Source organism: Belnapia arida (assembly GCF_016773205.1).
Classification (GTDB): Bacteria; Pseudomonadota; Alphaproteobacteria; order Acetobacterales; family Acetobacteraceae; genus Belnapia; species Belnapia arida.
In genome coordinates this window covers 1-107197 of record NZ_JAETWB010000016.1, presented here as the reverse complement: position 1 = coordinate 107197, position 107197 = coordinate 1, and the positions used below count along the sequence as shown (strand labels likewise).

Annotated in this window: 95 protein-coding genes and 1 tRNA gene; 60 read left to right on the top strand and 36 right to left on the bottom strand. The window is 68.5% G+C overall.

Translation table 11 applies throughout. The features are described 5' to 3' along the window. Positions 1-718 precede the first annotated feature (718 nt). The gene (locus tag JMJ56_RS22260; protein WP_202833971.1) at positions 719-1150 is read left to right on the top strand and encodes a calcium-binding protein; all 432 of its coding nucleotides are present in this window, start codon (positions 719-721) and stop codon (positions 1148-1150) included. Between the two features lie 745 nt (positions 1151-1895). On the opposite strand, the gene JMJ56_RS22250 is transcribed toward JMJ56_RS22260, so the two are convergent. Beyond that, positions 1896-2273 carry a hypothetical protein gene (locus JMJ56_RS22250; protein WP_202833970.1) on the bottom strand — a complete coding sequence of 126 codons (378 nt, stop codon included), beginning with the start codon at positions 2271-2273 and terminating at the stop codon, positions 1896-1898. 140 nt (positions 2274-2413) lie between these two features. Between JMJ56_RS22250 and JMJ56_RS22245 the strand changes: the two genes are divergently transcribed. From JMJ56_RS22245 to JMJ56_RS22230, 4 genes are all read left to right on the top strand, one after another. Continuing rightward, positions 2414-3571 (top strand): hypothetical protein, encoded by a 1158-nt coding sequence (locus JMJ56_RS22245; RefSeq protein ID WP_202833969.1) that lies wholly within the window; start codon positions 2414-2416, stop codon positions 3569-3571. Beyond that, complete coding sequence (locus tag JMJ56_RS22240) at positions 3568-4839, top strand: hypothetical protein (protein ID WP_202833968.1); 1272 nt, start codon at positions 3568-3570, stop codon at positions 4837-4839. The genes JMJ56_RS22245 and JMJ56_RS22240 overlap by 4 nt, the downstream gene beginning before the upstream one ends. 669 nt (positions 4840-5508) lie before the next feature. Next, positions 5509-5709: a hypothetical protein gene (locus tag JMJ56_RS22235; protein WP_202833967.1), complete on the top strand. Its 201-nt coding sequence runs from the start codon at positions 5509-5511 to the stop codon at positions 5707-5709. A 10-nt stretch (positions 5710-5719) separates the two neighbouring features. Next, a complete protein-coding gene (locus JMJ56_RS22230; protein ID WP_202833966.1) occupies positions 5720-6064 on the top strand; it encodes a hypothetical protein in 345 nt (114 codons plus the stop codon). Here the strand turns inward: JMJ56_RS22230 and lipB are convergent. Then, entirely contained in the window at positions 6061-6708 is a 648-nt protein-coding gene (gene lipB / locus JMJ56_RS22225; protein WP_202833965.1) for a lipoyl(octanoyl) transferase LipB, read from the bottom strand. The two genes, JMJ56_RS22230 and lipB, sit on opposite strands and share 4 nt — an antisense overlap. Before the next feature lie 29 nt (positions 6709-6737). Here lipB and JMJ56_RS22220 point away from each other — a divergent pair. Then, a tRNA-Leu gene (locus tag JMJ56_RS22220) sits at positions 6738-6823 on the top strand. Positions 6824-6901: 78 nt separating this feature from the next. Here the strand turns inward: JMJ56_RS22220 and JMJ56_RS22215 are convergent. Continuing rightward, the gene (locus tag JMJ56_RS22215) at positions 6902-7465 is read right to left on the bottom strand and encodes a putative glycolipid-binding domain-containing protein (RefSeq protein WP_202833964.1); all 564 of its coding nucleotides are present in this window, start codon (positions 7463-7465) and stop codon (positions 6902-6904) included. Between the two features lie 116 nt (positions 7466-7581). On the opposite strand from JMJ56_RS22215, the gene JMJ56_RS22210 reads away from it, so the two are divergent. Beyond that, positions 7582-9867, top strand: coding sequence for an NADP-dependent malic enzyme (locus tag JMJ56_RS22210; protein WP_202833963.1), 2286 nt, complete (start codon positions 7582-7584; stop codon positions 9865-9867). A gap of 16 nt (positions 9868-9883) precedes the next feature. Here the strand turns inward: JMJ56_RS22210 and JMJ56_RS22205 are convergent, their stop codons facing one another. Continuing rightward, complete coding sequence (locus JMJ56_RS22205; protein ID WP_202833962.1) at positions 9884-11473, bottom strand: hypothetical protein; 1590 nt, start codon at positions 11471-11473, stop codon at positions 9884-9886. A 128-nt stretch (positions 11474-11601) separates the two neighbouring features. Between JMJ56_RS22205 and JMJ56_RS22200 the strand changes: the two genes are divergently transcribed. The 6 genes from JMJ56_RS22200 (at position 11602) to JMJ56_RS22175 (ending at position 16051) form a co-directional block, all read left to right on the top strand. After that, positions 11602-12297, top strand: a complete 696-nt coding sequence (locus JMJ56_RS22200; RefSeq protein WP_202833961.1) for a VWA domain-containing protein — start codon at positions 11602-11604, stop codon at positions 12295-12297. Next, on the top strand, positions 12297-12971 hold the full coding sequence (locus tag JMJ56_RS22195) for a J domain-containing protein (protein ID WP_202833977.1): 675 nt from the start codon (positions 12297-12299) through the stop codon (positions 12969-12971). The genes JMJ56_RS22200 and JMJ56_RS22195 overlap by 1 nt, the downstream gene beginning before the upstream one ends. A gap of 55 nt (positions 12972-13026) precedes the next feature. Next, a complete protein-coding gene (locus tag JMJ56_RS22190; RefSeq protein ID WP_202833960.1) occupies positions 13027-13239 on the top strand; it encodes a hypothetical protein in 213 nt (70 codons plus the stop codon). Between the two features lie 120 nt (positions 13240-13359). After that, positions 13360-14235 (top strand): UTP--glucose-1-phosphate uridylyltransferase GalU, encoded by an 876-nt coding sequence (galU, locus tag JMJ56_RS22185; RefSeq protein ID WP_202833959.1) that lies wholly within the window; start codon positions 13360-13362, stop codon positions 14233-14235. A 67-nt stretch (positions 14236-14302) separates the two neighbouring features. Then, the gene (gene pgmG / locus JMJ56_RS22180; RefSeq protein WP_202833958.1) at positions 14303-15718 is read left to right on the top strand and encodes a phosphoglucomutase/phosphomannomutase PgmG; all 1416 of its coding nucleotides are present in this window, start codon (positions 14303-14305) and stop codon (positions 15716-15718) included. Between the two features lie 9 nt (positions 15719-15727). After that, the gene (locus tag JMJ56_RS22175; protein ID WP_202833957.1) at positions 15728-16051 is read left to right on the top strand and encodes a gamma-glutamylcyclotransferase family protein; all 324 of its coding nucleotides are present in this window, start codon (positions 15728-15730) and stop codon (positions 16049-16051) included. 106 nt (positions 16052-16157) lie between these two features. On the opposite strand, the gene JMJ56_RS22170 is transcribed toward JMJ56_RS22175, so the two are convergent. Beyond that, positions 16158-17930 carry a putative bifunctional diguanylate cyclase/phosphodiesterase gene (locus tag JMJ56_RS22170; protein ID WP_202833956.1) on the bottom strand — a complete coding sequence of 591 codons (1773 nt, stop codon included), beginning with the start codon at positions 17928-17930 and terminating at the stop codon, positions 16158-16160. Positions 17931-18131: 201 nt separating this feature from the next. Here JMJ56_RS22170 and hrcA point away from each other — a divergent pair, with 201 nt between their 5' ends. The 6 genes from hrcA to JMJ56_RS22140 all read left to right on the top strand — a co-directional run bounded on the left by hrcA (position 18132) and on the right by JMJ56_RS22140 (position 24704). Further along, a complete protein-coding gene (gene hrcA, locus JMJ56_RS22165) occupies positions 18132-19208 on the top strand; it encodes a heat-inducible transcriptional repressor HrcA (RefSeq protein WP_202833955.1) in 1077 nt (358 codons plus the stop codon). 136 nt (positions 19209-19344) lie between these two features. Continuing rightward, complete coding sequence (locus JMJ56_RS22160) at positions 19345-20508, top strand: glycoside hydrolase family 1 protein (protein WP_328702451.1); 1164 nt, start codon at positions 19345-19347, stop codon at positions 20506-20508. 350 nt (positions 20509-20858) lie between these two features. After that, a complete protein-coding gene (locus JMJ56_RS22155; RefSeq protein WP_202833953.1) occupies positions 20859-21620 on the top strand; it encodes a SapC family protein in 762 nt (253 codons plus the stop codon). A 57-nt stretch (positions 21621-21677) separates the two neighbouring features. Then, complete coding sequence (locus tag JMJ56_RS22150; protein WP_202833952.1) at positions 21678-22643, top strand: Bug family tripartite tricarboxylate transporter substrate binding protein; 966 nt, start codon at positions 21678-21680, stop codon at positions 22641-22643. After that, positions 22640-23149, top strand: coding sequence for a tripartite tricarboxylate transporter TctB family protein (locus JMJ56_RS22145; protein WP_202833951.1), 510 nt, complete (start codon positions 22640-22642; stop codon positions 23147-23149). Before JMJ56_RS22150 ends, JMJ56_RS22145 begins: the two co-directional genes overlap by 4 nt. A gap of 13 nt (positions 23150-23162) precedes the next feature. Beyond that, positions 23163-24704 carry a tripartite tricarboxylate transporter permease gene (locus JMJ56_RS22140; protein ID WP_456318796.1) on the top strand — a complete coding sequence of 514 codons (1542 nt, stop codon included), beginning with the start codon at positions 23163-23165 and terminating at the stop codon, positions 24702-24704. Here the strand turns inward: JMJ56_RS22140 and JMJ56_RS22135 are convergent. The 4 genes from JMJ56_RS22135 to JMJ56_RS22120 are packed head-to-tail and all read right to left on the bottom strand — an operon-like array spanning position 24688 to position 28368. After that, the gene (locus JMJ56_RS22135) at positions 24688-25395 is read right to left on the bottom strand and encodes a lysophospholipid acyltransferase family protein (RefSeq protein ID WP_202833950.1); all 708 of its coding nucleotides are present in this window, start codon (positions 25393-25395) and stop codon (positions 24688-24690) included. The two genes, JMJ56_RS22140 and JMJ56_RS22135, sit on opposite strands and share 17 nt — an antisense overlap. Next, positions 25395-26366 carry a phosphatidate cytidylyltransferase gene (locus JMJ56_RS22130; protein ID WP_202833949.1) on the bottom strand — a complete coding sequence of 324 codons (972 nt, stop codon included), beginning with the start codon at positions 26364-26366 and terminating at the stop codon, positions 25395-25397. The genes JMJ56_RS22135 and JMJ56_RS22130 overlap by 1 nt, the downstream gene beginning before the upstream one ends. Then, positions 26363-27007 (bottom strand): CDP-alcohol phosphatidyltransferase family protein, encoded by a 645-nt coding sequence (locus JMJ56_RS22125; protein ID WP_202833948.1) that lies wholly within the window; start codon positions 27005-27007, stop codon positions 26363-26365. The genes JMJ56_RS22130 and JMJ56_RS22125 overlap by 4 nt, the downstream gene beginning before the upstream one ends. A 2-nt stretch (positions 27008-27009) precedes the next feature. Next, positions 27010-28368, bottom strand: a complete 1359-nt coding sequence (locus JMJ56_RS22120) for an LLM class flavin-dependent oxidoreductase (protein ID WP_202833947.1) — start codon at positions 28366-28368, stop codon at positions 27010-27012. A gap of 111 nt (positions 28369-28479) precedes the next feature. Between JMJ56_RS22120 and JMJ56_RS22115 the strand changes: the two genes are divergently transcribed. From JMJ56_RS22115 to JMJ56_RS22105, 3 genes are read left to right on the top strand one after another with little or no spacing between them, the layout of a single operon-like run. Next, positions 28480-29358 carry a sugar phosphate isomerase/epimerase family protein gene (locus JMJ56_RS22115; protein ID WP_202833946.1) on the top strand — a complete coding sequence of 293 codons (879 nt, stop codon included), beginning with the start codon at positions 28480-28482 and terminating at the stop codon, positions 29356-29358. Further along, positions 29355-30782 (top strand): enolase-like domain-containing protein, encoded by a 1428-nt coding sequence (locus JMJ56_RS22110; protein WP_202833945.1) that lies wholly within the window; start codon positions 29355-29357, stop codon positions 30780-30782. The genes JMJ56_RS22115 and JMJ56_RS22110 overlap by 4 nt, the downstream gene beginning before the upstream one ends. A gap of 18 nt (positions 30783-30800) precedes the next feature. After that, entirely contained in the window at positions 30801-31769 is a 969-nt protein-coding gene (locus tag JMJ56_RS22105) for a tripartite tricarboxylate transporter substrate binding protein (RefSeq protein ID WP_202833944.1), read from the top strand. On the opposite strand, the gene JMJ56_RS22100 is transcribed toward JMJ56_RS22105, so the two are convergent. Genes JMJ56_RS22100 through JMJ56_RS22090 form a run of 3 tightly spaced genes read right to left on the bottom strand, consistent with a single transcriptional unit; the run spans position 31764 to position 35834 of the window. Continuing rightward, positions 31764-33035, bottom strand: a complete 1272-nt coding sequence (locus tag JMJ56_RS22100) for a phospholipase D-like domain-containing protein (protein ID WP_202833943.1) — start codon at positions 33033-33035, stop codon at positions 31764-31766. The two genes, JMJ56_RS22105 and JMJ56_RS22100, sit on opposite strands and share 6 nt — an antisense overlap. Positions 33036-33091: 56 nt before the next feature. Beyond that, the gene (gene mdoH, locus JMJ56_RS22095; protein ID WP_202833942.1) at positions 33092-34822 is read right to left on the bottom strand and encodes a glucans biosynthesis glucosyltransferase MdoH; all 1731 of its coding nucleotides are present in this window, start codon (positions 34820-34822) and stop codon (positions 33092-33094) included. Positions 34823-34865: 43 nt separating this feature from the next. Beyond that, positions 34866-35834 carry a Bug family tripartite tricarboxylate transporter substrate binding protein gene (locus JMJ56_RS22090; protein WP_202833941.1) on the bottom strand — a complete coding sequence of 323 codons (969 nt, stop codon included), beginning with the start codon at positions 35832-35834 and terminating at the stop codon, positions 34866-34868. 106 nt (positions 35835-35940) lie between these two features. Here JMJ56_RS22090 and JMJ56_RS22085 point away from each other — a divergent pair, with 106 nt between their 5' ends. Further along, positions 35941-37548, top strand: coding sequence for a GMC family oxidoreductase (locus JMJ56_RS22085; RefSeq protein ID WP_202833940.1), 1608 nt, complete (start codon positions 35941-35943; stop codon positions 37546-37548). Here the strand turns inward: JMJ56_RS22085 and JMJ56_RS22080 are convergent. The 3 genes from JMJ56_RS22080 to JMJ56_RS22070 all read right to left on the bottom strand — a co-directional run bounded on the left by JMJ56_RS22080 (position 37532) and on the right by JMJ56_RS22070 (position 39990). Next, positions 37532-38752, bottom strand: a complete 1221-nt coding sequence (locus JMJ56_RS22080; protein WP_202833939.1) for an MFS transporter — start codon at positions 38750-38752, stop codon at positions 37532-37534. The genes JMJ56_RS22085 and JMJ56_RS22080 overlap by 17 nt on opposite strands. After that, a complete protein-coding gene (locus tag JMJ56_RS22075; RefSeq protein WP_202833938.1) occupies positions 38700-38927 on the bottom strand; it encodes a hypothetical protein in 228 nt (75 codons plus the stop codon). Before JMJ56_RS22075 ends, JMJ56_RS22080 begins: the two co-directional genes overlap by 53 nt. Positions 38928-39018: 91 nt before the next feature. Further along, on the bottom strand, positions 39019-39990 hold the full coding sequence (locus tag JMJ56_RS22070; protein WP_202833937.1) for a Bug family tripartite tricarboxylate transporter substrate binding protein: 972 nt from the start codon (positions 39988-39990) through the stop codon (positions 39019-39021). Between the two features lie 88 nt (positions 39991-40078). On the opposite strand from JMJ56_RS22070, the gene JMJ56_RS22065 reads away from it, so the two are divergent. Then, positions 40079-41122 (top strand): hypothetical protein, encoded by a 1044-nt coding sequence (locus JMJ56_RS22065; RefSeq protein ID WP_202833936.1) that lies wholly within the window; start codon positions 40079-40081, stop codon positions 41120-41122. A 6-nt stretch (positions 41123-41128) separates the two neighbouring features. Here the strand turns inward: JMJ56_RS22065 and JMJ56_RS22060 are convergent, their stop codons facing one another. Beyond that, positions 41129-41593, bottom strand: a complete 465-nt coding sequence (locus JMJ56_RS22060; RefSeq protein WP_202833935.1) for a MarR family winged helix-turn-helix transcriptional regulator — start codon at positions 41591-41593, stop codon at positions 41129-41131. A gap of 139 nt (positions 41594-41732) precedes the next feature. Between JMJ56_RS22060 and JMJ56_RS22055 the strand changes: the two genes are divergently transcribed. The 4 genes from JMJ56_RS22055 to JMJ56_RS22040 are packed head-to-tail and all read left to right on the top strand — an operon-like array spanning position 41733 to position 46273. Continuing rightward, a complete protein-coding gene (locus tag JMJ56_RS22055) occupies positions 41733-42770 on the top strand; it encodes a M29 family metallopeptidase (protein WP_202833934.1) in 1038 nt (345 codons plus the stop codon). Continuing rightward, positions 42767-43549 carry an alpha/beta fold hydrolase gene (locus JMJ56_RS22050; RefSeq protein WP_202833933.1) on the top strand — a complete coding sequence of 261 codons (783 nt, stop codon included), beginning with the start codon at positions 42767-42769 and terminating at the stop codon, positions 43547-43549. The genes JMJ56_RS22055 and JMJ56_RS22050 overlap by 4 nt, the downstream gene beginning before the upstream one ends. A gap of 4 nt (positions 43550-43553) precedes the next feature. Then, on the top strand, positions 43554-44795 hold the full coding sequence (locus tag JMJ56_RS22045) for an acyl-CoA dehydrogenase family protein (RefSeq protein WP_202833932.1): 1242 nt from the start codon (positions 43554-43556) through the stop codon (positions 44793-44795). Then, positions 44792-46273, top strand: a complete 1482-nt coding sequence (locus JMJ56_RS22040) for an AMP-binding protein (protein ID WP_202833931.1) — start codon at positions 44792-44794, stop codon at positions 46271-46273. The genes JMJ56_RS22045 and JMJ56_RS22040 overlap by 4 nt, the downstream gene beginning before the upstream one ends. Here JMJ56_RS22040 and JMJ56_RS22035 read toward each other — a convergent pair. The 5 genes from JMJ56_RS22035 to JMJ56_RS22025 are packed head-to-tail and all read right to left on the bottom strand — an operon-like array spanning position 46270 to position 50713. Further along, a complete protein-coding gene (locus JMJ56_RS22035) occupies positions 46270-46860 on the bottom strand; it encodes a sugar transferase (protein WP_202833930.1) in 591 nt (196 codons plus the stop codon). The genes JMJ56_RS22040 and JMJ56_RS22035 overlap by 4 nt on opposite strands. After that, positions 46853-48073 carry an O-antigen ligase family protein gene (locus JMJ56_RS22030; RefSeq protein WP_328702450.1) on the bottom strand — a complete coding sequence of 407 codons (1221 nt, stop codon included), beginning with the start codon at positions 48071-48073 and terminating at the stop codon, positions 46853-46855. The genes JMJ56_RS22035 and JMJ56_RS22030 overlap by 8 nt, the downstream gene beginning before the upstream one ends. After that, positions 48063-48956, bottom strand: coding sequence for a Wzz/FepE/Etk N-terminal domain-containing protein (locus JMJ56_RS34065; RefSeq protein ID WP_236038248.1), 894 nt, complete (start codon positions 48954-48956; stop codon positions 48063-48065). The genes JMJ56_RS22030 and JMJ56_RS34065 overlap by 11 nt, the downstream gene beginning before the upstream one ends. 39 nt (positions 48957-48995) lie before the next feature. Continuing rightward, on the bottom strand, positions 48996-49172 hold the full coding sequence (locus JMJ56_RS34060; RefSeq protein ID WP_236038247.1) for a hypothetical protein: 177 nt from the start codon (positions 49170-49172) through the stop codon (positions 48996-48998). Between the two features lie 11 nt (positions 49173-49183). Further along, a complete protein-coding gene (locus JMJ56_RS22025; protein ID WP_236038245.1) occupies positions 49184-50713 on the bottom strand; it encodes a heparinase II/III domain-containing protein in 1530 nt (509 codons plus the stop codon). Positions 50714-50833: 120 nt separating this feature from the next. Here JMJ56_RS22025 and JMJ56_RS22020 point away from each other — a divergent pair, with 120 nt between their 5' ends. Both JMJ56_RS22020 and JMJ56_RS22015 read left to right on the top strand, forming a co-directional pair. Further along, complete coding sequence (locus JMJ56_RS22020) at positions 50834-52678, top strand: polysaccharide biosynthesis/export family protein (RefSeq protein WP_236038243.1); 1845 nt, start codon at positions 50834-50836, stop codon at positions 52676-52678. Positions 52679-52752: 74 nt separating this feature from the next. Further along, positions 52753-53184: a hypothetical protein gene (locus JMJ56_RS22015; RefSeq protein ID WP_202833927.1), complete on the top strand. Its 432-nt coding sequence runs from the start codon at positions 52753-52755 to the stop codon at positions 53182-53184. Between the two features lie 37 nt (positions 53185-53221). Here JMJ56_RS22015 and JMJ56_RS22010 read toward each other — a convergent pair whose 3' ends face one another. Next, positions 53222-53779, bottom strand: a complete 558-nt coding sequence (locus tag JMJ56_RS22010) for a hypothetical protein (RefSeq protein ID WP_202833926.1) — start codon at positions 53777-53779, stop codon at positions 53222-53224. 251 nt (positions 53780-54030) lie between these two features. Continuing rightward, positions 54031-54993, bottom strand: a complete 963-nt coding sequence (locus JMJ56_RS22005) for an IS1595 family transposase (RefSeq protein WP_202833925.1) — start codon at positions 54991-54993, stop codon at positions 54031-54033. A gap of 77 nt (positions 54994-55070) precedes the next feature. Here JMJ56_RS22005 and JMJ56_RS22000 point away from each other — a divergent pair, with 77 nt between their 5' ends. Together JMJ56_RS22000 and JMJ56_RS21995 are read left to right on the top strand one after the other, a co-directional pair. Then, a complete protein-coding gene (locus tag JMJ56_RS22000) occupies positions 55071-55340 on the top strand; it encodes a DUF6471 domain-containing protein (RefSeq protein ID WP_236038241.1) in 270 nt (89 codons plus the stop codon). Positions 55341-55515: 175 nt separating this feature from the next. Continuing rightward, positions 55516-56601, top strand: a complete 1086-nt coding sequence (locus JMJ56_RS21995) for an acyltransferase family protein (protein WP_202833923.1) — start codon at positions 55516-55518, stop codon at positions 56599-56601. Between the two features lie 314 nt (positions 56602-56915). On the opposite strand, the gene JMJ56_RS21990 is transcribed toward JMJ56_RS21995, so the two are convergent. Continuing rightward, complete coding sequence (locus JMJ56_RS21990) at positions 56916-57683, bottom strand: hypothetical protein (RefSeq protein ID WP_202833922.1); 768 nt, start codon at positions 57681-57683, stop codon at positions 56916-56918. A gap of 137 nt (positions 57684-57820) precedes the next feature. Here JMJ56_RS21990 and JMJ56_RS21985 point away from each other — a divergent pair, with 137 nt between their 5' ends. After that, complete coding sequence (locus JMJ56_RS21985; RefSeq protein ID WP_202833921.1) at positions 57821-58828, top strand: hypothetical protein; 1008 nt, start codon at positions 57821-57823, stop codon at positions 58826-58828. On the opposite strand, the gene JMJ56_RS35345 is transcribed toward JMJ56_RS21985, so the two are convergent. After that, positions 58785-59195 carry a hypothetical protein gene (locus JMJ56_RS35345; protein ID WP_202833920.1) on the bottom strand — a complete coding sequence of 137 codons (411 nt, stop codon included), beginning with the start codon at positions 59193-59195 and terminating at the stop codon, positions 58785-58787. The two genes, JMJ56_RS21985 and JMJ56_RS35345, sit on opposite strands and share 44 nt — an antisense overlap. A gap of 32 nt (positions 59196-59227) precedes the next feature. On the opposite strand from JMJ56_RS35345, the gene JMJ56_RS21975 reads away from it, so the two are divergent. Continuing rightward, positions 59228-60178 carry an SLBB domain-containing protein gene (locus JMJ56_RS21975; RefSeq protein ID WP_328702449.1) on the top strand — a complete coding sequence of 317 codons (951 nt, stop codon included), beginning with the start codon at positions 59228-59230 and terminating at the stop codon, positions 60176-60178. Positions 60179-60185: 7 nt separating this feature from the next. Next, the gene (locus JMJ56_RS21970; RefSeq protein WP_328702448.1) at positions 60186-62225 is read left to right on the top strand and encodes a YjbH domain-containing protein; all 2040 of its coding nucleotides are present in this window, start codon (positions 60186-60188) and stop codon (positions 62223-62225) included. Between the two features lie 15 nt (positions 62226-62240). Here the strand turns inward: JMJ56_RS21970 and JMJ56_RS21965 are convergent, their stop codons facing one another. Further along, positions 62241-63164, bottom strand: coding sequence for a manganese catalase family protein (locus tag JMJ56_RS21965; protein WP_202833919.1), 924 nt, complete (start codon positions 63162-63164; stop codon positions 62241-62243). 130 nt (positions 63165-63294) lie between these two features. Between JMJ56_RS21965 and JMJ56_RS21960 the strand changes: the two genes are divergently transcribed. After that, positions 63295-64350: a glycosyltransferase family 4 protein gene (locus JMJ56_RS21960; RefSeq protein WP_202833918.1), complete on the top strand. Its 1056-nt coding sequence runs from the start codon at positions 63295-63297 to the stop codon at positions 64348-64350. 57 nt (positions 64351-64407) lie between these two features. On the opposite strand, the gene JMJ56_RS21955 is transcribed toward JMJ56_RS21960, so the two are convergent. Continuing rightward, entirely contained in the window at positions 64408-65040 is a 633-nt protein-coding gene (locus tag JMJ56_RS21955) for a YjbF family lipoprotein (protein WP_236038238.1), read from the bottom strand. 54 nt (positions 65041-65094) lie between these two features. Then, positions 65095-65949 (bottom strand): prephenate dehydratase, encoded by an 855-nt coding sequence (locus JMJ56_RS21950; RefSeq protein ID WP_202833917.1) that lies wholly within the window; start codon positions 65947-65949, stop codon positions 65095-65097. A gap of 76 nt (positions 65950-66025) precedes the next feature. On the opposite strand from JMJ56_RS21950, the gene JMJ56_RS21945 reads away from it, so the two are divergent. From JMJ56_RS21945 to JMJ56_RS21935, 3 genes are read left to right on the top strand one after another with little or no spacing between them, the layout of a single operon-like run. Continuing rightward, on the top strand, positions 66026-66799 hold the full coding sequence (locus JMJ56_RS21945) for an inositol monophosphatase family protein (RefSeq protein ID WP_202833916.1): 774 nt from the start codon (positions 66026-66028) through the stop codon (positions 66797-66799). Between the two features lie 38 nt (positions 66800-66837). Further along, positions 66838-68679, top strand: a complete 1842-nt coding sequence (locus JMJ56_RS21940; protein ID WP_202833915.1) for an extracellular solute-binding protein — start codon at positions 66838-66840, stop codon at positions 68677-68679. Between the two features lies 1 nt (position 68680). Then, positions 68681-69784, top strand: coding sequence for a microcin C ABC transporter permease YejB (locus JMJ56_RS21935; protein ID WP_202833914.1), 1104 nt, complete (start codon positions 68681-68683; stop codon positions 69782-69784). A gap of 3 nt (positions 69785-69787) precedes the next feature. On the opposite strand, the gene JMJ56_RS21930 is transcribed toward JMJ56_RS21935, so the two are convergent. From JMJ56_RS21930 to JMJ56_RS21920, 3 genes are all read right to left on the bottom strand, one after another. Then, entirely contained in the window at positions 69788-74926 is a 5139-nt protein-coding gene (locus JMJ56_RS21930; protein ID WP_202833913.1) for a beta strand repeat-containing protein, read from the bottom strand. A 76-nt stretch (positions 74927-75002) separates the two neighbouring features. Further along, on the bottom strand, positions 75003-75836 hold the full coding sequence (locus JMJ56_RS21925) for an NADPH-dependent oxidoreductase (protein WP_202833912.1): 834 nt from the start codon (positions 75834-75836) through the stop codon (positions 75003-75005). A 43-nt stretch (positions 75837-75879) separates the two neighbouring features. Beyond that, positions 75880-76863: a Bug family tripartite tricarboxylate transporter substrate binding protein gene (locus tag JMJ56_RS21920; RefSeq protein WP_202833911.1), complete on the bottom strand. Its 984-nt coding sequence runs from the start codon at positions 76861-76863 to the stop codon at positions 75880-75882. A gap of 218 nt (positions 76864-77081) precedes the next feature. Between JMJ56_RS21920 and JMJ56_RS21915 the strand changes: the two genes are divergently transcribed. After that, positions 77082-77789, top strand: a complete 708-nt coding sequence (locus JMJ56_RS21915) for a lysozyme family protein (RefSeq protein ID WP_236038236.1) — start codon at positions 77082-77084, stop codon at positions 77787-77789. 330 nt (positions 77790-78119) lie between these two features. After that, positions 78120-78545, top strand: a complete 426-nt coding sequence (locus JMJ56_RS21910; RefSeq protein ID WP_202833910.1) for a response regulator — start codon at positions 78120-78122, stop codon at positions 78543-78545. Positions 78546-78676: 131 nt separating this feature from the next. Here the strand turns inward: JMJ56_RS21910 and JMJ56_RS21905 are convergent, their stop codons facing one another. Continuing rightward, complete coding sequence (locus tag JMJ56_RS21905; RefSeq protein WP_202833909.1) at positions 78677-78871, bottom strand: hypothetical protein; 195 nt, start codon at positions 78869-78871, stop codon at positions 78677-78679. A 73-nt stretch (positions 78872-78944) separates the two neighbouring features. Between JMJ56_RS21905 and JMJ56_RS21900 the strand changes: the two genes are divergently transcribed. Beyond that, entirely contained in the window at positions 78945-79748 is an 804-nt protein-coding gene (locus tag JMJ56_RS21900) for an SDR family NAD(P)-dependent oxidoreductase (protein WP_202833908.1), read from the top strand. Positions 79749-79758: 10 nt separating this feature from the next. Here the strand turns inward: JMJ56_RS21900 and JMJ56_RS21895 are convergent, their stop codons facing one another. Both JMJ56_RS21895 and JMJ56_RS35580 read right to left on the bottom strand, forming a co-directional pair. Continuing rightward, positions 79759-80361, bottom strand: a complete 603-nt coding sequence (locus JMJ56_RS21895; protein ID WP_202833907.1) for a hypothetical protein — start codon at positions 80359-80361, stop codon at positions 79759-79761. A gap of 418 nt (positions 80362-80779) precedes the next feature. After that, a complete protein-coding gene (locus JMJ56_RS35580; protein WP_202833906.1) occupies positions 80780-81430 on the bottom strand; it encodes a transposase in 651 nt (216 codons plus the stop codon). A gap of 288 nt (positions 81431-81718) precedes the next feature. On the opposite strand from JMJ56_RS35580, the gene JMJ56_RS21885 reads away from it, so the two are divergent. The 8 genes from JMJ56_RS21885 to JMJ56_RS21850 all read left to right on the top strand — a co-directional run bounded on the left by JMJ56_RS21885 (position 81719) and on the right by JMJ56_RS21850 (position 96335). Beyond that, positions 81719-83248, top strand: a complete 1530-nt coding sequence (locus tag JMJ56_RS21885) for a site-specific integrase (protein WP_202833905.1) — start codon at positions 81719-81721, stop codon at positions 83246-83248. A 119-nt stretch (positions 83249-83367) separates the two neighbouring features. Beyond that, positions 83368-86298: a VPA1269 family protein gene (locus JMJ56_RS21880; RefSeq protein ID WP_202833904.1), complete on the top strand. Its 2931-nt coding sequence runs from the start codon at positions 83368-83370 to the stop codon at positions 86296-86298. Between the two features lie 50 nt (positions 86299-86348). After that, a complete protein-coding gene (gene gmtX / locus JMJ56_RS21875; RefSeq protein ID WP_202833903.1) occupies positions 86349-87038 on the top strand; it encodes a gamma-mobile-trio protein GmtX in 690 nt (229 codons plus the stop codon). Positions 87039-88068: 1030 nt separating this feature from the next. Continuing rightward, positions 88069-90099 (top strand): PAS domain-containing sensor histidine kinase, encoded by a 2031-nt coding sequence (locus tag JMJ56_RS21870; protein WP_202833902.1) that lies wholly within the window; start codon positions 88069-88071, stop codon positions 90097-90099. A gap of 307 nt (positions 90100-90406) precedes the next feature. Beyond that, positions 90407-92767 carry a PAS domain-containing protein gene (locus JMJ56_RS21865; RefSeq protein ID WP_202833901.1) on the top strand — a complete coding sequence of 787 codons (2361 nt, stop codon included), beginning with the start codon at positions 90407-90409 and terminating at the stop codon, positions 92765-92767. A 588-nt stretch (positions 92768-93355) separates the two neighbouring features. Beyond that, positions 93356-93589 carry an ATP-binding protein gene (locus tag JMJ56_RS35575; RefSeq protein WP_202833972.1) on the top strand — a complete coding sequence of 78 codons (234 nt, stop codon included), beginning with the start codon at positions 93356-93358 and terminating at the stop codon, positions 93587-93589. Further along, positions 93576-94043 carry a response regulator gene (locus JMJ56_RS21855; RefSeq protein WP_202833900.1) on the top strand — a complete coding sequence of 156 codons (468 nt, stop codon included), beginning with the start codon at positions 93576-93578 and terminating at the stop codon, positions 94041-94043. The genes JMJ56_RS35575 and JMJ56_RS21855 overlap by 14 nt, the downstream gene beginning before the upstream one ends. A 291-nt stretch (positions 94044-94334) precedes the next feature. Next, positions 94335-96335, top strand: coding sequence for an ATP-binding protein (locus JMJ56_RS21850; protein ID WP_236038223.1), 2001 nt, complete (start codon positions 94335-94337; stop codon positions 96333-96335). Positions 96336-96680: 345 nt separating this feature from the next. Here JMJ56_RS21850 and JMJ56_RS21845 read toward each other — a convergent pair whose 3' ends face one another. Next, complete coding sequence (locus JMJ56_RS21845; RefSeq protein WP_202833898.1) at positions 96681-96896, bottom strand: hypothetical protein; 216 nt, start codon at positions 96894-96896, stop codon at positions 96681-96683. Between the two features lie 630 nt (positions 96897-97526). Here JMJ56_RS21845 and JMJ56_RS21840 point away from each other — a divergent pair. From JMJ56_RS21840 to JMJ56_RS21815, 7 genes are all read left to right on the top strand, one after another. Then, complete coding sequence (locus tag JMJ56_RS21840) at positions 97527-97838, top strand: hypothetical protein (RefSeq protein WP_202833897.1); 312 nt, start codon at positions 97527-97529, stop codon at positions 97836-97838. 183 nt (positions 97839-98021) lie between these two features. Further along, complete coding sequence (locus JMJ56_RS21835) at positions 98022-98648, top strand: antibiotic biosynthesis monooxygenase family protein (protein WP_202833896.1); 627 nt, start codon at positions 98022-98024, stop codon at positions 98646-98648. Between the two features lie 421 nt (positions 98649-99069). Next, positions 99070-99501, top strand: coding sequence for an ImuA family protein (locus tag JMJ56_RS34050; protein WP_236038221.1), 432 nt, complete (start codon positions 99070-99072; stop codon positions 99499-99501). Next, the gene (locus JMJ56_RS34045) at positions 99480-99842 is read left to right on the top strand and encodes a hypothetical protein (RefSeq protein WP_236038219.1); all 363 of its coding nucleotides are present in this window, start codon (positions 99480-99482) and stop codon (positions 99840-99842) included. Before JMJ56_RS34050 ends, JMJ56_RS34045 begins: the two co-directional genes overlap by 22 nt. A 323-nt stretch (positions 99843-100165) precedes the next feature. Further along, positions 100166-100786, top strand: coding sequence for a hypothetical protein (locus JMJ56_RS21825; protein WP_202833895.1), 621 nt, complete (start codon positions 100166-100168; stop codon positions 100784-100786). 77 nt (positions 100787-100863) lie between these two features. Then, on the top strand, positions 100864-101031 hold the full coding sequence (locus JMJ56_RS21820) for a hypothetical protein (protein ID WP_202833894.1): 168 nt from the start codon (positions 100864-100866) through the stop codon (positions 101029-101031). 36 nt (positions 101032-101067) lie between these two features. Then, the gene (locus tag JMJ56_RS21815) at positions 101068-101376 is read left to right on the top strand and encodes a hypothetical protein (protein WP_202833893.1); all 309 of its coding nucleotides are present in this window, start codon (positions 101068-101070) and stop codon (positions 101374-101376) included. Between the two features lie 175 nt (positions 101377-101551). On the opposite strand, the gene JMJ56_RS21810 is transcribed toward JMJ56_RS21815, so the two are convergent. Continuing rightward, positions 101552-102280: a hypothetical protein gene (locus JMJ56_RS21810; protein ID WP_202833892.1), complete on the bottom strand. Its 729-nt coding sequence runs from the start codon at positions 102278-102280 to the stop codon at positions 101552-101554. 274 nt (positions 102281-102554) lie between these two features. Here JMJ56_RS21810 and JMJ56_RS21805 point away from each other — a divergent pair, with 274 nt between their 5' ends. From JMJ56_RS21805 to JMJ56_RS21795, 3 genes are all read left to right on the top strand, one after another. Further along, positions 102555-103289, top strand: coding sequence for a CHRD domain-containing protein (locus JMJ56_RS21805; RefSeq protein WP_202833891.1), 735 nt, complete (start codon positions 102555-102557; stop codon positions 103287-103289). Between the two features lie 202 nt (positions 103290-103491). Beyond that, positions 103492-103788, top strand: a complete 297-nt coding sequence (locus tag JMJ56_RS21800; RefSeq protein WP_202833890.1) for a hypothetical protein — start codon at positions 103492-103494, stop codon at positions 103786-103788. A gap of 270 nt (positions 103789-104058) precedes the next feature. Next, complete coding sequence (locus JMJ56_RS21795; RefSeq protein ID WP_202833889.1) at positions 104059-106830, top strand: PAS domain S-box protein; 2772 nt, start codon at positions 104059-104061, stop codon at positions 106828-106830. The last annotated feature ends 367 nt before the right edge of the window (positions 106831-107197 follow it).

Below are 107197 nucleotides of genomic sequence, written 5' to 3'. Positions count from 1 at the left end.
TCACAGGATTGTGATGCATGCTGCGCGAGCTTCGTATCTCCAATTCAACCTCTAATTGCAATCGCGAAAGTGTGTGAAACCTGAAAGATTATCTGTGCTGTACCGCAACGCTCCATTTCATCGGCCCTAGCCCCCAGAAAAACAAACTCTTGCCGTAATGGCCGACCCGCAGCAGAGGTATTTCGCGGCCCATCACGCGGCCGCCGGCCATCGGAGCCCAGGTGGTACAGGGGGAACTTGCTTTTAGGTTGAGGGCCGCAGATGGCACCCTGCATCGGTTCAACCTGAATCGGGGTTCTTCACCGGCCACTTACGCCACCAGACCGAATCCGGTGCGAAGGGCGAACTAAAGTGCCCTCTCCGCAGCTTTCTTCAGGATTCGATGCCCTAGCATCAGCCCTGTGATCGCCCGCTTCAGCCGGCCATCCTCCCGCTCAAGCTGCTTCAGCCGACGTACCAGGCAGGCAGCCCGCCATAGCAGAAGGCCGCTTCCGCGGCTCCGAGCGGTGGGAAATATCGCTGACCGTCTGGCCTTGTCCCAACTCCGCTCAGCCTACCGTGGCATCTCATAACACTAACAAATCAGATTGATATCAGAATCACTGAAGCGTGTTTTCCAAATATAATCAAAGCGAGTGGTTATCCTGATATCAACTTTGGGTAGGTGTTGCTCGGCTGAGTGCTACCTGTCCTCACACTTTCGGCGGCGGATGACCTCATGAATATCTATGGCGGTTCCAGCAACGACGCTCTCACCGGCAGCATCTACGCCGACTTCATGGTTGGCTACAGCGGCAACGACACCATGAACGGCGGCAGCGGCAACGATCAGCTCTACGCGGGTTCGGGCAATGATGTGCTGATCGGTGGCAGAGGCCAGGACGTACTGAAGGGTGAGGCCGGGACTGACATCTTTCAATTTTCCATGGGTGACGGCCCCGGGCAGGGCGACCGCATCCTTGATTTCACCGATGGCGACCGAATCAGCTTCGTTGGAGTGTCCCAGCGGACCGTCAGCCAAAACATCAATGCCGAAGGCGATCTCGAGATCTACTACGGCGTACTCGGCAGCGCGACGGCGGAGAGCAACAGGATCATCTTGACTGATGTAGGGTATTATCTTGGGTTCGATGACTTCATGTTCGGGTAGACTGCTTCAAGAGAACGATGGTTCTGATCCAGGCGGCGGTTGCGGCGAGGCAGAGGACGCCGAGGAAGGAGCGCGGTTTTCCCATGACGGGTGGCGATCGCGTGTTGCGCTTCCATAGCCCAAATGCGCTCGCGGAAGGGGTCGGAGGCAAGGCCGCGATCGCCGACGACCCAATCGGGCGTGTTTGGCGGGCAACCGAGCAGGTCTGATGTCTTGGGTAGTCCGTAAGCCTGACGGGGCGTAAACGCGAAAGCAACGGATCGGCTGCGGCCATCGGCAATCACGCAGGCCTTTGTCCTGTAGCCGCTGCGAGAACGGCCAAGCGCCTCGCGCACGTCTCGCTTTTGGATATGGCATCCCCTTTCTCGCCCCCGCCGCTGCCTAGTGAGCGCAGATGTTGGCATCAATGAAGGCATGCCGAGCGCGATCCCCCGCTGCACCAACTCGAGCAGGCGCTGAGACGGTGCGTCGCAACTCTTTCGGTGGCGTCTTCCCCTGCGCCTGGATTTGCTCAATAGCGGCCCGGACCGCCCACGCCGCATCGGTGAAAACCTTGCACCCAGTCCCATCTGCCATGCCGCAAACATGGGAACAGCATTCAAATTCTAACAGGCCTTGATCACCTCAGCTGGAAAGCGATGGGTGACGCGGAGAGACTTGGCAGCTGGCAGGTTCATTCCGGTCGTCTGCAGGGCTGGGGTCAACCCTGCCAAATCCCACTCAACTTGATAGCGCCTCGGCATGATCACTTACACGAGCGCCCCCGTTTCAACCTTTCGGCGACCAGCGCATCACCGGCGGCGATGTGGACCGTAAAGGACAGCACCACGGCGTCGGCCTCGACGGATACCGACTTGGCGGCTCGCCGAGGAAGAACCACTTGGCGGCGGTGGCAATGTGCGATCAGCAGCGCGCCAAGTGTCTCGGCGGGTATGTCAAAATCCGCCGTTCCATCACCCACGGTCCACAACAAGGTGATCCGCTGCTGCGATGGGATCAGACGCACGATGTCGGGTTTTGCCCTGGGCAGGCCGAGAGCGGTGGCCCCGTCGACAACGTCGACGAGGGCAGCCATGATGGCAGGCCGATCAAACGTAATCTCGCGTCGATCAATAATGCCCATCGGCGAGTCCCTATCGGGTGGCGTGGGCGTCTGTTTGCGCCACGGACATCGTCCCACTGCTTCTTTACTGCGCTGTTAACGGCGCTCCCGTGCAGGTGGCTTTAACGTTTCGCTTACTGCTCATCTGAAATACTGTCGCCATGCAAACACCAACGGAATCGCTCGAACATGCCAGGCGCGCCGTGAAGAGTGGCGCTGGCTACATTGTTGAAGATTTCCGTCCGTCGACTTTTTTGGAGCGCGGCATCACCGCCCCCTTCACCACGCCATTTTTGCTTGGCTCACGCGTCCGCCCAGCCGCACGGGGTGCAGTTGAAATCGTGGTGCCAAACCCTGCCGGGGTTCGCGGTTCCTATGTGGTTCCCATCAGCGCCCTGAGTGAGATTTGCGTCCCAACCTTGCACGACCGGTTGCTGTGCAAGGCGATCGAGGAGCGGCCGAACATCGCCCCGGCGACCATGCTCGCCCTGGCGCGCTCTGTGACGAAGGAAGGGCTAGCGGGCGAAGCGGCAGCCAGCGCCGCCATTACCGGCGAACAACTCGATCGCGACCAGCGCATCCTGACGAATTTTCGGCTGCTCATTCATCTGGTCGAGCAAGCCGAACCACGGCACGAGAACTCTATCCCTCCCGGGCGGGACACGCCGGCCAATGTCGAGCAGCGGGCCCGTCGTGCCATTGCGCGCACGGCCCCCGAACTTGGCATCAGCGTCGCAGACATGGTCGTCGCTTTGGAGCAGCTTGCAGCGGTCTTTGCGCCCATTGGCTTTCGAGGCGATCCCACTCGGGCCCGATACCAGCGCCAGCTTGAAGATCTGCAGGCTCTGACGCTGGAAACCATGGCTTGGTTGAGCAATGCGACCAGTGCCCAGGATGCAGGTGCCGCCTCCTTGGTGGTGCGGTCGGCTGAGATGACCGTGGAGTTGGGGCAGCAACTGCTCTCCGGCCTGTTGGATTGCAGCGCCGACATTCGTGGCATGGTCTGCCGCTGGACCCGGGACCAAGACGCCTTCCTCGAACTCGCGGCCCGTCCCGCTTGGTTGCTGGACGGTTGGGCCACGCTGATTGGAATTTGGCGGACCGCAGGCAAGAACATCGCGGTGGCGGTGCGCGAGATGGCGATGCTGGTGCCGACGATGCCGAAGGAAGTGAATGTCTGGACGGGGTGTGACGATAGGTTGTTTGACATCACCACCCGCGCTCGGAGCCGGTTTGTCTTCCGCCTCGAAGAATGGCGCAGTGGCGGCATCGTCGAAATAGTCGCCCGTAACGAGGCGCTGGTGAGCAGAATGATATGAGTGTCGCTGCTGAGGTTCGCGCGCTGGGCAGCCTGGTCGAGAATGCTTCGGCTGAGCGCCTCGTTCAAATGATCGCCGCGATTGATAGGCTTCCTGAACGAGGAAGCGTCGATCGCTTGATTGATATCGTGCGGCCCCGCCTGCGCGGCCTTGGGTTAGCTCGGCCGATGCAGCTGGAGCGGGTGTTGTTCACGCCGCTCGATCCTCTGATCGTCCCACCCGGCCGGTGGACCCTGAATTCACCCTACATACCACGCACGGCCCTGCGCCCGCTGGCCAACGCAGTTAAAACAGGCCTCGGTTTGCGTGCCGACCACCTCGCCGCCGGCTGTGCAGATCGGACCATGGATGACATCGTAGCCGTCACCGCACTGGGCGCCGAATTATGGCCCGCGGCGGCCTGCGCCCTTCCAACATCACCGCCTCGGTCGTGGCAGGAGTCCGGACTGCCGGAGAGAACCTATGGCCCGCTCGCCAGTCGCTGCAAGGCAGGTTGGCGCCACGCCGTCGCCATTTGGCCAGTCTTGCACGCTGCGGCGGATGGTCCGCCCACTGCGGCGATCCGCGAAGCTCTGGTGGGCCCGATTGCAGAAGGCGGTGAGGTCTTCGAAGTGGCGCTTCGGATTCTCCTGACCAATGCCGCTCGGCCAGCGACCGTGATCGGTGCAGCGCTCGATCTGACGACCAATGGAGGTAGGACGGTCGAGATTGCCGAAACCCTGTTCGATGATGTGCTGGCAACCCGGCTATCCGTAATGAGCGATTTGAAGGTGGGGCCAGCCGAGAACGGTGGTGCCGAGGCCATTGCCTTGGCCGCCAGGTCGGCCTCGACGCTTCTGGAGGATATCGAGGCCTCCTCCCTGCTGGATAGGCGAGGTCGGCAAGCCAAGCTGCAAGCCCTCCGTTCGGGTTTCGACCTGCATTGCCGCCACAGCTTCGCTGCCGTGTTGCGGCGTGGATTCCTGGATAAGGCAGCGTCCCTGGACGATGGCGCGCGGGACCGCACAGCGATGGTCAGCGAGCTGGAGTGCAGAGCCCGGGACTTGAAGCGGATCGAGCTCAGCGGTCGGAAATTCGCCAGCACTGCCGGACATTATTACGACGAATCTTTGCGGTCAGCTGTGATGACGATCGCAAACGGCTCGCGCAGCAGAGGCACTCACCGGCTGCAGCGTCATGAATTGCTGCGTCTGGCCGAGATTCTTTTGGGGCCGGATGCTGCTCTCGACATGTTGGGTCCACTGAGAACCCGGCCAATGCCCGTTTGAGCGGAGCACGGTTGAGAGCCATGTGGCTACGGCCCGTCAGTGGCCTTCACGGCACGCGAACAGCCGACAAGCATTCTTGTGGACGGTGGTAGTGCAGCCCGGGTGTCGTTGGTTAGGCTGATCGCTCCGGTCGATATTACGTGTCAGGTCCAGCCCCGCAGTACGGCTGCGTTGGTCCCAGTCAATGGGGTGTCATCGGCTCACCCTGGCTAAAGACCCATTTCGCTGGGCAGCGCGCCGCCGACGGATTTGGACCTGATCTCAACCGGCCCACGCCTGGGCGCAGCGATGCAGTCGTTTCTGGCTGATCGGGACAGCAGGGATCCAGATAAACATCTGGACCGCGTCTGCGCTACCTCGTCTACGCGGTGGCCAACCATTTCCGCGCCCCGCTGGCCTGACGCCTGACCGAAGCGTTCCGAGCTGCTGGGGGGGATGTCGGAGCTGCCGTGGCCATCTCGACAACTCAAGCGGGGAGCGCCTGCCGGGAACGAACCTCGCTTGTTCTCGACGACAGCCGGCTCGACGCGCCGCTTGAGGAGCATCCCGAGCACCCGGCGCAACACCGGATGCCGACCGCTCGGACCATGCCTTCCTGGCCGGCCCCGCCGGCTGCGACTTCACCATCCGTCTGAGGAAGCCGACCGAATACCTGAACAAATCCTTTTATTGGACCCGCTGGTCTTCGCCCCGGAGACGATCCGGGACCTCCAGGCCCAGGTCGGTGCCTCGCTGAACGACCGGCAGAGAACCGGCGTGCTGGGCGAGATGGCGGCGCGGCTGCTTAGGAGCGGCGCCTGGACGGCTTTTCGCACCTCCCCGGCAACCGCCTTCCGGCCTTATGGCTTCCCTTGGCTCCGGCAGGGCTGAGGGAGGCAGGATGCGATCGAGCGATGCGGCGAAACTGGCGCGGATTCTCGGCCTGCTCGGCTCCGACCAGGCCGGCGAGCGGGCCGCCGCCGCGGAGGCCGCGCACCGCCTCGTCACCCGCCTCGGATTGAGCTGGGACGAGGTGCTGGCGCCGCAGCGGGAGTCTTCCCAGGCGGATTCCGCCCTGCGGCGCAAGCCCGCCTCCGCTTCGCATGACACCCTGGCCGCCGCCCAGTCCCGCCTCCGCCAGTCTATGCGGGAGAATGCCGACCTCCGCCGCCGCATCACGCAGCTCCAGCGCCGCATCGAGGTGTTGCACCAGCAGATGCCGGCGCCGGCGCCCGAGGAGGATTAGTCGAACACCTCTCCCCAGGCCCCCATCAGCGCCGCATCCACCTCCTCCATCGTCGCCGTCATCCCGAGCCGGTGCAGGCTCGTCACCCCATGCTGGCTGATGCCGCAGGGTACGATGCCGCCGAAATGGGAAAGGTCCGGGTCCACGTTCACCGCGACGCCATGCCAGCTCACCCAGCGCGTCACCCGGACGCCGATGGCGGCGATCTTGTCCTCCGTCCCCCGCGCCCGGTCCTCCACCCAGATGCCGACGCGCCCCTCCCGCCGCTCACCGCGCAGGTTGAACCGCCAGAGCGCCCGGATCAGCCATTCCTCCAGGCTGTGGACATAGGCGCGGACATCCCGCCCCCGCCGGGTGAGGTCGAGCATCACATAGCCCGTCCGCTGCCCCGGCCCGTGATAGGTCCACTGCCCCCCGCGCCCCGCCCGGAAGACTGGGAAGCGCGGGTCGACCAGCCCCTCCGGCGTCGCCGAGGTCCCGGCGGTGTAGGTCGGCGGGTGTTCGACCAGCCAGACCAGCTCCTCCGCCGTTCCGGCGCGAATGGCGGCGACCCGCTCCTCCATCCGGGCAAGCGCCGCCTCATAGGGCGTCAGCCCCTCCGCGACCTCCCAATGTGGAAGCCCTGTTGCGACCGGCGCATTCATCGTCTATACGCCCCGCCTCGCCCCGGTTTGCGGTCGTGGCGGAATGGTAGACGCGCCAGCTTGAGGTGCTGGTGGGGGAAACCCCGTGGAAGTTCGAATCTTCTCGACCGCACCATCCGACCTGGCATCCTTTCGTAAGCATCTGGCACGCAGGGCACTGACATAGAGTGCCGCACCAGCCGGTGCCATGCCCCTAGCCCGGCGGCGCGATCCGCTCGAACAGGTGCTCGTAGCGCAGCACCAGCCCCTCGCCATCCACCACCAGATCGGCCTCGAAGCCTCGTGACAGGCCGAGATCGACATAACGCAGCCGTCCCGGCCCCTGCCGGTCGTAGCGCTGGCTCGACCGGGCCACGGTCAGCGCCGGCCCGTCGATGAAGGCCGTATCCAGGGCGAGGCTCGCCCCGGCCCCGTCCGGCGTCCGCCGGATGGGGAGGCTGTTGCAGAAGGGCGTGACGGAAAGATCGGGCTCCTCCGCCCCATCGAGGTCTGGGCGCGGCAGGCCATCCACCAGCCAGCCCGTCCCGGCCCGCTCCAGGTGCAGCACCCCATGGCCCCGCGCGCCCCAGCGCTCGACGGTGACGGATTGCGCCCGCCACCCGCCATCCAGCCGCCAGCGATGGTCGAGGCGATAGCCGCCCTCCTCAAGCCCGATCACCGTCGAGACTGCCGTGACGGCACCGTGCTCGGCCCGGAGCTCCAGCCGCTCCAGCCCTTCGGTATCGGTCCGCCGCCAGTAAAGGATCGAACTGTCCATCGCCTGCGCGCCTCCGGCACAGCATGCCCGCATAGCCGGGTGGAACAGAAGGGCTTCCCCGCCTTGGGCCGCGGCGCGGCCCCGGCTAGACTGGCGCGCGTTCAGGGGGACCCAGCATGGACGAGGATTTCCGTAAGGCCGCGCTCGACTACCACCGCCACCCGCGGCCCGGAAAGCTGGCGATCGAGCCGACTAAGCGCATGGCGACGCAGCGCGACCTCGGCCTCGCCTACTCCCCCGGCGTCGCCGCCGCCTGCGAGGAGATCGCCGCCAACCCCGATGCCGCCTGGGACTACACCACCCGCGGCAACATGGTCGCCGTCATCTCGAACGGCACGGCCGTCCTTGGGCTGGGTGCCATCGGCGCGCTCGCCTCCAAGCCGGTGATGGAGGGCAAGGCTGTCCTCTTCAAGAAATTCGCCGGCATCGACTCCATCGACATCGAGGTCGAGGAGCGCGACCCGAAAAAGCTGATCGAGGTCATCGCCGCCCTAGAGCCCTCCTTCGGCGCCATCAACCTCGAGGACATCAAGGCCCCTGAATGCTTCGAGGTGGAAAGCCGGCTGCGCGAGCGCATGCGCATCCCCGTTTTCCATGACGACCAGCACGGCACCGCCATCATCGTCGCCGCCGCCGTCCGCAACGGCCTGCTACTGCAGGGCAAGCGCCTCGAGGAGGTGAAGCTCGTCAACACCGGCGGCGGCGCCGCCGCGCTCGCCTGCCTCGACCTGCTGGTGGCGATGGGCCTCCGGCGCGAGAACGTCACCGTCTGCGACATCGCCGGCGTAGTCTATGCCGGCCGCACCGAGCAGATGGACCCCTTCAAGGCCCGCTACGCCCGCCAGACCGATGCCCGTACGCTGGAGGAGGTCTTGGAAGGCGCCGATGTCTTCCTCGGCCTCTCCGCCCCCCGCGTGCTGAAGGCTGAATGGCTGTCGAAGCTCGGCCCCAAGCCCCTGGTCCTGGCACTCGCCAACCCCGAGCCGGAGATCCTGCCGGAAGCCGTCCGCGCCGCCCGCCCCGACGCCATCGTCGCCACCGGCCGCACCGACTATCCGAACCAGGTCAACAACGTCCTCTGCTTCCCCTTCATCTTCCGCGGCGCCCTCGATGTCGGCGCCACGACCATCAACGAGGCGATGAAGGTCGCCGCCGCCGATGCCATCGCGGCGCTGGCCCGCGTCGAGGCGAGCGAGGTGGTGGCCGCCGCCTATGGCGGCCAGGCCCCCGTCTTCGGCCCCGACTACATCATCCCGAAGCCCTTCGACCCCCGCCTAATCCTCGAAGTGGCCCCCGCCGTCGCCCGCGCCGCGATGGAGAGCGGCGTCGCCCGCCGCCCCATCGCCGACTTCGCCCATTACCGGCGGGAGCTGGAGCGCTTCGTCTTCCGCTCCGGCAACCTCATGCGGCCGATGTTCGAGGCGGCGAAGGGCAACCCGCGCCGCGTCGCCTATGCCGAGGGCGAGGATGAGCGCGTGCTCCGCGCCGTGCAGACCGTGCTCGACGACGGCATCGCCGAGCCGGTGCTGATCGGCCGCCGCGCCGTCATCGAGGAGAAGGCCCGCAGCATGGGCCTGCGCATGGACCTCTCCGAATCCGTCCGCGTCCTCGACCCCGGCGCCGACGAGGAGGCCTTCGCCCCGCTGCTCGCCCGCTACCAGGCCAAGGTCGGCCGCCGCGGCGTGCCCCCCGAGGCCGCCGCGCGCCGGCTCCGCACCGACCCGAACGTCGCCGCCGCCATGCTGCTCGAGGCCGGTGCGGTCGATGCCGCCCTCATCGGCGGCAGCGGCAACTGGATGGACCAGTGGCACGACGCCTACTCGATCATCGGCAAGCGCGCCGACGTGGCGCGCGTCTACGCCCTCTCCGCCGTCATCGTCTCCGGCGTCACGCTCTTCTTCGTCGATACCCATCTGCTGGTCGAGCCGACGCCCGAGCAGGTCGCCGAGATGACGCTGCTCGCCGCCGAGCAGGTCGAGGCCTTCGGTATCGCGCCGAAGGTGGCGCTGCTCAGCCACTCCTCCTTCGGCGCCTCCAACGCGCCGACCGCGCGCACCATGCGCCAGGCGCTCTCCCTCATCCGCGTCCGCGCCCCCGGCCTCGAGGTGGATGGCGAGATGCATGCCGATGCCGCACTGGTGCCGGCGATCCGCGCCCGTGCCGTGCCGGATTCGCCGCTCACCGACACGGCGAACCTGCTGGTCTTCCCCAACCTCGATTCCGCCAATATCAGCTTCAACTTGGTGAAGGCGGCCGCCGACGGTCTGCAGCTCGGCCCGATGCTGCTGGGGATGAAGCAGCCGGTGCATGTGCTGGTCGCCAGCGTCACCGCCCGCGGCATCGTCAACATGACGGCGCTCGCGGTGCATCAGGCGAACGGCCTCAGGGCGGAGGCGGGCTGAGGCCCGCCGTCCGCTCCTACCGCGACGTGGCCGTGATCCCCAGCACCCGCTGCGCCGCCTCCGGCCCACCCGACGCTGCGCCCGACAGCTCGCTCACCGGCACCGGCTTCGGCGGCTGCATGGCGATCGTCACCTCCTGCGCCTGCCCGCGCAGCAGCCGCTGCACCGCCGCCAGCACCGGCGCGACGGCCCCCGTGCCGCCCTGCATCGCCCCCGTCGCCTGATTGGCCCAGGCCTCGCGGATCTGCCGCTCCGGCTGCCGCCGCTCCCGCGCCTCGGCCGCCGCCAGCCGTTGCAGCAGCGACTGGTCGAGATAGCGCATGGTCAGCGAGACCAGCCGGGCGGCGGCGAATTTCTCCTGCGTCGAACCTTCCGGCGCGATGCCGTCCATGGTCAGCGACAGGCCGAAGGCCCCCGCATCCCGCACGCCGAGCAGCATCCCGACCAGCTCCAGCCGCCCCGCCGCCTGATCGACTCGGCTTTCCACGGAAAAATCCCCGGTGAGCGCTTGGTAGCCAAGCCGCTGCAGCCAGGGTGCGATCATCGGAAAAGGCTCGACCCGCAGCCCCTCCAGCGTGACCCGCCCGGTATCCGGCCCGCCCTGGCCGAGCGCGCCCGTCATCCGCATGGCGCCGAGCGAGCCGATCGCGGCATTGCCCTGCGTCACCGTCACCCCCTCGATCGCGGCGGTATAGGCCCCCGGCGGCCGCGGCGGCGTCTGCTTGTCGGCCAGTGCGGCGAGCGTCCCGGCAAGGTCGATCCCCTCCAGCGCCATGCGCGCCACCTTCACCCGGTCGGCGACGCCGCCGCCCTCCGGCACCAGCACGTCGAGCCCGGTGACGGTCGCCCGCCCCGCCCGTCCCGCCCGGTAGTCCTGCACCAGGATCTCGGCGATGCCGACCGGGCGCTCGCCCTGCACCGCCAGCGCCTCCAGCCGCAACAGGCCGAGGCTCATCTGGTCCGGCCGCATCGGCGCCCCCGGCGCCGGCCGCTGCACGGCGAAGTCGCGCAGCTCCATCCGCCCGATGGCGGTGGCCTTGCCTTCCTTCGTGGTGAAGGTGAGGGTCTGCGCGGTGAGGGCGCCGATTGCATCCGCCCCCGGCCGTTCCACCACCATCTCCTGCGCGGTGATCCGCTCGCCCTCGCGCGTGCGGATCTCGGCATCCTGCATCCGCGCGGCGCGCGGTCCGGTTTCGGCCGCGCTCCGGTAGGAGAGGCTCGTCCCCGGCCCGAGCATGGCGCGAAGCTGGCCGAGCGCGGCCGGCTCGTTCGGCGGCACCGGCGCGGGGGCGGCGGCCGGCGGCGTCGGGGCAGGGGAGGGCGCGGCCGGCGCCCCGCCATCGCCGAACTTGTCGGCGCGCGGCGCCGGCGCCGGGGGAGGGGTTTCGGCCCGCGGCGTCACCATGGGCGGCGGGTTGGCGAATTTGTCCACCTGCGGCGGCGCGGGCGACGGGACGGGGGCGGGCGCCGGGCCGAACTTCCCGCCCGGCTGCTGCTGCGGCTGCGGTGCCCCCAGCGCCGGCGGCTTGCCCTGGGCCAGGGCGAAGCCACCCCCCAGTATCGCCACCATCCCGCCCAGCATCCCGACGCCCCGCAACCCGCGCATTCCTGCCTCCGTCCAATCCTTGGCCGCGAGTGTCGCATGCCCTCGCCGGCATCGCCTGCAATTTTGCGCCGCCGCGACGAATGCCTATCCCCTACCGCCCGCCCCGTGCCGCGCCCATCTCCAGCCACATGAGCAAGCTGCCCACCGTACCGGGCTCCACCGCCGTCACTGCATTCCTCCAGCAGGTCGCGAGCCTCCCCACCCGCCCGGCGAGCCACCGTCCCGGCCGGCTCATCATGGCGATCGACGCCACCGCCTCCCGCCAGCCGAGCTGGGACCGCGCCTGCCAGCTCCAGGGCGAGATGTTCGGGGCGACGCGCGCCCTCGGCGGCCTCCTCATCCGCCTCGCCTATTTCCGCGGCTTCGAGGAATTCGCTGCCACCCCCTTCCTCGCCGATGCCACGGAGCTGACCCGCCGTATGACCGGCATCGCCTGCCTCGGCGGCCAGACTCAGATCGGCCGCGTCTTCGCCCACGCCCTCGGCGAGACGAAGCGCGACCGCGTCCACGCCCTCATCCTCATCGGCGATGCGGTGGAGGAGCCGCTGGACCCGCTTTGCCACCAAACCGGCCAGCTCGGCCTGCACGGCACGCCGGTCTTCGCCTTCCATGAGGGCGGCGACCCCCGCACCCGCGATGCCTTCCGGCAGTTCGCCAAACTCTCCGGCGGCGCCTACGCCCCCTTCGACGCCGCCAGCGCCGCCACGCTCAGCGAGCTGCTGCGCGCCGTCGCCGTCTACGCTGCCGGCGGCCGTGCCGCCCTCGCCCGCCTGCCGGGTGAGGGCGCCCGCCGCATCGCCGGCCAGCTTCCCGCACCCGGCTGATGGCCTGGCTCGCCCTCGGCGCGCTGGCGCTGCTCCTCGGCCTCTGGCTGCTGCGCGCCTTCGCCGGGGCCTCGCCGGCAGCCGTCCGGAAGGCGGGGCTCTGGCTCCTCGCCCTGTTCGGCAGCGGGCTGGTCCTGTTGCTGCTGCTGAGTGGCCGCGGTGCCCAGGCGCTCTGGGCACTGGTCTTCTTCGGTCCCGTCCTCTGGCGCCGCGTCAGCGCTTGGCTCGCCGCCCGCCGCTTCGCCCGCCCTGCCGATGATGCCAGCACCATCGAGACGGCGACGCTCGCCATGCATCTGGACCACATCACCGGCATGCTCTCTGGCCGCATCCTCCGTGGCGCCCAGGCCGGGCGCGACCTCGCCGGACTCGACCTACCCGCAATCCTCGACCTCATGGCGGAGTGCCGCGGCGCCGACCCGGAGAGCATCCCCCTGCTCGAGACCTGGCTCGACCGCACCCATCCCGGCTGGCGCGACACCCCCTCCGAGCCTGCAGGCGGCCCCATGACCCGCGCCGAGGCCCTCGCCATCCTCGGCCTCGACGAAGGCGCCGACGCGGATTCCGTCCGCGCCGCGCACCGTCGGCTGATGCGCAGCGCCCATCCCGACCGGGGCGGCAGCGACTGGCTTGCCGCCCGCATCAACCAGGCCCGCGACATCCTGCTCGGCTAACGAACACCGGCGCTCAACCCGCGTTGCTTCCCTCATCCAGCGAGGGAGCAGCCCGATGACCAAGCCCACAGGCAGCGACGACCGCAACGGCCAGCTCGGCGAGGCCGAATTTCGCCAGGGCAACCGCGGCCAGCCCGCGACCGGCGAGAAGGATGCCCGTGGCCTGACCCGCGACAGCACCCTGCTCCAGGAGGAGGACGAGGCCCCAGTCCCCGGCGATGCCGCCCGCGGCTCCTGGGCCGTCGACACCACTCCGAAAGGCGATTGATCCGCATCCGTGGCATCGTAGGGGCGGGCATAACTTGCCCCGCCCCCATGCCGCATGGCATCCCTCCGCCCGGGCGCCGCAACCGCGGCGCACTGATCGCCACCCGAGAGGGAGAGCCCCGTGCCCGCCAAGAAGCCGCTGAAGAAGGCCGTCCTGCCCGTCGCCGGCCTCGGCACCCGTTTCCTGCCCGCCACCAAGGTGATGGCCAAGGAAATGCTCCCCGTGGTGGACAAGCCGCTCATCCAGTACGCCGTCGAGGAGGCCCGCGCCGCCGGCATCGAGGAGTTCTGCTTCGTCACCGGCCGCGGCAAGGTGATGCTGGTCGATCAGTTCGACGTCGCCGTCGAGCTGGAGCGCACGCTCACCGAGCGCGGCAAGCAGAAGGAGCTCGACATGCTCCATGCCCAGGCGATGCAGCCCGGTTCGATCATCACCACCCGCCAGCAGGTCCCGCTCGGCCTCGGCCATGCGATCTGGTGCGCCCGCGCCTTCATCGGCGACGACCCCTTCGCCATCCTCCTGCCGGACGACCTGATGCAGTGCGAGGTCTCCTGCACGAAGCAGCTGGCCGATGCCTATAACGAGACCGGCGGCAACGTCGTCGCCGTCGAGGAAGTGCCGCGCGAGATCGTCAACCGCTACGGCGTCATCGACCCCGGCGCCACCACCGGCAAGCTCGTCGAGGTCAAGGGCCTTGTCGAGAAACCGCCGGTGGAGCAGGCGCCCTCCAACCTCACCGTCATCGGCCGCTACGTGCTGATGCCCGAGGTCATCGGCCATCTCGCCAAGATGGAGCGCGGCGCCGGCAACGAGATCCAGCTCACCGACAGCATGGCGAAGCTGATCGGTACCCAGCCCTTCCACGGCGTGCTCTACGAGGGCAAGCGCTTCGATTGCGGCGACAAGGCCGGCTACCTGGAAGCCCAGGTCGCCTTCGCCCTTGCCCGGCCCGACATGGCGCCGGCCATGCGCGGCATCCTCCAGCGCTATAGCTGACGCCGCCCGCCAATATTACGGCCGGGGCCGACCCGGCCGTCTCCCTCCTCGCCAGGAATCCACTGCGATGTCCGTCTTCCACCACGAATTCCACGGCACCGTTCTCCGCGAATACGACATCCGCGGCATCATCGGCGAGACGCTGCAGCCCGAGGATGCCTTCGCCATCGGCCGCTGCTTCGGCTCCGTCGTGACGCGCAAGGGCGGCACCAAGGTCGCGGTGGGCTTTGACGGCCGTCTCTCCTCGCCCGATCTCGAGCCGCAGCTCGTCGCCGGCCTGCGCGCCTGCGGGCTCGAGGTGCTGCGCATCGGCCTCGTCGCCACGCCGATGCTCTACTTCGCCAGCCACGCCCTCGCGGCCGACGGCGCGGTGATGGTGACGGGCAGCCACAACCCGCCGAACTACAACGGCTTCAAGATGATGCTGGGCCAGAAGCCCTTCTACGGCCCGCAGATCCAGGAGATCGGCCGCATGGCGCGCGACGGCGACGTCGTCCCCGTCGCCACCGAGGGCACCGACCGCCCCGTCGACATCATGGCCGACTACCTCGCCCGCGTGATGCAGGACTATGACGGCGGCACCCGTCCCCTGAAGGTCGTGTGGGATCCGGGCAACGGCTCCGGCTGCGAGGTGACGAAGGCGCTGGCCGGCAAGCTGCCCGGCGAGCACACCGTCATCAACGGCGACGTCGACGGCAGCTTCCCGAACCACCACCCCGACCCGACGGTGGCCAAGAACCTCGAGCAGCTCATCGCCGAGGTGGCGCGCACCAGGGCCGACCTCGGCATCGCCTTCGACGGCGACGCCGACCGCATCGGCGTCGTGGACAACGAGGGCCACATCCTCTTCGGCGACCAGCTGCTCATCATCCTGGCCCGCGACGTGCTCAGGTCGAAGCCCGGCGGCACCATCATTGCCGACGTCAAGGCGAGCCAGGTGCTTTTCGACGAGGTGCAGAAGGCCGGCGGCACGCCGCTGATGTGGAAGACCGGCCATTCCCTCATTAAGACCAAGATGGCCGAGACGGGCAGCCCGCTCGCCGGCGAGATGTCCGGCCACATCTTCTTCGCCGACAAGTGGTACGGCTTCGACGATGCGCCCTATTCTGCCATCCGCCTGCTCGGCATCGTCGCCCGGATGGAAGGCAGGCTGAGCGAGGTCCGCGCCGCCCTGCCGCAGGTCATCAACACGCCTGAGCTGCGTTTCGACTGCGCCGAGGACCGCAAATTCGAGGTGGTGCAGGAGGTGAAGCAGCGCCTCGCCGCGTCGGGGGCCAAGGTGCAGGACGTGGACGGCGTCCGCGTGCTGACCGATGACGGCTGGTGGCTGCTCCGCGCCTCCAACACCCAGGCCGTGCTGGTCGCCCGCTGCGAGGCCTCGAGCGAGGCCGGGCTCGAGCGGCTGAAGGCGCTGCTCGCCGAACAGCTCGTCGCCAGCGGCCTGCCCGTCCCGGACTTCTCCGCCGAGAACGCCGGCCACTAGACAGCGACGGTGCTGCTCTTCCTCTACGGCAGCCTGCTCGACCCCAAGGTGCTCGCCCAGCAATCGGGCGAGCCCCGCCTGGCCCGCCGCCTCCGCCCCGCGGTGCTGCCGGGTCATGCACGCCGCCCGCTCCGCGGCACCCCCTATCCGACGCTGATCCGCCAGGCCTGCGCCGTCACGGAAGGCGCCCTCCTACGCCCCAGCCCCGCCGCCCTCCGTCGCCTTGCCGCCTATGAAGGTGCCGAATACCGTCTCACGCCCGTCCGGCTGCTGACGCCTCGCGGCCCGGTCCGCGCCCGCGCCTGGATCGCCCCGCGCTGGCGAGCCGGCTAGAGCGGGGTCCGTTCGCACTGGCTCACGGAAGCCGCTCTGGCTTGTTGTTTTGTCGGACGCATAGTCCGATCAGATGAGTCCATCCGATCGGAGCTTGCTCTGACGCTCAGGCCGGCACCGCCGCCCGCTCCGGCGCCGCGCGCAGCCATTCGTCCAACGCTTCCGCCGACATCGGCCGCCCGATGAGGAAGCCCTGCGCCTCCTCGCAGCCCAGCTCGGCCAGAAGGTCGAGCACGGCCGCGCTCTCCACCCCCTCGGCCACCACCCGGTAGCCGAGCCCCCGCAGCATCCCGATCATCGCCGCGACCAGCGACCGCCGTCGCGCATCCTCCGCCATTCCCTGGATGAAGCTGCGGTCGATCTTCACCACCTTCGCCGGCAGGCGCTGCAGATAGGCGAGGCTGCTGTAACCCGTGCCGAAATCGTCGATCGCCAGGCCGAGGCCGAGGCCGGCCAACGCCTCCAGCGCCGTGAGCGCCTGGCCTGCATCGGCCATGACCGCGCTCTCGGTCAGCTCGAGTTCCAGCGCATCCGCCTCGAGCCCGTGCCGCAGCAGGCCCTGGCTCACCCGTTCGGCGAAGTCCGGTTCGGCGAGGTTGGTCGCCGAGATGTTGACCGAGAGCCGCAGCCCGATCCCGGCCCGGTGCCAGGCGGCGAGCTGAGTCATGGCCTGCTCCAGCACCCAGGCCGTCGCCGCCCGGGCCATGGCGGTCTGCTCGACCAGCGGCATGAACTCGCCCGGCGAGACCTCACCCAGCACCGGATGCCGCCAGCGCAGCAGCGCCTCTGCCCCGACGCAGCGGCGGCTCGCCAGCTCCACCCGTGGCTGGAAGACGAGGCGGAACTGCTCCGGCTGCTCCAGTGCCTTGGCGAAGGCGGCGAGCAGGGTGAAGCGCCGGCGATGCGCCGCATCCTCCGTCGAGCAATAGATGTTGACGACCTGCTCCCCCAGCCGGGCATCCTGTGCCGCGCTGTGCGCTGTCCGCAACACGTCCTGGGGCTCCGTCTTGCCGAGCAGGAAGGGCGCGATGCCGGCGCTGACCCCGATGAGGAAGCGCCCGTCCGAGCCGTCCCGGATGCCTTCCAACGCCTCGGCGAGGCGCGCTGCATAGGCTGTCGCCTCCGTCCCCGACTGGGCGAGGAAGGCGAATTGCGTGGCGGCGACGTGGTAGGCCTTGCGCCCGGGCCCCATCGCCCGCCGCAGCCGGCCGGCAACGTCCCGCACCCGCGCGTCAAGGAAGTCAGGCCCGAGCACGCGTACCGCCTGATTGATCTGCTCCGGACTCGCCAGGTCGACCAGCACGGCGAGGCGCGGCTCCGGCTCCGGCCGGTCGCGCCCCATGTCGCCAAGATCCTCGATGAATTGCAGCCGATTGGGCAGGCCGCTCAATGGATCGATGCGGCCGAAGGCATGCTGCAACTCGATCTGTGCCATCACCATGGCGGCCAGGTCGCCGAGCGCCTGCATCTCCGCGGCGCTGGCCTCTCGCGGCTCTGTCCCGAGGACGCACATGGCGCCAAGCCCATGGCCCTCGCGCGTCACCAGCGGCGCCCCCGCGTAGAAGCGGATGCCGGAGCGGGCCAGCAGGCTGTCCCGGTAGCAGGGGTCGCCGTGCAGGTCCTTGATCAGCAGCGGCGCGTTGGTTTCGGCGACTTCGGCGCAGGGTGCCCGCTCGCGCGGGATGGACCAGTGTTCGACCCCGATGCGGGACTTGAACCACTGACGGTCGAGATCGGTGAGGGAGACCGCCGCGATCGGCAGCCGGAAGAGCTGCGCCGCCATGCGCGTGATGCGGTCGAAGGCCTCGCTCGGCGGGGTGTCAAGCAGGTCGAGCTGCCGCAGCGCTTCGAGGCGCGTGGCCTCGGTGGTCCCTGGCATACAAATTCCTCGCTGCCGTCCGGCTGTCTCGTATACGAAGTATTCCGTTTGTCATAATCAACACGACAAGATTTACCGCAGATTATCGCAAAGAGGTTGAGTAAGCCGAAGGGAGATGGCCGGCAGTCTGCACCGTGCATTGACGCGGGCCACCCCCAGTCCCTACCTTGTTCACCGAATGTACAAGGTTCCAAGCCGTTGATGTTTCCGCCGAAACCGCCATTCGGCGCGGCCGGTGGCGCCACCCTCCTGGCCGGGCTCGACAGCCGTGCCGCGACCATCCTGCGGGAGCTGGTCGAGATCTACGTCACCACCGGGGAGCCGGTGGGCTCGCGCACCCTTTCGCGCCGCCTTCCTCTTGGCCTTTCCCCGGCCTCCATCCGCAACGTCATGGCCGACCTGGAGGAGGCCGGGCTGCTCTACGCCCCGCACACCTCCGCCGGCCGCCTGCCGACCGAGCGTGGCCTGCGCCTCTTCGTCGACGGCCTGCTGGAATTCGGCGACCTCAGCGAGGAGGAGCGGGGCGAGATCGCCGCCCGCTGCGCCGCCTCCGGCCGCTCCATGCAGGAAACGCTGGGCGAGGCCGGGCAGATGCTCTCGGGCCTCGCCGGTGCCGCCGGCTTGGTCGTCGCACCGAAGTCGGAAGGCACCATCCGCCACATCGAATTCGTCGGCCTCGGCCCCGGCCGCGCCCTGGTTGTGCTCGTCACCGCCGACGGCCGGGTCGAGAACCGCGTCATCGACATTCCCCCCGGCCTGCCGCCCTCCGCCCTGGTGCAGGCCAGCAACTACCTGAACGCCCGCCTCGCCGGCCGCTCGCTCGACGAGGCGCGGCTGCATGTCAGCGAGGAAATCTCGGCCAACCGCACCGCGCTCGACGCGCTGACCAACCAGGTGGTGGAATCCGGCCTCGCCACCTGGACCGGCGGCGGCGGCGGCAGCCTCATCATCCGCGGCCAGGCGAAGCTGCTGCAGCATCTCGACCAGGCCGCCCGCATCGCCGAGATTCAGGCGCTGTTCGAGCGGCTGGAGGCGCAGGAGACGGTGCTCCGCCTGCTCGACCTCGCCCAGCGCGGCCAGGGCGTGCAGATCTTCATCGGCGCCGAGAGCGGCCTCTTCGACAGCGCCGGCCTCTCCATGGTCGTCGCCCCCTTCCGCAACGGGCAGGAGAAGATCGTCGGCGCCATCGGCGTCATCGGCCCAACGCGGATCAATTACGGCCGGGTCATCCCGGTGGTCGACTATACGGCGCGCGTGATCGGCCGCCTGCTGGGGTGACCCGGCGGGCGGGAACGCTTCTGGCGTTTCGGCTTTGGGGTTATCGGTTTCACCGTCAAGGAGTGGGCAAGGCGTCCATGCGACACCCGTCCAGTCCCGGCGGGGACCCGCCCTGCCACCACGGATGGATCCGATCGTGAGCTTCCGACCCAGCCTGTTCCGCAGCTTCTTCCTCGGCGGCTTCGAATGCTCGACGCATCGCCGCAATGATGGCCGCCGCCTCGACCTCATCGCCGCCACCCGGCATGACCTGCTGGCCGAGGAAGATTACCGCCAGATCGCCGAGCACGGCATCCGCGCCGCGCGCGACGGGGTGCGCTGGCACCTCGTCCAGGCCGCCGGGCCCGGCCAGTACGATTGGTCGCCCGTGCAGCCCCTGCTCCAGGCCGCGAGCCGCACCGGCACCCAGGTGGTTTGGGACCTTTGCCATTACGGCTGGCCGGACTGGCTGGACTTCTTCTCCCCCGACTTCGTCTCGCGCTTTGCCGAGTACGCGGTGCGCTTCGCCGAGCTGGCCCGCGCCGAGACCGGCCAGGCGCCGACCCTCTGCCCGCTGAACGAGATCTCCTTCCTGGCCTGGGCCGGCGGCGAGACGGGCCACTTCAACCCCTGCACCCGCGGCCGCGGGCCGGAGGTGAAGCGCCAGGCCGTCGCCGCGACGCTGGCCGCGACGCGTGCCATGCGTCAGGCCGTGCCCGGCACCCGCGTCTTCGCCGTGGAGCCGCTGATCAACACCGTCGGCCGCCCCAACGTGGTGGAGGACATCGCTCCCTCCGAGGCGCGCAACGCCGGCATGTGGGAAGCCTGGGACATGCTGCTCGGCCGGCAAGCGCCAGAGCTCGGCGGCAGCGAGGACGTTCTCGACGCCATCGGGGTGAATTTCTACTGGAACAACCAGTGGTGGCTGCATGAGGGCCGCGACGCCGCTCCACTCTCGGTCTTCGACGAGCGCTGGGTGCCGCTGCGCGAGCTGCTGGCCAAGGTCCACGATCATTTCCAGCGTCCCATCTTCGTTGCCGAGACGAGCATCGAGGGCGACCGCCGCGCCCTCTGGTTGCGCTACGTCGCCGAGGAGGTGCGCGAGGCCATCCGCGCTGGCGTGCCGGTGGAGGGCATCTGCCTCTACCCCGTGCTCAGCCATCCGGGCTGGGACAACGACCGCTACTGCCCGAACGGCCTCCTCGAGATGGAGCCGAAGCATGGCCGCCGCCCGGTGCATGCCCCGCTGGCGCGGGAGCTGCGCCGGCAGCAGCAGGACTTCGCCGAATTCTTCGGCGAGCGCTCCGAAGCCGCCGCCTGACACGGCTGGTGCGCCTCCGCCAGGCCGGCCGCCGCGAGGCGCCGGCCGAATGCCAGCCCTGCCTCGCCAGGGCAATCGACCTCCGTCACTGCCTCCGGCGGTGAAGCTCTTGCGGGTCAAGAGCCATCCGCCGGCCCAGCGCAGCGCCGCCCCGCCATCCGGTCGGGCAATGATGGGGTGAGCGCCGGCAACGCCGGCCGAGGCGCAGGTTGCGAGGCGATTCACCCATGCAAACATCCTGATGGCCGCGGCATGGGCGAGATCCAACCTCAGCCCCGCCATGACCGGGATTCGGATCTTGCGAATTCGTTGCAGGCCGGGGCAGAACCCCGCCCGAAGGAGTTGGCCACATGTCTGAGAGCACGACTGCCCCCGATGCGATGAACGGCGCCGCCGCCGCACCGACCCTGCCGCCGCTCTACGGCCAGCTCGAGGGTCTGACCGCGGAGCGCCACAGCGCGCTCCGGCTGCGGGACGCCGGCTACGGCTTCGCCGCCGCCGCCAGCGCGGTGCCGCTCGCCGCCGAGGAGTTCGCCATCGCCGCACGCAGCCTCGCCATCGTCTTCGCCGCGCAGGCGCCGCACATGCCGGTTGCGCTGACCGGACTGGCGGCAGGCACCAACCTCTTCGTCGACAGCGGCGGGGCCTGGAAGATCGGCGCCTATGTGCCGGCCTATCTGCGCCGCTACCCCTTCTTCCTGCTGCGTGTGGCAGAGGGCTCCGAGGAGCTCGCCCTCTGCATCGACCCGGGCGCGCCGCAGGTGAGCGACAGCGCGGGCGAGCCGCTCTTCACCGCGGACGGCAAGCCGGCGCCGCAGCTCGAGCGCGCCTTCGCCTTCACCAAGTCGGTGGAGGAGGCGATGTTGCGCACGCGCACCATGACGCAGCGCCTGGCGGAACTCGGCCTGCTGAAATCCTCCGTCGTGCAGTTCGAGCAGCATGGCCATCCGGTGCGGATCGACGGCTTCTTCGCCGTGGATCGCCCGGCGCTGGCCGCCCTGCCGCCCGAACAGCTCGCCGAGCTGCGCGACCGCGGCTGGCTCGAGGTGATCTACGCCCACCTCCTCTCGATCGGCGGCATCCCGGACCTGGCGCGCGGCATCGGCGGGTAGATGGACGAGGGCGGCCGGGAGGACTAACAGACGGTCAAGGCTCCATCGGGAGGAAGCATGACCGGACGCCGTCACCTGCTGGCTGCCGCGGCCGGGCTGCCCGCCGCCGCCCTTGCCCGCGATGGGTGGGCGCAGCAGCGCCTCGCCAGCCTCTACATGTTCATCCCCGCCGGGCCGGGCGGGGGCTGGGATGGCCTCGGACGGGCGATTGAGCAGGTCGCGCGGCAGGCCGGGCTGGTCGGCAGCTTCCAGTTCGAGAATGTCGGCGGCGCGGGCGGCTCGGTCGGACTGCCGCGTTTCGTCGGCCAGCGCCGCGGGCGGCCGGATGCGCTGATGGTCGCCGGCTCCATCATGGTTGGCGCGACGCTCACCAACAAGACGCCGGTCGGGCTGAAGGACGTGACGCCGATCGCGCGCATGACAGAGGAGGCCGGCGTCGTCGTCGTGCCGGCCAGCTCCGACATCAAGGACCTCAAGGGCTTCCTCGACGCGCTCAAGGCCAATCCGGGTGGCACCTCCATCGCCGGCGGCTCGGCAGGCGGGACGGACCACATCACCCTCGGCCTCATCCTGAAAGCGCTCGGGCGGTCGGCGAAGGAGGGGTCCTATGTCGCCTTTGCCGGCGGCGGCCCCGCCCAGGCGGCGATCCTCGGTGCACAGGTGAAGGCGGGCATCTCCGGCCTCTCGGAATTCGTCGAGCAGATCAGGTCCGGCCGCATGCGGGCGCTGGCGACCACGGGCGCGACGCGCACCGACCCGAACATCCCGACTCTGAAGGAAAGCGGCATCGACGTCGTCATCACCAACTGGCGCGGTGTCTTCGCCCCTCCCGGCATCCGCCCCGATGCGCGCGAGAAGCTGGTCGCGCTGATGACCGAGGTCCATGGCCTGCCGGCCTGGACCGAGACGCTGAGGACGCGCGACTGGGCGGATGCCTTCCTCACCGGCGAGGCCTTCAGCGCCTTCCTTGCCCAGGACGTGACGCAGACCGAGGCGGTGCTTAAGGAGGTCGGGCTCGCGTGACCCGGCCCGGCGCCGGCCCTGACCTCGCGGTCGGCGGCTTCGTCCTGCTGCTCGCCCTGCTGGCCTTTTGGCAGACCAGCGTCATCCCGGCCTCGCCGATCTATGCCCAGGTCGGGCCGAAGGCGGTGCCCTATGTGGTCTCGGCCGGGCTGTTCGCCCTCGGCGTCGGACTGGTGGCGAGCGCGCTGCGCGGCGGCTGGTCGCATGCGCTGGAGGAGGTGCGGGAGGCGCCGCCGACCAACTGGCGGGCGCTCGGCCTGCTGCTGGCCGGGCTCGCGGCCAATCTCGTGCTGATCGGGCCGCTCGGCTTCTCCATCGCGGCGAGCGCGCAGTTCGTGCTGGTGGCCGCCGCCTTCGGCTCCCGCCATCTGCTGCGCGACCTGGCGCTGGCCCTGGTGCTGACCCTGCTGGTCTGGTTCCTCTTCGTCGAGGTGCTTGGCGTCAATATCGGTGCCGGCGTGCTGGAGGGCCTCGTGCTGCGCGCGCTCGGCCAGGAGGTATATTGACCATGCGGCCTCCTTGTCCGCTTCGCGGCTACGCCGCTTCACGGGCAGCACGCCGATGATGGACAGCATCGCCGGCCTGCAGCTCGGCTTCTCCCATGCGCTGACGCTCGGCAATCTCGGCTGGGCGCTGCTCGGCTGCTTCCTCGGCACGGCGATCGGCGTGCTGCCCGGCATCGGCCCGGCGCTGACCATCGCACTCCTGCTGCCGATCACCTTCAAGGTGGAGGCGACGGGCGCCTTCATCCTGTTCTGCGGCGTCTTCTACGGCGCGATGTATGGCGGCTCCACCACATCGATCCTGCTGAACACGCCTGGCGAGAGCGGCTCCATCATCACCGCGCTCGAAGGCGCGAAGATGGCCCGCAACGGCCGCGCGGGCCCGGCGCTGGCGACTGCCGCCATCGGCAGCTTCGTCGCCGGCACCATCGGCACGCTGGGCATCAGCTTCCTCGGCCCCGTCGTCGTCGATCTCGCGCTGAAGCTCGGCCCGGCCGAGTATTTCTCGCTGATGCTGCTCTGCTTCGTCACCGTCTCGGCGGTGCTCGGCGGCTCGGCGCTGCGGGGACTGACGAGCCTCTTCTTCGGCCTGTTGCTGGGCCTCGTCGGCATCGACCTGCAGACCGGCCAGCCGCGCATGACGCTCGGCGTGCCGGAACTGCTGGACGGGGTGAACGTGGTGTTGGTCGCCGTCGCGCTCTTCGCTGTCGGCGAGACGCTCTACATGGCCTGGCGCCACACCAATGCGGCGCCGCAGGTGCGCCAGGTCGGCAGCATCATGATGTCGCGCCAGGACTGGCGGCGCAGCATCGGCCCCTGGCTCCGCGGCTCGCTGCTCGGCTTCCCCTTCGGCGTGATGCCGGCGGGCGGGACCGAGATGCCGACCATGCTCAGCTACTATGCCGAGCGGAAGCTTGTGAAGCCGGAGCACGCGAAGGAGTTCGGCACCACCGGCGCCATTGAGGGCGTCGCCGGGCCGGAGGCGGCGAACAACGCCGCGGCGGCCGGCATCCTCGTGCCGATGCTGACCCTCGGCCTGCCGACCTCGGCGACCGCGGCGATCATGCTGAGCGCCTTCCAGAGCTACGGGATCAACCCAGGGCCCATGCTCTTCGAGCAGCAGGGGGCGTTGGTCTGGACGCTGATCGCCAGCCTCTATGTCGCCAACATCATGCTGGTGGTGCTGAACCTGCCGCTGGTCGGGCTCTGGGCGCGCATCCTGAAGATTCCCCAGCCTCAATTGTACGCCGGCATCCTCGTCTTCGCGACCATCGGCACCTACGGGATCAGCAACTCGGTTACGGACCTCGTGCTGCTCTATGTCATCGGCATCATCGGCATGTTCATGCGGCGCTTCGACTTTCCGACCGCGCCGGTGGTCATCGGCATGATCCTCGGGCCGATGGCGGAGCAGGCGATGCGACAGGCGCTGACAATCAGCGAAGGCGACTGGACCACCTTCCTCACCCGCCCGGTCTCGCTGGCGATCCTGCTGCTGGCGGTGGTCGCGCTGGTGGGGCCGCGGCTCTACGGGCGCCTGGTCAGCCGAGCGCCCTGACCGCCGCCTCGCAGGCCGAGGCCGCCTCCACCCAGCCCGCCCGCGCATTGGGCAGCCCGGCGAAGTCGAGCGGCCGCCCGATCGTGAGCCTGATCTTCCCCGGCCGCGGCAGGCGCCGGTCGGCGGGCCAGGCGGCATGGCAGCCTTCCAGCCGGCAGGGCACCACCGGCACCGGCAGCCCCGCGACCAGCGTGCCGATGCCGGGCTGGAAGGGCGCCATTGCCCCGTCGCGGCTGCGGGTGCCCTCGGGGAAGAGGATGTAGACCAGCCGGTCCTCGACCAGTCGCTCGCGCAGCATGGCGATCTCCCCCGCCTTGGTCCGCTTGCGCCAGACCGGCAGGGCATTCACGGCATAGGCGGCGAAGAGCGCCGTGGCACCGGTGCGGAAGAACACATCCCCCGCCGCCAGCGCATGTGCCCGCCGCCCCGCCTCGCCATGCAGGATGCTGCCGAGGGCGAGGGTGTCCAGATGGCTGCAATGATTGGCGACGAGGATGAAGGGCGGCCCGGCCGGCAGGTTCTGCTGGCCTGTCACCTCCAGCCTGTGCGCCAGCCGCAGGTAGGCCCCGACGCCGCCGCGCCAGAGCGAACGCAGCGCCAAGCTGCCGAGCCCGGCCTCGCGCGCATGGCTCCGCAGCCGTTCACCGGGGGCGAGGCCAAGGTCGCGGGCCGGGCGCAGGCGGAAATCCATCAGCCGCCGGTGATCAAGCGTGTCGGCCCAGCCAGGCCGAAGCCGACATAGTAGCCGATGAAGTGGAAGGCCGCCGGCGCCACCAGCAGCAGGCTGTTGAACCGGTCCAGCACCCCGCCATGGCCCGGCAGCAGCACGCCCATGTCCTTGATGCCGAGGTCGCGCTTGATGGAGGACAGCATCAGGTCGCCGCACTGCCCGGCGATGCTGACGATGGCGCCGAAGAGCAGCAGCAGCGCCGGATGCCCCATCGGCGTCCCGGCGAAGATGGCGCCGGCCAGCAGCGCGACGACGACCGAGGTGGTGACGAGCGCCCCGAGCGCGCCGGAGAGCGTCTTGTTCGGGCTGGTCGCCGGCAGCAGCTTCCGCCCGCCGATCAGCTTGCCGAAGGTGAAGGCGGCGACGTCGTTCAGCGCGACGGCCGTCAGCAGCAGCAGCACGATCGGCCGGTAGCCCGGATCGTTCGCCATGTAGCCGAGATGCGCAAGCCCCGCGCCGAACAGCATGAAGGCGAAGATGCCGAGCGCCGTCCGCTGCACATAGCCAGCCGGCCGGTCGAGCGGCAGCGAGGCGATGGCGATGACGCCCACCGTCAGCGGCCAGAGCGCGGTGAAGAAGCCGTACCAGTGGTCGAGCGCCGCGAAGTTCACCAAGAGGATGCCGAGCACGACGACGCCGACGATCAGGTATTCCCGGAACAGTCCCGTCGCCCGGTCGTACTCGCGCAGGCAGGCGAGGCCGAGCAGGGTGACGGCGCCGATGGTCCAGACACGGCCGAGCAGCACCGGCCCCAGCATCAGCGGCAGCAGGATGCACCAGGAGCCGAGGCGCAGCCACAGCTCCCGCCGCAGCAAGGGCGAGGCGCGGCCGGTGACCGACAGCAGCCCGATCACCGCCGCCGCCAGCAGCAGCAGGCCGAGCGTCGCGCCGACAATCCAGACCGTGACCGGATGGGCGAAGGCGGTGCTCATGCGGCGAGTCGCAATGCGGCGCGGCGCAGGCGCAGCCAGGCGGTGAGCGCCGAGAGCAGCGCGATGGCCGCAAGCACGATCACCGCCAGAGGCGTCTCACCGATACCCTGCCAGCCCACCGGCGTGACGGCGCAGAACAGGGCCAGCCCCGTCACCACCGCCATGCGGTGCTGCTTCGCCATCGGCCCGCCGAAGTCGCTCGGCGCCCCGGCGCTGCGCGCGGTGACGCGCACATAAGCCGTCGCCATCGCCGCCAGCGCCGCGGCGAAGCCGAGCGCGGCATTCCCATCGGCGGCGATGCCGAGTCCGAGCAGCACGGCCGTGTCGGAGATGCGATCGGGCACCTCGTTGTAGAGTTCCCCCACCGGCGAGGCGACGCCGCGGCCGATGGCAACCATGCCGTCCAGCAGGTTGGCGGCGAGGCGGGCCTGCACCAGAAGCGCCGCCAGCAGCCAGAGCGGCCGCGCCGCCTCCGGCCACCAGGCGATGCCTGCCAGCGCCAGCCCGGCGCCGATCCCGGCCGCCATGCCGGCGAGCGAGATGCTGTTGGGCGAAGCCCCACGCCGGATCAGCCAGCCGGCGATGCGCGCGGCCGGTGCCGTCTCTCGTGCCGCGATCGGCCGTCTGTCGCCACTCTGCATCGCTACTCCGCGGCTTGTTGCATCTGCCAGTCGCCCCGCGCCGCGCGCGGCAGGCCGAGATGGTCGCGCAAGGTCGGGCCCGAATAGTCTTTGCGGAACAAGCCGCGGCGTTGCAACTCCGGGACGACGAATTGAACGAACTCGGCATAGGTGCCGGGGACGTGGGTTGCGGAGATGACGAAGCCGTCGCAGGCGCCGCCCGCAAACCAGGCCTCCATCTTGTCCGCCACCTCCTTCGGCCCGCCGACCATGTCCATCTTCGGCCGGCCGCGCCCGCTGCCGGTGATGAAGTCGCGCACCGTCGGGTTCTTCTTCCCCGTCGCCTCCACCACGCGGTCGCGGATCGCCTGCAGGCCCTGGATGCCGGCCATCTCCTCGTCGGTGAAGGGCTCGTCCATGCCCTTGCTAGCGAAGTCGAAATTCAGCGCCTCGGAGAGCAGCGAGAGCGCGTCGATCTCCAAGGGAAGCTTCTCGATCAGCGCCGCGCGGTCCTCCGCCTCGGCACGCGTCGCGGCGCAGATCGGGTTGCAGAGCGTCGCCACCTTCACCGAGGCGGGGTCGCGCCCGGCGGCGGCGACCATGGCCTTGAAGCCGTCGTAGTCGCGCTTGCCGGAGGCGATGTCGTGATAGGCGACGAAGACCAGCTCCGCCCAGCGTGCCGAGAATTTCTTGCCGCGCCCGCTGCTGCCGGCCTGGATCACCACCGGCCTGCCCTGCGGCGAGCGCGGCACGGTGAAGGGACCGCGGGACTGCAGGAACTTCCCACGGTAGTCGAGCCGATGCACCTTGCCGCCATCGCCAAAGCGGCCGCTCGCCTTGTCGACGATCAGCGCATCGTCCTCCCAGGCATCCCAGTGACCGAGCACCACCTCGACGAATTCGTCGGCGCGGTCGTAGCGCGCATCATGCGCCATCATCTCGGCATGGCCCATATTCGCCGCCTCGCCATCGTTCAGCGAGGTGACGACGTTCCAGGCGGCGCGACCATCGCTCATCAGGTCTAGCGTCTGGAAGGCGCGAGCGACGTGGTAGGGCTCGTAATAGGTGGTGGAGGCGGTGGAGCCGAGGCCAAGCCGCCGGGTCGCCGCCGCCATCATGGTCAGCACCACCACCGGGTCGAGCTTCACGCAGCGGATGCCGTGCTCGATGGTGTGATGGTGGTCGGAGCCGTAGCGGTCCGGCATGGAGAGGCGGTCGTCGAAGAAGGCGAGGTCGAATTTCCCGGCCTCGAGGATGCGCCCGATCTCCTGGTAGTAGTCGGCCGAGAGGAAATCCGTCCGGCTCTCCGGATGGCGCCAGGACGAGGCGAGGTTGGTGCAGTTCTGCGCCTGCATGAAGCCGACAAGATGCATCTGGCGCATGGGCCGTTCCCTCCGTGGTTGGCGGGAAGCCTCGCCCCGGGCCGCCCCGTGGTCAATGCTGGTGCCTGGGGGCAGGGGTGGTAGCATCCCGCCCGGATGGAGATGTCCGGCATGCGGTTGGCCCTGTGCAACGAGGTCCTGCGCGAGATGCCCTTCGCCGCGCAATGCGCGCGGGCGGCGGCGCTCGGCTATGTCGGGTTGGAGGTGGCGCCCTTCACCCTCGACGCGGAGGAGCCGCACCTCCTCCCGGCCCCGCGCCGGGCGGAGCTGCGCCGCGCGGCGGCCGGGGCCGGCATCGCCCTCAGCGGGCTGCACTGGTTGCTGGTGGCGCCGGCGGGCCTATCCATCACCACCGCCAACCCGGCGACCCGCGCCCGCACCCTCGACGTCATCGAGCGGCTGATCGGCCTCGCCGCCGATCTCGGCGCGACCTACCTCGTCCACGGCTCCCCGGCCCAGCGGCGGGTCGAGGCCGAGGGCGACGCGGCGCGGGCGGAGGAAGCCATGGCCCGCATCGCCGGATGGGCCGCCGCGGCCGGACTGACCTATTGCCTGGAGCCGCTGGCGGCACGGGAGGCCAATTGGGCCACCACGGTCGGCGAGGCGGCCGGCATCGTCGAGCGCATCGGCAGCCCGGCCCTCAGGACCATGCTCGACGTCTCGGCCGCCGGGAATGGCGAGGTCGAGCCGGCCGATGCCCTCCTGGAGCGCTGGCTGCCTACCGGTCTCATCGCGCATGTGCATCTGAACGACCGCAACCGCCGCGCGCCGGGGCAGGGGAGGGACCGCTTCGGGCCAATCCTCGCCGTGCTGCGGCGGCAATCCTATGCCGGCTGGTGCAGCGTCGAGCCCTTCGACTACCAACCCGACGGGCCAGGCGCGGCGGCCTTCGCCGCAGGCTACCTGCGCGGCGTGCTGGAGGGCCTGGGGGCGCCCGATGCTCGAAGCGCCGAAGGGCGCGAAGAGCTGAATCGGTCGCCCAATCCATGACCGCCCCCCGCTTCCGCATCCTCGAAATCGAGCGACGGGAATGGCCCTTCCGCCTGCGCCTGCCCTTCCGCTTCGGTGTCATCACCGTCACCGAGGGACGGCAGGCGGTGGTCCGCGCCCGCATCCGCGACGAGGCGGGGCACGAGGGCTGGGGCGTCGCCGCCGAATCCCTCGCCGCCAAGTGGTTCGACAAGGACCCGGGCCTGAGCGACGCGCAGAACGAGCACCAGCTCCGCCGCTCGCTCGAGCTGGCGGGCGAGGCCGTACTGGCGGCGGGCGACAACACGGCGTTCGGCCATTTCGCCGACCACTACGCCGCCCATGTCGAGGCCTGCGGACGCGAGGGGCTGAACCCGCTGGTCGCCAGCTATGGCCGTTCCCTCATCGACCGCGCCGCACTGGATGCGCTGCTGAAGCTGCGCGGCATCTCCTTCTTCACGGGCATGCGGGCGAATATCGGCGGCATGGCGCCGCATGCGGTGGTGCCGGACCTCGCCGGCTTCGACTTCGGCGCGATGCTGGCGGGGCTCAAGCCGGCGCGCCGCATCCAGGCGCGGCACACGGTCGGGCTGGTCGACCCGATCACCGCCGCCGACCAATCGGTGCGCGTCGAGGACGGACTGCCGGAGACGCTGGAGGAGGTGGTGGCGACCTACGGCCACAGCTTCTGGAAGCTGAAGGTCATGGGCGACGTGCGGCAGGACGTGGACCGGCTCTGCCGCGTTGCCGCGGTCGTCGACGGCATGGCCGGCTACCACGTCTCGCTCGACGGCAACGAGCAATATGCCGATGCCGAGGGCGCCGCCGAGCTCTGGCACGCCATGCGGGCGGAGCCCCGGCTGCAACGGCTCTGCGCCTCGGTCCTCTACGTCGAGCAGCCGGTGAAGCGGGCGCGGGCGCTCGAGACCGGCATGGCGGCGCTGGCGCGGGAGCGGCCGGTCATCATCGACGAGAGCGACGGCGCGCTGGATGCCTTCGTCCAGGCCAGGGCGCTCGGCTACACCGGCGTCTCCTCCAAGGCCTGCAAGGGCATCTGGCGCTCCCTGCTGAACCGGGCCCGCTGCGAGGCCTGGAACGCCGCGGATGACGAGCGCGACTACTTCATGACCGGCGAGGACCTGACGACGCTGGCCGGCGTCTGCGTGCAGCAGGACCTGGCACTGGTGGCGCTGCTCGGCCTCGCGCATGTCGAGCGGAACGGGCATCATTTCATCGACGGCTTCAGCGGCCGGCCGAAGGCGGAGGCGGTGCGCTTCATGGAGGCGCATCCCGGCCTCTATGCCGATACGCCGCGTGGGCCACGCCTCGCCATCCGCGAGGGCGTGCTGAATCTCGGCTCGCTCGGCGTGCCGGGGCTCGGTGCGACGGAGGAGCCCGATTACACGGCCATGCAGGCCATGCCGAACGCCGAATGGCCCGGCTGACAGGGGAGGGGACGATCCATGCTGACGAGACGCCATCTGGCGGCGCTGCCGCTGCTCGCCGCGCCGGGCCTGGCACGGGCGGATGCCTGGCCCGCCCGGCCGGTCACGTTCATCGTGCCCTGGGCCGCGGGCGGCGGGGCAGACACCGTCACCCGCATCTTCGTCCAGGGGCTGGAGCGGGAACTGAACCAGCCCGTCAACGTGGTGAACCGCACCGGCGGCAACGGCGTCACCGGCCATGCGGCGATCGCCAATGCGGCGGCGGATGGCTACACGATCGGGACCGGCACTTCGGAATTCGCCAATTTCCGCGCGCTCGGCCTCGCCGAATTCGGGCCGGAGAATCTCGACCTGCTCTCCCGCCTCGCCACCATCCCGGCCGGGGTGACGGTGCGGGCGGAGGCGCCGTGGCGTGACTTCGCCGGCTTCGCGTCGGCGCTGAAGGACGGGCGCCGCGGCAGCATCACCGGTTCCGGCGTCGGCGCGGGCGGCTCCTGGCATCTGGCGGCGGCGGGGATGGCGCGGAAGCTCGGCCTGGAGGCGGACCGCATCCGCTGGATTCCGAGCACCGGCGGCGCGCCCGCCCTGCAGGACCTGGTCGCGGGCGGCATCGGCGTCTTCACCGGCTCCCCGGTCGAGGCGCAGTCGCTGGCCGCCGCGGGGCGGGTGCGCATCCTCGCGGTGATGGGCGAGCAGCGCATGACGATCCTGCCGGATGTGCCGACGCTAAAGGAGGGCGGCCTCGACTGGGCCTATGCCAATTGGTTCGCGCTGGTCGCGCCGCGCGGCATCCCGGCGCCGGTGCGCACGACGCTGCTCGCCGCCGCCGAGCGGGCCCATGCGCGGCCGGAAGTGCGGGAGATGATGCAGGGCCGCGGCATCGTCCCGGTCTGGGATGGGCCGGAAGCCTTCACCCGCTTCGCCGGGCAGTTCGCCGAGACCTCCGCCGTGCTGTTGCGGGAGCTGGGCCTGGCGCGGGCGTCATAGCAGATCGAGGAACAGCCGCGAGGATTGCTCGCGCAGCCGGGCACCGAGGCCGCGGCGTTCCCACTCCTCCAGGATGACGGGGCGGGCGCGGCCGAATTCGCGCGCCAGGATCCGCTCCAGCGCCGCGGCGGTGTCGCGGCCGAGGATGATCGCATCCGCCTCGTTGTTCCAGGCGACGCTGCGCCGGTCGAAATTGGAGGAGCCGACCGATGACCAGACGCCGTCCACCACCGCCAGCTTGCCGTGCAGCACGCCGTCGGTGACTTCGTGGATCTTCACGCCGGCTTCGAGCATGTCGTCATAGGCGGCGTGCTGGGCGTTCAGCGCCTCCTGGCTGTCGCTGACGCTCGGCAGCAGCAGCCGCACCTCGACGCCACGGCGGGCGGCGGCGCGCAACACGCGGCGCTGCTGCCAGGTCGGCACGAAATAGCCGGTGCAGAGCCAGATCCGCTCGCGCGCCGCCTCCAGCGCCGTCACCAGGGTGACGTAGTAGCGCGGCTTCCGCTCGCCCGGTTCGCTGCCGAGGATGCGGATGCGCGCCGGCCCCACTTCGGGCAGGCGGGGGAACCAGTTGCGCGGCGCCAGCGCCTCGCCGTGCTCCTTCTCCCATGTGTCGAAAAAAAGCCGCTGCATGGCGCCGACCGCGGGGCCCTCGATGCGGATGGAGGAATCGTGCCAGCAGGCCGCCTCCGTGTCGGTCGGGGTGGCGCCGGTGCCGCAGGGGTTCTGGTAGACGCGGTCAAGGTTGACGCCGCCCATGATGCCGATGCGCCCGTCCACCACCAGCAGCTTCCGGTGGTCCCGGTCATTCGGCATCCAGCCGCGCTTGGCGGCCGTCGGATCGAGCGGGTGGAATTCCAGCGTCCGCGCCCCAGCGGCCCGCAGCGGCGACAGATCCGTTCCAAGCGAGCCATAGCCGTCATGGATAATATTGACGGCGACACCCTGGGCGAGCTTCACCTGCAGCAACTCGAAGAGTGAGGGGCCTTCGATGCCGGGGATGCGGACATCCTGCAGGATGTAGAATTCGAGGTTCACATGGTCCCTCGCCGCGGCGATGGCGCGGAAGGCGGCCCGGAACATGGCGACGCCGCCATCCAGCACCTCCACCCGGTTGCCGCCGAGCAGCGGGGCACCGTCCAGCGCCTCAGCGAGCAGCGACTGCCGCTCCATGGGGTCGGACGGGCCATCCGGCAGCACCGGAATTGCGGCACATCCCGAGAGTCCCGCCGCCAGCAGCCCGAGGCTGCGCCGTCCGATCCGCATCTGGTCCATGCCGGACGTAACGCTACCGGGCGGTTCCGGCTCCGCGCCGTTCCGGATCAGCTTGGCGCGAGCGGCCCAGCCGGGGATGTTCCAGACGGCGATGCTGGGGAGGGCCTCAGGGCGAGCTGAACCGCCCCGTCCATCGCCAGTTCCTCGGGCGTCGCCGCCAGGCCGCGGCGGCGGAGGCCGGCGGAGAAGCGCGGCGCCGCCGTCACCACGCAGAAGGGAATGGCAAGCAGCAGCCCGCCCGCCCAGGGCAGCGCCCATCCCACCGCACCGGGCGCCGCCACCAGCAGCAGGCCGAAGACGAGCGCGCCGAAGAGCGTGTGCGGCCAGAGCAGACGCGCCGCATCCGCCCAGCCGATGCCGCGCGCCGCCCGGTTCTGCGGCGCCCAGCCCTGCCGTGCGCCGAAGGGCAGCCGCGCCAGGAACATCGCCTTGTTGAGGATGCTCACCGGGTCGAGCAGCGTGGTGAAGGCAAGCTCCGCCCCCGCGCCGCGGAGGAAGGCCGCCCGCCCGCCATAAGCCGCGGCGAGGCCGGGCTTCGCCAGCACCTCGGCATAGCCGCAGAGCTTCGGCGCGTGCAGCATCGCCCAGACCGCCGCCATCAGCGCCAGCAGCGAGGCGCCCGGCGTCTCCACCGCCCCGCCGGCCGCGGCATTGAGCGCGGCGAAGGCCAGCACGCCGGTCCAGAGCGGCGCCCCGAGGAAAAGCAGGATCGCCTGGAGCAATTGCCATCGCCCCATCCAGGTCATCCCTGGCAGGCGGAGCAGGGCGAAATACTGCATGTTCCCCGCCGCCCAGCGCAGGTCGCGCGCCATGAATTCCGGGAGCGCCGGCGGATTTCCCTCGAGGCTTCCCGCCTCCTCCGGCAGGCAGCAGACCTTCCAGCCGGCGGCATGCAGCCGCACCGCCTCGACCTGGTCATGGCTGAGGATCGGGCTGCCGTCGGGCAGCGCCTCCAGCCGGCAATGGCGGCGGAAGGGCTCGATGCGGATGATGGCGTTGTGGCCCCAGTAGGGCCCCTCCGGCCCCTGCCACCAGGCCTGCCCCGTCGCCCAGGCCCGCATGCCCGCGCGCATGCCGAACTGGAACAGCCGCGGGAAGGCCGCCGCCGCCGGCCGCCCGACGATGAGCTGCTGCAGAATGGCGAGCTGCGGATCGGCTTCCATGCAGGCGACGAGGCGCAACACGGCGGCGGCCGACATCTCGCTGTCGGCATCGAGGCAGAGCATCAGCTCGGCGCCCTGCGCATGGTTGTCGAGGAAGTCCATCACGTTGCCGGCCTTGAACCCGGCATTGCCCTCCCGCCGCCGGTAGCGCAGGCCCGGATACCGCCCACGGAACGCCTCGATCGCCGCCGCCTCCGCCGCGGCCAGCGACGGCTCCTGCGTGTCGGACAGGAACCAGAGGGTGAAGCGCCCCGCCGCCCCCGCCTCCGCCAGCCCGTCCAGCAGCCGGGCGAGGGGCGGCAGCACCTGCTCCATCGCCTCGTTGCGGATGCAGACGGCGATGGCGGTCCACATCCGCCCCCCGCCCGGCCTGATGCGACGCAGCGCCGGCAACACCGCCGCCGGCGGATGCGGCGCCCGCAGCAGGATCAGCAGCCCGACCAGCGCGTTGCCGGCACAGAGCGCCGTCCAGGGCGCCGTCCCGGCGAAGCAAAGCAGGGCGAGCCCCTCCCATACCGTCCAGCCGCTCGGTGCTATCACCCGGGCGGCAAGCCAGAGCTGTGCCCCGGTCAGGGCCAGGCAGAGCAGGGCGAAGGCGAGGCGGCGCAGGACCATCCCACCCAGGCTATTGCGCCAGCGTGGCGGAATTGCGGATCGCCTAGCCGGCGCCGATCCCCGCCGTTCGGATCACCTCCCGCCACGCGCCGAGCTCCCGCTCGATCCGCGCGGCGAACTCCGCCCGGCCGCCGGCGACGACGCTGAAGCCGATGCGGGTCAGCCGCGCCTCCGTCTCCTTCTGGCGGAGGGCCGCCACCAGCGCGGCATGCACCGCCTCCAGCACCGGCTCCGGCGTGGCGTGCGGCGCGACGACGCCGTGCCAGCTCCCGCCCTCGAAGCCGGGGACGCCGCTCTCGTCCACCGTCGGCACATCGGGAAGGAGCGGATGCCGCGCCAGGCTGCCGACCGCCAGCGCCCGCAGCGCGCCTGACTGCACATGCGGCGCCACGGTCGAGATGTTGAGGAAGGAGAGCTCGGTCGTCCCGGCGATGAGGTCCGTCACCGCCGCCGCACCGCCGCCATAGGGCACATGGGTCAGCCGCGTGCCCGTCCGTTGGGCGAAAAGCTCCATCGTCAGGTGCTCGGAGGAGCCGATGCCGCTCGTCCCGTAGCTCGCCCCGTTCGGGTTGGCCTTCAGCCAGGCGACCAACCCCGGCACGTCGCGCGGCGGGAGGCGCGGGTGGGCGACCAGCAGGTTGGGCGCGCTGATGGCGACGGTCAGCGGCGCGAAATCCCGCATCGGGTCATAGGGCAGGTTCGGCATGAGATGCGGGTTGATGGTGAGGATGCCGCTCGCCGCGATGAAGAGCGTATGCCCATCCGGCGCCGCCCGTGCGGCGAGGGCGGCGGCGGCGGCGCCATTGGCGCCCGGCCGGTTCTCCACCACCACCGGCTGGCCGATGGCGGCCTGCAGCGCGGCGCCTGTGGCACGGGCCAGGGTGTCGGAGGGTCCGCCGGCGACATAGGGCACCAGGATGGTAACCGGCCGGCTGGCCCAGCCGGCCTGGGCGTAGGCGAGGCGGGGCAGGGCGAGGCTGGCGGCGGCCAGCAGCAGGGGGCGGCGTTGCATGGTCGAGGCTCCCGGTCTTTCGGCCGGTTCGCTTCGCAAGCCCCGTGCCGCCTTGCCGCTTGCGTCCCCGCATGGCCTCATGGCGGCAAGAATGGGGAAGCGCAGGATGGAAGAAGCAGCGGATTACGTGATCCTCGGCGGCGGCTCGGCCGGCTGCGTGCTGGCCGCGAGGCTTTCCGAAGATCCTGCGGTGAAGGTGGTGCTGCTGGAGGCAGGCCCCTGGGACCGCAACCCCTGGATCCACATCCCCATGGGGTTCGCCCGGCTCTACGTCACCCGCAAGTTCGACTGGAACTACCAGACCGAGGCGGAGCCGGAGCTGAAGGGCCGCAGCGTCTACTGGCCGCGCGGGCGGGTCATCGGCGGCTCGGGCAGCGTCAACGGGCTGGTCTTCCTGCGCGGCTCGCCGCGCGACTACGACCGCTGGGCGCAATCCGGCGCGCGGGGCTGGTCGCATGACGATTGCCTGCCCTATTTCCGCAAGCTCGAGACCTTCGCCGGGCCCGGCAGCGAGTATCGCGGCAAGGAGGGCCCGGTGCGGGTCGGCGAGGTGCCGGACCCCTCGCCCGGATGCCAGGCCTTCGTCGCCGCCTGCGAGGCGCTCGGCTTCCCGCGCAACGCGGACAACAACGGCGCCTGGTTCGAGGGCGTGGCGCCCAACCAGCTCAACGTCCACCGTGGGCGGCGCTGGAGCCCGGCCGTCGCCTATCTGCGCCCGGCGCTCGGGCGGAAGAACCTCGTCGTGCATACCGAGCAGGTCGGCCAGCGCATCATCCTCGAAGGCAACCGCGCGGTCGGCGTCGCGGTGCGCGGGCCGGACGGCGCCGAGCGCGTCCACCGCGCGCGGCGCGAGGTGATCCTCTCGGCCGGCGCCATCGAGAGCCCGAAGATGCTGATGCTGTCGGGCATCGGCGACGGCGCCGCCTTGCAGGCGCTCGGGATCGAGACCCGAGTGCACGCGCCGGAAGTGGGCAAGAACCTCCAGGACCACTTCATGATCCGCTTCGCCTTCCGCACCAGGCCCTGCGGGACGCTGAACGAGTTCATGGCGAACCCCTTCAAGACGGCGCAGCTCGGCCTCGACTGGGCGATCCGCCGGCGCGGGCAGATGGCGATCGGCGCCTCGGAGGCGAGCCTCTTCGCCCGGGTCCTGCCTGGCTCCGAGGAGGCCGAGGTGCAGTTCCAGTACGTCAACTACAGCCTCAGCAACCAGGCCGCCTCGGCGGCGGCGCTGGCGAAGCATCCGGGCTTCACCTTCAACTTCTGCCAGTGCCGGCCGGACAGCCGGGGCGAGCTGGCGCTGCGCTCGCCGCGCGTCGAGGACAAGCCACGGATCGAGGCGCGCTACCTGACCGCGCCATCGGACGTGCATGTGATGCTCAAGGCGGCGAAGCTCGCCCGCCGCATCTCCTCGACCCAGCCCTTCGCCGGGCTGATCGAGGAGGAGGAGGCGCCGGGCCCGCAGACCGGCGGCGACGAGGCGATGCTCGACTACATCCGCGCGGCGGGGACCACCGTGTACCACCCCTGCGGCACCAACCGCATGGGCGCCGACGAGCGCAGCGTCGTCGACACCGAGCTCCGCGTGCGCGGCGTGCAGGGGCTGCGCGTGGTGGATGCCTCGGTCTTCCCGCTGGTGCCCTCCTCCAACATCCACCCGGCCGTGCTGATGACGGCGGAGAAGGCGGCGGACACCATCAAGCGGGCCGCCTGACCAGCCGCGCCATCGCCAGGCAGCCGAGCACCGGCCCCGGGGCGAGCAGGGCGAAGGCCCCGCCGCCCCAGCCGAGCCAGGCTTCTGCGACGGGCATCAGGTGGATCGCCGGGAGGGTGAGGGCGAAGCCGAGCGAGGTCTGCACCGTCAGCATGGTGCCCGAGAGGCCGGGCGGCGAGGCCTCGGCGACGGCCGCGGAGAACTGCGCGGAATCGGCGACGACCGTGGCACCCCAGGCGAGGCAGAGCGCCATCACCAGCCAGGGCGCCGCGCCGAAGGCCGGGCCGGCGAGCAGGCAGCAGGCGCCGCTCACCGCCATCGCCTCGATGGTGAAGCGCGCCCGGCCGATACGGTCGGCGAGCCAGCCGCCGGCGATGCAGCCGAGCGCGCCGGCCGCCATCACCGCGAAGCTGGCGAGCGCCGGGCTGGCGGCGCTGCCCGCCGCGGCGAAGCTCGCCGCGAGATAGGCGCCGATCCAGGCCCACATCGCATAGAGCTCCCACATGTGGCCGAGATAGCCGAGCGTCGCGAGCCGCGTGCCGCGATGGCGGAACAGCTCCAGCGCCAGCCCCGGCCGGAAGGGAGGTGCTGCGGCATGGCGCGGCCCGGGCCGGGCGAGCAGGATCAGCCCCGCCCCCGCCAGCGTGGCGAGCGAGGCGAGGCCCACGGCGCTCCGCCAGCCGAGCCCGCCCAGCGCATTGGCGAGATGCGGCGAGGCGGAGCCGAGCGTCAGCCCGCCCACCAGCAGCCCGACGACGAGCCCCGCATCCCGGGGCCCCGCCCAGCCGGCGGCGAGCTTCATCCCGACCGGATAGACGCAGGCGAGCGCGAGGCCGGTCGCGCCGCGGGCCGCGATCACCAGCGGATCGCCCGGCGGCAGCAGCAGGATCGCCGCATTGGCCGCCGCGCCGAGCAGGCAGGCGCCGGCGATCAGCCGCCGCGGCTCGACCCGGTCGGGCAGGGCGAGCGCCGCGCTCGCCAGCGTCCCCAGCACGAAGCCGAGCTGCACCCCGCCCGTCAGCCAGGCGAGGAAGCCGGGCGGCAACGCGGCCTCCCGCGCCATCCCCGGCCCCGCGGCGGTGCCGGAGAACCAGAGCGACAGGGCCAGCACCTGCGCCAGCGTGATGAGGGCGAGGCTGGCGGCTTTCCGCCTAGTAGGCGGAGGCGAGCTCCCCGTCCCCGCTCTCGACGGGGACGCAGACATGGCGCATGCCGCGCCGGGGGGTGAGCTGGGCGGTGGCGGCCTCGCAGGCATGCAGGTCCTTGTAGAGGCGGAAGCCGATGGTCGGCGCATTCTGCGGGATGGCGGCTTCCGGCGGCAGGTTGGGCGAGGCGGCAAGGCTGGCGACGGCAGCGACGACGATGACGAAGTCGGTCATGATGGCCTCCCGGTGGAAGGGCAAAGCTTCCCCCGGCCACCATGGGCTCATTGCGCCTTCGGCATTACTATATTCGCTGTCATGTTTGTCACTAGTCGATCGAGGCGCCGGACGCTTTGACCACCGGCGCCCAGGCGGCGACCTGCTGGCGCATGTACTCATTATAGGCCGCCGCCGGCAGCGGCGCCGGCTCGGCGCCGAATTCGCGGATGCGCGCAGCGATCCCCGGATCGGCCAGCGCCTCCAGGATCTCGCCGCCGAGCCGGTCGGCGATGGGCCGCGGCAGGCCCGACGGCGCGGCGATGCCGTACCAGGAGGCGACGTTGAAATCGGCGATCCCGCTCTCCTGCAGGCTCGGCAGCTCCGGCATGGTGGTCGCGCGCTCAGCCGTGGAGACGGCGAGCGCGCGCAACAGGCCGCCCAGCACCTGCTGCCGGCTGGCCGGCGCATTGTCGATGGCGAAGAGCACCTCGCCGTTCATCACCGCCGCCATGCTCGGCGCCGTGCCGCGATAGGGGACATGGATGGTCTCGATCCCCGTCCTGAGGCCGAGCAGCACGCCCGAGAGATGCGAGGAGGTGCCGGTGCCGGCCGAGGCGAAGGTCGCCGCCTGCGGGCTGGCGCGCATGAAGGCGACCAGCGCGGCGACGTCACGGTGCGGGCTGTCGCCCTTGACGATCAGCACGTTCGGCATGCGGGCCAGGCGGCAGATGCCCGGCAGGTCGCGCAGCGGGTCGAAGGAGAGCCGCTTGTACAGCGTCGGCCCGATGCCGTGCGAGGCGATGTGGTTGACGAAGAAGCTGTAGCCGTCCGGCGCGCTGCGGGCGGCGGCCTCGGCGCCGAGCATCCCGCCGGCACCCGGCCGCGGGTCGATCACCAGCGGCTGGCCCAGCCGCTCGCGCAGCCGGGCCTCCATCAGCCGGAGGAAGATGTCGGAAACGCCGCCCGCCGCCGCGCCGATGATGAAGCGCAGCGGCCGGTCCGGCCAGGTGCTCGTGCCCTGGGCCCGCGCGATGGCCGGTGCCGCCAGCAGCCCGAGCAGGGCCCGCTTTCCGAGATGCATGGTGCTTCCTCCCCGTTTTGCCGGCGAGCATAGCATCCCCGGCGCCGGTTGACGCCGCCCTGCCCGGATGCTGCCTTGCCGCCCGCCGATGACCCGTCCCATACCCTTCCGCCGTCCTGCCTGGCTGGCCCTCCTGCTGCTCGCCGGCTGCACCGGCAACGGGCCGCAGCAGCTCGACACCGACCAGGTCGGCTACGCCCAGGCGCTCGGCGACGGGCTGAAGCGGCAGATGCTGCTGAACATGGTGCGGCTGCGCTATGCCGACGTGCCGACCTTCCTCTCGGTCAGCCAGGTCATCACCGGCTACACGCTGCAGACCACCGGGCAGGTCGGGCTGAACGCCTACCCGGTGGCCAATCCGGGGAACTACGCCACCGTCTCCGGCACCATGCAGTACACGACGCGGCCGACCTTCACCTTCACGCCGATGGCCGGCGAGCAATTCGCCCAGTCCTACCTGCGGCCGTTGGCGGCGGCGGAGCTGCTGTCGCTGGCCCAGAGCGGCGCGCCGGTGGACCTGCTCTTCCGCCTCGGCGTGCAGTCGGTGAACGGCTTGCCGAACGGCGTGACGCGGGGCGGCGAGGCGCAGGAAGCCTCGGGCGGCTTCCTCGCCCTGATCGGGGCGCTGCGTCAGGCCCAGGCGGTGGGTGCGATCGGGCTGCGCTTCGAGCGGCATGGCGGGGCCGGCCGCGTCTTCCTGCTGCTGGATGGCGACACGCCGGCAGTGCGCCAGGCCCGCAGCCTGCTCGGCCTCGACCCGCGCGAGCGGGAGGCGGAGGTGGCCTATGGCCGGGCACGGGCGGGCGCTCGCCAGGTGGCGATCCTGACGCGCTCCGTCCTCCAGGTGCTCTACGAACTCGGCGCGCAGATCGAGGTGTCGGAGGCGGATGTCGCCCGCGGCGACACGCGGGCGACGGAGGACGGCTTCGGCGAGCGGCTGATCCGCGTCCGCCAGGGCCCGCGCGCACCGGCCGATGCCTATGCCGCGGTGCCCTACCGCCAGCGCTGGTTCTGGGTCGAGCAGGGCGACTACCGCTCGAAGGCCAGCTTCACCTTCGCCTATATCCTGCAGGTGCTGGCCGAGAGCGGGCGGGGCCAGCCGACGCCCGTCGTCACCATCCCGGCGCAGTAGCAGGCCCTATCCCCGCCGCGGCCTGTCGTGCCGGGCGAGGATGGAGCGGAGCAGGTTCTTGATCGCCTCCGCCTCGGCGGGCGGATGGCGGGCGAGCAGCTCCGCCTCGTGCGCCTTGGCGGCCAGCGCCAGGTCCTCCGCCATGGCCCGCCCGGCCGCGGTGAGGCAGACCCGCACCACGCGCCGGTCCCGCTGGTCGGGGCTGCGGGACACCAGGCCGGAGCGGGTCATGCGGTCGAGCAGCTTCGTCATGGTCGGCTGTTGCAGGAGGCAGGCCTCGGCAAGCCCGGTGACCGTTTCGCCCTCGCTGCCGATCAGGCCACTCAGCACGCGCCAGACCGCGACCGAAATGCCACGGCGGCGCAATTGCTCGTGGAATTCGCTGGAAACCTGGTGCGCGGCACGGGCCAGCAGATACACGAGGTAGTCATCGATGAAGCGGACCCCGGAGGGCGGGGAGGGAATTTCCATATCGATATCGTTACGTTGTCCTGGGGGCTTTCGATACGATACCAAACGCGATGAGGAAAATCTTCGGAATAATACGTCTTGGCTATAAGTGCATTTTCATTTGAATTGTCCGGCTGCCACGCCGTCACTAGGAGGGGACATGCTTGCCGACCGGATCGAAGCTCCCTGGCTCGACGCCTTCGAGACCGTGCTGCGCCTCTGCGGCGCCGGTGCCGGGTTGCCGCTCTGCCTGCTCGGGGAGAGCCAGTCCCGCGCGCTGAACCTCGAGCTTGCGGAACTCGCGGCCCTCCGCCTCCGCTGCCGGCCCTTCCGCTGCATCCTGCCGACGCCGCCCTCCACCGCCCCGGTGCCGGTGCGCTCCACCGGCGCCTCGCGCGCCATCGGCGGCCATCCCGGGGTGATGGCGGCGCTGGCCGCGGCGCCGCTCATCCTCGATCTGACGGTGGAGGGGCTGCTGCATGCGCCCGAGCTCCCCGCCATCCTCAAAGCGGGCAGCCGGGTGCTGATGGTCTCGAACGAGCACCCGGAGGTGCTCGCCCGCCTCGTCCCACGCCCCGAGGACGAGGCGCCGGTGAAGGCCGCGGTGAAGCGCGCCCGCGCCGCCCGGCGGATGCATGTCACCTCCGCCGCCGGCACCGACCTGCATGTGGCGATGGAAGGGGCCGCGATCGCCGGCGTCTGGGGCTGGACCGACCGGCCGGGCACCGTCGCGCACTGGCCGGGCGGCATCCTCGTCGCCTTCCCGCGCGCCGGCAGTGTCGAAGGAACGCTGGTGCTGGATGCGGGCGACGTGAACCTCACCTTCAAGCGCTACCTGGAGCGCCCGGTCCGCCTGACGCTCGCGGACGACCACATCGTCGCCGTCGAAGGGGAGGGGGCCGATGCCGAGATGATGCGGCGCTACCTTTCGGCCTGGGACGACCGCGCCGCCTATGCCGTCTCGCATGTCGGCTGGGGCCTCAACCCCCGCGCGCGCTACGAGGCACTTGCCTTCTACGACCGGCGCGACACCAACGGCACGGAGCTGCGCGCCTTCGCCGGCAATTTCCTGTTCTCGACCGGCGCCAACGAATTCGCCGGCCGCTTCACCGAGGGGCATTTCGACATCCCCGTCCGCAACTGCACCATCACCCTCGATGGCGAGGCGGTGGTGGAGGAAGGAAGGCTGCTGCCATGACCGAGGCCCCGATCCCCTCCTGGCAGGAGCATGGCGAAGGCCGCCGCGCCATCGTGCTGCTGCACGGGCTCGGCGGGAATGCAGGACTCTGGGGGCCGACCCTGCCGGCGCTCGCCGGGTATCGCGTGCTGGCCTGGGACATGCCGGGCTACGGCGCCTCGGCGCCGGTGGAGCCGGGCTTTCCCGCGCTCGCCGCCGCGCTCGGGCGCATGCTCGACGCGGCGGAGCTGGAGCGTGCCGACCTCGTCGGCCATTCGATCGGCGGCATGGTGGCGCTGGAATTCGCCCTCACCTGGCCGGAGCGGGTGCGCAGCCTCATCCTCTATGCCAGCCCGCCGGCCTTCGGCGGCCGCGACCCCGCCTTCCGCGAGCGCTTCCTCGCCGACCGGCTGGCGCCGCTGGAGGCCGGGCGGAGCCTCGCCGAGATCGCGCCGCAGGTGGTCGGCCGCATGCTCGGCGATGCGCCGGACCCGGCGGCGGCACCGGCCGCCATCGCCAGCATGGCCGCGGTGCCGGAGGGCGGCTACCGCGCCGCGCTCGCCACCCTCGTCACCTTCGACCGCCGCGACGATCTCGGCCGGCTCGACATGCCCTGCCTCGTGCTGGTCGGCGAGGCGGATCCGCTCGCTCCCTTCCACGTCATGCATTGGACGGCGAGCGCCATTCCCGGCGCGCGGATGGCGGTCATCGCCGATGCCGGGCACCTCGCCCATCTCGAACGGCCGGGCGACGTCAACACCATGCTGACCAGCTTCCTCGACCGGGTGGGAGCGGACTGAGCGCATGGCCGAGCCGCTTTTCGACCCCGCCGCCTTCCGCCTGACGCCGGAGGAAGCCGCACTCACCGCCAAGGCCCGCGAGTTCGGCGAGGCCGTGCTCGCCCCGCGTGCGGCAAGCTGGGACCGCGAGGCACGCTTCCCGACCGAGAATTACCGCGACATGGCGGGAAACGGCCTGCTCGGCCTCTGCATCCCGCGCGCGGAGGGCGGGCTCGGCGCCGGCTTCCGCGCCTATTGCCTGGCCGCAGCCGAACTCGGCCGCTTCTGCGGCGCGACCGCGCTCACCTGGAACATGCATGTCTGCTCGACGCTCTGGACCGGCGCCCTGAGCGACGACCTGGAGATGGACCCCGCGCTGCGCGACGCCCACCACGCGCGCCGCCGCCTGCACTACCGGCGCATCCTGGAGGAAGGCGCGGTCTATTCGCAGCCCTTCTCCGAGGGCGGCGCGGCGGCGGCCGGCGCCGCGGCCTTCGGCACCGTGGCGCGGCCGGTGCCTGGCGGCTGGCGCGTCACCGGGCGGAAGATCTTCGCCAGCCTCGCCGGCCATGCCGACTACTACGGCATCCTCTGCACCGAGCAGCGCGAGGGCGAGGCGCCGCTCTCCCGCCGCGACACGCTCTACCTCGCCATCCCCCGCGACGCGCCCGGCGTCTCGGTCGTGGGCGAGTGGGACCCGCTCGGCATGCGCGGCACCGTCTCGCGCACGCTGGTGTTCGAGGATGTCCCGGTCGGCGCGGAGGCGGCGCTGATGCCGCCCGGCCTCTACATGCAGGCGGCCAGCCGCTGGCCGCACATGTTCCTGACGCTGAGCCCGATCTATATGGGCATCGCCCAGGCGGCCTATGACTTCACCGTCGCCTATCTGCGCGGCGAGGTGCCGGGGATGCCGCCGGTGAAGCGGCGGATGTACGCTACCAAACAGATCGCCGTCGCCGAGATGCGTATAGCGCTGGAACAGGCCAAGGCATTGTGGTTCCAGGCGGTCACCGAGGCCGGTCCCGACCCCTCGCCGGAGCAGGTGCAGCGCGCCTGGGCCGCGCAGTACAGCGTGATGGAGAATGCCGCCGCCATCGCCGCCCGCGCCGTCCGCACCTGCGGCGGCCAGGCGATGCTGAAGTCGCTCCCGCTCGAACGCCTTTACCGCGATGCGCGTTGCGGCTCGCTCATGCTGCCCTGGACAGCGGAACTCTGCGTCGACCGGCTCGGCCGGGACTGCCTCTACAAGAAGGGCGAGACCGATTGATCTGCAGCATCATCCTGCGTCATGCCGAACACACTCCCCACTCCATTGCGCTGACCTTCGGTGAAGAGCAGATCACCTATGCCGGGCTCGCCCGCCGCATCCGTGCCGCGGCGGCCATGCTGGAGGCGCGCGGCTTCGGCCATGGCGACTGCATCGCCTATCTCGGCCACAACCATCCCGGCCAGATCGTCCTGGCCCTCGCCTGCGCCGGGCTCGGCTGCCTGTTCCTGCCGCTGAACTGGCGCCTGGCGCCGCCCGAGCTGCGCCACATCCTCGACGATTCCGGCGCCGCCGCGCTCTTCGCCCTGCCGGAGACGGCGATGCCCGCGCGCCGCGCCGCGCCGAAGGACTGCCCCGTCCTCGACGCCGCCGAGGCCTGGCCCGACGCGCCGGGCCCCTGCTTGCTCGGCGTCACGCCGCTGACCGAGATGGAGGACCCGATGCTGCTGGCCTATACCAGCGGCACGACGGGCCATCCGAAGGGCGTCGCGCTCGACCATCGCGCGGTGATGGTCAACGCCATCAACAGCCAGCACATGCATGCGCTGGCCGGGGCGGACCGCGTGCTGACGGTGCTGCCGATGTTCCATCTCGGCGGCCTCAACATCCAGACCCTCCCGGCGCTGCTGTTCGGCGCCGAGGTTGTGCTGCTGCCGCGCTTCGAGCCGGAGGCCTTCTTCCTCGCCTGCGCCCGCAGCCGGCCGACGCTGAGCCTGCTGGTGCCGGCGGTGATGCAGGCGCTGGTCGAGCACCCGCTCTGGGCGACGGCCGACCTCTCCAGCCTGCGCGCCGTCGGCGCCGGCTCCTCCGAGGTGCCGCTGCCGCTGATCGAGGCCTTCCACGCCCGCGGCATCCCCGTGCAGCAGGTCTATGGCGCGACGGAGACGGGGCCAATCGCCATCTACCAGACGCGGGCGGAGGCGCTGGCGCATCCCGGCTCCATCGGCCGTCAGGCGCTGCACGGCGCCGCGCGCATCGTCGATGCCGAGGGCGAGCCGCTGCCTCCCGGCGAGGTCGGCGAGATCGAGGTGAAGGGCATGCATGTCGCCCGCGGCTACCGGAACGCGCCGGAGGAGGGCGAGGAGCCCTGGCGCGACGGCTGGTTCGCCACCGGCGACCTCGGCTGGCGCGATGCGGATGGCCGCTTCTGGTTCACCGACCGACGCAAGCACCTCATCATCTCGGGCGGCGAGAACGTCTATCCGGCGGAGGTGGAGCGCGTGCTGCGCAGCGCGCCGGGCGTGGTGGAGTGCGCGGTCTGCGGCCGGCCCGACCCGCGCTGGGGCGAGGTGCCCGTCGCCGTCGTCGTCCCCGGCCCGGATTTCGACGCGGCGCGGATGCTGGCCCATTGCGGAGACCGGCTCGCCCGCTTCAAGCATCCGCGCGCCGTGGTGACGGTGGAGGCGCTGCCGCGCACCGCCCTCGGCAAGGTCCGGCTGGAGGCGCTGCGCCAACTGGCGCGGGGCGACGGGGCCTAGTCCCGCTCGCCTCGGAAGGCCGGCATGGTGGCGTGGCCCGGTGCGCTGGCGCCACGGCCATGCAGCACCAGCAGCGCGCAGCGCAGCATCAGCGCGAGGTCGCCGCCGAGGCTCTGCCGCGCCGCATAGCGCGCATCGAGGGCGAGGCGCGGCCCCCAGGGCAGCGCATTCCGCCCCGCTGCCTGCGCCAGCCCGGCCAGCCCCGGCCGCACGCGGAGCCGCGCCGCCTGCGCGGGGCTGTAGAGCGGCGTGTAGGCGACGGGCAGCGGCCGCGGTCCGACCAGACTCATCTCGCCGCGCACCACGTTAATCAGCTGCGGCAGCTCGTCGAGCGCGCTCGCCCGCAGCCACCGCCCGAACCGGCCAAGCCGCGCTGCGTCGCCGCCCGGCCCCTCGGCCATGCTGCGGAATTTCAGCAGGATGAAGGGCCGCCCGCCGCGCCCCGCCCGCTGCTGCCGAAACAGCACCGGCCGCCCGAGCCGCATCCGCACCGCGAGCGCCGTAAGCCCCAGCACCGGCGCCAGCAGCACCAGCAGCAGCCCGCCACCGGTCAGGTCGAGCAGCCGCTTGCCGCCCCGCTCATACATGCCGCTCCCGTGCCTCCACCCCGAGCGAGAGCAGCAGGCCGAGGGCGAACCAGACCATGCGGTTGCCGAGATCGGTCGAGACCATGGCGGTCAGCGCCACCGGCAGCGTCAGCGCCGCGATGCGCGCCGCCCGCCCCGGCGCCACCAGCGGCGCCCGCAGCAGCGCCAGCCCCACGCCGCCACCGAAGGCCAGCAGCCAGCAGGCGAAGCCCGGCAGTCCCGCCTCGGCCAGCATCTCCAGCGCATGGTTGTGCGGGTGCAGGCTGCGGTCGTCGCCACTGCCGGCGGCCAGGGTGAAGCCGCCGGTGCCGAGGCCGAAGGGCGCCGCCTCGCCCGCCCAGCGCAGCGCCTCGCCCCAAAGCAGGATGCGCGCCGGGGTCGCCTCCGCCGGGTCGCCGAAGAAGCGGTCGATGGTGCGGAAAATGGCGACCTCCTCCGGCATCGCCAGCAGCAGGGCGAGGCCGCCCGCCCCGGCCAGCGCCACTCCGGCAAGCCAGCCGAGCGCCGCCCGCGGTCGCCGCAGCAGCCAGAAGCGCAGCGCCGGCGCCCCGCCGAGCCCGAGCCCGAGGCCGAGCGCCGCCGCCCGCCCGCCCGGCACCAGCGAGGCCGCCGCCAGCGCCAGCACCGCCAGCCCCCAGCCCAGCCGCGCCCAGCCCGCCGCCTCCGTCAGCCGCACCGCCGCCAGCCCGCCGGCGCAGGCGATGGCCAGCCCGGCAAGCTGGTACTGCACCCGGATGCGCACCGGGTCGGCGCCAGCCTCGCCGCCCAGTACCACCGCATCCCGCGCCAGCCCCCAGGCGATGCCAGCCCCGACCAGCAGCCCGATCGGCACCACCGCTGCGACAAAGCGCCGGAGCGTCGGCCCATCAGCCCCGACCAGAAGCCCCGCCGCCAGCATCGCAGGGCCGAGCAGCACCACCTGCGGCAGTTTCTCGGCGAGCACGGTGCGCGAGCCGCTCCACGCCCCCGCCAGCACCAGCCACACCAGCAGCCCGGCGAACCCCGCCAGCGGCAGGGCGACACCCCGCTGCACCTCCCAGTCCCGCAGGGCGAGCAGCAGCAGCAGCGAGGGCGCCAGCAACAGGGTGGCCAGCAAGGTGAGGTCGACCGGCAGGGCGGCGAGGCCGGGCAACGACTTCAGCGCCCCGGCGAAATGCAGCAGCGCGGCGAAGAGGCCGGTGCCGGCGGCCAGCACGCCCGCATCAATCCGCACCGGCGCCGAGCCTCCGCGGCCCGAGCGCCATCTCGTATTGCACCGGCCGCGCCCGCCCCGGCCCGCGCAGCAGCACCAGGCAGGCGGCGCCGAGCAGGCTCGCCAGCGGCGCCGCGACGGCCAGCAACAGCACCAGCAGCGGTCGGTTGGGCAATGAGGGCCTGATCTCCACCATCGGCGCCGAGACCATCCGCGCCGCCACCGCCTCATCCGCCCCAAGGACGAGGGCGACGCGCTGCTGCGCCGCCAGCAACTCGTAGAGTGCGCTGCGCTGGAACTGGTCCGGCTCGGCCGCCAGCCGCGCCTCGATCGCGGCCATCCGCTGCCGCGCCTGGCCGAGCAGATCGCCCCGCACCCGCGCCTCGGCCATGGCATGGAGGCGGCGGAGCATGTCGAGCGATGCCGCCCGGTCGCGGTGCTCCAGCGTCAGCGTGACGGTGGTGGTGGCGATGCCCTGGGTCGCGGCGAAGCGCTGCGCCAGCCAGGTTTCCGCATCGTCGAGATCGGCCTCGATCCGCCAGCCGAAATGGCGCCGCAGCGCCCCCATCGGCCCGGCGCCCCGCAGATCGGTGAGATGGGCGAGCAGCCCGGTCTCCCGCGCCAGCATCGCCGCCGCCTCCGGCGCCCGCAGCGCGTCGAGGTAGATGCCGAAATTACCCGAGGGCCGGTTGTCCAGCAGCCCGCCTTGCAGCAGTGGCGAGGGTGACATCAGCGTGGAGGTGGCAACGCCGCTGGTCTCGGCCGGCGCCACCATGGCCTGGGCGACGTAGTGCCGCGGCCAGGCGAGAATCAACGCGGCGCCGAGGCCCAGGACCAGCGCCGCCGCCAGGGCCACCGGCCAGCGCCGCCGCCAGATTCCGCGGAGCAGTTCGTCGAGAGGCATGCTCCCTTGTACAATATGATGCAATATCGCATCAATCAGTTATCGTTGCGGCACCTCGATCACCGTCTCCACCCGTCGGGCCGGGGCGGCGAGGCGCGCCACCAGCACCGGCACCGGCCGGATCACTCCGTAGGCCGGACTCTCCACCCCCGCCTCCAGCGCCAGGGCGAGCGGCGCATCGGCGGCGAGGCGGAGCCGGGCGAAGGGCCCCTCCACTCCGCCCTCCGTCAGCCGCCACGCGCCGGGCGCCGGGCGCCGGGCGCCAGTCGCCAGCGCAGCGCCGCCTGCTGCCAGGGACCGAAGAGCCGGTCCTCCACCCGGCAGCGCCGCCCCTCCAGCCAGACCCGACGCTCCTGCCGGTTGCCGCGATGGTCGCGGAGCCAGCCGCCCTCCGGCAGCAGCCCGCAGCGCGGCCAGTGGGAATGGAGGAAGCGGGACAGCGCCGGCATCTGGCCCCGCCCGTCGAACTCCACCGTGTTGTGCCCGGCGGTCGCCCAGAGCGCCGGCTGCCAGGGGTTGTAGGTGCCCGTTCCGCCGTCGCGGAGCAGGTTGCGCGGCCCGTCCCAGAGGTCGAGATGCAGCAGGTCGGCATGGGCCGGGCGGAAGCGCAGCGGCCCCGTCCGCAGCACCGCCCGCAGCGCGCCCGAGCGCCAGCCGCGCAGCCCCGCCGCCACCCAGTCACCCGGCAGCGGCGCCATCACCGGCCCGGCGCCGAGGCCGAGCCAGGCGCAGCCCGGATCCTCCCCGTACCCCGCCGAGCCGCCGGCCAGCAGCCGCGCCGCCCGCTCCAGGCTCGCCCGCGCATCCGCCGGCCCGGCGAGGGAGAGGTCGGCGAAGGCCGAGCCGTCCTGGTGGCCGAGGCGCGGCGCCTCCCCCGTCTCCGCCGCCACCAGCCGGTGCAGCCAGAGCACCGGCGCCGGGTCGGGCGGGGCAGGGGGCAGGCCGTGGCGCCGTCGCAGCCATTCCGTCACCGCCAGCACGTCGAGCAGCAGCCGGTGATACCCGGTCGAGAGCTGCGCGAAGCTGCCATCCGCCGCCACCAGCCGCCGCCGCGCCGCCGCGAGCCGCCGCTCGCCGAGCGCCACCCAATCGCCCTCGCCGAGCAGCAGCCCGCAGGCCAGCAGCCCGGCCGGCTCGGAGATGGCGTGGTTGTTGTCCTGCGCCATGGCATAGGCCGGCGTCGCCGCGATCCGCCTTCCGTGCAGCGCGACCAGCGCCCGCGCCCCGGCCGGCAGCATCGCCCGGTCGAGCGCCAGGGCGAGATGCAATACCCGGAGCGCCGCCTCCTGCCCCGAGGCCCAGTTCGGCCCGCGAAATGGCGGGTTGCGCACCGCCCAGTCGGCCAGCAGCGCCGCGGCCCGCGCACCATGGCCGGCGCCCGGCTCGAGCCGCTGCGCCTGGGCGAGCAGCGGCAGCTCCGCCCAGCGGTTGCGCTCCCAGACCGGGCGGACATCGCCGGGGCCGAAGAGGTCGAGGCCGAGGGCGGGTGCCGCGGCGTCGAAATCCCCGTGCCAATCCACCGGCCCGAGCGACGCCGCCCGCGCCAGCACTGCCCGGCGATGCGCCATCGGCAGGGCCGGGGCAGGGGGCAGACGCTCCGGCCAGAAGGGCCCGGCTGGCACCGGCCGGTCGGCCAGCGCCCGCCGCGCCAGCGCCCTGGCCGGCGGCGAGCGGTCCCAGGCAGCCAGCAGCACCGGGCGGGGGCCGAGCCGCCAGGCCGCATCGCCGATCCGGAGCCAGGTTGGAATGTATTCCATTGCGTAAACGTTTCTGATTCGATTAGTGATCGAACACGGTACCACCTGGCAAGGCTTCCCTTTCTGACCGCGCCGTCCGGCTCCTTCCTGCTGCGTCGCCTGCTGGCCGCGATGCTCGCCTTGCCCTGGTCTGCCCTGGCGCAGACCGGCACGCCCGGCAGCGGCCTGCTGGCACCGCCCGCCCTGCCGGGAACGCTGCCGGGCGGCCTGCCGCTGCCGAGCCTGCCGCCCGGGGCGCAGCAGGACATCCTCCAGCGCATCCTCGACGGCGGGGCGCAGCGCCCACTGGGCCAGCCGGCGCCGCCCCTTGCCCCACCCCTGCCGGCAGCGCCCGCGCCCCTTCCTCCCCCGTCGCTGCCGGAGGAGCCGCTTTCCCCGGCCGAGAGCTTCTTCGCCGCCCGCACCGCGCAGGGCGAGGCAGCGCCCGGCAGTCCCGCCCCGCCGCCGCTGCGCCTCTTCGGCATCGAGAGCCTGCGGACGCCGCCCGGCGCCCCAGCCCCCGTCCCCGGCTTCGGCACATTGCCCGACGACTACCTGATCGGCCGCGACGACGAGGTGGTGCTCGCCTTCCGCGGCCGCACGCGCCAGACCCTCAGCCTGCGCATCGGCCGCGACGGCATGCTGCTGCTGCCCGACCTCGCCCCCATCCCTGCCGCCGGCCGCACGCTCCGCGACCTCCGCGCCGACCTCTCCGGCCGGGCGGCCCGGGAACTCGGCGGGTCCGAGGTCTTCCTCTCCATCGGCCAGATCCGCCAGGCCAACCTCTTCGTCGGCGGCGAGGTGCTGCGCCCCGGCCTGCAGCAGCTGACGGCCATGGCGAGCGTGCTGGACGCGCTGATGGCCTCGGGCGGCATCCGCCGCACCGGCAGCCTCCGCGCCATCCGCGTCGAGGGCCCCGCCGGCCGCCGCACCATCGACCTCTACCCGGTCCTCGCCGGGGAGGGGGAGGCGCCCGATCTCCGCCTGCATGAGGGCGAGCGCATCCTCGTCCCGCCTCTCGGCGGCGTGGTCGCCATCGGCGGCGAGGTGATGCGTCCCGGCCTCTACGAGCTGCCGGCCGGCGCCAGCCAGGCCCCGCTCGCCGCCATGCTACGCCTCGCCGGCGACCCGATGCGGCCGAGCGGCCACCGCTTCCTGCTTCAGACCACCGATGCCGAGGGCCGCCGCAGCTGGCGCGAAGTCGGCCCGCGCGATGCGCTCCGCCGCGGCGATGCGCTGCTGGTCCAGCCCGGCTCCGACGTGCTGGCGCAGCAGATCCGCCTCTCCGGCCATGTCGGCGCCCCGCTGGTCCGCGCCGCGACCGGCCGCGGCCAGACGCTGCGCGGCCTGCTCGCCGACCCGCGGCTGGTGCGGCCGGACCCCTATCCGCGGCTCGGCCTGGTCTGGCGCACCGATGCGCGCACGCGGGCGCGGCGCTTCATCCCCTTCGATCTCGGCCGTGTGTTGGAGGGCAGGGCCGACCTGCCGCTCGCCGAGGGCGACGAGGTGATCCTGCTCGGCCTGCCCGACGTACTTTTCCTCGCCGGGCCCAGCGTGCAGCAGGCCCTGCGCGGCGACCCGCCTGCCCCCAGCACGCCGCCGGCACCGACCCCGCTGCCCAATGCCGCCGGCATGCCGGGCGCGGCCCTCGCTGCCGCCACGCCCGGCGCCCCGCCCCCCGCGCCGGCGCCCGCCATCCCCGACTGTCAGGCCCTGGTGCTGCTGACCGTCGCCGCCCAGGCCTCGCCGCAGCGCTTCGCCCATGCCCGCAGCGCCGGCTTCCCCGATTTCGGCCGCGGCCCCTGCCCGCAGGTCTTCCTCGACTACCCTACCCTGCTGCCGGTGCTGATGGACCAGACTGTGCTGCTCACCGGCGAGGTGCGGCTGCCCGGCCTCTACCCGATCCTCAACGATACCGGGCTCGATGCCGTCCTCGCCGCGGCCGGCGGGGCGGCGGATACCGCCGACCTCTCCGGCCTTAGGTAGCAACCACACCTTACCGAATAGCCGCTTTTGCCGCTCTGCCGCGTAAAATCCCGTCGGAAACGAAGGGGATAGCGATGACGGACTTGGTTCTATCGGGCTTGGTAAAGCGCCGAGCAACGCTGGCAGGCGAACTGGAAGCCTCGCAGGCGCGGTCGCGCCAGATCCACGCTGACTTGGCAAGCCTGGATGCGGTGATCCGGCAGCTCGACCCGAACTACCCGATAGCCTCAATCCAGACGAAGTACGTTCGGACGCTGGCGCCGGAGGAGTTCGCTGGCATGGGGCGGACGGTGCTGGACGCACTACGGCAGGCCATTCAGCCGCTCAGCATTCCGGACATTGCTAGCCGAGTGATTGTGCTGCGGGGGATGGATGCCGGAAGCGGAGCGGTTCGGAGGGCCGTAGAGGATGGCGTGGCGCGGGCGCTGCGACATCAGCGCAAAGGCGGGCTGGTGCGGAATGCGGAGAAGGTTGGGCGGCTGCTGCGGTGGGAGTTGGCCAGCTAAACCCAAAACCGGACGCCACACGCAATCATGCTGTCGCTCAGTGCTGCGAAGCAGCGCTTAGTTGCTGATGTGCGGAGACAACCTCTTTCGGCTCCCATCCAGGCACATCTACGAAGTTGGCGAGCAAGCGGGGTAGCGTAGGCACATGGTAAAGTGGCTCTTCGCGGCGCATTTCTTTTTCTGCATTTTCACAAAGGACCGATAGCGCATCAAGCTGAGTTGGGCTTTCAGCATCTATTTTGGCCCGTGTAACTTCTAGCGCGCGTAACGATTTATCGTCGCCGTCGGTTATTTTTGCCAAATCTGCGCGCAATTCACCCCACCGACGAAAAATCTCGCCGTGACGGCGTCCAGCATCGGCTGTGCCGAATGCAAGATTGGCGGCGTTAATTATGGCGACGAGCCCTGTTGCCAAGGCAGCAACTTCCGGAACCTTACTGCTTACTGCTGCGAAGGCTGCTGTCCCCAAGATAAGTGACAGTCCTGTGCCGGCCTTAGCTACGTTCTCGCAGAATGAGCGCCGTTTGCCATGATAACGCATTGCCACCGCGCTATCGTAATCCAGATTATGAACGCGCTCTTCAAACGACAGCATTTCTGATCCTATTTTTTTGGCGGCTTGGGCCGTGGCGTCCTCGGTAGATATGTCCTTGATTTGTCTGTGATCGATGGATGTCTAGCAACTCGGCTCGTTGCTGCTGGCCTTTTCGTTGGTGTGGATGATAAACCTTTGCCGCCACCCTTGCCTTTCCCCTTGCCAGCCAACGCTTGTCTCCAAGATAATTTAGGGAAGCCCCGCGGCCGAACCTAGAGCCAGTCAAAACACGTAGGCGAGCGGGCGCGTTGCTAGGCTTGGTTTCGCTGCCAATATCCCGCCCACATACGTGACACAGGATGGCTCAGTGCTGCCGCCGTCGCCAGCCCATGCAGCGTTCCATTCGCCTGCCGCCGAGTATCCTCCCGCCAAGCCATCTCACGGGCATAGGCGCCAAGGTACTTGCCGCTGATGTGGTGGTGCTGACCCCACTCAGCGCGGCGCAGACGGGAGAAGTAGCTTTCGGCTTGGTTCGTGCAAGCACCATCGTCAGAAAAGGCGATGGAGTGGTTGATCCGCTTGGTATCAAAGCGGGCGTGCAACGCGTCCCACCCCGGCGCTTCATCGGCATAGACCGTGGTACCACTGACAACCCGCTCGCGGATCGTCGGCACCGCCTCGTCCTCTGACCGGAACACGAAGGGCAGCGTCCGGCCCTCCCGCTCCCGCATCACCACCACGACCTGCCGCTTGCCGGTCTGGTTCACGGCAAGGCGCCGATCCTTGCGGTCCTCCTTCCGGTTCTCCTGCTTCACATGCCCGCCGAAGTAGGCGCCATCCACCTCGACGTGCCCGGAGAGGGTAGTGTCGGCCTGCCCGGAGCCGATGGCCTCACGGAGCTTGTGGGCCAGCACGAACGCCGTCTTGTGCTGCACGTCCAGGTCGCGGCCGAGCTGGAGCGCGGACAGCCCCTTAGCGGCATTCACAAAGATGGCGATGGCAGCGAGGTAGTCGCGGATCGGCAGCTTGCGGCTGGCGAAGATGGTGCCCGACGTGACCGAGAACTGATGATTGCAGGCTTTGCACTTCCAGATGCGGCGGGCGGCGTAGGTGTAGATCGCGAGGCAGCCGCAGCGGGGGCACACCGGCTCGCCGTCGTTTGCGGACCAACGGATCGCCACGAAAGCGGCGTGCGCCTGGTCGTCGCTCATGCGGAGGATAGACGCCAGGGAAAGCGTGCGCGCTTTGGCAGAAAGGAGGAAGTGTTGGGCCATTGCCATCGTATCCAGTGCCTATGCACCGATTATGATGGCATTCTGCGTTGCTGACAATGGCAAACGCACCGGATATGATGGCATACGCCATCGTGAGGGGTGCGACCATGGTTGACACAGAGACGGCGGACACCGCCGAGTGGCAGGCGCGGGCGAAGGGGTTGCTAAAAGCGGAACTGAAGCGCCGAAACGTCACCTACGCCCAGCTTGCGGAGCGGCTGGCGGCCATCGGCGTGAAGGACACCGAGCCGAACATCCGCAACAAAATCGCTAGGGGAGGCTTCACCGCCGTGTTCCTGTTGCAGGTCATGACGGCGATTGGGGCGAGAGAAATCAGGCTAGACTGACGGTAGTACCGATTTTGCTCGTGATTGCGTTAAACGTGAAAAATCATGTATCGCCGGACAGAACTAAATTCCGACGCGAGTTGATGCTAGCGGGCTAGATTGTTACGCACTATAGGAATGAAAAGGCTTTAGAAGTCAGCTAATTTTTATCAACCCTAAGTGTGGCTAAAACCTCATGAAATCCGACAAGTCGTTGTATCTAAATTTAGAGGGACTACGCGGCATTGCCGCTATTGCAGTTTTCTTTTTGCATGCAAGCATTAATGGAATTCAACCTCCGGTCTCGCTGCCGGGATCTTATTTGGCCGTCGATTTATTTTTCGTCTTAAGCGGGTTTGTGATTGAATTTGCATTTGGCGGTAGATTAGAAGGTGGAATGAGTCCCGGCCGGTTTATCTTGGCTAGATTGATACGCTTATATCCGCTGTATATTGTAGGATCGATTGCCGGACTACTTAGCGCGACAATAGCATTTTTTCTGCATGCAGGAGAATTGAACGCCCCCGGCCTATTCGCAGCCGCCGTTTCAGCCCTTTTCATGCTTCCGTCTCCCACAGCGGATCAAACAAACGTAGTGTTTGTTTTGAACACTCCAGGGTGGTCGCTGTTTTTTGAATTATTCGTCAATACCCTTTATGTGGTAATAAGACCTTTGCTGACTTTTCAAGTCCTTTCTGGCATCATATTGGTCTCGGCGAGTCTACTCTGCTATGCCACTTTCAGTGCAGGGCACGGTGACGTTGGCTCAGCGTGGAGCGAATTCTACGGGGGCTTCCCTCGTGTGTGCTTCTCGTTTTTCGTCGGTGTTTTTCTGTTTCGCGTAGCACCAGCGGCTCGTAAGCCAAGTGCGTATGCGTGGATTATCGCGGTATTGCCCATCATAGTTTTCGCTATACCCGCAAGTGGCGTTGCAAGACCCATTCTCGATATATTCTTCGTCATGCTGGTATTTCCGGCAATCATATATTTTGCCGTCGCTCATGAACCATTAGGGCTCAAAGCCAAGCTGTTCCGCTTATTGGGACTGATTTCTTACCCCTTGTACGTCATCCATTATCCCATCTTGGAGATGACACGGCGCGCACTAAGGCTGTTCGGCGCGGACCCCGTTCACCAATCCGCCTTGCTAAGCTTCGGATTGGCGGTTGGTATCGCACTACTCAGCTGGTTTTTGGTCGTCGTCTACGATCAGCCTTTACGCAGGTTGGTATCGGCTAAGCTCCTGTCTTCAAGGACAAAATCGCAAAGCGCTCAGCTTTAACAACAAGCTGAATTCCTTGGTCTAGATTAGGCTAATTTCGATATGCAATATTAGGCCGCAAGCTCCGGCGCCCAAAAATGCAACCGTCTTGGACTAAGAACCACTTCTTTCATCCGACAATCGCCGCGCCTCTTCCATTGCCAGTGAGCGCATGGGAATGTCGGGTACGGGATGCCTAAGCTCGGTAGATAGCTTTGCTACATATCTTGCTACCCCCTCCAAGTTGCCGCCGCGTATCCGACTGGCCGCTATCCAGTGACCATTGTTTGATGGACTCGATTGAGTCCAAGGAACTTTATAAGGACTAAGATAGGTCAGGCGCGCCTAATAAGGTCGCCCGCTATCATGCGAGCCTGCCACTCTCCCTCAGGTGTAAGTTGATAGTAGCCGCCTTCGGCCAAGCCGGTGCGCTGTAAAAACCCCGCGTCAATGTGCTGTTGCGCAGTAGCCGGCGGCTCGATGATATTGCGGATAAAAGACATCTGCCGAAATATAGGCAATATGTTGCTGTTTGGCGTATGGTGCAGAGCACGATGAACTTCAAAATCTACCGCACCTGAAAAAGCACGACCGCGACCAAGCATCACTTTGTAACCAAGAACCACTAACAAAAGCGCATCAGCATGCCGCGTCTGAGTATCTGGTAGGAAACGCAGTTGAACGCGCTTGCCTTCGTCTGCGGTTTCGTAAAGCTTCGCCCAGTCTGGCTCCGATAGTGTTGCAGCATGCGGCACAGCAGCCAATGGCGCAGCAACCGCTTTATGAGCCGGAGCAGTCGTGTCTGTGTCACTATCGGCCGGAGACCTCCTGCTTTTCGTACCTCGCCGCTCCGAACGCCAAAAGAAGTAGGTGCCCAGCAAGAAGAGGAGTGCCGGCACCCCATAGGTCCAGAGCAGTTCCCATGAGGCACGATCAAGGATCATGCCCGCGCTTCCTTCGATGGCAGAGAAAACCGTATCGCCGAACAGCTTGTCAGCCAGCCATTCCAGCAGCCATTTGATGGCGGGCCAGGTGCCAGTAGCGATATACAGCACGATGCCGTTCGCACTACGGACAACGAAGCGACAGAGACGACCGAACATGCACCACACCATGCCGGCGGCGCCGTGGGCTTGCCAAGCCACCCGCCACCCGAGCCGCTGTAAACTCCTTTTCCCTTAGCCGAAACCCAGCGCTCACGCTCCGGTTCTGCAAGGATTGGGCGGGAGTATTGGGCAACATGGCCGCGAGAATTGGCGTCGCAGTGCTGAAAGCGGACCCGTCTCAACACATAAGGGCAAGTGAGTTCGACCCCGACATTCACCGAGGCAATGTACTCTGCCCCGACAAATTGTGCCGGCGCGAGCTGGTCGGTGTGCAGGCAAGCAGCCGAACGGTAAACGACGAGGTCGTCCACGTTGAGGCGTTCTTTCGACTTCCGAGCGGGGCAGAAAAAACCGGCAACGGCCACAGACCGAGCTGCCACTTCGCTGTCGACCGAACTATGAAACGACTGGCGGCTATGTCTGAGCAAGTCACCGACCTTGACCCGCACGCAGTCCCCTTGCTGGCCGCAATCCGCGGAAAGCCAGCAGAGTTCCGGCTCCATATCCTGATGGAGCTGCTGCCCTCGCTCCGGACAGGTTGGGACGCAACTGCATCCGATGCGCTCGCCGGCCCAGGAGCGAAGCTTGGAACCAGTTACGTGCGCTCGGATCGCTTCAGAAAGCCGTATCTGCGAGTGGCGAAGGCGGTCCTGGCATTCATGGCGCGCATTCAGGAACGCCCAGAACTCGCCGCTGCTATCCGGCTGAAGTACGGTGGACACACCTTGGAGTGGACAGACTACTTCTACGAAGTGGGCGAGTACGCGACCCTGTACCAATATCTCTCGGCGCATCAGCAATTTTGCAGGCGGCCCGGCAAAGACCGCCCGGTCGCCCTTGCTGTAGAAGTTCGTAGCAGGGATATCAGGCAAACCCGAAACGGCGACTGGCAAATCCTTGGCAGAGCTGAGCCAGGACCGGCAGACAGCGCCAAGCCATTCGTTGTGGTACCAGCGATTTACACCAGGGATGAGGCGATCGCGCGCTGGCTCATCAAAGAGAAGCACGTCCTCGTCTGTGGCGTACCAACGATCAGGCCAGCCCGGCCAGCCGGCAAGGCTTGGCTTAAGCCGAGCGTCGATGTTTCCATCGATATAGTCAGTCGCGCGCAAGTGTGCCGATACTCCCCGACGCTGAGCTGATCAGCCGTACCGGCACGCCACTTTCATCTCGCTCCCAAGAAACAATACCGAACCAAACGGGCCTCAGTTCAGCCGTCTCCGGATGTAACGCCATAAAATCGGGCATTGGCAGCGACGCGGCCCGAAGTTCATCCGAGCAAGTTCGATCAACGCCTAACGGCCATCGTCCCACTTCATCACAGTCGTAAGGGCAGAGCCGACGAGGCTCGCGTCCGGCGCACGCCAGCGATGCCCATCCGTCGTCAAATGACAGGCGGGGTTCTGCATCCAAGATGCAACGGGCTTCTTCCTGGTCAGCCAGTCCGTCAACGTGCGCCAACGCGAACAGGTCGCCACCCTCAAACTGGATCGACAGTGTCGTCGTCACGATGGATCTCTCCTTTCGCAGGTAGCGAAGGCGTGAGGTGTGCCTGCTACCGAATACCGGACCTCTCCGCCGTCGAGCTCGCCCGCGAGCCCGCCGAGCAGAGCGCCACCCTGCCGCTCGCCCGCACGCTGATCGACCTGCGATCGCGCAATTTCGCCGCCGTGCGCCTCTCGCCGCGCGATGCGCTGCGCCTGCCGCGCGGCTTCGGCGACCGCGACATCGGCCCGGTGACGCTTTCGGGCGAGTTCGTCCGCCCCGGCATCTACGACATCCGCCGCGGCGAGCGCCTCTCCGAGGTCATCGCCCGCGCCGGCGGGCTGACGCCCCAGGCCTATCCCTATGGCGCCGTCTTCACCCGCGAGAGCGTGCGCCAGCGCCAGCAGGACGGCTTCAGCCGCAGCGCGCGGGAGCTGGAGCAGGGGCTGATGCAGGTCGCCGCCGGCCAGGCGGTGGCGGGGATGCGCGGCTCGGCCGATCTCGGCGGCGCCATCATGGCCGGGCGGGAACTCGCCAATTCCCTCCGCCAGGCCCGTGCCGCCGGGCGGATGGTGGTGGAGGCCAACCCGGTGATCCTCGCCGGCCGCCCCGACCTCGACGTGCTGATGGAGCCTGGCGACCTCGTCGCCATCCCCAAGCGGCCCAACGAGGTGACGGTCGTCGGCTCCGTCCTCAACCCGGGCAGCCTGCAATTCGCCACCGGCTGGCGGGCCGGGGACTATGTCCGCGCAGCGGGCGGCCAGCAGCGTTTCGCCGATGGCAGCCGCGCCTTCATCGTCCTGCCGAACGGCCAGAGCAGCCCCGCCGGCCTCGGTGCCTGGCAGATGGGCGGACCGCCGATCCCGCCCGGCAGCACCGTCGTCGTGCCGCAGGACCCCTCGCCCTATGAAAGCTGGGGGATGCTGCGGGACGTGACGCAGGTGCTGTCGCAGGTGGCGCTGTCGAGCGCGGCGCTCGCCGTCATCGTGCGCACGGGCGCGCGGTAGGTGGTGAGTGAGGTCCTTCCTCGGCTTCACCCTCGCCCTCATGACCTTCGCCGCGCAGGCGGAGGACGTGCCGGCGACGGGCTCCGACTTCGGCGGCGTCGGTCTGATCGAGATGCGCAATGCGCGCTTCCGCCCGGACGGGACGCTGGAGGCCGGCGCCGCCCTCCGCCACCAGCGGCAATTCTGGTTCCTGTCCTTCCAGGCTTTGCCCTTCCTCGAGACCACCTTCCGCCTCACCGACCGGCTGGATGCGACGGCCGGGCGCGGCACCACGAATGACCGCGCCTTCGACTTCAAGGCGCGGCTCTGGGAGGAAGGGCAATGGCGCCCGGCGCTGGCGTTGGGCGCGCAGGACTTCATCGGCACCGGCCTCTATTCGGGCGAGTACCTCGTCGCCTCCAAGCGCCTGTGGGACTTCGACCTGACGCTTGGCATGGGCTGGGGCCGGCTCGGCACCGGCGCCGATCTCAGCAACCCCTATGGCCTGGTCTCCTCCCGCTACAACACCCGGCCGCGCAATGTCGGCGTCGGCGGCATGCCGGCCTTCAACAGCCTGTTCCGCGGGCGGGATGCGGCGGTTTTCGGTGGCATCGAATGGTCGGTGCCCTGGGTCGAAGGCCTCAGGGCCAAGCTCGAATGGTCCGGCGATGCGCTGCGCGACGAGCGCGGCGGCTACCCGGCCCGCATCAGCAACCTGCGCGGCGAGGCGCGCTCGCGGATCAATGCCGGCCTCACCTGGCAGAATGACTGGCTCGATGCCGGCATCCACTTCGTCCATGGGACGGATGTGCTGTTCCGCCTCTCCCTCCGCCTTGACCCAACGCGTCCGCCGAGCCTGCCGCGCCCGCCACCGCCGCCTTTGGCCCCGCGCCCCGAGGCGCCCGGCGATGTCGAGGAGGCGCTGCGCCGCGCCGGCTTCCGCCCCATCGCCATCATCCAGCAGGGGGAGGAGGTGCGGATCGCCGTCGCGGGCGGCCGCTACCGGACGCTGGCGCGGACAGCCGGGCGGGTGGCGCGGGCGGTGCATGGCGCCCTACCACCGGAGGTGGAGCGGATCGCCGTCGAATGGCACCGCGCCGGCCTGCCCGTCGCCCGGCTGGTGCTCTTGCGCGAGGCGCTGGAAGGCGCCGCGATCGGCGCCGGCAGCGCGGAGGAGGTGCTGGCCAGCGCCAGCCTCACCCCTGCCGAGCCGGTGCCCGTTTTCACGCCTGATCTCACCTGGGCAGTGGAGCCGCGCCTCGCTCTCCAGCTCGGCGACCCAAGGACTGGCTTCCGTTGGCAGGCGGCGGGGGTGGCGGGGGCGCGGCTCGGCCTCGGGTCGGGCTTCGCCGTGGCTGGCAGCCTCGCGCAGGCGGTGGCGGGCAATCTCGACAAGGGCCTGCCCTCGAACAGCCAGCTCCCGCGTGTCCGCAGCGACATCGCCCGCTACGCGCGGGAAGGCCGGACGGCAATCCCGACCCTCTATGCCGAGCGACTTTGGAGCCCGGCGCCCGACTGGTTCGCCCGCGTCTCGGCCGGATTGCTGGAGCCGATGTTCGGCGGCGTCTCGGGCGAGGTGCTGTGGCGGCCGCAGGCTCGCGGCTTCGCCCTCGGCCTCGACCTCGCCTGGGTGGCGCAGCGGGACTACCGGCAGCGGCTCGGCGCCCTCGGCTATTCGGTGGCGACCGGGCATCTCTCGCTTTATGCCGATTTGCCGGTCTGGAACCTCGGCACGGTGGTGCGGGCCGGGCGGTATCTCGCCGGCGACTGGGGGGCGACGCTGGAGGTGAGCCGGCGGTTCGACAGCGGCATCGAGGTCGGCGGCTTTGCCACCCGCACCGATGTGTCCGCACGTCGCTTCGGCGAGGGCAGCTTCGATAAGGGCATCTTCGTCCGCATTCCCCTGCAATTGCTGGGGCCGGAGACGCCGGTGGTGGCGAATGCGGTGATCCGCCCCGTGGTGCGAGACGGCGGCCAGCGCCTCGCGGTCGACAACCCGCTTTGGGAGGTGACGCGCGAGGGGCGGGCGGAGGCGCTGGGGCGGGACTATCTCGGCCTGTTGCGATAGCCCCGCCCCGGTAGGTCAGCCCATCGCCTTGGTCAGCTTGGCGGCGATCTCAAACATCTCCTCCGGCGCATAATCCGGGGTGAAGGCCGAGGGGATGCCCTCGAGCTGGTGGATCTTGCCGCCTTCCGGCATGCCCTTCACCACTTCCAGCTCGCCCGGCGGGTCGCCCGGCAGCGCCTGCTCGCCCTGGCCCCAGATGCCGGCAATCTCGGCATAGTCGTTCGGGCTCCAAGTGTAGAGCCGGCGATGCGAACCCTCCTGGAGGTACTTCTGGCACTCCGGGATGTTGCCGAGCGGGATGTTCGGCGTCGGCAGCATCTTCTCGATCTCGACGCCGGTGAGGTTCTTCAGCGCCAGCGCATAGGAATGCGCATGCACCGAGCCGCGCACCAGCAGGTAGCCGCAGACCTCGCGCCCGGTCGGGTCGGAAAGGGTCTCGTAGACCCGCAGCTTGTGCAGCCTGGCGCCGCATTCGAGGTGGAAGTTGTGCAGCAGGTCGAACACCACATTGCCTGTGGTGGTCACCATGTCGGCGTTCCAGGACATGGAGTTGCTGTTCACCGGCGTGGCTCCGCCGCCGTGGGAGGCAAAACTGGCGAAGGAGCGGATGTCCTTCATCGCCTCGAAGGGCGTCTTCGAGATATCGCCACCATCGGTGCCGTCAGCGCCTTTGTCCGGCCCGTTGGCCAGCATCGCCACGCCATTGCTGACCAGCTCGACATGCCCCAGCTCCTCCGCCGTGATGCTGGCGACAAGGCCGTAGAAGGGGCGGAGCTTGCTTTTGCTCCTGAAGTTGAAGCTCTGGAACATGTAGTTCCCGAGGGTCGACATCTCGCCATACTTGCCGCCGAGCAGTTCTTGCAGGGCAGCCGCGGCATTGGGGTCTTGCCGCTTCGGCGCAGGAAGTTCCGCCTGCAGCTTGTCGACGCGCATGAACATTGGATGTACCCTTTCGAACCAGTGCGGCTACTGGGTTAACCGGCCAGCCGGTCCGTGGTTTTCGTAGCGGGGGCGGATTGGCCCGGGGACGCTTGCGGTCCGCCGCCGCATCGGCCACACCCGCGGCCGCATGACCCTCGGCGCCCTTTCGCAACATCTGCTCTTCGCCCTCGCCCTCGCGCTGCTCTCGGCAGCCGCCGTCCGGGCGATGATCCGCTGGCCGATCCTCGACATCCCGAACGGCCGCAGCGCGCATATCGTGGCGACGCCGCGGGGCGGCGGGGTCGGCGTGGTCGCGGCCTTCATCGTCGGGATGCTGGTGCTCTACCGCGTCGCGGATTTCGCCCGGCTGGAGGAGCGGCAGTTCCTCGGCGTCATCCTCGCCGCGCTCGCCATCGCCGGCGTCGCGCTGGCGGACGACATATGGAACCTCTCCGCCCGGCTGCGGCTGCTGGCGCAGCTCGCGGCGGCGCTGGTGGCGGTCGGCACCGGGCTCTCGCTCTCCCGCCTCGCCCTGCCCTATGTCGGCGTGACGGAATTGGGCTGGGTCGGCCCGGCGCTGACGGTCTTCTGGATCCTGGGCTGCACCAACGCAGTCAATTTCATGGACGGGCTGGACGGGCTGGTCGGCGGCACGCTGCTGATCGCCTGCGTGGCGCTCGCCGCCATCGCGGGCGCCGAGGGCGGACGCTTCGTCTACCTCTCCGCGCTGATGCTGGCGGCGGGCTTCGCCGGCTTCCTGCCCTTCAACCTCGCGCCGGCGCGCATTTTCATGGGTGATGTGGGCAGCCAGTTCGCCGGCTTCATGCTGGCGGTCCTCGCGGTCGCCGCCGCGCGCTTCGATGCCAGCCAGCTCAGCTTCCTGATCGTGCCGCTGCTGCTCTTCGGCCTGCTCTTCGACGCGGCCTTCACCCTGCTGCGGCGGGGCTGGATGGGCGACCGGGTCGGTGCGCCGCACCGCACCCATCTCTACCAGATGGCGCAGCGCAGCGGCATGCCGGCCCTGGCGGTTGCGGCCACGCATTGGGGCTTCGCCCTGTTCCAGGCGGCGCTCGCCGTGCTTTTCCTGCAATTGCGTCCGGGGTTGAAGCCGCTGGTCGTGCTGCCCCCCCTCGCCGTGCAGCTGCTCTGGCTCGCCTATGTGGCGATGCGCGTGCGCCGCGCCGGCCTCAGCTGGCGGGGTTAAATCCCGATCGGTACTGGGTTTCTGCTGAACCGGCGCTTCGCGTTCCGAGCGTCTCGCTCAGGACGATCGCGGGCCGAGAAACTCCATCACCAGCATCGGCATGGCCGGGCCGATCCACTGTTCAGCCCGCACCACCGCGCCGCCTGCCGCCTCGACCCAGAACAGGTTGGTGAAGCCGAATCGCCCGCGGCTGCGGCAGCGCTCGCGTACCAGCAGGATCTCGGCCTCCTCCGTTGCCTCCGCCCGCAGGCGGCAATCGAGGGCGAGGCCGAAGCGCATCCCCTCCGGCCCGCCGTCCGGGTCCTGCAGGTCAACCAGGCGGCGAGCGGCGGCGGGATGGTCCAGCAACTCGGCCGGGTTGGCGAGCGGGTCCGGTCCGTCGAAATGCGTCGCCGCGACATATTGCCGGAAGCCCGCCGTTGCGGTGACGCGGCCACCCTCGGTCGAGACCACCTGACCGGCCGCGGTGCGCCAGATGCGTCGCTCGCCGATTTCCTGGAGCAACACGGCCGCGGCGGGCCGGCCTCGGATCCAGAGGCGGAGCGCCGGCCCGTCCGGCTCCGGCAGGTCCTCGAGCGGGGTGGCGGCGCGCTCCACCGCCTCGGACCAGGCCGTCTCCGCATAGCGGGCGAACAGCGTATCGCCGCAGGCGGCGAGCAGCAGGGGCAGCAGCAGGGGCCAGGCGCGCATGCTCGGCAGTTTAGACTCGATATCGAAATAAAAGAAGCGGAAAGGCGATGGCGCCTACTCCGCGGCCCCCCGATGCGCCCGCCGGTAGGGATGCGCGGGATAGGTGCCGAGCAGCTTCAGCTCCCGCGAGAAGAAGGCCAGCTCCTCCAGCGCCCGCCGCACCGGCGCCTCCTCCGGGTGGCCATCGACATCGGCCAGGAACTGCGTCGCGGTGAACTCGCCGTCGAGCATGTAGCTCTCGAGCTTCGTCATGTTCACCCCATTGGTGGCGAAGCCGCCGAGCGCCTTGTAGAGCGCCGCCGGGATGTTGCGGACACGGAAGACGAAGGTCGTGACGCAATCCGGCGTCCCGGCCTGCGGCGGCCGGGGGGAGGGGGCGCAGACATAGAAGCGCGTGGTGTTGTGCGCCGCATCCTCCACGTTGCGCCGGAGGATATTGAGCCCGTAGGTCTCGGCGGCCAGCGCGCTGGCGATCGCTGCATCCTCGACGCCGCCCCGCTCGGCGATGATCTGCGCCGCACCCGCCGTATCCGCCTCGATCACCGGCGTCAGCGACAGCTCCTTCAGGATGCTCCGCACCTGGCCGAGCGCGACCGGGTGGCTGTGCGCCCGCCGCAGCGTGGCGAGCGTCGCGCCATGCGGGGCGAGCAGGCAATGCTCCACCCGCTCGAAATGCTCGCCGACCACGGCGAGGCCGCTCTCCGGCAGCAGCCGGTGGATGTCCGGCACCCGCCCGGCCAGCGAATTCTCGCAAGGCAGCATGGCGAGCCCCGCCTGGCCGCCGCGCACCGCATCCATCGCCGCCTCGAAGCTCGGGCAGGGCAGGGTGGCCCAGCCGGGATAGGCGGCGCGGCAGGCGAGGTCCGAATAGGCGCCAGGCAGGCCCTGGAAGGCGATCACGTCGGTCATGCGGGTGCCGTTGCAAGAGGGGTCCGCGGCTTCTAATCGAGGGGTGGAGAGGGCGCAAACCGGAGGACGAACGGGCATGGAGGCATTCATCGCGGCAGCCGAGGCGGCGGCCGAGGCGGCGGGCGCCGTCATCCGCCCGCTCTTCCGCTCCCCCCTGCTGGTCGAGGCCAAGGGCGATGCCAGCCCCGTCACGGAGGCCGACCGCGGCGCCGAGCGCGCCATGCGCGAGGTTCTCGCCGCCCGCTTCCCCGACCACGGCATCTGGGGCGAGGAATACGGCCCCGACCGGATCGAGGCCGAGTATCTCTGGGTGCTGGACCCGATCGACGGCACCCGGGCCTTCGTCACCGGCCGGCCGCTCTTCGGCACGCTGATCGGCCTGCTGCACCGGGGCGTGCCGGTGCTCGGCCTGATCGACCAGCCGGGGATCGGCGAGCGCTGGATCGGCGCCCAGGGACAGCCGACGCGCTTCCGCTCCCCCCTCGGCGGCGCAGCCGGCTGCCGCCCCTGCCCGCGCCTCGCCGAGGCCGAGCTCTCCTGCACCAGCCCCGACATGTTCGCTTCCGCCGACGGCCCGGGCTTCGGGCGCCTCCGCGCCGCCGCCCGCCGCGTCACCTGGGGCGGCGACTGCTACAGCTACGGCCTCCTCGCCCTCGGCCTGGTCGACGTCATCGCCGAGAGCACCATGAAGCCCTGGGACTGGGCCGCCCTCGTTCCCGTGGTGGAGGGCGCCGGCGGCCGTGTCACCGGCTGGCGCGGCGAGCGGCTGACCCTCGAGAGCGACGGCCGCGTGCTGGCGGTGGGCGACCCGGCACTGCTGCCGGAGGCCGTTGCCCTGCTCGGCGGCTGACGGTTGCCGCCGGCGGGGGGAACCCCCATCCTCCCGCCATGGACCGCCGCACCCTCCTGGCCTCCGGCCTCGCACTCCCGCTCCTCCGTCCGTCGGAGGGTGCAGCCCAGCCGACGCCGACCCGCAGCCACGCCCTCTCCCTGCTCGGCGACCCGGCCCTGCCGGCCGACTTCCCTCACTGGCCCTGGGTGAACCCGGACGCGCCGAAGGGCGGCGAGATCGCGCTGACCGCCCTCGGCAGCTTCGACAGCTTCAACCAGTACATCCTGCGCGGCACGGCGGCGGTTGGCCTCTCCAACCTCTACGACACGCTGCTGAAGGAGAGCGCGGACGAGGCGAGCACGGAGTACTGCCACCTCGCCGCCGCCATCGAGCAGCCGGCCGACCGCATGGGCGTCACCTTCGAGTTGCACCCCGCCGCACGCTTCCACGACGGCAAGCCGGTCACGGCGGATGACGTGGTCTGGACCTTCAACACCCTCCGCCAGAGCGGCCGGCCCTTCTACCGCGCCTACTGGGCCGATGTGGCGGAGGTAGTGGCCGAGGGCCCCCGCCGCGTCACCTTCCGCTTCAGGACGAACGAGAACCGCGAGCTGGCCCTGATCCTCGGCCAGATGCCGGTGCTGCCGAAGCATTGGTGGGAGGGGCGCGACTTCGCCCGGCCGCTGCTCGAGGCGCCGCTCGGATCCGGCCCCTACCGGCTGGAGCGCTTCGAGAGCGGCCGCAGCCTGGTCTACCGCCGCGTGCCGGACTACTGGGCGAAAGACCTCCCCACCGCACGCGGCACCGCTAACTACGACGTCATGCGCTACGAGTATTTCCGCGACAGCACCGTGGCGCTGGAGGCCTTCAAGGCCGGGCAGATCGACTTCCGCACCGAGAACATCGCCAAGGACTGGGCGACGGCCTACGACTTCCCTGCCATGCAACGCGGGCTGGTGAAGCGCGACGAGATCCGCCACGAGCTGCCGACCGGCATGCAGGCCTTCGCCATGAACCTGCGCCGGCCGCTCTTCCAGGATGCGCGCGTCCGCCGCGCCCTCATCGAGGTCTTCGACTTCGAGTGGATGAACGCCAACCTGTTCTACGGCAGCTACACGCGGACGACCTCCTACTTCTCCAACTCCGAACTCGCCTCCTCCGGCATCCCGGAAGGCCGCGAGCTGGACATCCTGCAGGCCTACAAGGGCCGCGTCCCCGACCGCCTCTTCACCGAGCCCTACAAGCTCCCCGTCACCGACGGCTCCGGCAACAACCGGGACGGCCTGCGCCGCGCCCTCGACCTGCTGCGCCAGGCCGGCTGGACGGTGCGCGACCGCAAGCTGGTCAATGCCGAGGGCCAGCCCTTCGCCTTCGAGATCCTGCTGAACGGCCCGAGCTTCGAGCGCATCGCGCTGCCCTACATCCAGAACCTGCAACGCCTCGGGATGGAGCCGCGCGTCCGCACCATCGACCCGGCGCAGTACCAGGTGCGGATCGACGCCTTCGACTACGACATGACGGTGGATGGCCAGGGCCAGTCCCTCTCCCCCGGCAACGAGCAGCGCGACTTCTGGACGGGCGCCAAGGCGCAGGAGAACGGCAGCCAGAACGTCGCCGGCATCGCCAACCCGGTGGTGGACGAGCTGGTGGAAATGGTCATCGCCGCGCCCGACCGCGCCGAGCTGGTCGCCCGCACCCGCGCCCTCGACCGCGTGCTGCTGTGGAACGACTACATGATCCCGCAATGGCACAGCCGGACCTTCCGCGTGGCCTATTGGGACAAGTTCGGCCGTCCGCCGCGCAACCCGAAATATGCGCTGGCCATCGACAGCTGGTGGATCGAGCGCGGCCGCGAGGGCGCCGTCGAGCAGGGCAAGCGCGAGGCGAAGCCGCAATAGCATGGGCGCCTACCTCCTCCGCCGCCTGCTGCTGGTGGTGCCGACGCTGCTCGGCATCATCCTGATCAATTTCGCCGTGGTGCAATTCGCCCCCGGCGGCCCGGTGGACCAGATGATCGCCGAGCTGAAGGGCCAGGGCGGCAGCAGCCTCGGCCGCCTCTCCGGCGAGGGCCAGGGCGAGACGACCCGCCCGCCCGCCAACCAGGGCGGCGGCAACGAGGCCAGCCGCTACCGCGGCGCCCGCGGCCTCGACCCGGCGGTGGTGCAGGAGATCGAGCGCGCCTTCGGCTTCGACAAGCCCTGGCCGCAGCGGCTCGGCGAGATGCTGGCCGGCTATGCCCGCTTCGACCTCGGCCGCAGCCTGTTCCAGGACCGCCCGGTCTCGCAGCTGATCCTGGAGAAGCTGCCCGTCTCGATCTCGCTCGGCCTGTGGTCCACGCTGATCATCTACCTGGTCTCGATCCCTCTCGGCATCCGCAAGGCGGTGCAGGACGGCACGCGCTTCGACCTCGCCAGCAGCGCCGTGGTGCTGGTCGGCTATGCAATCCCGAGCTTCCTCTTCGCCATCCTGCTGGTGGTGCTCTTCGCGGGGGGAAGCTTCGTGCAGTGGTTCCCGCTACGCGGCCTGCTCTCCTCCGGGCTGCAGGACGCGCCCTTCCTGACCCGCGCGGCGGACTACGCCTGGCACATGGTGCTGCCGACCGTCGCCCTCGTCATCGGCGGCTTCGCCGGGCTGACCATGCTGACGAAGAACTCCTTCATGGAGGAGATCGGCAAGCAATACGTGGTGACGGCGCGGGCCAAGGGGGCAGGGGAGCGGCGGGTGCTCTACGGCCATGTCTTCCGCAACGCTATGCTGCTGATCATCGCCGGCTTCCCCGCAGCCTTCATCGGCATCCTCTTCACCGGGGCGCTGCTGGTGGAGATCATCTTCTCGCTCGACGGGCTCGGCCTGCTCGGCTTCGAGGCGGCGATCCGGCGCGACTACCCGATCATGTTCGGCACGCTCTACATCTTCACCCTGCTTGGCCTGGTGATGCAGATCATCGGCGACTTCGCCTACACCCTGGTCGACCCGCGCATCGACTTCTCCGCGCGGCGGTAGCGCTCAGCCGAACAGGAAATCCCCCGCCGACAGCGCGGACCTGGCGAAGCCTGCCAGGGTGAGGCTGTGGCCTTCGCCGAGATCGATCACCACCCCGCCCGGCCGGTCCGCCGCCGCCGCCAGCACGGCGGTGAAGCCGGCGACGCCGCCGAGCCGGATGTGATCAACGCCCGGGGTGAAATCGCCGATCCGGTCCGCCCCGCCGCCCGGCGCGAACAGGAACAGGTCCGCCCCCGTCCCGCCGAGCAGCACGTCGTTCCCGCCCCCGCCATCGAGCGTATCCCCGCCCGCGCCGCCCATCAGCCAATTCGCCGCCGCATTGCCGGTGATGACGTTGTCGAGCGCGTTCCCCTGGCCGATGCGCGTCGTCCCCAGCAGCACCAGCCTCTCGGCATTCGACGGCAGGACGTAGCTGCCGCCCGCGATATCGACGAACACGGCGTCGATGCCCCCGCCCGCCGCCTCCACCACCTGGTCCGCGACGCTGTCCACCCGGTAGGTGTCGTGGCCGGCGCCGCCCGCCAGCCAATCCATCTCGCCGAGGCCGGAGGCGCCGTCCAGCAGGTCATCCCCGTCGCCGCCCAGCAGCCGGTCCATCCCGCCGCCGCCGGCCAGCGTATCGTCCCCCGCGCCGCCGCCGAGGATGTTCGGCGCATCGTTTCCGGTGATCAGGTTGGCGAGCGCGTTGCCCGTGCCGCGCAGGGCCCCGGCCGCCAGCACCAGCGCCTCGACATGCGCGGGCAGCACGGTGTCGATGGCGGCGACCACCGTATCCCGGCCTTCGCCCGCCGCCTCCAACACCCGGTCGCCGGCGCTGTCGACATGATAGAGATCGTGGCCCACCCCCCCCGCCAGCCGATCGACTCCTGCCCCGCCATCCAGCGTGTCATCCCCCGCGCCGCCGGCGAGGCTGTCCGCCCCGGCGCCACCGGTGACATCCAGCCGCTCGATCCCGCGCAGCAGGGTCACATGGGCGCCATCCGTCAGACGGCCCACCGCCATGTCGAGGACGAGGCCCGCCCCGAAGGCGCTGCGGTCGATCAGCGCGAGGTCATTGTCCTCGCCGCCGTCCAGCAACGCGTCCCAGTCCGTCGAGACGAGGGTATCGTCGCCGAGGCCGCCCTCCAGGCTGTCCCGCCCGGCCTGGCCATCGAGCCGGTCATTGCCGGCGCCGCCCTGCACCGTATCGCCACCTGCGCCACCGAGCAGCGCATCGGCGCCATCCCCACCCTCCAGCCGGTCACTGCCGTCGCCGCCGTCGAGTTGATCGGCGCCCGCATCGCCGAGCAGCGTATCGTCACCGAGGCCGCCGGCGAGCCTATCCTCGCCATCGCCGCCGCTCAGCGAGTCGCCGCCATCCCCGCCATCGAGCCAGTCCCCCTCGGCGCCGCCGCGGAGCGTATCGGCGCCGATGCCGCCATACTGCGCATCGGCGCCAGCGCCGCCGTCCAGCAGGTCGTCCCCGTCGCCGCCATCGAGCCGGTCCGCTCCCGCGCCGCCGATCAGCCTATCCTTCCCCATCCCGCCATGAAGCGAATCATCGCCGCCCTGGCCGGCGACCAGGTCATCGCCGTCGCCACCATAGATCCAGTCGCCGCTTCCGCTGCCGGAGAGCGTATCGTCCCCCGCCCCACCGCTCAGGGCCGCCGTCGGCTGCCCCGCCGCCAGCAGCAGCACGTCATTGCCGGCGGAGCCGTTGATCTCCTCCATGCCGAGCATCGCCCCCGGCGCGGCGCGCAGGTCGAGCAACATGCCGATGCTGCCGGGCCCCCAGCGGTCATAGCCGGCTCCGCCATCGATGCTGTCGGCCGGGGTGCCGATATCGGCGAGGGCGATGACGCGCGGCGCCGCCTCGCCGGTATCGAGCAGCAGCGTACCGGTGAAGCGGCCATCGGCCTCGCTGATGATGACGTCGTCGCCCTCGCCGCCGAGCAGCGTATCGCCGCCCGGCCCGGCGAGCAGGGCATCGTTCCCCGCCTCGCCCGCCAGCAGGTCGTCGCCGTCGCTGCCATAGAGGGTATCCGCCCCGTCGCCGCCCCGCAGCGTATCCTGCCCGCCGCCGCCATCCATGGCGTCGGCGCCGGCCTGGCTGACCATCGTGTTGTCGAGCCCGTTGCCCCAGCCATTGGCGCTGCTGCCGGCGAGATTGGCCAGCACCAGCGCCTCGACATCCGCCGGCAGCGCATAGGGCCGATCGGCGATGACGGTGTCGAAGCCCTCGCCCGGCGCCTCCACCACCTGGTCGCCCGGGCCGATGCTGTAGGTGTCGTCGCCCAGGCCGCCGATCAGCGTACCTGCCCCCGCTCCGCCGGCGATGGTGTCGGCGAAGGCCGAGCCGCGGATCAGGCCGATGGAGACGAGCCGGTCGATGCCGCCCCAGCCGTCCCGCACCATGCCGGCGGCCAGGTCGGCATCGATGGCGCCCGGATCCCCCGCGTAATCGGCGCCGACCCAGGTGCCGGCGGCAGGCGCCCGCAGCGTGTCGTTCCCGGCGAGGCCGCGCAGCCAGGCATGGGCGCCGATCGCCAGCCCGGTCAGGTCGTCGCCGAGGGCGGAGCCCCAGAGGAATTCCACGTTGCGCAGCACATCCGTGCCGCCCCATTGGTCCTGGCCGAAGCCGGCGGTGAGGTCTGCCACCACGCCCTGCGTCGCCAGCCCGCCCGTATCGTAGCTGACGGTATCGAAGCCGCCGGCGCCATCGATGGTGTCGTCGCCGGCCCCGCCGCCGAAGCGCTCATCCGCCGCCGAGCCGTGGAGGCTGTCATTCCCGGCGCCGGCGGTGACGATCTCGATCGAGGTCAGCCGGTCGGTGCCTCCCGGCTTCAGCACATAGGGACCCTGGACGAAGCCGCGCACCGTGGTCGTGGTGAGCATGACGGTGATGGCGCCGTCGCCGGCATAGCGCCACTCATCCTGCCCGGCGCGGCCGTCGAAGCTCTTGTTGCCGCTCTGGCCGGAGAGGAAGACATCCTCCCAGGCCGTGCCCAGCACCGTGTCGCCATGGGCCGAGAGCGCCGCGACCCGGCGGATATCCACCAGCGCGTCGATGCTGCCCCAGCCGTCCTGCGCCGTGCCGCCCTGGAGGTCGATCAGCGCCGCCGCCGGGCTCGCCCCGTAGGAAACCTGCACCGTCGTGGTGCGGTTGCCGATGATCCGGTCCGCCCCCGCCCGCCCCTCGAGGCTGAGGGCGAAGAAGCCCGCCGTGGCGCCGCCCGCATCCAGCGTATCGGCGCCCGCGGTGCCGGCGATCACCTGGATGCCGGTGAAGCTGTCCACCCCGCCGCCCGGCTTCACCGCCATGCCGGCCGCGGTGCCGGCGAGGGTGACGGCGACCGGCCCGGCGAGGCCGGCATAGCTCAGCGCATTCCCCGCCCCCGCGCCGCCGGCGATGCGGTCATTGCCGAGGCTGCCGAGAAAGGTCTCGGCCAGGCTGCCGCCTTGCAGGCTGTCATCCGCTGGCGTCCCGGCGACGAGATAGCCGCCATCGAGCCTGAGGAAGCTGCCTTCGACGAAATCCGCCGTGCCCAGCGTGCCGACGCCCTCGATCCGCACGACGAGGTCGGTCGCGTCCAGCCGCCCGTTGCGGTCGAGGTCGAGCACCAGCCAGCCGCCGCCTTCCTGGCCCGGCTGCCAATAGGCCTGGTAGGCGTCCAGCCGTTGCGCCGGCAGCGCCATCCCCTCGGCCGGCGCCGTGACCGGCGCGCCGATGCTGCCGCTGAAGACCAGGGGCCGGGCGATGCCATCCGCCGCGGCATAGAGTCCCGCATCCGCCCCGCTGCCATCCGCCCGGCCGAACCAGGCATTGCTGATGCGGAGCCGGTCGCCGTCTGCCCGGTTGAAGCCGATGACCGTATCCATTGCGGCGAGGGTGGACCAGCTCACCTGCCCCATACCCTGGAGCAGCAGCGCATCCGCCCCCGGCCCGCCCTCCAGCCGATCGGCGCCGAGGCCGCCCTGGAGGCTGTCATCCCCGTCGCCGCCCCGCAGCCAGTCATTCCCGGCGCCGCCGAGCAGCAGGTCGTCCCCCGCGCCGCCGACCAGCCCGTCATCGCCGTTGCCGCCGTCGAGCACGTCGGTCCCGTCGCCGCCATCGAGCGCATCCTCGCCCTCGCCGCCGACCAGGCTGTCGAAACCGGCCCCACCGAGCAGGCCGTCTGTCCCGTCCCCGCCGAGGAGGGTGTCGTCCCCGTCGAGCCCGGCCAGCACATCGGCACCGGCGAAGCCGTGGAGGCGGTCCGCACCGGCTGTGCCGGCGAGGCTGTCCGCTCCGGCGGTCCCGAGGGTGGAGAAGGTCCCGGCGACGAAACTTCCGGCCCCGATTGCCTGCCCCGTCGGCAGGTCGAACCGCACCACGAGGTCGGCCGTGCCGAGCAGCCCGTCGCCGTCGAGGTCGAGCAGCAGCCAGCCGCCCGCCGCATGCCCCGGCTGCCAGTAGAGGGTGAGGCCCTGCCCCCCCGTCGCATCCGGCAGCGCCATGCCGGCGGCCGGCGCCACCCGCGCCGCCAGCGCCCCGCCGAAGCCGACCGGCAGGCTCGCCCCTCCGGAGAGGCCGAAGCTGCCCGTCGCCAGCGGCAGCAGCCCGGTGCCGATTGCCTCGCCGCGCAACACCAGCAGGTCGCCGTCCCCGGCGTTGAAGTCGGCGATGCGGTCGGGGGCGGCGAGGCTGCTGTCGAGCCCGCCGCTGCCCTGCAGGATGAAGCGGTCCGCCCCCGCTCCGCCGGTGAGCAGGTCCGCCCCGGCCCCGCCATGGAGCGTATCCATTCCGTCGCCGCCGAGCAGCGTATCCGCCCCGGCCAGGCCTTGCAGCGCGTCGTTCCCCGCCCCGCCGGCGAGGCTGTCATTCCCCGCGCCGCCGACCAGCCCGTCATGTCCACTGCCGGCGGTGAAGCTCAGATGCTCCACCCCTGTCACGCTGGTTCCGGCGATCTGGCTGACCAGCCCCGGCGCCAGCATGTAGAGGGTGATGGCCGCCGTGCTGACCGAGCGGTCGATCACCGCGCGATCAATGCCCGCCCCGCCATCGAGCGTGTCACTCCCCGCGCCGCCGACCAGCGTATCGTCGCCGCCGAGGCCGGCGAGGCTGTCCGCCCATTCCGTCCCTTGCAGCAGGTCGGCGCCCGCGGTGCCGGTGAGCGTGGCCATGGAACCCCTTGCCGGCTCGCCGGGGATCGGCGCAGCCGGTCAGGGGGCTCTACCCTCCTTCCGCTTAAGAAACCCCCTACCGCAGCGGAAAGCCGATGCCCCGCAGCGCCGCCACCAGCCGGTCGCGCCCCGCCATCGCGCGCAGCTTCGCCAGCCGGCCGATGACGCGTCCGGTCCAGCCTTCCGGCCCCATGCCGTTGCGGGCGGAAAATTCGCCGAGCGCCGTGTCATAGCCCGCGCGCTGCGCCGCCTCGCCTTCGGTCGCGTAGCGCTCGCGGTGCAGTACCGTCGCCTGTGGCAGGCGCGGCTTCACCTCACCCGGATCGGCCGCATAGCCGACGCAGAGGCCGAAGACGCCAACCGCCCCCGGCGGCAGGCCGAGCAGCCCCGCCACGCGCTGCACGTCGTTGCGGAGCGCGCCGATATAGACGGTCGACAGGCCGAGCGATTCCGCCGCCACCACGGCGTTCTGCGCCGCCAGCGCCGCATCGACGGCGGCGACGAGGAAGCTCTCGAGATAGGGCAGCCCCTCGAGCGCCACGCCCTCCGCCTCGGCCAGCCGGGCATTGCGCGAGAGATCGGCCAGCCAGACGAGGAAGAGCGGGCATTGCCGGACATGCTTCTGTCCGCTCGCCACCTCGGCGAGCGCCGCGCGCGCCTCCGGATCCTGCACCGCGACCACCGACCAGGTCTGCAGGTTGGAGGAGGTCGCGGCCGAGGAGGCGGCGGCCACCAGCGTCTCCAGCGTCCCTTCCGGCAGCGGGTCCGGCCGGTAGGCACGAACCGAGCGATGGCCGAGCATCCCGGCGATGGTTTCGTTCCACGGCCCGGCGAGGGGGATGGCATCGTGGCCATAGCGGGCGGCGAGCGCTTCCGTCTTGCCGGCGGTGGCGGGGGTCAGGCTGTCCATGGGCGGTCTCCGTTTCGCCGGCAGGCTAGTGCCGCCAGCCGCTTCAGACGAGCCCCAGCCGCTTCGCCAGCTCCCGGTACAGCGCCACCTGGGCGCGCACGTAGTCCCGCGTTTCCTCCGGATCGAGCAGGCGGGGGATGGAGCCAACGCGGCGGGTCGCCGCCATCCAGTCCCGGTCCTGCCGCAGCTGGGCGAGGGCGGAGGTCCAGGCGGCCACCACCCCTCCCGGCAGGCCGGGCGGGCCGAACAGCGCATTCCAGCCGGCGATGCGCGCCAGCGGCTCCACCTCCGCCTCGCGCGCAGTCGGCACGCCGGGCAGGGAGGGCAGCCGCTCCGCCGTGCCGACCACCAGGGCGCGCAACTGCCGGTCGGCGATCGCTCCCGCCATGTCGCTGAGGTTGTTGCCGATGAACTGCGCCTGCCCGCCGAGCACCGCCACCACCGCCTCCGCACCGCCGCGGAAGGGGATGGCGACCCCGGCATCGATCGGCAGGCCGAGGCTGGCGAAGAGGTGCCGCACCCCGAGGTCGAGCAGCGTCGCCGGCCCGGTGGTAGCGAAATTCAGCCGCCCCGGTCCCTCGCGCAACGCCCCGGCCAGCTCGCCGAGCGTCCGCCAGGGTGCATCGGCCCGGACGCAAAGGACGAAGGGGTTCTCGTCCAGCAGGCCGAGCATGGTGAACTCGTCCCAGGCATAGGGCGTGCGCGGGTCGGTTGCCGGAAGGATGGCGGAGGAGCCGATGCGGGCCAGCAGCAGGGTCTGCCCGTCCGGCTTCGCCCGCGCGACGAAGCCGGTGCCGACCGCGCCCGAGGCGCCGGTGCGGTTCTCCACCACCAGCCCGGCCTGCGGGTTCGGCAGGTAGCGCCCGGCATGGGCCGCGAGCGTCCTGCCTGCGATGTCTGCCGCGCCGCCGGCGGAGAAGGGCACCACCAGCATCACCGGTCGCTCCGGGTAGGCGGCCTGTGCCCGGGCGGAAGGGGCGAAAAGGGCGAGGCCAGCGGCGAGGCTGCGGCGCGTGAGCTTCGGCATGATGGGTTCTCCCGGCGGCAGGAGCATGGCCTGCAAATGGGGCGGCCCCAGGGCCGCGGCAGTCCGGCGTCGATCACGCCGTGTTGCGTGATCCTTCACGCCCATGCTAACGCCAGGGCATGACGTCCGCGAACGGCACGCCGGCAGGCAACTCCCGGCGACCCTCAGCGGCGTTCCCGCGTGGTGCGTGGGGCGCCCTCCCTTCGGGGGAAAACCGCATGGCAGGAGCCCTGTGGCGGGGAAGTATTGCCCTGGCGCTGGTCCTGGCCGCCGTACCGATTGCCACCGCTTCGGCCCGCCCGGCCCACAAGGCCGCCGCAACCGCCGCGCCCCGCCTGCCGGATGCGCCGCAGGACCAGCTTCCGCCTGCCATTGCGACCGCCCTGCCGCATTCCCCGCGTGCCGCCTGCCTCGCCGCCGCCCGCCGGGCCGAGCAGGTGCACGGCCTGCCGCAGGGCCTGCTGGTCGCCGTCGCCCTCTCCGAGAGCGGGCTGCACGCCCATGCGCTGAGCATCGGCGGCCGTGCCTCCTTCCCGGAGGACCTGTCGACGGCCCGCCGCCTCCTGGCCCAAACTCCGGCCCGGCAGAGCGTCATGGCGGGCTGCGTGCAGGTGAATGCCCGGGTCCATGCCCGCGGGTCCGACTGGCCGCTCGACCCGGTGCGGGCGACCGACTGGGCCGGCGGCCTGTTGCGCCGCTGGTACACCGAGACCGGCACCTGGGAGGAAGCGATCCGCCGCTGGCATGGCGGCTCCCCCGCCTCCTCGCAACGCGTGGTCTGCCGTGTGCGGGCCAAGCTGGAAGTGACCGCTCCCGGCTCCACCCTGCTGCGAGGCCAACCCTGTCGCAAGGCGGAGGCGATGCAGGCCCGCCGCAACGGCGCCACCCTGCTCGAAGTGGCCGAGATGCAGGACCGCGCGGACTGATCATCCGGCTGAGACCACGCCACAGGTTGAATCTGTGAAATCAGAATAAGTGGCCACGAGGCAGTGATGCCGCGGCTGGATCGTCCAAAGCCATGACCTGATAAGGAAACATAAGAAAGGCGGGAGGTTGCCCACCGCTGTTACTTGTCATCCGAGAGGCGATGTTTGTGGCCGGTCCGGGTGAAGCCGCGGTTTCCTTCGTTCCGCATCAATGCGACTTCAGGGTGACGAGCGCATTTTTGTGTACCCTGTAACGCGCTCGTCACAGCGCCAGCGGGCAACGGTGGCTTCGATCAGGGCTTCGCCTAGGCGGGGGCGAGGAATCCACTGATGCATGGTCACCAATCTGTTCTGCTTGTTGTCGAGGACGACTTTCTGGTCCGTCTGACGCTCGTCGATGCCCTAGGCGATATGGGCTTCGAGGTGCTGGAGGCGGAGGATGCGCGTGCCGCGCTGTCGCTGCTCTGCGACCATCCCGAGATCGATCTCATGCTTACCGACATCAACCTGCCCGGCGGGTCCGATGGCTTCGCCCTGGCCCGCGCCGCGCGGGTGATCCGCGCCGGGCTGCCGGTCATCTACGCCTCGGGCCGGTACAACCGGGCGGAGCCCCACCAACAGGTCTCCGGCTCGCGCTTCATCGCCAAGCCCTTCACCCCGACGCTGGCCGTCGCGGTGATTGCGGACCTGTTGGGCGGCGACGCAGCGCGTGGCCCGTTCCGCCCGGAACAAATCGGGACGGACCGCCGCGTCTGACTCCGCAGCCGCCGGCCCTGAGGCGCAGCGGCCGTTCCTGCCCATGATGATGTGACAGGCCGATCCGCCCTTGCGGGGCGGGGCCGCCGGCTCGCTAACTCAGCCGACGGCGTGCCTGCATCAGCCCAGGCTCAGTTGACCGCCCGGTCCACCGAGCGGCCCAGCCGCTCCACCGGCCCGCGCGGCGGGTCGACCGTGTCGCGCACGCGCTCACCGGCCCGGTCGAGGCTGCGCCCCGTACGCTCGGCCGGGCCTCCGCGGTCGCAGGCGGCCAGGCTCATGGTCAGCAGGGCGGGAATCAGCAGCAGGCGAAGCAGCGTGGTCATGCCATCCTCTGTCTCGATTACGATCGCTGCTTCATCGCCGGAGCGGCACGAAAGTTCAGGGGGGGAGGGGAGGATGCTGGATCTGACGGGGAAGGTGGCCATCGTCACCGGCGCGGGCTCGGTCGGGCCGGGCTGGGGCAACGGCAAGGCGACGGCGGTGCTGCTGGCGCGCCAGGGCGCCCAGGTCTTCGCCATCGACATCGCGGCGGAGGCCGTCGCCGAAACCGCCGCGCTCGTCGACGGCGAGGGCGGCACCTGCACCACCCATGTCTGCGACATGCTGGACGCTGCCGCGGTGGAAGCCGCCATCGCCGCCTGCATCGCGCGCTACGGCCGCATCGACATCCTGGTGAACAATGTCGGTGGCTCGCATCCCGGCGGGCCGGTCGACATGCCGGAGGAGGTCTGGGACCGCCAGATCGACTTCAACCTGAAGACGCCCTTCCTCGGCTGCAAATACGTATTGCCCGTGATGGAGGCGCAGGGCGGCGGGGCGATCGTCAACGTCTCCTCCGTCGCCGCGCTGCGCATGTCGGCCGGGCGGCCGCATGTCGCCTATTCGGCGAGCAAGGCGGGCGTCATCGCCTTCTCGAAGTCGGTCGCCCTGACCTATGCGCGCCAGCGTATCCGCTGCAACACGGTCATCCCCGGGCTGATGCACACGCCGCTGGTGGAGCACCGCCTGGTGCGGCAACTCGGCGCCAACGACGCCGAAGCGCTGATCGCCCGGCGCCATGCCAGCGTGCCGGTCGGGCAGATGGGCAGCGGCTGGGACGTTGCCCATGCCGTGCTCTTCCTCGTCTCCGAGGAGGCGAAGTACATCACCGGCACCGAGCTGGCAGTCGATGGCGGGTTCACGGCCGCCGGGCCGGTCTGAGCCTTCTACGTTACGGCCGCAGCGCCTCCGCCGGTGACCAGCCGCGCTCCAGCCGCTTGCAAAGGCGCCGGTAGTCGATGCCGGTCGCCGCGGCGGCGGCGGAGAGGCTGACCATCCGCCCGCGATAGGGGATGAAGTGCCGCGGCGTGCCGCGCCGCGGCGGCGAGTGCTCCCAGGCGCAATTCGCCGGGGAGAACCCGCGCTGCTCGTTCAGCCGAACCAACCGGTGATCCGGGCTTGGCCGCTTGCCGAGATCCTCCAGGAAGGCAGCATAGCCACGCCCGCCGCCGGCCTGCCAGCGGCGGCAGACGGAGGCTTCCTGCTGGCGGTGCAGCAGGCTTTGCCAAACATGATACTCCGGCGCCACCCGGCCGCCGGCCTTGCCGCCGTGGCGGTATTGCCGCTCGCGGGATGCATCGTCGCGCAGGCAGCCGCAGCTCAGCGTCGTGCCGGCCTTCAGCCTGTCTTCCCGCACCGTCGCGCTGCCGCCGCACTCGCAGTCGCAATGCCAGCGGCGCCGCGCGAAGCGGCCGCGCCAGAAATAGGGGCTGTCCTCATGCGATACCACGAGGCGGCCAAAGCGGAGGCCGCTGCGGATCGTATCAGTCGCCATGCGTGCGTTTCCTGCCAGATTCGACTTGTGACGATCTTGGGACACTAGCAGCAATGTCATGCTTCACATGCCGCGAAGCGAGCCTGGCTCAAGGAGGGTTGATGCCGGGTTAAGAACGGCTCAGCCAACGGACGTGATCTGGTAGGGGCGGCCGGACTCGAACCGGCATAGCCTTGCGGCCGGGGGATTTTGAGTCCCCTGTGTCATCTTTGGGGTAAAGTTGTCTTACCGGCACCTACTAGTGGTGCCTGCCTGACGCTTGGTCCCTGCCCGAGGTCCGAAAGGCGTGGACAGCGACTGTAAAGGTTATTGTCGGGACATCGGCTTCAGCCTCATGAGCGCTCATGGAGCCAGACCGCCCAGGTTCACGCTTTAGGGCGTGGTGTGGGCAAACGCAGCCCGTGTGCTTTCTGACGATTCATCCGGGGAAGCCGCTTCTAGGAAGCGGACCACGCTCGGCGTCTCTCGACCCACTTCGAAGTCCAACCCTCGCTTGCCGAGGTCCGGTCGTGAGCGCAATGCCGGGTGCATAGCGGCAAACAAGCAGCCTCAAAGATGGTGAGGCACAAAATCCGGATCGAACCGCGAAATTCTCGGCTGCCGCCTCGGTTACCGAGACCGTAGGGTGGGTGGTCACTGGTGCAGGAACACGCGGCGCTATCCGGCATCGTCTTCGTGCTGAAGACCGGCACCTAGTCGAAAGACCTGCCTTCTGAGATGGGCTGCGAGTCCGGCACGACCTGCTAGCCGCGATTGCAGGACTGGTAGTCCACGGGCGTGTGGGCCCGCCTGCATCGCATGCTGCTGGAGCGGCTGCTCTGGGCCGACAAGCTGAACTGGCGCAGGACTTGGAAGGGCCCTCCAACTCGCGCATCCGGCTAGCCGCGACCACATCGTCGTCGACCTGGATCGCCGCCTTGCCACCCTCGGCCATAAGTCGCCTCCACCCGAACAACAGGCTAGGCGAGATGCCATGCAGGCAGGCGAGGGTAGCGATCGTCATGCCCGGCGCCATGGTTTTCTCGATCAGCCGAAGCTCAGCCGCTGCTGCCGCGGCATCGGCACTCATGGCCGGTGATGATTTCAACGCGCGTCGGATCGTTCGGTATAGGCGCATGCCTAGGCGCTCACGGCTTCGCTCAGTGTCAGGTCGAAAAAGGGGCCACTCTACGAGCAACCTGAACACCGAACTTGGCTGCTAGTTTTCGATTCGGATTCATAATTAACGCTCGATAATGGTTTCGCTGCAACAGTTTGTGGGTGGAGCTTGTGTCAGAGTTATTGGCTAAGCGAGGGCCCCCGTAATGACGACAAACGTATTTTGGCAAATTCACCGACATTGCAGGAGAGTACGATAATGTTATCGACGATTACTGGGCAAAGCCACACCGTCGTACGAGTTCCAGCACAGGGGACACCGTATGTGCCGTTTGGCTGGACTGTAAGGGTTTTGCTTCTAGTCGAAGACGGCGGAGGAGAAGCTTATCCCTTTTGGCCGCTCTACGACTGCATGGCGGCCAAATGGGCTTACAGCGACGCTTGGCAGGCTAATTTGGCTCGTTCGGTTGGCCTTTTTTGGGACTTCCTAATCGCAAGGCGCCGTGTGGATCCTGAAGAGTTCGAGACGGTTGTCTCATACCGCCGCGTCCTTAGGAGTTTCGCAAGTGCCCTTATCAACGGCACGATAGAGGATGGCCACGACCCATTGGGATTATACTGGCTTCCACAGCCAGTCCTCATTGCGAACCGTGTGGCAGAGGCAATCGACGGCTTCGGATCATGGCTCGTTCGTGAGATGGATCATGCTCACCTTGTGCCGCGGCGATGGTGTGGACATGATTCGCTATCGTCACTAAGTGCTACCAAGCGCTTGAATCTATCGATCAAGAGCTACTTGAACGAGCAGGCAATGTCGCCGCGGATTGCGTTGCTTCCAAATGTCGAGGGACGTCGCGGCCAAGAGGCCGCAATTAGCTTTCCAGCCCACGCAGTCGAAAAGGTTCTGTGGGACGGATTTCGGCGACGCGGGGCCAGTACTGGGGGCTGGGACGGTTTTCATGTCGACGCTATGATGATATTTCTATTGCAAGTATTTGCTGGAGTGCGGGAGCACGAGCCTCACCATCTCTGGGTGACGGATGTTGTTGAGGATCCGTTCCGTCCCGGACATGCTCACGCCTTGCTGTACCATCCGGCGCTAGGTTATGCCTCTTTGGACGGACTGAACGGTGAACAACTGAGGACGAATCGGCGCGAATATCTCAGGGTAATGTTTAACCTCTCGCCTCGGACGCATGGTGCTGGCTCCTACCGGGTTGGTTGGAAGCGATCGGCGACGAATGGCAAGGATTACTATGCTGTTCTACTTTGGACAGACCCGCTTGCCTCCATGCTCTTTTTAGAGCTGTTCCGATACTACATCACCCGACGAAATAAAGTTATGGAACGTCGGGTGGGACTAAACCTGAAGCCGCACCCCTTCCTCTTCGTGTCGGAACAGGAAGCCAGAAATCTAGTTGACGGCTACAAATCGATTGGCGCTCCAGCGAGCATCGAATCGTATGAGGGAATGCTTAGACGGGCCGTCCGACGTGTTGGTCTACCGTACGGAAAGAAGTTCGGAACCACTTCGCATGGCGCCCGTCACCTGTATGCTCATACGATCCGCAAGTTGGGAATGGGGCGCAAAACTCTGCAGACGGCGCTTCGGCAGAGACATCCCGGCAGCTCTGACCGCTATGGTATTCCGTCTGCCTCGGACGTCAGCGACGACCTAAATAGAACGTTGAGCGAAAGGCGTTCCATGCTTCCGGAGGGGCTCCGGCTGGAGCGCACCTACGAATTCATGGTCGCGAGGCACCCGGAGTATGAGGGTGGCATCCTGTGAAGACGCGCTTGCCCCGCGACGAGATGCCGGTCACGACCAAGACTCGGGTCCGCACCAACTGGACGACGTCAGCAGACATGAACGGCTGGGCAGTTGTCCGGCCACTCACGGCAGAGGACTTGGACGAGACAACCGGTATACTTGAAGATGTAAGCGACGCTACCCTCTTCACTCTCGAGGGCACAGCAGCGGCATTAGGGTATTTGCTCGACGCGCCGATGAATGCGAAGCAGGTTTATCCGGTGCTCGCCCGTCTGATGCGACGTGGCGTGCTCCTCGCGCCACTTGGGGGCCTCAGGCGTCGTTGGGAATACGACCGTTTAGTGCCTGAACTGCGAGCATGGGTGAACCATACCGCTGAAGCAGCTGGTATGACGAAGCCTTCTAGGCTAGCGCGCTGTGCCATCGCAAGCCTATGGCTAGCAACCATCGAGGGACGAACCTTAACTGTCGATAGCGACGCCCTGAGGCGCTTTATCAACATGCATCTTTCCAACAACCAAAGGGGAAAATGGCTCAAAGGAATCTCTAGACATCAAATGACCGGCCTTAAGCAGGTTGGCGTAGCTGTCAGCGCCGACGTAACTAAAAAGTGGTCGCCCCTTCTTGCGATGTCGCACTATATTCCACAGAACGCGCTCTCCGAATGGCAAATCCTTTTACGTCGGTTCTACGAAGCAAAAAAACTCGGCTCCATTGACCATTATGATAACGCCTTCAAGCATTTTATCTCTTACTTAGCTGTTGCGCCACAAGTTCAAAACGTCGATAACTACTTCTCAGCTTCGATTGAGCGTCCGTCACTCGTCGACTGGCTGCGCGAAAGCTTACCTGGCACTTACACTTACAATCGAATTCAGACCTTCCTTTATGATTTCCTTTATTGGGTTGTGTCGAATCAGGATAGATTTTTCACGCACGACGAAGTAACCGGCGATCCAATCTTGCGATCGGGTGTCTATTTCCCTTTCCGGTCTTCTGACATAGATAGGTCGTGGAGCAGTCGGCGGGATAACTCCGAAGACCCGAGTGAGACGGTCCAACAGGCCCTTCCAGTTGAGTATATGGAAGAGATCGAGCATATTTTATTCGATAACGATATGGACTGGCCGAAAAAACGGTCTATTGATTGGATTGATTGGATCCCAGTCGGCGCGACGAAATCGGAGCGTATTTATTGTCCTGTGCTTCCCTACCTTATCAGCCTTCTCGTCAAAATTCCCATTCGGCAGGTCCAAGCGCGCAGGCTTGACTCTGGAGAGGGTGACATTCAGGTCTTTAATCTCGCCAGGGATGCTTGGGAAGAAAACTATGGTCCCCATGCAGGATACTGGGAACGCACAAATGTAGCACGTCCGGAGCGCGGCGTGCTTCGGCGTCTCAACGACACTTTCGAGGACAGGGTTTTATGCGGCCTGTTCATCAACTCGAACAAGACCTCCGACCGTAAGACTCTGTTCGACGAGCGCAGTGGCTACGTCATCCAGTGGCACAATGAAGCTGCAATCGATATTGTCAAAAAAATGCGTACTTGGCAGGAAATGCACAACCCCGTTGATAGCCCGCTAACGTACAAGGCCGTGCGGAAAGGCGTGTTCGAAAAGGCTTCGGAGGGCGTCATCCAGAGACGCCCAGCGTGCTTCTACTTGTTCCGCTACCCTGCTGGTAATGCCAGAGAATACAAGAGCTCACCGCCAAGCTCACAACAGCTTCGTTTTTTTTGGCTTGAGGTTCTGGCCGAGTTGGAGAGGCGGACAAAGGCACGCCACGCGACCGCGCCTGATCTAATCTCTACGTGGCAGGGTAATTCTCCGCAAACAAGTCCTTTTAATCTGCATGGCCTTAGGCATGCCGGGCTCACGCGGATGGCGATGTCGGGTGTGCATCCCTGGATCCTGCAAAACATCGTGGCAGGCCATGCGGCATGGGTCATGACGCTCTACTATATCAAACCGAACCCGGCTCACATCAGCGATGTTCTGAATGAAGCATATATCAGGGCTATGCGGGAGAAACAGCAGGAGTTCAAGCAATTCCTCACGTCCAAAACCATTGAAGAGGTGCATCGCGCAGCCATTGCCGGGAGTCATGGCATGGCAGCGCTTCAAGGTTTGCGGAACTCTGGGCTGAGTAATGCTACTGGCCATTTGGCGTCACTCGATATTGGAATTTGTCCCAACGGGAGGACACGCTGTGACGAGGGTATCCGGATTGCCGACCGCACCGAGTATAAGCACAAGGAAGCAGCTAAAGCATTTGGCCCGGTGCCGTGCACGGTCGGCGGCGCCCCAGACTGTGCTCGCTGCCGCTTCTTTATTACGGGAACACCATTCATGGAGGGGGTCCGGCTTAAGGTAAACGAGATCTCGCTCCACGCCCACCAGAGCGCCCTCCGATACCACGAGATGCGCAGGACGCTCGACGAGAAGGAGGCGACTTACGCCAGGGCCAGAAAGGAGGGGGCGTTATCAGACCCGGTGGAGGAGCAAGGGCTTCACATCCTCCGGCAGGAGCTAAAGGGCGAAGCTGACGTTCTGACCAATCTCGTCGAAAGCCTAAACGCACACTTTCAGATTTGGCAGAAGGTCAGAGCAATGGCACGTGAGCACTTGCGGGCCGAAGGGGCGTCCGTGCCTGCGCTGCTATTTCACGAACTGCCGGAGTTCCGATGGGAATTGCAGCCAAGGCTAGAAGGTGTTGACGAACTCTGCCATGCGGCGAGATGGTTTCCCTCCACCCGCACCACCGAGTTGCGCCGGGAGCGGCGAGAGGCGGTGATCCGCATGCTGGTGCGGAATAGGAGGCCTCCAGCCCTGGCCATGATGACAGAGGCTGAGGGAGACGCCGCCGCTGGCGCTATCATGGTGGAACTTTATAGGAAGTGGGGCAAGTCGGCGTTCCGGAAAGTATTTGACGAGCAGCAGACCTTCGAGAGCCTGGGCATCGTTGAGGAAATGGACGCGTTGCTTGGCAATCCCCTAGTGTCTAAATACAAAGATGCGCCGTTCACTCTGGAGCTGATAGCACCAGAGACGGAGTCTGTGCCATAAGCTCCGTCGGCGATCAGGCGGAGGAGGTCCGGCGAGGGTCGATTGACCACGTGCTGGCGACGCCAGGGGTGCGGGAGAGCACACGTGCAAACGTGGTAAAGGTTGACGAAGCCTGTCGCCGCCTTCTTGAACGCCGTGATGAGCTAAGTGTGGTCGCTGTTGTTAGCATGATCAAGGAACTGCATCCGCAAAGGTGGATAGCGGAGCAGACCTTCTACAACAAAACACCATCGAGCTTCTGCTACCGCGAGGTCATCAGCATATGGCAGACCTACAGGCGAACAGTCGACCAACTCCGAAAAACGCGTCTGCCGAGCAATGTGCAGGACGATCTGCCTGACATCCTGCTAAATCAATTACAGCCTGAAAGCGCACGGGTCATCGTTCTCGCGATGCGGACTTCGCTCAGGAACATGCACCGGCAAATAGGAATGCTGCGCAGCCTGACACCTGACAAGCTCGTCCGGCATCGGGAGCCCGCACCAAACGCAGGGGCAAGCTTGACACCTTTGAGCATTCTAACACGCGAAGAGAGTGACATCTTGTCTGCCTTCATCGATCCTACTGAGGCTAGCAGTCGAGGAGGGGCGTGGGACGACCTGGGCCGCCTTGTTGCGAATGGCGAAGCGCTGTCACGCGCCGGTCTGCTGCAGATAGTAATGAAGGTTCTAGATACGAGCCTGCCGCCCAAGCCTGCAAGCGACAAAACGGCCGCAATAAGAAAAGCGAAAAAGCGTTAAGGTGGTGGCCCTCCCCGGACTCGAACCGGGACGCCCGTTAAGGCTCGCGATTTTCGTACCACTTCGACTTTCGCCGCCCCTAGAAGGGTTCGTGGTCTGGACTGTCCCTTCACCTTGCCGCTTCCGCAGTTTAGGTGCTGCCCGTCCAGTCTCTACACCTTCCCATTTCTGGGCTTGGCTCGGGATTAGCAGTTAAGCCTTCCCCGACTTTGAGCAGTTCTACTCCTAGCGTTTCCACCAGGGCACCCAGTTAACGATGAGTCGCGTTCGTCTACCAATTCCGACAGAGGGCCGCAGGGCATTCTCTAGCATGAGGGTGAAGGCCAGCCAAGATCGGATACGAAGGGCAGGCCCCATACGTGTCTTCCAGCCCAACTGCCTCAGGTTCGAGTTCATCACCTTGCTCGAGGGCCACTCTGACGGTGTGGCCCACGGCGGCCGTAACATGCTGCTCGGTGCCGTTGGCCGCTAGATAACCGAGGCCGTCCCCTGGAGCACACGTGGCGCCCGCTTCAACACGACCAGCCCAGGCATCGTCATCACCTCGCTTGCTAATGACGAGCTGAAGGGACCTTGGGAGCCGAGCTACCGCGGCATGATCGACGTGTCCGCGGCGAGGCGCCCGCCTTCGTTGCCAGATGGGCTATGCCGATGGGGCGGATACCCCAGTGGTTGGACAAGCCGGTAGGCTCGAGAACGCATTGGCCGTTGCGCCTTCCAACCACCGGGACCTGCTTGTGCAGTTCCACTGCATGGAGGCGAGTGCCGTCGAGCTGAACCTGCCCCATGTCGCTATACGCTGACGGCAGGCCGCCATGGAAGCCGAAGGCGCCACCGGCAAGAGCCACGGTTGGGCGGATCGACGATGAGCGTATCGCCCTTTCACGCGCCTGACAGGCCGTACTTGCCCGCAAGTCGTACCAACCATCGATTTGGCTGGCCTGTGCGGGTACGTTCTGGCTTGCAATGTACACTACCGTAAGGTGTGCTTTCCTGCATGAATAGAGCTTCATAAGCAAAGAGGCGTTTGATGACCGCCACCTCCGGGGATGGGCTCAGACGGCTGATCGAAGCGCTACCGAGCCCATGCCTCGTCCTGTTACCCGACGAGCCGAGGTTCACCATGGTCGCAGCCAACGGCGCATACCTCCGTGCCAGCATGACCTGGCGGACAGGAATCATTGGACGTGGCCTGTTCGAGGTCTTTCCGGATAATCCTGATGACCACGCTGCCACAGGCACGCGCAATCTGGGCGCCTCGCTGGCTCGGGTGCTGGCGACCCGTGCCCCCGACCGCATGGCAGTGCAGAGGTACGATGTTACGCGAGCGGACGGTGCTTTTGAGGAACGGTATTGGACCCCGCTGAACGCGCCTGTCCTAGGTGAGGGCGGAGAGGTCGAATTGATTCTCCACCACGTAGAGGATGTCACAGGTTTCGTTCAAGTGCGTAAACGTTCATTGGCCGACAACGCGGCGGCTTACGAGGCGCTAGCCACGAAAGCGCACACCGACCTCCTGCTCGACGACCTCAGAGCCATGCTCTCGGCCCTCCGGACAAGCGAGCATGCGCTGCGCGCCGAGCGCGAACGGCTGCGCTTAATTTTCGAAAGCGCTACGGAGTACGCAATCATCAGCATGGACATCGGGCGGCGCGTTATCTCGTGGAACGAAGGGGCGCGCCGCCTTCTGGGCTATGAGGAATCCGAGATCGTAGGGCAGTCTGCAGACCTCATCTTCACTTCCGAGGACCGGTCTGAAGGCGTGCCAGAGCGTGAGGCAACAGGCGCGTTAACCCAAGGGCGCGCGGCGGCTGAGCGCTGGCATTTGCGCCGGGACGGCACGCGTTTTTGGAGCAGCGGACTAATGCTGCCTCTGCGCGACCCCGCAGCCGACCCCACAGTCCCGCCGATCGGCCTCATCAAGATTATGCGCGACCGAACAGAACTCGCGCGGGCCGAGGCGCGGCGTGATGCTCTCATCGAACTCGGCGACCGTCTCCGCGACATGCGGGACGCAGCTGAGATTGCGTGCACCGCCGCCGAGATTATTGGCCGGACCCTAGGCGCTGGGCGCGCGGGCTACGCGCCTGTCACCCCAGACGGCCACTACGTGATCGAGCGCGACTGGACCAATGGCCGCATGCCGAGCGCGACCGGCCGCTTTCGCATCGCGGATTACGGAGCGGCCTACGCGGAAAGGCTCGCAGAGGGCGCGGCCATCGCTATCGGGAACCTCGCCTTGGACCCGCTCACCGCTGCCGTCGCCGCGAACTATGCTGCCTACGGCGCCCGCTCACAGCTTTCAGTGCCGCTCCTCGCCGACGGTCGCTTAGCCGCGCTCATCTACGTGCACGACGACGAGGCACGGTGCTGGGCGGAAGAGGAGATCGGCTTTGCGCGCGGGGTTGCAGAGCGTGCTTGGGCCGCGGCCGAGCGGGTGCGCGCCGAAAATCGACGGACGCTGCTGGTCAACGAGTTGAATCACCGAGTGAAGAACACCCTCGCAGTGGTTCAGTCGATCGCGGTCCAGACGGTGCGCGGCACCCCAGACATGGCTTCTTTCTCGGCGGCCTTCCAGGCGCGGCTGATCGCGCTCGCCCGCGCCCATGACCTGCTCACGCGACAGCACTGGGAAGGCGCCATGCTGTCGGAAGTGGTGCGCGAGGCGATGAGGTCCAGTACCAGTAGCGGCAAGGAGGCCCGGGTGGACTTCGGCGCGTGCGCGTCGGACGTGCTGCTGAGCCCCGCAGACGCACTCTCCTTGGCAATGGCGCTGCACGAACTAGGCACGAACGCCCTCAAGCATGGCGCCCTGTCGGCCCCGGCAGGCCGGGTTTCCGTCACTTGCCATTGCACCCCCAATAACGGCGCGTGGGTGGAGTGGGTCGAGCGGGACGGTCCACTGGTTCCGGGTCCGCCCACACGGCGGGGCTTTGGCTTGCGGCTGCTCGAACGGGGGCTGGCCATGCAGGGGGGCTTGGGCGCAGACCTCCGCTTCGAACCAAAGGGTCTGCGCTGCACGCTACGGCTACCGTCAGGAAGCCCTTTCCTGCGGCAGTAAGCTGGCGTCGCACCCAGTCCATTGCCGCTTTGGTTGACCGTGGGGCGACCCCGCCACCAGTTCAAGACAACAGGATGGAATCGGCAAACCCACGAGACAATGTCCACCCACTATCCTGTTTGGTCGCTCTCTGGGGCGGTTGCGCAGAGAGGAAACGCGCCGACGTCATAGAAGATGGTCACTTACCGCTTGCGCTGGTAGCTTTGACCGAGCAATGCGGAAGGTGAGGCAACCGTTGTCCGACGACTCTGGCAGACGCAGGGACGATGCCGACGGGGCCGCTAGTCGCCTACTGCGAGCGCAAGAGGTGGGCGGTATCCATTTGTTTGAAATTGGGCCGGACCAAGTGGCCCGCTGCGATGACGGCCTGAGGGCACTTTTCGGCGTGCTGCCGACCGCCCGGTTCGATCACGCGGTCTGGCTCACTCGCCTTCACCCAGCCGACCGCGACCGCCTGGCCGGTGACTTCGAGCGCCTCATGCGCGAGGGCGGTTCTACGGAAATCGAATACCGGGTGCTTCGACCCGATGGCAGCATCCGTCGACTCTTGAGCCGTGCGCAGGTGACCGCCGACCCTGGTCGGCCCGGCTCGGTCTTCGGCGTCACCATGGACGTCACCGAGCAACGCGAGGCTGTGGCGGCGCTCGCTGCCAGTAAAGAGGCGGCCCGGCTGGCGGCGGAGCGGGTGCAGTTGGCGCTTGATGCGGGCGCCATCATTGGAACATGGGTTTGGGATGTACCGACTGACACCTTCACCGCTGACGAGCGCTTCGCCCGCTCCTTCAATCTCGATCCTGAGGAATGTCGGACGGGACTCGGCCTCGATAAGGTAGCCGCGTCAATCCACCCTGATGACAAGCCGCGCGTGATGGAGGCTGTCGCTCAGGCCCTTGGACGCGGCGGTCTCTACCGTTGCGAGTATCGGGTCCGGCAGTCCGACAGTGTCTATCGCTGGATTGAGGCGAATGGTCGTGTCGACCTCGCGCCTGACGGCACGCCATTGCGCTTCCCGGGCGTGTTGCTCGACATTGAGCGGCGCCATGTCATGGAGGGCGAACGCGACCGCGCCACCGCCTTGCTGCGGACCTTCGCCGAGGCCGTGCCCGGGGTGGTCTACGCCAAAGACCGGCAGGGCCGCATGCTGCTTGCCAACGAGGGCACGTCGCGTCTGGTCGGTAGGCCGAGCGAGGAGTTCCTCGGGAGGACGGACGCAGAATTCCTGAATGACAAGCGCCAGGCCGAGGCCGTGATGGCTAACGACCAGCGAATCATGCAGAGCGGCGTCGCCGAGCAGGTCGAAGAAAGGGTCAACATGGCTGACGGTACCCCGGCGGTCTGGCTCTCCACCAAGGCGCCACTGCGGGATGCGTCGGGCAACGTCATCGGCCTGGTTGGCACCTCTATTGACATAACCGGGCGCAAGCAAGCCGAGACAAGCTTGGTGGACAGCAGGGCGGAGCTCGAACGCCTAGTCGACGAACGGACACGCGACTTGCAGGTAGCGCAGGCTCGACTAGCGCACGCCCAACGCATGGAGGCGCTCGGCCAGCTTGCAGGTGGTGTCGCGCATGACTTCAACAACGTTCTGCAAGCTGTCCGGAGTGGCGCAGCTTTGATTCGGCGGCGCGCAGCCGATGCCGATGTGGTGCGGCATCTCGCTCGCATGGTCACCGATGCCACGGCTCGTGGTAGTGCGGTCACTCAGCGCCTCCTGGCCTTCTCCCGGCGCAGCGAACTCCGGGCGGAGCCGCTGGACGCTGTGCGTTTGTTAGAGAGTACGCAAGAAATTCTATCCCACACCCTCGGCGCGGGAGTCGAGATCCGGGTCGAAACGGCGTGTGACTTGGCGCCGCTCCTGGCCGACAAGGGGCAGTTGGAAACGGTGCTGGTGAACCTCGCCACCAATGCCCGTGACGCCATGAACGGTGCCGGAACCCTGACCCTGAAAGCCCAGTCCGAAGTACTCGCGCGCGGCATGAAGCTAGACCATCCGGTGAACCTTGAGTTTGGTTCGTACGTTCGGCTGTCCGTGTCCGACACCGGCTGCGGCATGGATGCCGAAACGCTGGTTCGAGCCTCCGAACCCTTCTTCACAACTAAGGAGCCGGGGAAGGGTACTGGGCTAGGCCTTGCCATGGCGCGCGGCTTCGCCGAGCAGAGCGGTGGCGGGCTGCACATTGGAAGCGAGCCGGGTCGTGGGACGACGGTGGCGCTATGGTTACCGGTCGCCAATGTTGACGCCGTCGTCGGGATTGCCCCGGCACTGGGCGACGCACCGTCGCGCGCCAGCGGGCGCCGCATCCTGCTGGTGGATGACGAGGACTTGGTGCGGGAAATGCTGGCTCGCGAGTTGTCCGAACGCGGCCACGATGTTGTTCAGGCGCGAGACGCCGAAACTGCCTTGGCACTACTCGACGCGGGCGAGGCCGTAGATGCCCTGATTTCTGATCTGTCCATGCCGCGCATGAACGGCGTAGCGCTCATCGACGAGGCACAACGCCGACGACCTGGTCTTGGCGCTATCCTACTGACTGGCTATGCAGGCGGGGTTGAACCGGGAGCAAGCAAGGCAGGTGAGTGTGGTTACAGCCTGCTGCGTAAGCCGGTGAGCGGTGATGATCTAGCTCGATGCGTCACGGAACTGCTGATGGCGACAAAAGGCGACTAAGAGCGTGTTTGAGCGTCCCTCGTTCGCCTGTCCCAGTCCCTGCTCCAAGGACGAGGAGAGGAACCGACCGGACCCGACGGTACTCGCTGAAGAACAGGTAGGTGGTCAACGCGTAGACCGCGATGAGGGCGCTCTGGTACGCAGGGACGAAGCCCGGCATGGACGGCAGCGGGCGCGATGCGATGGGGAGAAGGGCGAAGGTGGCCGTCGCGAACGCCAAGCAGACCAGGGCCGCCGTCAGGCGCTGCCTCCGGCTCGGCTCGGCTGTCGCCGGAGTCTCCAACGCGAGGATCTGTCCGCCGTCCATGCCACCCCCAGCCGCGCCCCGAGGTGGGGGAGCGATACGCCACCGCTTCATATACATGTTCCTAGAGGAATGCGCCGCTGCCTGAAACCGCAGGGCATCAGTCACCTTCCGCTCGTCACCCCTGGCAAGAAGCGGACGGTGGCGCGCAGACCGGCGAGCTCAAAGTGCAGCTTCACGGCGGCGCCCGCGCCCAGGTCGTAGGGCAGCGCCTGCTCGAGCAGGCGCGTTCCGAAGCCGCGTTGCGTTGAAGCCCCGGAGCACCGCAGTGGCAGCGTTCGGGTCTGGGTGGAGGACAACGGCATCGGCATCCGTCCCGAACACCGCGACAAGATTTCCGGGTATTCGAGCGGCTGCACGGGCAGAAGGCGTATCCTGGCACCGGCATCGGGCTGGCCATCGTCAAGAAGGGCATCGAGCCGCTCGGCGGCACTGTCGGGGTCGTATCCGAGCCCGGCCGCGGCAGCCGGTTCTGGTTCGAACTGCCAAAGGAAAATTCGGACCATGGACATGTGTGAGTTCCCGGTCCTCCTGGTCGAGGACAACGAGGACGACATCCTGTGCGTACAGCGCGCGTTCCGGCGAGCCAAGCTGTCGAACGCGCTCCCCGTGGTGGAGGATGGAGACGCCGCCGTCGCCTACCTCTCCGGCCAGGGCGAGTATGCCGACCGCAACCGCCATCCCATGCCGACCCTGATCCTGCTGGACATAAAGCTCCCACGCCGTAGTGGCCTCGAGGTGCTGGAGTGGCTGCGCGCCCAGGCGGGTCTTCGGCGCATTCCGGTGGTGATGCTGACCTCGTCAAAGGAAAGCGCGGACGTGGACCGCGCCTTTGACCTAGGGGCAAGCGGCTACCTCGTGAAGCCGGTGGACTTCGACGGGCTGCTCGAGATGGTCAAGACAATCGGGGTGTACTGGATGGTCATGTCCGAACTGCCCTCGGCACCCTTGGAAGCCCCGCCGCCGTCCTGAGACGGCTGGGATGGGTGTGGTTCGGCAGTTCTAGCTGGAGTGAGGTATCCGGCGCCTGCGCGGCTGCCGCGATACCATGGGGTCCCGGACACAGCGATCCGAGAAAGGCTGAGCACAGACCAGATTTGCTGCCATAAACATTACCACGTAATTGTTTGGAGGAATAATCAACCCAAAATATGCAGAAGTGCCTCGACCGTTCTGCATCCATTCCGCTACTTAGATGGGTAACGGCCCCGTGAGCGGAACCATGATCGGATGGTGCCGCGAGTGGGATGAGAACGGAACCGCATGCTGGATACTTTGGCTCGTTGGCTTTTTGATCCGTCCGGGCTGACGCCACATGGCTTCTGCCTGCTGTGGGAGCCTTGGCTCATTTGGACCCACGCCGTGTCGAATGTCGCCATCGGCGTGGCCTACTTCACCATCCCTTTGGCACTGACGGTCTTCGCCCGGCGCCGCCGCGACCTCGCCTTCAAGCCGGTCTTCTGGCTCTTCGCCGCCTTCATCCTGCTCTGTGGCACCGGCCACTGGCTCGACCTGCTCACCCTTTGGGTTCCGGCATACGGGCTGGAGGGTATCGTCAAGGCCGGAACAGCCGTGGTTTCGGTGGCGACCGCCATCGCGCTCTGGCCGCTGCTACCCAAGGCTCTCGCCCTGCCGTCGCAGACGCAGCTCCGCGAGGCGAACCGGGCGCTCGAGTTGCTCGCCGAGGAGCGCAGACTCTCCACGGAGGCTCTGCGCGAAAGCGAGGCCCAGTACCGCACATTGTTCGCGCAGGCGCCCCTCCCGCTCCATTCGCTCGACCTCGACGGTCGCATCCTGTCCGTCAGCGACCGATGGCTCGAGTTCATGGGCTTTGGACGCCGCGAGGAGGTGCTCGGGCGCCACCTCACCGAGTTCATGGCCGAGGAGGCCAAGCAGACATTCAGCACCTGCTGGCCGCGCTTTGTCTTGCAGGGTGGGTTCGACGACCTCGAGTTCCAGCTCATCAAGTGCTCCGGTGAGGTTGCTGACGTGCTCATCTCGGCCCGGCTCATCCGCGACGAGGCGGGAGCACCAGTTCGCACCATGGGCGCCATCGTGGACGTCACCGAGCGCAGGCGCGCGGAGACAGCGCTGCGGGCCAGCGAGGAGCGCCTGCGCCAGGCGCAGAAGATGGAGGCGGTCGGTCAGCTCACGGGTGGCATCGCCCACGACTTCAACAACGTGCTGACCGCCGTCATGGGCAATCTCAGCTTCATTCGCAAGCGGGCGGGCGAGGATCGCCCCGACCTCGTGCGCCTCGCCGACAATGCGCTCGACGCGGCCGGGAAGGCCGCCGGGCTCACGGCGCAGCTGCTGTCCTTCTCACGCCGTCAGCGCCTCGACCCTAAGCCGCTCGACCCGGTCGAGGTCGTGGAGGGCATGCGTACCCTCCTCCAGCGGACGGCGGGGGACAGGATCGGCCTCTCGGTCGAGGACGATGGTGATGTCGGGTTCTGCCTCGCGGACCGGAACCAGCTGGAATCGGCGGTGCTGAACCTTGCCATCAACGCCCGCGATGCGATCGCCGGGGCTGGCCACATCGTCATTTCCCTGGGCACCGAGCACGTGGCCGCGGGGCCGGACGGCTGGCCGCCGAGCGGTGACTACGTCCGCATCACGGTTCGCGACGATGGGCCGGGCATGCCCGAGGAAATACGCCATCGCGCTTTCGAGCCGTTCTTCACGACCAAGCCGCCCGGACAGGGAACCGGGCTGGGACTGGCCCAGATCCACGGCTTCGCGCACCAGTCCGGCGGCACAGTGACCATCGACAGCGCACCGGGAAAGGGGACCGAGGTCGCCATCCTGCTGCCTCGGACCGAGGCCGCGCTGGACGACCGCGACCAGGTGCGCGCCCTCGTGCTGGAGGCGCCAGCAGGGCAGGGCGAGACTGTCCTGCTGGTCGAGGACGACCCTTCGGTACGCGGAGTCATGGCTACGACCCTCATCGAACTGGGCTACCAGGTGCTCGAAGCGGAGGATGCCGACGCGGCGCTGGCAGCGTTCAAGGCCGCCGCAGGCGTGGATGCCGTCGTCACCGACCTGACGATGCCCGGCAGCATGGACGGCTTGGAACTGGCCGAGGCTGTCCGCGCTCGCAGCCCCAAACTCCCTGTCATCCTGGTAACGGGCCATCTCGACCCGCTGCGCGAGCGGCAGCTGCTAGACGGCGTGACGTTCCTGCAGAAGCCTTGCACGCGCTTTCAGCTGGCTGCCGCACTCCAACGCGCCTTGGTCGGAGTAGCGGAGCCCGTTCAGATGTAGTCTGATTCGCGCCGGGAACTGCTTTAAGCTATCGGACCTTGCCGTTGCATGCCAAGAGCCTGGGTAGTGAGGGTGTCGGGTCGGGCAGCGCCGCAGCCCTGGCGTCATCTACCCTGGGATGCGGTTGCGCCCACGCTGTGACGACGGTCCTGATTTGCGATTGACGTGGGTGTGCCGCGGCCTCTTTCAGGCCCGAGAACCTCGCTGTTCAGGTGGTCCAGATCCTGGCGAAGGCGAACAAGGGGCGCTCGTCTGAGAGCCCGAACCAGACCGGCGTCTTCTTCGGCTTGGCGTCCGCCCACTCGCTGAAGGAGTCATGCTGTATAGGTTGCACATGGGGCAGCCTCAGGACCGCTTCTTCCTCGTCCGCTTCTTGGGCGCGGCGTTGGTCAATGCCGCCGCCCAGGCGTCGGTGACCTGCTTAGTGCCCTCCCGCATCGCGGCCACCTGATGGCGCTTGGCCTGACTGGTCATGATGCCCCGGGCGGCTCCGGCCCAGGCGTTCGCGCCGCTTAGAAACATGCTCATCAGCGGATTCTTCGTAGTCCATAGGTTGAACATGTCCGTTTCCTGGCAGCCGGAGTCTCGTTGCAGCAATCTCGCCGCCTCGTCAGAAGTCGACCCAACGCTCGCAGTTGCCGCCAACCAATGTTGTTTTGCCGTTCTCTTACCTGAGCCGGAGAGCCTTGTGGACGAGAGACAGCCTGATTCTATGCGCCTGCCCCGCGAATACAGACCGGCCTTGCCGTGCCACCAACCCGCATGACAGCAGACGAGGTATCAGCATGCCCGCCGACCATGATGCAGTAGACGAGGATAGCTTCGTCGATAACGACTTCCAGGACGGAGAGCCGTTCCTGAGGCACCCAAGGCCGTAGACCCAGCCCGGATTGCAGCCCGGCTCGCCGTCCAAAGCGCTCTGGCAGAGCAGGGCATCAGTGTCGAAGCCCTGACGGGCGCAGTTGTCATTGATGTGCCGGGTCCGAATTGGATGTCGCCCGTCAGCATGGCCTGGCGCGACATCGCCAAAGTGCCCAGCAAGCGGACGTCCAGCAGCAGGACAGGCGATATCGAAGATCGGCCGGGCGCGTGGATGGTGTTTGATGCCGATGGCTCGGGATCAAGCCACCGGCCGAGATATAACACGAGCAGATCGCGGAGAGCCTTTGGAAGGGCCAGAGCGTCTTGGGAGTGTCCCAGGCGCCCGACCGGCTGCTGCCGCCGGATCTGATTCGGGCCGCGGACTTGAGGCTTCTGCTGCGGCATCTGAATGCCGAAGACCTGAGGAGCGTAGCGCAGTCGGTCACCTCCGATGCCACGGACCTGATGTTCGCTCCCGAGGTCTGCGCAGCCGTGTCGCCGGTGGTCCTGAGACTGGCACACGGCAGGGGCAGTCGGCTGACGATTTCCTCCGGCGTGTCGAAGCTGTCGTGGCTCGCCAAGCATCAGCGCCATCAGCCTGGGAATCCCCCGCGAGTCACGCTCTCGGAGACTTGGTATTAGTTGCTCACCGGAATGGACCGACCCGCTGGGGATGAAAAACGGTCACGACCCTCAACCGACCGCGCCAGCAAGACGCTGTTTTCTGCCTAGCCGCTCTGCCTCCTCACGCGTTGGCGTCCGTCGGGTGCTCCTGTCCCGAGCGGAGGCACCTTCGGGCAGGCGGGCGGAAGGGGAGGAAGGGCGATGTACGTGGTGATCCGCAGGACCAAGCTCAGCGGCTCCCCCGAGGAGGTGGTGCGACGCACGCGCGACCACATCGCGCCGCTCATCGAGGGACGGCCCGGCTTCCGTGGTTACTGCGCATTCGTCACAGAGGACGGTAACGCCGCTTTTTCGGTCGGCATATTCGATGACAAGGACGCGGCGATGCAGGCCCACCAACGCGTGAGGGACTGGATCGAGGCCAACATGCGCGATCTCATGCCCGAGCCGCCGGAGGTCATGGCTGGGAAGACCGTTTTCGACTCCATTGCGCATCCGCAAGAGCAGATTAAGGACCGGCAGCAGGCGCTATTTATTCTCGTCCGCACTTATAGCGGGCTACCTGGGCAAGCTGAGACCATGCATTCGGCGGTAAGTCAGCACACGCTGCCTGCCATCATGGACGCGCCGGGCTTCCGCGGCTTCTACGCCTTCCGTGACGAGGCCAACCCAGACCGCGCCATTTCTGTCTCGCTGTTCGACAGCCGCGAGCACGCCACCCATTCGCATGAGGAAGTGCTGAACATCATGCGTGAGCAATTAGGCGAGATGGCATACCGGGAGCCGCAGGTGACGGCGGGTGAGACAGCGGTGCTGGCGACGGCATAGGGCAACGCCGCGGAGACGTTACTGGTCGCGCGGGGCTGCTGCGCGATGCCGGACAAGCCCACAGCATCCCGGGCGATGCCTGCCCGATTAGCTGGCACTGGGCTCAACCCGGCCTAGCCGCCGCACGAGGCTAGGCCCGCGGTTTTCCGGGTCCGCCCAGACTCGGCCCGACGTAGGCAATTCATGTTCTTGACCCTACGCCAGCGCGAAGGCCAGGCAGCTGTTTCGCCTGAGGGATGGCGCGGTCGTCGCGCCGATGATGCAAAGGGTGGGCAACACGGTGCGCTCCTGGGAGTGTCCCAATCCCACCACCTCGAAATGATCCTTGTTATCCCAAGACATCCACAACCCTGAGCGTGGATCCGGACTTCCAGCGACTCGTTCGTTCAATTTACGTTCTTTCGGATGGAGGTGGGTGGATATGGCCGGGGCGAGCCGGGCAGCACTGCTGGAGGATTTGAGGGAGCAGGTGGCGCGCATCGAGCACCGCTTGCTGACCCCGGGCCGTGCGGCCGCCGTCCGATTCGGCCTCCCAACCCTTGACGAAGCTCTGCCTGGGGGCGGTATTGCCCGAGGCGCCCTGCATGAGGTCGCCGGATCCGGCTCCGACACCGAGCATGGCGCCGCCGCGGCCCTGCTAACGGCCAGCATCCTGGCCCGAGCGAATGGGCCGGTGCTGTGGGTCTCCGCGTGGTTTGACCTCTTCGCTCCGGCCCTGGCCGAGGTCGGCCTTGGCCCCGAGCGCGTCCTCCACGTCGAGGCGGGCCGGGACGTGCTGGCCGCCATGGAGGAGGGGCTGCGACACCCGGCCTTGCGGGCGTCGTTGGCGAGGTGCCAGGCCGCCTCAGCCTGACGGCCTCGCGCCGCCTTCAGCTCGCTGCCGAAGGCACGGGCGCCGTCGCCTTCGCCCTCCGCCGCAGCGCCCGGCACGACGACGCCGCCCTGGCGGAGCCCAGCGCGGCGGTGACGCGGTGGCGCGTCTCCCCCCTGCCGTCCGCCCCGCCGCTGCCTTGGTCGCCCGAGACGCCCGGCCTCGGCCTGGCGCGCTGGCGACTCGACCTGCTGCGGGCCCTTGGCGGTGAACCCTGTTCCTGGATTTTGGAGTGCCCCGATGCGGAGGGTCGTCTCGCTCTGGCTGCCAACTTGGTCGACCGACCGGCTGCAGAGGAGCCGAGGCGCCGTGTCGCCGGTTGAGGCGCCGCTGGTGACGCGCGCCCACGATGGCCGCCGCCTCACGGTCGCGGCAGCGTATCGGGCGGCGTAGGTGCTCGGCCTGCGTCCGGGCATGCCGCTCGCCCATGCTCAGGCGATGGTGCCGGGGCTCGAGATGGCCGCGGCGGACCCCGGAGGCGACGCCGACGCGCTCGCCGACCGCGCCGCTTGGTGCCTGCGCTACTCCCCCCTGACTGCGCCCGAGCCGCCGGACGGGATCTGGCTCGACGTCACCGGCTGCGCCCACCTGCACGGCGGCGAAGACGCCATGCTCAACGACCTCGTCCGGCGCCTAGGCCGGTCCGGTGTCGCTGCCCGAGGATGTCACCGGCGCGCTGGCCTCGCAGGTCTGGGGCTGGTCCGAGGAAGGCGTCATCGAGGAGCACGCCACGGAGCTGAACCTCGACCCCGCCGACCGACGCTTGCGGCTGACCCTGGAGTTGGCGCGCGAGCTCATCGGCTTCCCCCGCCAGCTTGGGACGCACCCGAGCGGCTTCGTGCTGACTCGCGACCAGCTCGACGAGCTCGTCCGCGTCGCGCCCGCAGCGATGGCCGGGCGGCAGATCGTCGAGTGGAACAAGGACGACATCGATGCGCTCGGGTTCATGAAGGTGGACGTGCTCGGGCTCGGCATGTTGGGCTGCCTTCGGCGCGCCTTCGAGCTGCTGGAGGACCACAAGGGCCAGTGGGTCGATATCGCATCGGTGCCGCCCGAGGATCCGGCGACCTACGCCATGGTCCGGCGGGCCGACACCCTTGGCACCTCATTCGATGGGACGGCCACGGTGTCTCGAACCGGGGGAGCGGCTTCTTTGTGGTCGAACCGACCTAGCCTACCTGCGTCGGCCGCCCTGGCCACGCTCCGCATTTTCACCCTGAGCTCGGGCTTCGGATGGGCCAGCGGAAGTCTGCCCGGTGCGGTCTGACGACACGGTCCAGGCCGTCGACATATTCGACGGGCCGCCATCCGACTTGGCCTACCTGGCCCCAGACGGCCGCCGGAATGGGGAGCGTCTTCACGCTGGGCAGCGTCTACGCCGCTGGCCGCACGGTCACGGTCCGCTGCAAGTACCGGAGCGGTGCCTCAGCCGACATCGAGGTCGGGGCGCGCGTCGAGCAATGCAGCGCTCGCCGGGAAAGCTCGGGCAATGTGGCGGTCACCTGCCAGTGAGTTGACGCGGCCAGGGCTCATTGTCAGAGGACCGGGTTGGGGCTGGCGCAAATTCACGGCTTCGCGCACCAGTTCAATGGCAGCGCGACCGTCGACAGCGCACCGGGCCGGGACACCGAGGTCGCCATCCTGCTGCCGCGGACCGGCGCCGCGTCGGGCCGGAACGTTGATTCGCGTCGCACCGCAGCCGAGGTGCCGCGCGGTCACAGCGAGACGGTCCTGCTGGTCGAGGACACCGCGTCGTGCGCGGTGCTTTGGCCGCGACTTTTGCAAAGCTGGGCTACCGGGTACTGGAGGCGGAGGATGCCGACGCGCGGCTCGCGGCGTTCGGGCTGCAGCCGTTGACATGGTGCTGACCGACCTGATGATGTCCGGGAGCATGGAGGCCCCCTGCGACCGCGCCCGGCTGGCCGCCGCGCTGCGGCGCGCGCTCGACGGGGCGGAAGAGTCCGTCCTGGCCTAGGAGGAGGCAGGTGCCGTGGCCAACCGCGAGGCTGGCGCACCGCTCCCGGAGCCTCGATCAGCCGCCGTGGTCCAGCAGCTCGGCAGCGCGGTTGTACAGCCTGTCGTCCACGCGGCAGCCGATCCAGGTCTCGCCGCGCGGCGGTTGCGGGCAGACGCCCGGGCCTAGTTCTTGGGTCACCACGGCGTCGAGCAGGGCACGTAGCCGGTCCGGGTGGCTGATGCGGCCGTCGGCACCGAACAAGTCGAGGTCGTCGGTGGGCCCCAGCCCGACGGCGCGCGCCGCCCGCACAGCACTCACCGGTGGGGTCTTCTCGTTCTCAGGGCAGCCACCGCCCTCGCGCCGCTCGGCGGGCGGGACGGACGGCGCGCCGGAGCAGTCCCCGGCGGGCGAGTAGCGCCCGAGGAAGTCAGCCGCGGAGCGCGCGTGGTGGCGGACCTGGTACTGCCGAATAAGATCGACGAAGCCGCGGATCGCATAGGCCGGATTCTCGAATCTGGCGAAGTGCTGCGCGTTGGCGCCGGTCTGCCCCGGCCACCGGCCGCTCAGGTTCGGCCCCTTCAGCGCGACCCAATTGTTGGCGCGCAGCCCGAAGGGCGCCTTGTCCGGGTCGTAGGTCACCGGCTGGTAGGAGCCGTCGCCCTGCCGGGCGAGCAAGCCGTCGGCGGTCTCCTGGCCGCCGCGCTGCCCCGGGGAGCCGCCCTGGGCGACGGTGGAGCCGGGCGACAGGAACAGTGCCGAAGCCACCGCCACCGCAAGGGTGACTCGGAATAGTGCTTGTCTCATGTCCTTACCTCTCGAACGCCTCGGGGGCACTGGCCGCGCCCCACCCTCGCCGGGGCAAAGGGGCGCGCCACCGCTTAGTTCCGCCTGGGCAATTTCAATAACGATGTCGGTTTGAGGCACGCTCAGAATGAACTGTCTTCGGTGCAAAGTCGCCCCGAAGATTTGCGCCGTCAGCATTACAGTTTGGCGGCACCGTTGTTCCGCCTTCTGTTCCGCATCCGGCCTGTTTTCTGTCCCGTAGGACAGCTGGGTCCATACGGCCCGGGAGGAAGACATGGCACACGATACCTACGTCCAGGACGGCAAGCTGCTCTACTCAACCGACCTGACGGCGTTGAACAATTCGGGCGTCGACGGTCGGGCCGTTTTGTTGATCGACCAGGACACCCGCACGCTAACCGTGGACATCAAGGCCAGCGGTTTGGAGCCGGGCGAGATGCACATTCAGCACATCCACGGCTTCAACAACGACACCGATGCCAAGTCGCCCACCATCGCCCAGGACACGGACGGGGACGGCTTCGTGGAACTGGCGGAAGGGCTCGCCACCTACGGCCCGATCCAGCTCAACCTCACGCTGAACCCTGAGAACTCCGCCCATGACCATGGCACGGAGGGTCATGACCATACCGATGAGGCGATGTTTCCGACCGTCGGCGCCGACGGCAAGCTCAGCTACCGCGAGGTCTTCACCTTTGCGGCCGACGATCCGAATGCGAGTGCGGTCTTCGACGGCATCACACCGATCGAGGCCAAGGAGATCGTCATCCATGGCCTGACCACCAGCGCCAACCAAGGCACCGGCACGACCGGTGAGGTGGATGGCACGGACGGGTACAAGCTGGTCCTGCCCGTTGCGTCGGGTGAACTCAGCGGCGTGGCCCCAGCGGCCGACGTGCTTGCGGCCGTGAGCGAGCTTGGGCTCAACCCGAACGACGTGGTCGAATGGAACGCCATCGCCGCCCATGTCACGGAAAACTTCGAGGCAACCGGGCAGTGGTACCTGTGACCCTGACGGCAACGTAGCCTCATAGTCCTGGCGGGCCGCGCAAGCGGTCTGCCAGTGGTGACTAGGTCCAGCTCATCCTTGCGAAGTGCGTCGCCAGGCACAACGAGCCCAGGTGAGGCCCCACGTTTCCAATGTTGTTGGTGCAGGATGCGGACCGGATGGCGTTGCGACCTACCTCGCTATTGGGGAGCCAAAAACCGCCATGCTTGACGAGATCGGCTTCCAGCGCGGTGCGACTCTATTCAAGTGGGCGCCATCCCTTCCACACCGGAAATCCGCTATTTCCACGAAGCCGAGAGAGAGAGCGCCTTGGAACCGGCCCAACAGCTCGAAGGGCTGGTGTGGCGTGCAAGATCCTTCGTACCCGAAGCTGCCTTGCCCTGGAACGCTGGAGATCTGGTTGCCGAACAGCATGGTGATCAGCGGAGCTAACGTCGGTTGCACGGCTTTGCTTGCCGATTTCGGCCATGTCGCGGCCATGGAATACCAAATCGATTAGCGACGATCCACTGCATTGTCGCAAGTGTTTTGGCCATTTGCCGCGTTGTGGCATAGCTAGACGGTTGAGACAAACACCGACTATGGAACCTATTTGGCGATGAGCACTGAGGCGATGGAGGAACCAGCTCCGCACTTCCCTGCCGGTGGCGGGGAGACGGGCGCGCTCATGCGCGCTCAGGATTGGTCAGCCTCGCCACTCGGGCCGCCTGGAACATGGCCGCAGCCTCTGCGCTCCGTTGTCGAACTGCTGCTTAGTTCGAAGTTTCCCATGTTTGTCGTTTGGGGGCCGGAGCTCGGCTTTCTCTACAACGATCCCTACTTGGAGATTTTAGGCGCCAAGCACCCCGCCGCCCTCGGCGGTGGATTCCGCACCATTTGGTCGGAAGTCTGGCCGAACGTCGAGGTCCTGGTTAAGACAGCCATGACTGGGGAGGCGGTCTACCGTGAGGACTTCCCACTGGTCCTCAAACGCCACGGACGCGACGAACCCTGCTGGTTTACCTTCTCTTACTCGCCAGTGCGCGACGAGCGTGGCTTCGTCGAAGGGATGCTCTGCATTGTCTCTGAGACGACTGGCAAGGTGCTTGCTGACCGGCGCAACGCCTTCCTAGTTGGGCTCGAGGACCGGCTCCGAAGCTTGACGGCTCCGGGTGATGTCACTGCAGCTGCGGCTGAGTTCCTCGGCCGCCATCTCGGCGCTGCACGCGCGGGCTACGGCGACATCGACGCTCTCCAGGAGGTTGTCTCCGTCGACCAGGATTGGACTCATGACGAAACGGTGGCAAGTCTGGCGGGTGAGGCGCGCGCCTTGGACGGCTTCGGTCCTGCCGTCATCGCCGAACTCAAGGCAGGACGGACGCTCATCGTCGAGGACTGCTACGCGGACCCGCGCGTCAGCGAAGCTTATGCTGCGACCTGGGACAGCATCGGGTGCCGCGCACTTGTCGTTGCTCCCCTCATCAAGGAAGGCCGCCTAAGGGCCATCCTCTACGTTCACAATCCGGCACCCCGGCGCTGGACGCCAGGTGATGAAGCAATGGTCAGGGGCACGGCCGAACGCACTTGGGCCGCGGCAGAACGGGGCCGGGCAGAGGCTGCGTTGCGCGAGAGCGAGGCACGGCTGCGCAGCCTGAACGCTGACCTCGAACGACAAGTCATCGAGCGTGCGCAGGCGCGTGGCCGCACTTGGCAGCTCAGCCCCGATCTGATGGGGGCACTCAACTCCCGGGGCTACTTCGAGACCTCCAACCCTGCCTGGCAGACTGTCCTTGGCTGGTCGGAAGCCGAGATGGCCAGCATGTCCATCTTCGAGCTGTTGCACCCGGATGACGTGGACCGCACACGCCAAGGCTTTCAGCTCACCCAGCTTGGGCAGCCTGCCATCCGGTTCGAGAACCGCTACCGGTGCAAGGATGGCACCTATCGCTGGATTTCCTGGGTCGGCATTCCCGAGGACGGTATGGTCTACTGCACTGGCCGCGACGTTACCGAGGAGAAGCGGCAGGCAGAGGAGTTGGCGGAGCGCACCGCTGAGCGCGACCACTTGTGGCAATCTTCGCCGGACTTGCTGGGGGTCCTCGATTTCGACGGGGTGTTCCGCAGGGTGAACCCCGCCTGGGGTACGATCCTCGGCTTCGAGGCGCACGAACTAGTCGGAACGCGCGTCGATCAACTCATCCATCCAGACGACATCGAGTTGACGGAGGCGGCGCTCGTGCGGGCTACCGGAGGGCGCCTGCCCGCTGTCGAGAACCGCTACCGCCACAAGGACGGCTCCTACCGCTGGATCTCCTGGGTGGCGGCGCCGCGGAGCGGCCTGATCTATGCCATCGGGCGGCATGTCACGGCGGAGAAGGCGCAGGCGGAGGCGCTGCGGCAGGCGGAGGATACGCTCCGGCAGTCGCAGAAAATGGAAGCGGTGGGCCAGCTCACCGGCGGCCTCGCGCACGACTTCAACAACCTGCTTGCGGGCATCTCCGGCAGCTTGCAGATGATGCAGACGCGCATGGCCCAGGGACGGCTGGGCGAGCTGGACCGCTACATCACGGCGGCCCTAGGGGCATCCAGGCGTGCGGCCGCGTTGACCCACCGGCTGCTGGCTTTTACGCGAAGGCAGACCCTCGAGCCGAAGCCGACCGACGTGAACCGCTTGGTTGCCGGAATGGAGGAGTTGGTGCGGCGGACGGTAGGCCCGGCCATCGATGTTGAAATCGTCGGCGCGGCCGGGCTGTGGGCCACGTTGGTGGACCCGAACCAGCTGGAGAATGCCCTGCTGAACCTCTGCATCAACGCACGCGACGCCATGCCGGATGGGGGACGGCTTACGGTCGAAACCGCAAACCGTTGGCTCGATGAGCGGGCGGCGCGGACGCGCGACCTGGCACCGGGGCAGTATGTCTCGCTCTGCGTAAGTGACACCGGCACCGGCATGACGCCCGAGGTTGTCGGCCGAGCCTTCGACCCATTCTTTACTACCAAGCCGATTGGGATGGGCACTGGTCTGGGCCTGTCCATGATATATGGCTTTGTGCGCCAGTCCGGGGGCCAAGCACGCATTTACTCTGAGCCCGGCCAGGGCACGATGGTGTGCCTCTACCTGCCTAGGCACCATGGCAAGGCCGAAGCCGAGGACGAAGCGGCAGGGCAGGCGGCGGTACCGCGCGCCGAGCAGGGCGAGACGGTGCTGGTGGTGGATGACGAGCCCACGGTGCGGATGCTGGTTGCCGACGTTCTCGCCGAACTGGGCTACACAGCAATCGAGGCGGCCGATGGCCCGGCCGGACTCGAGGTGCTGCAATCCGACACCCGCATCGACCTACTGGTGACCGATGTCGGCCTGCCTGGCGGCATGAACGGCCGCCAGATGGCCGACGCGGCGCGCATGCACCGCCCGGGCTTGAAAGTGCTGTTCATCACCGGATACGCGGAGAACGCCGTGCTGAGTCACGGGCACCTCGACCCCGGCATGCATGTGCTGACCAAGCCCTTCGCCATCGAGATGCTGGCAAGCCGAATCAAGGAGCTGATCTACGTCGAGTAAGGGAGGGACGGCAACATGCAGCCTGTACGCAAACGCAGGTAGGCTTCGTCGCCTCGATGCGGCAACCGCAACTGAATCGTCTCTCTACCTTATGCGCCTGTTGAACCGGTGTCGCAGGGCGCGCTTGGCGGTCACCCAGCGGAGCGACCACAAACGTGTCACAACCATGATCGGCCAACTAGCGCATGGCCAGCGGGGATGGTGGTCCAACCAACCGGTAGCTTGGGAGGTCGCCTGTTCGCCGTAGCGTTAATTCGCGTTCAGGGACCGACCTGCAGGGCGGACTCCTCCGGCGCGTTGCTTTCGCCCACGACGAGGGTCAGCTTGGCTGCCAGATCCTCGCGCACGTAGGGCTTTAACAAGAGTG

Bases quoted from the DNA above. Each gene is read 5' to 3' on its own strand.
- JMJ56_RS22260 (WP_202833971.1), top strand. From the start codon at position 719: ATGAATATCTATGGCGGTTCCAGCAACGACGCTCTCACCGGCAGCATC.
- JMJ56_RS22250 (WP_202833970.1), bottom strand. From the start codon at position 2,273: ATGGGCATTATTGATCGACGCGAGATTACGTTTGATCGGCCTGCCATC.
- JMJ56_RS22245 (WP_202833969.1), top strand. From the start codon at position 2,414: ATGCAAACACCAACGGAATCGCTCGAACATGCCAGGCGCGCCGTGAAG.
- JMJ56_RS22240 (WP_202833968.1), top strand. From the start codon at position 3,568: ATGAGTGTCGCTGCTGAGGTTCGCGCGCTGGGCAGCCTGGTCGAGAAT.
- JMJ56_RS22230 (WP_202833966.1), top strand. From the start codon at position 5,720: ATGCGATCGAGCGATGCGGCGAAACTGGCGCGGATTCTCGGCCTGCTC.
- lipB (WP_202833965.1), bottom strand. From the start codon at position 6,708: ATGAATGCGCCGGTCGCAACAGGGCTTCCACATTGGGAGGTCGCGGAG.
- JMJ56_RS22215 (WP_202833964.1), bottom strand. From the start codon at position 7,465: ATGGACAGTTCGATCCTTTACTGGCGGCGGACCGATACCGAAGGGCTG.
- JMJ56_RS22210 (WP_202833963.1), top strand. From the start codon at position 7,582: ATGGACGAGGATTTCCGTAAGGCCGCGCTCGACTACCACCGCCACCCG.
- JMJ56_RS22205 (WP_202833962.1), bottom strand. From the start codon at position 11,473: ATGCGCGGGTTGCGGGGCGTCGGGATGCTGGGCGGGATGGTGGCGATA.
- JMJ56_RS22200 (WP_202833961.1), top strand. From the start codon at position 11,602: ATGAGCAAGCTGCCCACCGTACCGGGCTCCACCGCCGTCACTGCATTC.
- JMJ56_RS22195 (WP_202833977.1), top strand. From the start codon at position 12,297: ATGGCCTGGCTCGCCCTCGGCGCGCTGGCGCTGCTCCTCGGCCTCTGG.
- JMJ56_RS22190 (WP_202833960.1), top strand. From the start codon at position 13,027: ATGACCAAGCCCACAGGCAGCGACGACCGCAACGGCCAGCTCGGCGAG.
- pgmG (WP_202833958.1), top strand. From the start codon at position 14,303: ATGTCCGTCTTCCACCACGAATTCCACGGCACCGTTCTCCGCGAATAC.
- JMJ56_RS22170 (WP_202833956.1), bottom strand. From the start codon at position 17,930: ATGCCAGGGACCACCGAGGCCACGCGCCTCGAAGCGCTGCGGCAGCTC.
- hrcA (WP_202833955.1), top strand. From the start codon at position 18,132: ATGTTTCCGCCGAAACCGCCATTCGGCGCGGCCGGTGGCGCCACCCTC.
- JMJ56_RS22155 (WP_202833953.1), top strand. From the start codon at position 20,859: ATGTCTGAGAGCACGACTGCCCCCGATGCGATGAACGGCGCCGCCGCC.
- JMJ56_RS22150 (WP_202833952.1), top strand. From the start codon at position 21,678: ATGACCGGACGCCGTCACCTGCTGGCTGCCGCGGCCGGGCTGCCCGCC.
- JMJ56_RS22135 (WP_202833950.1), bottom strand. From the start codon at position 25,395: ATGGATTTCCGCCTGCGCCCGGCCCGCGACCTTGGCCTCGCCCCCGGT.
- JMJ56_RS22130 (WP_202833949.1), bottom strand. From the start codon at position 26,366: ATGAGCACCGCCTTCGCCCATCCGGTCACGGTCTGGATTGTCGGCGCG.
- JMJ56_RS22125 (WP_202833948.1), bottom strand. From the start codon at position 27,007: ATGCAGAGTGGCGACAGACGGCCGATCGCGGCACGAGAGACGGCACCG.
- JMJ56_RS22120 (WP_202833947.1), bottom strand. From the start codon at position 28,368: ATGCGCCAGATGCATCTTGTCGGCTTCATGCAGGCGCAGAACTGCACC.
- JMJ56_RS22115 (WP_202833946.1), top strand. From the start codon at position 28,480: ATGCGGTTGGCCCTGTGCAACGAGGTCCTGCGCGAGATGCCCTTCGCC.
- JMJ56_RS22110 (WP_202833945.1), top strand. From the start codon at position 29,355: ATGACCGCCCCCCGCTTCCGCATCCTCGAAATCGAGCGACGGGAATGG.
- JMJ56_RS22105 (WP_202833944.1), top strand. From the start codon at position 30,801: ATGCTGACGAGACGCCATCTGGCGGCGCTGCCGCTGCTCGCCGCGCCG.
- JMJ56_RS22100 (WP_202833943.1), bottom strand. From the start codon at position 33,035: ATGCGGATCGGACGGCGCAGCCTCGGGCTGCTGGCGGCGGGACTCTCG.
- mdoH (WP_202833942.1), bottom strand. From the start codon at position 34,822: ATGGTCCTGCGCCGCCTCGCCTTCGCCCTGCTCTGCCTGGCCCTGACC.
- JMJ56_RS22090 (WP_202833941.1), bottom strand. From the start codon at position 35,834: ATGCAACGCCGCCCCCTGCTGCTGGCCGCCGCCAGCCTCGCCCTGCCC.
- JMJ56_RS22085 (WP_202833940.1), top strand. From the start codon at position 35,941: ATGGAAGAAGCAGCGGATTACGTGATCCTCGGCGGCGGCTCGGCCGGC.
- JMJ56_RS22080 (WP_202833939.1), bottom strand. From the start codon at position 38,752: ATGTCTGCGTCCCCGTCGAGAGCGGGGACGGGGAGCTCGCCTCCGCCT.
- JMJ56_RS22075 (WP_202833938.1), bottom strand. From the start codon at position 38,927: ATGACCGACTTCGTCATCGTCGTCGCTGCCGTCGCCAGCCTTGCCGCC.
- JMJ56_RS22070 (WP_202833937.1), bottom strand. From the start codon at position 39,990: ATGCATCTCGGAAAGCGGGCCCTGCTCGGGCTGCTGGCGGCACCGGCC.
- JMJ56_RS22065 (WP_202833936.1), top strand. From the start codon at position 40,079: ATGACCCGTCCCATACCCTTCCGCCGTCCTGCCTGGCTGGCCCTCCTG.
- JMJ56_RS22060 (WP_202833935.1), bottom strand. From the start codon at position 41,593: ATGGAAATTCCCTCCCCGCCCTCCGGGGTCCGCTTCATCGATGACTAC.
- JMJ56_RS22055 (WP_202833934.1), top strand. From the start codon at position 41,733: ATGCTTGCCGACCGGATCGAAGCTCCCTGGCTCGACGCCTTCGAGACC.
- JMJ56_RS22050 (WP_202833933.1), top strand. From the start codon at position 42,767: ATGACCGAGGCCCCGATCCCCTCCTGGCAGGAGCATGGCGAAGGCCGC.
- JMJ56_RS22045 (WP_202833932.1), top strand. From the start codon at position 43,554: ATGGCCGAGCCGCTTTTCGACCCCGCCGCCTTCCGCCTGACGCCGGAG.
- JMJ56_RS22035 (WP_202833930.1), bottom strand. From the start codon at position 46,860: ATGTATGAGCGGGGCGGCAAGCGGCTGCTCGACCTGACCGGTGGCGGG.
- JMJ56_RS34065 (WP_236038248.1), bottom strand. From the start codon at position 48,956: ATGCCTCTCGACGAACTGCTCCGCGGAATCTGGCGGCGGCGCTGGCCG.
- JMJ56_RS22025 (WP_236038245.1), bottom strand. From the start codon at position 50,713: ATGGAATACATTCCAACCTGGCTCCGGATCGGCGATGCGGCCTGGCGG.
- JMJ56_RS22015 (WP_202833927.1), top strand. From the start codon at position 52,753: ATGACGGACTTGGTTCTATCGGGCTTGGTAAAGCGCCGAGCAACGCTG.
- JMJ56_RS22010 (WP_202833926.1), bottom strand. From the start codon at position 53,779: ATGCTGTCGTTTGAAGAGCGCGTTCATAATCTGGATTACGATAGCGCG.
- JMJ56_RS22005 (WP_202833925.1), bottom strand. From the start codon at position 54,993: ATGGCCCAACACTTCCTCCTTTCTGCCAAAGCGCGCACGCTTTCCCTG.
- JMJ56_RS22000 (WP_236038241.1), top strand. From the start codon at position 55,071: ATGGCATACGCCATCGTGAGGGGTGCGACCATGGTTGACACAGAGACG.
- JMJ56_RS21995 (WP_202833923.1), top strand. From the start codon at position 55,516: ATGAAATCCGACAAGTCGTTGTATCTAAATTTAGAGGGACTACGCGGC.
- JMJ56_RS21990 (WP_202833922.1), bottom strand. From the start codon at position 57,683: ATGTTCGGTCGTCTCTGTCGCTTCGTTGTCCGTAGTGCGAACGGCATC.
- JMJ56_RS21985 (WP_202833921.1), top strand. From the start codon at position 57,821: ATGGCCGCGAGAATTGGCGTCGCAGTGCTGAAAGCGGACCCGTCTCAA.
- JMJ56_RS21965 (WP_202833919.1), bottom strand. From the start codon at position 63,164: ATGTTCATGCGCGTCGACAAGCTGCAGGCGGAACTTCCTGCGCCGAAG.
- JMJ56_RS21960 (WP_202833918.1), top strand. From the start codon at position 63,295: ATGACCCTCGGCGCCCTTTCGCAACATCTGCTCTTCGCCCTCGCCCTC.
- JMJ56_RS21955 (WP_236038238.1), bottom strand. From the start codon at position 65,040: ATGCGCGCCTGGCCCCTGCTGCTGCCCCTGCTGCTCGCCGCCTGCGGC.
- JMJ56_RS21950 (WP_202833917.1), bottom strand. From the start codon at position 65,949: ATGACCGACGTGATCGCCTTCCAGGGCCTGCCTGGCGCCTATTCGGAC.
- JMJ56_RS21945 (WP_202833916.1), top strand. From the start codon at position 66,026: ATGGAGGCATTCATCGCGGCAGCCGAGGCGGCGGCCGAGGCGGCGGGC.
- JMJ56_RS21940 (WP_202833915.1), top strand. From the start codon at position 66,838: ATGGACCGCCGCACCCTCCTGGCCTCCGGCCTCGCACTCCCGCTCCTC.
- JMJ56_RS21935 (WP_202833914.1), top strand. From the start codon at position 68,681: ATGGGCGCCTACCTCCTCCGCCGCCTGCTGCTGGTGGTGCCGACGCTG.
- JMJ56_RS21930 (WP_202833913.1), bottom strand. From the start codon at position 74,926: ATGGCCACGCTCACCGGCACCGCGGGCGCCGACCTGCTGCAAGGGACG.
- JMJ56_RS21925 (WP_202833912.1), bottom strand. From the start codon at position 75,836: ATGGACAGCCTGACCCCCGCCACCGCCGGCAAGACGGAAGCGCTCGCC.
- JMJ56_RS21920 (WP_202833911.1), bottom strand. From the start codon at position 76,863: ATGCCGAAGCTCACGCGCCGCAGCCTCGCCGCTGGCCTCGCCCTTTTC.
- JMJ56_RS21915 (WP_236038236.1), top strand. From the start codon at position 77,082: ATGGCAGGAGCCCTGTGGCGGGGAAGTATTGCCCTGGCGCTGGTCCTG.
- JMJ56_RS21910 (WP_202833910.1), top strand. From the start codon at position 78,120: ATGCATGGTCACCAATCTGTTCTGCTTGTTGTCGAGGACGACTTTCTG.
- JMJ56_RS21905 (WP_202833909.1), bottom strand. From the start codon at position 78,871: ATGACCACGCTGCTTCGCCTGCTGCTGATTCCCGCCCTGCTGACCATG.
- JMJ56_RS21900 (WP_202833908.1), top strand. From the start codon at position 78,945: ATGCTGGATCTGACGGGGAAGGTGGCCATCGTCACCGGCGCGGGCTCG.
- JMJ56_RS21895 (WP_202833907.1), bottom strand. From the start codon at position 80,361: ATGGCGACTGATACGATCCGCAGCGGCCTCCGCTTTGGCCGCCTCGTG.
- JMJ56_RS35580 (WP_202833906.1), bottom strand. From the start codon at position 81,430: ATGAGTGCCGATGCCGCGGCAGCAGCGGCTGAGCTTCGGCTGATCGAG.
- JMJ56_RS21885 (WP_202833905.1), top strand. From the start codon at position 81,719: ATGTTATCGACGATTACTGGGCAAAGCCACACCGTCGTACGAGTTCCA.
- JMJ56_RS21870 (WP_202833902.1), top strand. From the start codon at position 88,069: ATGACCGCCACCTCCGGGGATGGGCTCAGACGGCTGATCGAAGCGCTA.
- JMJ56_RS21855 (WP_202833900.1), top strand. From the start codon at position 93,576: ATGGACATGTGTGAGTTCCCGGTCCTCCTGGTCGAGGACAACGAGGAC.
- JMJ56_RS21850 (WP_236038223.1), top strand. From the start codon at position 94,335: ATGCTGGATACTTTGGCTCGTTGGCTTTTTGATCCGTCCGGGCTGACG.
- JMJ56_RS21845 (WP_202833898.1), bottom strand. From the start codon at position 96,896: ATGTTCAACCTATGGACTACGAAGAATCCGCTGATGAGCATGTTTCTA.
- JMJ56_RS21835 (WP_202833896.1), top strand. From the start codon at position 98,022: ATGTACGTGGTGATCCGCAGGACCAAGCTCAGCGGCTCCCCCGAGGAG.
- JMJ56_RS34050 (WP_236038221.1), top strand. From the start codon at position 99,070: ATGGCCGGGGCGAGCCGGGCAGCACTGCTGGAGGATTTGAGGGAGCAG.
- JMJ56_RS21820 (WP_202833894.1), top strand. From the start codon at position 100,864: ATGGGGAGCGTCTTCACGCTGGGCAGCGTCTACGCCGCTGGCCGCACG.
- JMJ56_RS21810 (WP_202833892.1), bottom strand. From the start codon at position 102,280: ATGAGACAAGCACTATTCCGAGTCACCCTTGCGGTGGCGGTGGCTTCG.
- JMJ56_RS21805 (WP_202833891.1), top strand. From the start codon at position 102,555: ATGGCACACGATACCTACGTCCAGGACGGCAAGCTGCTCTACTCAACC.
- JMJ56_RS21800 (WP_202833890.1), top strand. From the start codon at position 103,492: ATGCTTGACGAGATCGGCTTCCAGCGCGGTGCGACTCTATTCAAGTGG.
- JMJ56_RS21795 (WP_202833889.1), top strand. From the start codon at position 104,059: ATGTTTGTCGTTTGGGGGCCGGAGCTCGGCTTTCTCTACAACGATCCC.